The organism is Chitinophagales bacterium, from assembly GCA_020635995.1.
GTDB lineage: Bacteria > Bacteroidota > Bacteroidia > Chitinophagales > UBA8649 > JAFMKE01.
Map to the genome: position 1 here is coordinate 57,672 of JACJYS010000003.1, position 92,329 is coordinate 150,000.

Annotated in this window: 77 protein-coding genes, 2 rRNA genes and 1 pseudogene (2 of these 80 only partly in view); 38 read left to right on the plus strand and 42 right to left on the minus strand. The window is 33.6% G+C overall.

Annotated elements, in window-relative coordinates:
* Window positions 1–938, plus strand: partial view of an OmpA family protein gene (locus H6578_06055; protein ID MCB9226711.1) — the 3' portion only. It extends 907 nt beyond the left edge of the window; 938 of the gene's 1,845 nt are visible here — the last part of the coding sequence; the start codon falls outside the window, past its left edge; the stop codon is at window positions 936–938.
* 69 nt (window positions 939–1,007) lie between these two features.
* Window positions 1,008–1,805, plus strand: a complete 798-nt coding sequence (locus H6578_06060; GenBank protein MCB9226712.1) for a hypothetical protein — start codon at window positions 1,008–1,010, stop codon at window positions 1,803–1,805.
* 1 nt (window position 1,806) lies between these two features.
* On the opposite strand, the gene H6578_06065 is transcribed toward H6578_06060, so the two are convergent.
* From H6578_06065 to H6578_06090, 6 genes are all read right to left on the minus strand, one after another.
* The gene (locus H6578_06065) at window positions 1,807–2,160 is read right to left on the minus strand and encodes a hypothetical protein (protein MCB9226713.1); all 354 of its coding nucleotides are present in this window, start codon (window positions 2,158–2,160) and stop codon (window positions 1,807–1,809) included.
* 426 nt (window positions 2,161–2,586) lie between these two features.
* The gene (locus H6578_06070) at window positions 2,587–3,324 is read right to left on the minus strand and encodes an NYN domain-containing protein (protein MCB9226714.1); all 738 of its coding nucleotides are present in this window, start codon (window positions 3,322–3,324) and stop codon (window positions 2,587–2,589) included.
* 221 nt (window positions 3,325–3,545) lie between these two features.
* Window positions 3,546–4,517 carry a DUF3365 domain-containing protein gene (locus H6578_06075; GenBank protein MCB9226715.1) on the minus strand — a complete coding sequence of 324 codons (972 nt, stop codon included), beginning with the start codon at window positions 4,515–4,517 and terminating at the stop codon, window positions 3,546–3,548.
* 79 nt (window positions 4,518–4,596) lie between these two features.
* Entirely contained in the window at window positions 4,597–5,616 is a 1,020-nt protein-coding gene (locus H6578_06080) for an SPASM domain-containing protein (GenBank protein ID MCB9226716.1), read from the minus strand.
* A gap of 88 nt (window positions 5,617–5,704) precedes the next feature.
* Window positions 5,705–7,900, minus strand: a complete 2,196-nt coding sequence (locus H6578_06085; protein ID MCB9226717.1) for a glutamine synthetase III — start codon at window positions 7,898–7,900, stop codon at window positions 5,705–5,707.
* 121 nt (window positions 7,901–8,021) lie between these two features.
* Window positions 8,022–9,287 (minus strand): glycosyltransferase family 39 protein, encoded by a 1,266-nt coding sequence (locus tag H6578_06090; GenBank protein MCB9226718.1) that lies wholly within the window; start codon window positions 9,285–9,287, stop codon window positions 8,022–8,024.
* A 55-nt stretch (window positions 9,288–9,342) separates the two neighbouring features.
* Here H6578_06090 and H6578_06095 point away from each other — a divergent pair, with 55 nt between their 5' ends.
* Window positions 9,343–9,909: a DUF899 family protein gene (locus H6578_06095; GenBank protein MCB9226719.1), complete on the plus strand. Its 567-nt coding sequence runs from the start codon at window positions 9,343–9,345 to the stop codon at window positions 9,907–9,909.
* A 52-nt stretch (window positions 9,910–9,961) separates the two neighbouring features.
* The gene (locus tag H6578_06100) at window positions 9,962–11,818 is read left to right on the plus strand and encodes a T9SS type A sorting domain-containing protein (GenBank protein ID MCB9226720.1); all 1,857 of its coding nucleotides are present in this window, start codon (window positions 9,962–9,964) and stop codon (window positions 11,816–11,818) included.
* Here H6578_06100 and H6578_06105 read toward each other — a convergent pair.
* The 5 genes from H6578_06105 to H6578_06125 all read right to left on the minus strand — a co-directional run bounded on the left by H6578_06105 (window position 11,815) and on the right by H6578_06125 (window position 17,057).
* Window positions 11,815–13,032: an imidazolonepropionase gene (locus tag H6578_06105; protein MCB9226721.1), complete on the minus strand. Its 1,218-nt coding sequence runs from the start codon at window positions 13,030–13,032 to the stop codon at window positions 11,815–11,817. The two genes, H6578_06100 and H6578_06105, sit on opposite strands and share 4 nt — an antisense overlap.
* 21 nt (window positions 13,033–13,053) lie before the next feature.
* The gene (locus H6578_06110; protein MCB9226722.1) at window positions 13,054–13,917 is read right to left on the minus strand and encodes a rhomboid family intramembrane serine protease; all 864 of its coding nucleotides are present in this window, start codon (window positions 13,915–13,917) and stop codon (window positions 13,054–13,056) included.
* 72 nt (window positions 13,918–13,989) lie between these two features.
* Window positions 13,990–15,225, minus strand: a complete 1,236-nt coding sequence (locus H6578_06115; protein ID MCB9226723.1) for a DUF1343 domain-containing protein — start codon at window positions 15,223–15,225, stop codon at window positions 13,990–13,992.
* Window positions 15,226–15,339: 114 nt separating this feature from the next.
* Window positions 15,340–16,263: an alpha/beta hydrolase gene (locus H6578_06120; protein ID MCB9226724.1), complete on the minus strand. Its 924-nt coding sequence runs from the start codon at window positions 16,261–16,263 to the stop codon at window positions 15,340–15,342.
* A gap of 8 nt (window positions 16,264–16,271) precedes the next feature.
* Window positions 16,272–17,057, minus strand: a complete 786-nt coding sequence (locus H6578_06125; GenBank protein MCB9226725.1) for an SDR family oxidoreductase — start codon at window positions 17,055–17,057, stop codon at window positions 16,272–16,274.
* A gap of 49 nt (window positions 17,058–17,106) precedes the next feature.
* Between H6578_06125 and H6578_06130 the strand changes: the two genes are divergently transcribed.
* The 3 genes from H6578_06130 to H6578_06140 all read left to right on the plus strand — a co-directional run bounded on the left by H6578_06130 (window position 17,107) and on the right by H6578_06140 (window position 19,542).
* Window positions 17,107–17,721, plus strand: a complete 615-nt coding sequence (locus tag H6578_06130; GenBank protein MCB9226726.1) for an inorganic pyrophosphatase — start codon at window positions 17,107–17,109, stop codon at window positions 17,719–17,721.
* A gap of 266 nt (window positions 17,722–17,987) precedes the next feature.
* Window positions 17,988–18,572: an SET domain-containing protein-lysine N-methyltransferase gene (locus H6578_06135; protein ID MCB9226727.1), complete on the plus strand. Its 585-nt coding sequence runs from the start codon at window positions 17,988–17,990 to the stop codon at window positions 18,570–18,572.
* Window positions 18,573–18,576: 4 nt separating this feature from the next.
* Window positions 18,577–19,542, plus strand: coding sequence for a calcium/sodium antiporter (locus tag H6578_06140; protein MCB9226728.1), 966 nt, complete (start codon window positions 18,577–18,579; stop codon window positions 19,540–19,542).
* Here the strand turns inward: H6578_06140 and H6578_06145 are convergent.
* Genes H6578_06145 through H6578_06155 form a run of 3 tightly spaced genes read right to left on the minus strand, consistent with a single transcriptional unit; the run spans window position 19,529 to window position 23,768 of the window.
* On the minus strand, window positions 19,529–20,749 hold the full coding sequence (locus H6578_06145) for a hypothetical protein (protein MCB9226729.1): 1,221 nt from the start codon (window positions 20,747–20,749) through the stop codon (window positions 19,529–19,531). The two genes, H6578_06140 and H6578_06145, sit on opposite strands and share 14 nt — an antisense overlap.
* 33 nt (window positions 20,750–20,782) lie before the next feature.
* Window positions 20,783–21,325: a Uma2 family endonuclease gene (locus H6578_06150; GenBank protein ID MCB9226730.1), complete on the minus strand. Its 543-nt coding sequence runs from the start codon at window positions 21,323–21,325 to the stop codon at window positions 20,783–20,785.
* A gap of 34 nt (window positions 21,326–21,359) precedes the next feature.
* Window positions 21,360–23,768 carry a transketolase gene (locus H6578_06155; GenBank protein MCB9226731.1) on the minus strand — a complete coding sequence of 803 codons (2,409 nt, stop codon included), beginning with the start codon at window positions 23,766–23,768 and terminating at the stop codon, window positions 21,360–21,362.
* Between the two features lie 137 nt (window positions 23,769–23,905).
* Between H6578_06155 and H6578_06160 the strand changes: the two genes are divergently transcribed.
* Together H6578_06160 and H6578_06165 are read left to right on the plus strand one after the other, a co-directional pair.
* Window positions 23,906–24,346 (plus strand): DUF1573 domain-containing protein, encoded by a 441-nt coding sequence (locus tag H6578_06160; GenBank protein MCB9226732.1) that lies wholly within the window; start codon window positions 23,906–23,908, stop codon window positions 24,344–24,346.
* A 106-nt stretch (window positions 24,347–24,452) separates the two neighbouring features.
* Window positions 24,453–25,430 (plus strand): SDR family NAD(P)-dependent oxidoreductase, encoded by a 978-nt coding sequence (locus H6578_06165; GenBank protein MCB9226733.1) that lies wholly within the window; start codon window positions 24,453–24,455, stop codon window positions 25,428–25,430.
* A gap of 193 nt (window positions 25,431–25,623) precedes the next feature.
* On the opposite strand, the gene H6578_06170 is transcribed toward H6578_06165, so the two are convergent.
* Entirely contained in the window at window positions 25,624–27,165 is a 1,542-nt protein-coding gene (locus H6578_06170; protein ID MCB9226734.1) for a Helicase associated domain protein, read from the minus strand.
* 257 nt (window positions 27,166–27,422) lie between these two features.
* Between H6578_06170 and H6578_06175 the strand changes: the two are divergent.
* Window positions 27,423–27,787: pseudogene (locus H6578_06175) on the plus strand (type 1 glutamine amidotransferase domain-containing protein).
* A 24-nt stretch (window positions 27,788–27,811) separates the two neighbouring features.
* Here H6578_06175 and H6578_06180 read toward each other — a convergent pair.
* The 3 genes from H6578_06180 to H6578_06190 form a co-directional block, all read right to left on the minus strand.
* Window positions 27,812–28,216, minus strand: coding sequence for a lactoylglutathione lyase (locus H6578_06180; protein MCB9226735.1), 405 nt, complete (start codon window positions 28,214–28,216; stop codon window positions 27,812–27,814).
* Between the two features lie 252 nt (window positions 28,217–28,468).
* Window positions 28,469–29,077, minus strand: coding sequence for a hypothetical protein (locus H6578_06185; GenBank protein MCB9226736.1), 609 nt, complete (start codon window positions 29,075–29,077; stop codon window positions 28,469–28,471).
* A 2-nt stretch (window positions 29,078–29,079) separates the two neighbouring features.
* Window positions 29,080–29,295 carry a DUF2188 domain-containing protein gene (locus H6578_06190; protein MCB9226737.1) on the minus strand — a complete coding sequence of 72 codons (216 nt, stop codon included), beginning with the start codon at window positions 29,293–29,295 and terminating at the stop codon, window positions 29,080–29,082.
* A 267-nt stretch (window positions 29,296–29,562) separates the two neighbouring features.
* On the opposite strand from H6578_06190, the gene maf reads away from it, so the two are divergent.
* Entirely contained in the window at window positions 29,563–30,135 is a 573-nt protein-coding gene (gene maf / locus H6578_06195; protein MCB9226738.1) for a septum formation protein Maf, read from the plus strand.
* Here maf and H6578_06200 read toward each other — a convergent pair.
* From H6578_06200 to dnaK, 3 genes are all read right to left on the minus strand, one after another.
* On the minus strand, window positions 30,132–31,145 hold the full coding sequence (locus H6578_06200; GenBank protein MCB9226739.1) for an AI-2E family transporter: 1,014 nt from the start codon (window positions 31,143–31,145) through the stop codon (window positions 30,132–30,134). The genes maf and H6578_06200 overlap by 4 nt on opposite strands.
* 36 nt (window positions 31,146–31,181) lie before the next feature.
* A complete protein-coding gene (locus tag H6578_06205) occupies window positions 31,182–31,799 on the minus strand; it encodes a YceI family protein (GenBank protein ID MCB9226740.1) in 618 nt (205 codons plus the stop codon).
* A 696-nt stretch (window positions 31,800–32,495) separates the two neighbouring features.
* Window positions 32,496–34,409: a molecular chaperone DnaK gene (gene dnaK / locus H6578_06210; GenBank protein ID MCB9226741.1), complete on the minus strand. Its 1,914-nt coding sequence runs from the start codon at window positions 34,407–34,409 to the stop codon at window positions 32,496–32,498.
* A 325-nt stretch (window positions 34,410–34,734) separates the two neighbouring features.
* On the opposite strand from dnaK, the gene rpoN reads away from it, so the two are divergent.
* From rpoN to H6578_06255, 9 genes are all read left to right on the plus strand, one after another.
* Window positions 34,735–36,216 (plus strand): RNA polymerase factor sigma-54, encoded by a 1,482-nt coding sequence (gene rpoN / locus H6578_06215; GenBank protein MCB9226742.1) that lies wholly within the window; start codon window positions 34,735–34,737, stop codon window positions 36,214–36,216.
* Window position 36,217: 1 nt separating this feature from the next.
* Window positions 36,218–36,856 carry a hypothetical protein gene (locus H6578_06220; protein ID MCB9226743.1) on the plus strand — a complete coding sequence of 213 codons (639 nt, stop codon included), beginning with the start codon at window positions 36,218–36,220 and terminating at the stop codon, window positions 36,854–36,856.
* The gene (gene truB / locus H6578_06225; GenBank protein MCB9226744.1) at window positions 36,857–37,573 is read left to right on the plus strand and encodes a tRNA pseudouridine(55) synthase TruB; all 717 of its coding nucleotides are present in this window, start codon (window positions 36,857–36,859) and stop codon (window positions 37,571–37,573) included. It begins immediately after the preceding gene.
* 75 nt (window positions 37,574–37,648) lie between these two features.
* Window positions 37,649–40,654 (plus strand): hypothetical protein, encoded by a 3,006-nt coding sequence (locus H6578_06230; protein MCB9226745.1) that lies wholly within the window; start codon window positions 37,649–37,651, stop codon window positions 40,652–40,654.
* The gene (locus H6578_06235; protein ID MCB9226746.1) at window positions 40,645–41,103 is read left to right on the plus strand and encodes a hypothetical protein; all 459 of its coding nucleotides are present in this window, start codon (window positions 40,645–40,647) and stop codon (window positions 41,101–41,103) included. Before H6578_06230 ends, H6578_06235 begins: the two co-directional genes overlap by 10 nt.
* Window positions 41,043–47,012 (plus strand): gliding motility-associated C-terminal domain-containing protein, encoded by a 5,970-nt coding sequence (locus H6578_06240; protein ID MCB9226747.1) that lies wholly within the window; start codon window positions 41,043–41,045, stop codon window positions 47,010–47,012. Before H6578_06235 ends, H6578_06240 begins: the two co-directional genes overlap by 61 nt.
* Before the next feature lie 3 nt (window positions 47,013–47,015).
* Window positions 47,016–48,047 (plus strand): PorP/SprF family type IX secretion system membrane protein, encoded by a 1,032-nt coding sequence (locus H6578_06245; GenBank protein MCB9226748.1) that lies wholly within the window; start codon window positions 47,016–47,018, stop codon window positions 48,045–48,047.
* 100 nt (window positions 48,048–48,147) lie between these two features.
* Window positions 48,148–54,732, plus strand: a complete 6,585-nt coding sequence (locus tag H6578_06250; GenBank protein ID MCB9226749.1) for a T9SS type B sorting domain-containing protein — start codon at window positions 48,148–48,150, stop codon at window positions 54,730–54,732.
* Between the two features lie 71 nt (window positions 54,733–54,803).
* Window positions 54,804–55,727, plus strand: coding sequence for a bifunctional riboflavin kinase/FAD synthetase (locus H6578_06255; protein ID MCB9226750.1), 924 nt, complete (start codon window positions 54,804–54,806; stop codon window positions 55,725–55,727).
* Window positions 55,728–55,752: 25 nt separating this feature from the next.
* Here the strand turns inward: H6578_06255 and H6578_06260 are convergent, their stop codons facing one another.
* The 4 genes from H6578_06260 to H6578_06275 form a co-directional block, all read right to left on the minus strand.
* On the minus strand, window positions 55,753–56,979 hold the full coding sequence (locus H6578_06260) for an ATP-binding protein (GenBank protein ID MCB9226751.1): 1,227 nt from the start codon (window positions 56,977–56,979) through the stop codon (window positions 55,753–55,755).
* A 94-nt stretch (window positions 56,980–57,073) separates the two neighbouring features.
* Window positions 57,074–57,502 (minus strand): hypothetical protein, encoded by a 429-nt coding sequence (locus H6578_06265; protein ID MCB9226752.1) that lies wholly within the window; start codon window positions 57,500–57,502, stop codon window positions 57,074–57,076.
* Window positions 57,499–58,512, minus strand: coding sequence for a DNA polymerase III subunit delta (gene holA / locus H6578_06270; protein ID MCB9226753.1), 1,014 nt, complete (start codon window positions 58,510–58,512; stop codon window positions 57,499–57,501). Before holA ends, H6578_06265 begins: the two co-directional genes overlap by 4 nt.
* Window positions 58,509–59,279: an AMP nucleosidase gene (locus H6578_06275; protein ID MCB9226754.1), complete on the minus strand. Its 771-nt coding sequence runs from the start codon at window positions 59,277–59,279 to the stop codon at window positions 58,509–58,511. Before H6578_06275 ends, holA begins: the two co-directional genes overlap by 4 nt.
* Before the next feature lie 21 nt (window positions 59,280–59,300).
* Between H6578_06275 and H6578_06280 the strand changes: the two genes are divergently transcribed.
* From H6578_06280 to H6578_06300, 5 genes are all read left to right on the plus strand, one after another.
* A complete protein-coding gene (locus H6578_06280; GenBank protein ID MCB9226755.1) occupies window positions 59,301–59,738 on the plus strand; it encodes a type I restriction enzyme HsdR N-terminal domain-containing protein in 438 nt (145 codons plus the stop codon).
* A 58-nt stretch (window positions 59,739–59,796) separates the two neighbouring features.
* Window positions 59,797–60,078 carry a hypothetical protein gene (locus H6578_06285; GenBank protein MCB9226756.1) on the plus strand — a complete coding sequence of 94 codons (282 nt, stop codon included), beginning with the start codon at window positions 59,797–59,799 and terminating at the stop codon, window positions 60,076–60,078.
* A gap of 131 nt (window positions 60,079–60,209) precedes the next feature.
* Window positions 60,210–61,052, plus strand: a complete 843-nt coding sequence (locus H6578_06290) for an RnfABCDGE type electron transport complex subunit D (GenBank protein ID MCB9226757.1) — start codon at window positions 60,210–60,212, stop codon at window positions 61,050–61,052.
* A 7-nt stretch (window positions 61,053–61,059) separates the two neighbouring features.
* Window positions 61,060–62,538, plus strand: a complete 1,479-nt coding sequence (locus tag H6578_06295; GenBank protein ID MCB9226758.1) for a DUF2330 domain-containing protein — start codon at window positions 61,060–61,062, stop codon at window positions 62,536–62,538.
* 64 nt (window positions 62,539–62,602) lie between these two features.
* Window positions 62,603–62,785, plus strand: coding sequence for a hypothetical protein (locus H6578_06300; protein MCB9226759.1), 183 nt, complete (start codon window positions 62,603–62,605; stop codon window positions 62,783–62,785).
* A 110-nt stretch (window positions 62,786–62,895) separates the two neighbouring features.
* Here H6578_06300 and H6578_06305 read toward each other — a convergent pair whose 3' ends face one another.
* Entirely contained in the window at window positions 62,896–63,747 is an 852-nt protein-coding gene (locus H6578_06305) for a lysophospholipid acyltransferase family protein (protein MCB9226760.1), read from the minus strand.
* An 82-nt stretch (window positions 63,748–63,829) separates the two neighbouring features.
* On the opposite strand from H6578_06305, the gene H6578_06310 reads away from it, so the two are divergent.
* From H6578_06310 to H6578_06320, 3 genes are all read left to right on the plus strand, one after another.
* On the plus strand, window positions 63,830–64,210 hold the full coding sequence (locus tag H6578_06310; GenBank protein MCB9226761.1) for a hypothetical protein: 381 nt from the start codon (window positions 63,830–63,832) through the stop codon (window positions 64,208–64,210).
* Window positions 64,211–64,373: 163 nt separating this feature from the next.
* Window positions 64,374–65,138, plus strand: a complete 765-nt coding sequence (locus H6578_06315) for a hypothetical protein (protein MCB9226762.1) — start codon at window positions 64,374–64,376, stop codon at window positions 65,136–65,138.
* Between the two features lies 1 nt (window position 65,139).
* The gene (locus H6578_06320; protein MCB9226763.1) at window positions 65,140–66,144 is read left to right on the plus strand and encodes a cytochrome-c peroxidase; all 1,005 of its coding nucleotides are present in this window, start codon (window positions 65,140–65,142) and stop codon (window positions 66,142–66,144) included.
* A 4-nt stretch (window positions 66,145–66,148) separates the two neighbouring features.
* On the opposite strand, the gene H6578_06325 is transcribed toward H6578_06320, so the two are convergent.
* The gene (locus tag H6578_06325) at window positions 66,149–67,528 is read right to left on the minus strand and encodes a GWxTD domain-containing protein (GenBank protein MCB9226764.1); all 1,380 of its coding nucleotides are present in this window, start codon (window positions 67,526–67,528) and stop codon (window positions 66,149–66,151) included.
* A 67-nt stretch (window positions 67,529–67,595) separates the two neighbouring features.
* Between H6578_06325 and H6578_06330 the strand changes: the two genes are divergently transcribed.
* Window positions 67,596–68,210 (plus strand): WbqC family protein, encoded by a 615-nt coding sequence (locus H6578_06330; GenBank protein ID MCB9226765.1) that lies wholly within the window; start codon window positions 67,596–67,598, stop codon window positions 68,208–68,210.
* Window positions 68,211–68,213: 3 nt separating this feature from the next.
* The gene (locus H6578_06335; protein MCB9226766.1) at window positions 68,214–68,969 is read left to right on the plus strand and encodes an rRNA pseudouridine synthase; all 756 of its coding nucleotides are present in this window, start codon (window positions 68,214–68,216) and stop codon (window positions 68,967–68,969) included.
* Window positions 68,970–69,048: 79 nt separating this feature from the next.
* Here H6578_06335 and H6578_06340 read toward each other — a convergent pair whose 3' ends face one another.
* The 5 genes from H6578_06340 to H6578_06360 form a co-directional block, all read right to left on the minus strand.
* Window positions 69,049–70,266 carry a saccharopine dehydrogenase family protein gene (locus H6578_06340; protein ID MCB9226767.1) on the minus strand — a complete coding sequence of 406 codons (1,218 nt, stop codon included), beginning with the start codon at window positions 70,264–70,266 and terminating at the stop codon, window positions 69,049–69,051.
* A 36-nt stretch (window positions 70,267–70,302) separates the two neighbouring features.
* Window positions 70,303–71,133: an energy transducer TonB gene (locus H6578_06345; protein MCB9226768.1), complete on the minus strand. Its 831-nt coding sequence runs from the start codon at window positions 71,131–71,133 to the stop codon at window positions 70,303–70,305.
* Window positions 71,111–71,767: a hypothetical protein gene (locus tag H6578_06350; protein MCB9226769.1), complete on the minus strand. Its 657-nt coding sequence runs from the start codon at window positions 71,765–71,767 to the stop codon at window positions 71,111–71,113. The genes H6578_06345 and H6578_06350 overlap by 23 nt, the downstream gene beginning before the upstream one ends.
* 46 nt (window positions 71,768–71,813) lie before the next feature.
* Window positions 71,814–72,446 carry a carboxypeptidase-like regulatory domain-containing protein gene (locus H6578_06355; GenBank protein MCB9226770.1) on the minus strand — a complete coding sequence of 211 codons (633 nt, stop codon included), beginning with the start codon at window positions 72,444–72,446 and terminating at the stop codon, window positions 71,814–71,816.
* A gap of 64 nt (window positions 72,447–72,510) precedes the next feature.
* Complete coding sequence (locus tag H6578_06360) at window positions 72,511–73,467, minus strand: T9SS type A sorting domain-containing protein (protein ID MCB9226771.1); 957 nt, start codon at window positions 73,465–73,467, stop codon at window positions 72,511–72,513.
* A gap of 161 nt (window positions 73,468–73,628) precedes the next feature.
* On the opposite strand from H6578_06360, the gene H6578_06365 reads away from it, so the two are divergent.
* Entirely contained in the window at window positions 73,629–75,164 is a 1,536-nt protein-coding gene (locus H6578_06365) for a glycine--tRNA ligase (GenBank protein MCB9226772.1), read from the plus strand.
* A 122-nt stretch (window positions 75,165–75,286) separates the two neighbouring features.
* Entirely contained in the window at window positions 75,287–75,739 is a 453-nt protein-coding gene (locus tag H6578_06370; protein ID MCB9226773.1) for a hypothetical protein, read from the plus strand.
* 14 nt (window positions 75,740–75,753) lie between these two features.
* On the opposite strand, the gene H6578_06375 is transcribed toward H6578_06370, so the two are convergent.
* Window positions 75,754–76,221: a hypothetical protein gene (locus tag H6578_06375; GenBank protein ID MCB9226774.1), complete on the minus strand. Its 468-nt coding sequence runs from the start codon at window positions 76,219–76,221 to the stop codon at window positions 75,754–75,756.
* A 147-nt stretch (window positions 76,222–76,368) separates the two neighbouring features.
* On the opposite strand from H6578_06375, the gene H6578_06380 reads away from it, so the two are divergent.
* Entirely contained in the window at window positions 76,369–77,676 is a 1,308-nt protein-coding gene (locus H6578_06380; protein ID MCB9226775.1) for an adenosylhomocysteinase, read from the plus strand.
* A gap of 77 nt (window positions 77,677–77,753) precedes the next feature.
* Window positions 77,754–78,176 (plus strand): RidA family protein, encoded by a 423-nt coding sequence (locus tag H6578_06385; GenBank protein MCB9226776.1) that lies wholly within the window; start codon window positions 77,754–77,756, stop codon window positions 78,174–78,176.
* A 57-nt stretch (window positions 78,177–78,233) separates the two neighbouring features.
* On the opposite strand, the gene H6578_06390 is transcribed toward H6578_06385, so the two are convergent.
* Together H6578_06390 and H6578_06395 are read right to left on the minus strand one after the other, a co-directional pair.
* A complete protein-coding gene (locus H6578_06390) occupies window positions 78,234–79,871 on the minus strand; it encodes a VWA domain-containing protein (GenBank protein MCB9226777.1) in 1,638 nt (545 codons plus the stop codon).
* Window positions 79,859–81,016, minus strand: a complete 1,158-nt coding sequence (locus H6578_06395) for a homogentisate 1,2-dioxygenase (GenBank protein MCB9226778.1) — start codon at window positions 81,014–81,016, stop codon at window positions 79,859–79,861. Before H6578_06395 ends, H6578_06390 begins: the two co-directional genes overlap by 13 nt.
* Before the next feature lie 113 nt (window positions 81,017–81,129).
* Here H6578_06395 and H6578_06400 point away from each other — a divergent pair, with 113 nt between their 5' ends.
* Together H6578_06400 and H6578_06405 are read left to right on the plus strand one after the other, a co-directional pair.
* The gene (locus H6578_06400; protein MCB9226779.1) at window positions 81,130–81,702 is read left to right on the plus strand and encodes a MarC family protein; all 573 of its coding nucleotides are present in this window, start codon (window positions 81,130–81,132) and stop codon (window positions 81,700–81,702) included.
* Entirely contained in the window at window positions 81,702–82,013 is a 312-nt protein-coding gene (locus H6578_06405) for a hypothetical protein (GenBank protein MCB9226780.1), read from the plus strand. Before H6578_06400 ends, H6578_06405 begins: the two co-directional genes overlap by 1 nt.
* Before the next feature lie 42 nt (window positions 82,014–82,055).
* Here the strand turns inward: H6578_06405 and H6578_06410 are convergent, their stop codons facing one another.
* Genes H6578_06410 through H6578_06420 form a run of 3 tightly spaced genes read right to left on the minus strand, consistent with a single transcriptional unit; the run spans window position 82,056 to window position 84,736 of the window.
* On the minus strand, window positions 82,056–82,595 hold the full coding sequence (locus H6578_06410; GenBank protein MCB9226781.1) for an SRPBCC family protein: 540 nt from the start codon (window positions 82,593–82,595) through the stop codon (window positions 82,056–82,058).
* 26 nt (window positions 82,596–82,621) lie between these two features.
* Window positions 82,622–83,227, minus strand: a complete 606-nt coding sequence (locus H6578_06415; GenBank protein ID MCB9226782.1) for a MarC family protein — start codon at window positions 83,225–83,227, stop codon at window positions 82,622–82,624.
* Between the two features lie 39 nt (window positions 83,228–83,266).
* Window positions 83,267–84,736: an aldehyde dehydrogenase family protein gene (locus tag H6578_06420; protein MCB9226783.1), complete on the minus strand. Its 1,470-nt coding sequence runs from the start codon at window positions 84,734–84,736 to the stop codon at window positions 83,267–83,269.
* Window positions 84,737–85,075: 339 nt separating this feature from the next.
* On the opposite strand from H6578_06420, the gene H6578_06425 reads away from it, so the two are divergent.
* Together H6578_06425 and H6578_06430 are read left to right on the plus strand one after the other, a co-directional pair.
* Window positions 85,076–86,116: a Fic family protein gene (locus H6578_06425; GenBank protein MCB9226784.1), complete on the plus strand. Its 1,041-nt coding sequence runs from the start codon at window positions 85,076–85,078 to the stop codon at window positions 86,114–86,116.
* A 203-nt stretch (window positions 86,117–86,319) separates the two neighbouring features.
* Window positions 86,320–88,299 (plus strand): dehydrogenase, encoded by a 1,980-nt coding sequence (locus H6578_06430; protein MCB9226785.1) that lies wholly within the window; start codon window positions 86,320–86,322, stop codon window positions 88,297–88,299.
* A gap of 28 nt (window positions 88,300–88,327) precedes the next feature.
* Here H6578_06430 and H6578_06435 read toward each other — a convergent pair whose 3' ends face one another.
* The 4 genes from H6578_06435 to H6578_06450 form a co-directional block, all read right to left on the minus strand.
* Window positions 88,328–89,242, minus strand: a complete 915-nt coding sequence (locus H6578_06435; GenBank protein MCB9226786.1) for a M23 family metallopeptidase — start codon at window positions 89,240–89,242, stop codon at window positions 88,328–88,330.
* A gap of 42 nt (window positions 89,243–89,284) precedes the next feature.
* Window positions 89,285–89,734: a heme-binding domain-containing protein gene (locus H6578_06440; protein ID MCB9226787.1), complete on the minus strand. Its 450-nt coding sequence runs from the start codon at window positions 89,732–89,734 to the stop codon at window positions 89,285–89,287.
* Window positions 89,735–90,003: 269 nt separating this feature from the next.
* Window positions 90,004–90,111, minus strand: a 5S ribosomal RNA gene (rrf, locus tag H6578_06445).
* A 117-nt stretch (window positions 90,112–90,228) separates the two neighbouring features.
* Window positions 90,229–92,329: ribosomal RNA gene (locus H6578_06450) — 23S ribosomal RNA — on the minus strand (it continues 706 nt past the right edge of the window).

The window sequence follows — 92,329 nt, forward strand, 5'->3', positions numbered from 1 at the left end:
CTAAAACCATAATGGAAATGTATATGCCATTTGCTTTAGGTGCCAAATTTAAACTGGCTAAAGCTGTAGATTTAAGTGTAGAATATGTTATGAACTATGTATTTACCGATAAATTAGACGGGTATATTTATGACCACCCGGGAAGAATTAAAAACGATATGTACTCTAATATAAATGTAGGGCTTGACTTTAAATTAGGTACAAAGAAAAAATCTAAAGAGCATGTAGAGTGGGTTAATCCAATGGATAAAGTTTATACCGATTTAGATAAAATAGATGCCATAGACAAAAAAGTAAAACGCTTAACTACAGATGCTGATGAAGACGGAGTATCTGACTATTTTGACAAAGACACTGAAACAGAAGAAGGTGTAACTGTAGATGGTAGCGGCAGAGCCATAGATAGCGATGGAGACGGAGTGCCAGACAGAGCCGATTTAGAACCATTTAGCGATAAAGGTGCTACAGTAGATGAATTTGGTGTAGCGGTAGATAGCGATGGAGACGGAGTTCCTGACAGTAGAGATTTAGAAATAGACTCTCCAGACGGTGCTTTTGTTAATTTCCAAGGTGTAGCTATAGACGGAAAAGTAAAACCTGCCACTGCAAGAGGCGAATTTTTCCCTTCTATATTCTTTGACACAGATAAAGCTAACATTAAACGCGAGTATGAAGACGAACTATTTATGGTAGCTAAAAATATAATAGCTATGGAAGGTGTTCAATTCCTACTTACAGGGCACTGCGATGAAAGAGGAAGTGATGAGTACAACATAGAATTAGGACAAAGAAGAGCCGATGCGGTAAAACAATATTTAGTTGAAAACTATAGTATAGATGCCTCAAGAATACAAACACTTTCTAAAGGAAAATCAGAAATTGAATCGCCAAGATTTAATGTAAATAGAAGAGTAGATGTAATGATTATTGAAAAATAAGAACATAATAAACTTAAAGAAAGCTCCGTTAAATAGCGGAGCTTTTTTTTATCTATCTTTTAACAAACAATGAAGTTATTTTATATTCTAATTTTATTTTTCTTTTCGTTTTGTAGCATACAAGCTCAAAATAAAGCTAAGCTTATAGCTCCACTCCATTCTCATAATGACTATTTAAAAGACAAACCGCTGTGGGATGCCTTAGGAAATGGAGCTCACAGTATTGAAATAGATGTTTTTGCTTATGGCAATGAACTTAAAATTGCACACATAAAATTTGCTTTAAAATATAGAGATAACCTTACCGATTTTTATTTAAAACCATTGCTAAACTTAGTTATGCAAGACGGATATTTTTATGATAACATACCATTAATTTTAATGATAGACTTTAAAAACAATAGAGACACTTCGCTAAATTTATTGTTACAAAAAATAGAACCTTACAAAGACTACTTTACCTTTTACCATAATGATTCTGTTTACAACAGACCACTGCAATTATTAATATCCGGTGGCGGTTTTTCTTATGATGCCGTTAAAAATATGGACAGTATTTACGTATTTTTAGATGGTAGTGTACATAATTGCGAAAGTGATTTTCCCGATAAACTTGTACCCAGAGGAAGTGCTAATTACAACTCTAATTTTAAGTGGAAAGGCAAAGGAGAAATGCCCGAAGATGAGCTAAATAAACTAAGAGAAATGATAAGCAAAGCCAAATCTTGTGGCAAAGAACTTCGTTTTTATGCTATGCCACACAATGAGAATATTTGGACAAAATTTTTAGATGAAGGCGTCTATTGGATGAACATAGACAACAATTATCATTTTAAAAGGTTTTACGAAAAATATTTAAACAAATAAGCTATCGGTTTACTAATAAATCATTAGCACCTACCCTTTTATCATTTTGGTAATGCAAAACATATTTTAAAGAAGCATTATCATAAATAAGCCACACACCATTTTTCTTCCCTTCTGCAAAAGAAGCCTCAGCAGTAATTCTTCCTTCATCATCAAAAGACTGCCACACACCTTCTCTTTTGCCATTAACCAAAATTCCTTTTTCTATTAATTTATCATTTTGATACACAAAAACTTGTTCTGTTTTTTTATCAATTTTTGTCTTTTTATACTCTTTTTCAATATTAATACTGTTTTGAGAAAACACCAAAACACCACATAATAAAACCGAAATCAATCCAATTATCTTTTTCATTTTACCTTATTTTAATATAAAGTTAACATTTTAATAACATTAAAACAATTTTTTGATGTTTTTATTATTTCTGCTACTCGTGCCACCACTTGGAGTGGTGGCACGAGTACCTCTATGTTTAGTACTCTTTGCACTACAACCAGCAAAAGCTTGCCTGATTGCCTCAGGCAAGCTTCACTCCTTTCGCAAAGACGAACAGACACGAGCACGTCTTTGCGAGTGAGGTACGAACGAAGCAAACTAAAGTACAACCTAATAGCTTATTAACAAGAGTTGCTATTAATCTGTCAGGTTTGTTATGATACTTAACGAAATCCCCAATAGAACATTTTTTTGATCAACTATCCTAAAACAACCGGTTCCGTTCAACCTGCGTTCTCATTGTTCGTCCTTCGGACGCAACGAAAACTTAGTTGTTGCCAATAGTTATTTTTTCTTTAGTAGAGGATGGTTCAGACCTCCAATTTCATTATTAATTACTTCGTAATTATCTATGAATTCAAATAGTTTAGTTAAGTTTTTAAATCCATAACTACGAGGGTCAAAACTCGGGTCAATTTTTCTGATATTTAAACCGACTTTTGAAATATGCACATTTTCATCTTCATTAGTAGATATTTCAAAAGCTTTATCGATTGTTTCCAAGTCTCTTTTTGATAATTTAGTTTTTTGACCAACCTCTTTCGATGAAACTTTATTTTTTACAGTTTCTTTATTAGTAGTACTATCTAATTTTAAGTTTTCAGTGAAAGTGAAAATTTCACAAGACTTTACAAAGGCTTCTGGTGTCTTTTTTTCTCCAATTCCCATAACAAACAACCCTTCTTCTCTTATTCTTTTTGCAAGTCCTGTGTAATCGCTATCACTTGAAACTATGCAAAATCCGTCAATTTGTTTAGCGTGTAAAATATCCATAGCGTCAATAATTAGTGATCCGTCAGTTGAATTTTTACCTGTTGTGTACGAAAATTTTTGAATCGGACTTATGGATTGTTGATTTATTACTGATTTCCATCCATTCATTTGTTGTGATGTCCAATCTCCATAAATTCTTCTTATTGTTGCTTTGCCATATTTAGAAACTTCTTCAATAATTTCTTTAATTAAACTCGGTTGCGCATTATCGCCATCAATTAATACAGCAATATTGAATTTATTTTCCATATTATTTTCTTCATAATTATTGCCAACTATTAGCTAAAAAGCATTAAAACGACTTTTTAGCGTTTGTTTCTACCTTTTATCGGTAGATAAGCAACTAAGTTAGCGAATTTTATTAGAATGTCAATTATTTTTATCATATATTATTAACAAGATGTAAACCTGCAAAAAAACAATTATAAAACACAAAATAGTTTAGGCTATTTTGCATTAACAAATTCGCATTACTTTCCCATCTCTACCACCCAAATGCCTCTCAGTTCATCAGAAGCGTAGCCTGTTGCTTTATCGTTTGGGTAATGTTGGTTTATAGCTGCCAGTGTTTTTTCATTTATATCTGTTCCTATATTTCCGTGGCATTGCAAACACATGGCATTAGTGGTAATAGGATAATATCCTACCATTTTGCCATTCTCTTCAAAAACTTTAGGCGTAGCTTTTCCATTTTGAGCTATTGCTGCTTTAGCCAAGGTAATATATGCCTGCTCTTGCTCATTAGCCACATTATTAGGATTTCTGTTTTTATCTGAAACTCTTTTTATTTTAGCTCCTAATTCATTTGCCATACTGTCGGTAAGTACTATGGCTTTTTCGTTGCAAAAATCTAATGCTTTATCGGTTCCTTTTGTCTGTATAGCATTCAATAAGTTTTTACCTAACTCGGCTTTTGTAGCTAAAGCTATATTCATACCTTTTTTTAAATAATCTTCTGTGCCTTCTTCTGCATTTTGCATCATAGTAGCCATTTCTTTTTTGTGATGCTCTTCAAACCAACCCGGTTTTTCTAATTCGGCTCTATAAATATATAAAGCCACTGCTTCATACTGCTCTTTATTCATACCTAAATTGGGCATTAATCCAAACTTTTCAATAGCATTAGGCATTTTAGAATGTTCAATTTTAGGCGACAGCAAAAAATCAGTCATATTTTTAATAAATTCTGTTTCTTGCATTCCTTTTGTATAATAATGTTGTTTTACGGCAAAAAGAGGTGGTGCTATTCTATTATCCATACCCGCTTTAGGGAGATGGCAAGTAATACAATTTTGATCAACTATTTTTAGGCCTTCGTAATACGTCTCAGATTTTTCAGACACATTTACTGCAACTTCATTATTGTTAGCTTGAGTACAACTTTTTAAAACAAAAGCTAACATCATTACTAAAATGGGGGAAATGACAATGATTTTTTTCATTTAGAGTTTATTTTAACATCAAACTTAAAATTTATTTTGAATTTATTTTGTGAGATAGCTCACAAAGCAATTACTGACGTTAATCTTCCCAAACTTTTAAACCCTCTGTACAATTAGTGCATATATCTATACTCTTTCGGTTTTTGATTAACTGAGTTTTAAAATTCTGATATTTTTTGTTTTGCCAAATAGTTTTAAATGTTTCTTGGTTTAAATTGCCCATTTCATACTTTGCATCTTTATCAAAACAGCAGGGCACTACTTTTCCGTCCCAAGTTATAACATTGCTGTGCCATAGTTTCCAACATTTATTTTCCATTTTATTTTTTATAGAATATGTGCCATCGGTATTTTTTTTATACCGAGAGTATTTATCCATAGTTGGAATTAAATTACTGCCGTTTTTATAATCATATATTTGAGCCGTTTTTAACTTCACTTCATCTACGCCTATCTCCTGCCCTATTTTTTTAACTTCTGCTATTTGATGCTCATTAGGTTTTACTACTAACATTTGAAAAATAATATGCGGTGTTGTAGATTTCAGCTCTTTTTTGGCAGCTATTAAATTTTTTGTTCCCTCTATCACTTTATCTAATTTGCCATTTACTCTATAATTTTCGTAAATATTTTGAGTGCTTCCATCTATAGAAATTATTATCCTATCCAATCCGCTTTCTATAGTTTCTTTTGCTTTTCGGGGTGTTAAAAAATGAGCATTTGTTGATGTAACGGTATAAATACCTTTTTCTGTAGCCTGTTTTACCAGACTCAAAAACTTAGGATGCATATAGGGCTCGCCCTGAAAATAAAAATATAGATAAATGAGCTGTTTATGCGTTTCATTTAAAAATTTAGTATAAAATTCTAAATCTATATTTCCTGTAGGGCGGGTAAAAGATTTTAAGCCACTGGGACATTCCGGGCAGCCTAAATTGCAAGTGGTAGTGGGTTCTACAGAAATGGTAAAAGGCAAACCCCACTGTATAGGTTTTTTAAGTATTTGCGATAACTGAAATGAAGTATAAACTTTAATGGCATTCCAAATTTTAAATAAACTTAGTTTGCTAATAAAATTTTTAATATCATTGCCCTTCATGTAAAAGCAAAGCTAAGCTAAAATTTATAAAACTGCTATAAACAAAAGTTCCGAACCTTTAATAAGGTTCGGAACTTGTATTAAATTCCTATTTTAAAAACAACATTTCTCTGTATTTAGGCACCGGCCAAAGTTTATCATCTACTATAAGTTCAAGTTTATCTATGTGGTATCTTATAGTTTCAAAATAAGGCTTTACTTTATCGCAATAATATTTTGCTCTTTTTGAAGCATCTTCTATTTTGTTGGCTACTTTTCTTTCTGCCAGCATAGCCGCACAGCCTTGCTCTACTTCATTAATATGCCCCGACATTCTCTCTAATAAATCCATCTGAGATTTATAGGCTTCTTTTTTTAAGCCCAGCTCTTTTAAACCTTTTACGTTTTTAATTAATCTATTTTGATACTCAATAGCCGAAGGTAAAATTTCATTACTTGCCATTTCATACAATACTCTTGATTCTATTTGTATATCTAAAGTATATTTTTCATAATAAATTTCATTTCTGGCTTCTAATTCTAACTCCGTAAATATATTATTTTTTACAAAAATATCTTTAGCTGCTTTTGTACCGAAAAAGTCAATAGCGTAAGCTGTTTGTTTTACATTGCTTAAACCTCTTTTTTCAGCTTCTTTAGCCCATTCTTCGCTATAATTATCTCCTTCAAAAAGTATATTTTTAGAAGCATCAATATATCTACGCAATATGCGTAAAATAGCTCCTTCTTTTTTCTCGCCACTTTTACGCAATTCATTATAATCTTGCATAAAATCAACCAGTTGATTAGCTACTATGGTGTTTAAAACTGTCATAGGCAACGCACAGTTTGCTGTACTTCCCACGGCTCGCACTTCAAATTTATTTCCTGTAAAAGCAAAAGGAGAAGTACGGTTTCTATCTGTATTATCTAAAAATACATCTGGTATTTGCTTGTGTATATCTAATTTTAAATCGGCATTTTTTTCTTCGTCATACTTGCCATGTTTTACTCTTTTGGCTATTTCATCTAAAACACCTGTTAAATGCGAACCTATAAATACCGAAATAATAGCAGGAGGTGCTTCATTGGCTCCTAATCGGTGGTCGTTGCTTGCCGATGCTATGGCTGCACGCAATAAATCGCTATTGTCATTTACGGCTTTTATAACATTAACAAAGAAGGTTAAAAATCGTAAGTTGTTTTTTGGCGTTTTGCCCGGAGATAACAAGTTTTTGCCTGTATCAGTACTCATACTCCAGTTATTGTGCTTGCCCGAGCCATTTATACCTTTAAACGGTTTTTCGTGAAACAACACTCTTAATCTATGGCGTTTTCCTACTCTTTTAAGTACGTCCATTATTAATTGGTTATGGTCGTTGGCAATATTTACTTCTTCAAACATTGGTGCCAACTCAAACTGCCCCGGAGCTACTTCATTATGTCTTGTTCTTACAGGAATACCTAATTTGTGGGCTTCTTTTTCAAAATCTAACATAAAATCATAAACACGCTCAGGAATAGAGCCAAAATAATGGTCATCTAACTGCTGTCCTTTAGCCGAAGAATGCCCTATTAATGTTCTTCCTCCAAGTACTAAATCCGGGCGAGCAGAGTATAAACTTTCATCTATAACAAAATATTCTTGCTCCCACCCTAATGTAGAAATTACGTGCTTAGCATGTCTATCAAACAAGCCTATAACTGGCAAAGCCGCTTTTTCAAGAAAATCTGAAGCTTTAAGTAAAGGTGCTTTGTGGTCTAAGGACTCTCCTGTATAAGAAATAAAAATAGTAGGAATACAAAGTGTTAATCCATCGCCTATTTCCATTATAAAAGCAGGAGATGTAGGGTCCCAAGCCGTGTAACCTCTGGCTTCAAAAGTTTGGCGTAGTCCTCCATTAGGAAAAGAAGAAGCATCCGGTTCTTGCTGTACCAATTCATTGCCTGTAAACATTTCCATGCCTTTTCCTGTGCTTGTAGGCACAAAAAATGTATCGTGTTTTTCTGCCGTACCGCCTGTTAAAGGCTGAAACCAATGTGTATATGATTTTACACCTTTTTCTATTGCCCACGATTTCATAGCGGCAGCCACTTGGTCGGCAGTGTTTCTATCTATTTTTGTTTTGTTATTAATGGAATCTTTAATACTGATATACGCTTCTTCAGATATGTATTTTTTCATGGTTTCGTCTGTAAAAACGTTTTCTGCGTAATATTCAGAAATTCTTTTGCTTGGTAGCTTTACTTGTACTTTTTCTCTACCTATAGTATTATCTACTCCTTTTCTTCTTAAATTTTCCATTTATGATTTTTAAATTTTTCACAAATTTATACCAAAAATGAACTTAAACTACTTTTTAAGCAGAAATTTTGTAAAAATTTATCAACATTTGGGTTTAAATATTGTTTTTAAGCCAAAATTTTTAATTTTTCCTATAAATAAAATCAGAAAGTATGTAAATAGATGTTGGAACAAGTAAAAACAATGCAACACTTCTATATCTTAAAATAGCTCCCAAATTTGGAACTATTAAGCCTGTGAGTATTAAATATGAAAACCCAAATGCATAAAAAAGATAAACAAATGCTTTTTGCTTTGTATTTAGCTTTTTTATATAAAATATAGATGCCACTAAAAATATGCTTAACACAGCACTTTCTATACTTGAAATAGCAAGCAATAGTGTTTTAGCTTCAAAAAACCACGGACGTACAGTTGTATTTAGTAGTGCCTGCGGAATTTTAGTCATATATCCTAAGTAACTCAAATGGTAATCTCCTAAATCTATGGCAGTATTGCCCGCCTTTAACGATAAATACAGTTCTTTTCTTTGGTTTATTAAATCTACTAAATTAGGCGTGTGAAATAAAACAGGTATGATATAAGTAGATAATAGTGCCATTGTGTAAATACCTATATAACTGTAAAGTGGCTTTTTTGCATTAGTCCATTTATAAATTATAAAAGCTATAAAAGGCGGAATTAAAATAAGAGCAATAAAATACCTTAATACAAATAATAGTGCTAAAGACAATATGAATAGAATAATAAATTTGATTTTGCTTTCAATAATAATTTTAAAAAAGGAATAAAGCGTTGTGCTAATAAATAGCACACTTAAAGTTTCTTTGTGCATACCCGATGTCCAATATAACAAACTGGGTGTAAGAAAAATAGACAAAACAAGTATGTTGTTTTTAGCTGTCATTAAAAACTGCTCAAAAGTTTTATAAATAAAAAATGACGCTAAAAACGAAAATAAAGCGAAGAAAACGGCATTTATATAAATAGACTTGCCAAAAGTAAAAAGGTTAATAAACGCATTTGCTCTAACTATAAAATAAGCGGAATTATCGCTCCAAAAACCCATTTCATCTACGGCTTGAGCTATATTAGGTGTTATAGTAGTATTATTTGTACCAAATGTTAACTGCAAGTATGTTAGAATTTCTCCCTGTTTTAGTTTATCAAAAACAATTAATCCGTCATTATAATAATTAAATATATCTCCACCACTAACAAGGCTGGTATTACTATAAATATAAAATAGAGCTACTATAGCCTTAAATCCAAAAAAAATAAGTAATGCTCGCTTAGATAAAAATATAGCGCTGAAACAACTGCACTTATAAATTGAAAAAGCAAACAATAAAGTGTAAACTATAATCAGAAATATTATTATACTCATTTATATTGCGAAAATAGGTAAATTTACAAGCATCACCCTCAAAAAAATATAAATTATGAATGAGAGAATGAAAGAACTTCAAAAAGAAATTTTTGAGAAACAAAAAGAACTTAATAAACTTAAACTTGAACAAGCACCTGAAAATATAAAAAATTATGATTTTCAAGATAAAAATGGGAACAACAAAAGTTTAAAAGAATTATTTGGTGGCAAAGATGAACTTTTAGTTATTCATAATATGGGGAAATCTTGCGTGTATTGCACTATGTGGGCAGATGTACTTAGTGGTATGTATCACATAATAAAAGACAGGGTAAACATAGTTTTAACCAGTCCGGACGATGTAGCAACGATGAAAACTTTTGCTGAAAACAGAAAATGGAATATGCCGTATTATTCTTACCATGGAACAGATTTTTCTAAAGATTTAGGGTTTGCTTACGATAAAGAAAACAGAAGATGGTTTATGCCCGGTGTATCGGCATTAATAATAAAAGATGATAAAATTTTAAGAACAGCCTACGACTTTTTTGGTCCTGGCGATATGTACTGCCCACCTTGGCAACTTTTTGAACTACTACCAAAAGGAGCTAACGGCTGGCAACCAAAGTATGAGTATTAAAAAAAAAGACATTTTGCTTAATTTGGATTTATTTTGTATATTGTACTGTCATATGTCAAATCATACTAAAATATTATTCTTTTTCCAGTTTGTTATCAATAATATATTATTAGCTAGCACAATAGAAGTTATAAACTTAAATGATTCTGGATTAGGGTCTTTAAGATATTCTATTAATATAGCTATCAATGGAGATTCTATCGTTTTTAATCCAAATTTAATTACTAATGGAAGCGATACCTTGGTTTTAAATTCTTCAATTTATTTTTCAAAAAGTATAACAATAAAAGGTCTATTTAACTCTAAAGACACCTTGTTCATTAGTGGAAATAATTCCAATAGTATTTTTAAAATAGATTTTCCAGATTATAGCAATCATTTGACTTTTGAAAACCTCTACTTAATTAATGCATACAGCGAACGCGAAGGAGGTGCTATAAGTATAAAAAAGTGTAAGAAAGTAAATATTGCAAACTGTTTTTTCCAAAACAATACTGCTTTAAGTGGCGGTGGGGGAATTAGTGTAATGAATACCTCATTAATTAGCAGTAATCCCATTTGTTCCCTAACTATTAATCAATCTAAATTTATTAGCAATATTGGCAATGGTCGTGGAGGAGGAGCCATTCAGACTTTCACAAACAGTTTATACATAGATATTAATGAATCCAAATTTATCTACAATTCAACTAATAGCGGTGGTGGTGCAATAAATATTTTTAGTTACAACAATTATATTAACATTACTGGTTCAAATTTTCTAAATAATATTGCAGAAAGTGGTGGTGGTGCAGTATTGGCGTCAAGTAAACCAGGCAGCAATGTTACGTATAACATATCAGAAGTTTTTATTAAAAATTCAACTTTTGCGTATAACTACACAGACGGAGCAGGGGGAGGTATTTATATAACGGCTAGCTCATACTCCGTAGGATACAATAATTTAGTTATATCTAACTTGAAATTTATTAATTCTACTATAGCAAAAAACCATTCACGCTACAAAGGTGGAGGAATGTATTTATCTACAAATTCTTTTGGAGAGACTCAATCAAATCATCAAATAATCAATTCTACAATTGTAAATAATAGCTCTACCGAAGGCACAGGTGGAATATTCGCTTTTAATTCCAATGAATCTCAATCAATATTAGAAATAACTTCAAGTATAGTAGCATTAAATAAAAACTTAGACATTAATAAAGTTGATAATTCTATTAATACTTCAATTATTTCTAAAGGATATAATATTTTTAGCGATAGTATAATTCTTGGAACTATAAATATAGGTAAAGGGAAAGATTACCTTGGGGTAGATTCAAATAATTTAAAATTAAGTCAATTAGGTTGTTATGGTGGAAATACTTTAACAATTATACCATTAAACAATAGTATTGCTATTAACAAAGGTAACCCATACGATATTAGTATTCCTCAAAACTTACAAGCGATAAACGACATTAGAGATGTTGGTTCTACAGAATCTATTTGCTATCAATACAACAATATTCAAACTAATACGAAAATTTGCTTTGGAGATAGTATTTTTTTAAACAATGATTTCCAAAAAACAAGTGGTATATACATAGATACTTTTAAAACTAAATTTGGATGTGACAGTATTATTAAAACTAACCTATTGGTATTAGAAAGTAATAATGATACTTGCTCAACAAATATAGATAAAATAAAAATTTATCCAAATCCTGCAAATAATTATCTATCTGTAGAATCACCCTTACCTATTTATGTAAGCTTATATTCTTTAGGAGGTAAAGAGATAATAAGTTTTTACTCCGCTAACAAAACTACAACTATACCAACATCCGAATTATCAAGTGGGTTGTATATATTAAAAGTTAATAATTCTCGTAACCTAATTTCTGAAAAAGTTATTATAAGACACTAATAAAAAATTTCCTCTATACAGTTTTCGCCAAAGCTATATGGCAAGTATATATATGAAGAAATTGGCTTAGTAACAATAAAATTGGCTCTTTTACCTTTTGTTATACTTCCCACTTCTTTTTGTACGCCCATGGCAAAAGCAGCATTTATAGTGGCTGCATTTATGGCTTCTTCGGGTAGCATTTTCATTTTTATGCAAGCTAAACTTACCAAAAAGTTCATGTTTCCACTTGGTGTACTACCGGGGTTGTAATCACTTGCGACAGCTACGGGCAGGTTGGCTTGTATCATTTTTTTAACCGGAGCATAAGGAATACCTAAATAAAATGAACAACTGGGCAAAGCCACAGGAATAGTATTACTATTTTGTAGGCAAGCTATTTCCTCTACACCTATTTGCTCTAAATGGTCAACAGAAATGGCATTATTTTTAATACCTACTTGCACGCCTCCACTCACAGCCAACTGGTTAGCGTGTATTTTAGCTCGCAATCCGTACTTAGCACCTGCTTGCAATATTTTATCTGTTTCTTCTACTGTAAAAAAACCTTTTTCGCAAAAAACATCTATAAAATCTGCTAAACCTTCTTCACTTGCCTGCGGTATTATTTCATTTATTATTAAATCAATATACTGCTCTCTATTGTTTTTATACTCGGTAGGAATAGCGTGTGCCGCTAATAAATTAGATTTAATGGGAATATTGAAATTGTTTTTTAACTTTTTAATTACCCTAAGCATTTTTAATTCACTTTCTACGCTTAAACCGTAACCACTTTTTATTTCTATAGCTCCTGTTCCCAATTTTATCAAGTTTTTTAATCTTTCAGCAGCACTTTCATAAAGCTCATCTTCGGTAGCCTTTCTTAATTTTCTTGCAGAATTTAATATTCCTCCACCTGCTGCCGCAATTTCTTCATAACTTTTGCCTTGTATTTTCATTACAAACTCCTCCTCTCTGCTGGCTGCAAAAACTATATGTGTGTGGCAATCTACCCACGTAGGCAAAACCACTCTGCCTGTTAGGTCTTTAATTTCATCAGCATGGGAAGGGCAATTTTGCATGGTTCCATAATCTGCTATCAATCCGTTTTCAGTTAACAACCACGCATTTTCTATTACAGGAAGATTTTTCATATCTAATCCCATTATAGGTTTTTCCGTTTCTTCTCTAACTTGTACTAACTGCTTTATGTTTTTGTATAAAATTTTCATTTAGTCTGCTGTTGGTTGCCTCTAATCCTTCGTTTTATTCAATTCGTTAGATAATTCATCTAATCTTTTTCTTTCTGAATAAGACAAACTGCCTAAACCGTCTTTACCTACTTTATCTAAAAGTGCATCTAACTCTTTTTCTTTTTCAAATTCCTTATTGTAATACAAATCATCTACGCTTCTTTTAGTTTGTTTTACATCTTCATTATACATTTTAAAACTACTGGAAGATTTACGTTTATTAGGATTAATAAAAAATATGATAGCTGGTATAGCAAGTAGTAAAAGTGTTAACCACCAATTAGCCATGGCTGCATTAAAATCAAATAAAATAGCTAAAACAACACCGGCTACTGCTCCGCCTAAATGTGCTTCGTGCCCTATGTTGTCATTTTGTTTATTCATACCATATACGGTATAAAGCAAATATAAAATTCCAAAAATCCAACTTGGAATAGGGAAAAACGGCAAAAATATAAATATAATATCGCCAAAAGGATAAAATAAAATACTGGCAAAAACTACTCCACTTACTGCTCCACTTGCCCCAACGGCACTATAAGCATTATTGTCTTTATTATAAAAATAGGCTAAAGCATTGCCCACTAATAAACTAACAAAATAAAGGACAGTAAATTCTATTGGACCTATAAAATATTTCATTACTAAGCCAAAAGAGTATAAAGCTATCATGTTAAACAAAAGGTGAGTTATATCGCCATGCAAAAAAGCACTACTTATAAAACGATAGTATTCCTTATTTTGCTTAATACTCCCTACATGAAATTTTAATTTTTGGAATAAACTCATGTTATTAAACGCCATAAATGACAACACTACATTGATACCAATTAAGGTATATACTATTAAATCTACTGGGTTCATATATTTTTTACTTGGTTGTTCACTTTTAATTTTGAGATTACTGCCTTCGTAAGAATGACAATAATCAATGAGTTAATTCTGTTCTTCAAAATCTGGGTAAAGCAAATACTGTTTTCTCATTTCTTTAAATTCGTTTAAATCTTCTTGCCATGTTGCTTTTATTTCTTCTTCTGTTAATCCGTTAATTATTGCTTTTCTTAAAGCAGTACCTCCGGCAAGTTTATCAAAAAATCCATTTTTTAAAAAGAAATTTTCTTTATCGGGATACAAATTATACATACTTATTAAGTAAGTCAAATTTATACCTTTTTGTTCCTCAAAATTATCAATAGGTTTACTTATATTATATCCATAACACGTTTTATTTTCAAATTTTGGATATTTTGCTCCCTCCATACTTTTAGGTGTAAAAGCATAGTGCACTATATTTTTATCTATTTCCGGAGCTCCAAATACTTGAAAAGGGAAAGGCGTGCCTCTGCCCTCACTGATTACCGTTCCTTCAAAAAAACAAGTAGATGGATACAAAAAAATGGCTCTATCATTGGGTAAATTTGGCGAAGGTTTTACGGGTAAACTATAAGGCATATCATGTGTATATCCATAACATTTTAAAACAGTTAATTGACACTTTATTCCATTTTCTAACCAGCGTTCTCCATTTATCATTAAGGCATATTCTCCTATAGTCATACCATGCAAAACCGGCACCGGGTGCATACCTACAAAAGAGCTATAATCCATATACAATACATTTCCGTCTATTCTATTTCCGTTAGGGTTTGGTCTATCCAAAACCAAAAGCTCCACATTATTTTCGGCACAAGCTTCCATTACATAATGCAAAGTAGAAATATAAGTGTAAAACCTAACACCCACATCCTGAATGTCAAAAATTACAATATCTATACCTTCTAAATCTGTTTTTGTAGGTTTTTTATGGCTACCGTACAAAGAAATAACAGGCAAGCCACTTTTGCTATCAATACCGTCAATAATTTTTTCTCCTGCATCGGCAGTACCTCTAAAACCGTGCTCCGGAGCAAATATTTTCTTAACAGCAACGCCTTTATCTACCAAAACATCTAACAAGTGCTGGTTTTTAACCATAGATGTAGGGTTTACTACCAAAGCCACATTTTTGTTATTAAGAATACTTAAATCTTGCATAAGCATTTCTGCCCCTGTTTGTAGTATTGGTGCTTCTACAACTTTATTTACACTTACTTTATTTTGAGCCGGCTCTTGTGCTTGACAAGAAAACAAACTAAAAAGGAGCGTTGCTATTAATATGGCATTTAATTTCATTAACCAATAATAATTTGATGTAAAGATACAATATCAAATAATAAGCCGAAATGGGAAATTGTCTATAATTGTTTTGTATTTGTGCCACCACTTGAAGTCATGTTACGAATACAGTTACTCTTCAAAAAAATTGATAACATCCGTTACGCTTTTTTCGGGTATTTCTTCCATAGGTATGTGTCCGCAGTTTTCGTAAATTATTAATTTATTATTAGGAATATTTGCTACAAAAATATCTGATAGAGATAAAGGTATCCAAGCATCTTCTCTGCCCCACTGTATTAATGTTGGGCATTTAATTTTATGTAAATCGCTTTCTTTACCCGCTTCCATTTGTTGTACTTTATAAAAAAATGCCTGCCTGTTTCCCGGTCTTCTACCTAAATCGGTATATCGTTTTACTATTTGTGGTGTTATCAAATCATCATTATAAAACACTTCTTTTAAACTCCTCTTTACAAAAGAATTTGTATTGATATACTCTGCATTGTTTAACAAAAAATTGTACTTAGCCAGCTTAAAAACTAATGGTTTTTCTCTGTTTTTATCAAAAAAGCCACTAGGATCTACCAATACTAATTTTTTAACTCTATCGGCATATTTTGCATTAGCGGCATACGCCCATGCCGTATGCCCTCCTAATGAATTTCCTACCAAATAAAAACTATCTATGTTTAATTCTTCTACAAAAGCATCTAATAAATCTAAATAGGCTTGTATTGAGTATTCATTATTAAGTGCCGGTGAAGTAAGCCCTCCGCCCTGCATATCTATACTGTATGTGGTGTAGTTTTTACTTAGATACTGCTCCCACTGCTCCCATGTGTGCAAGCTAGATGAAGTGCCGTGTATTAATAGTATAGAAAACCCGTTTCCTTTCTTTTTATAGTGCACATCTAAGCCGTTTAATTTTATAAAATGAGAATACTCATCTGTGTATTCTTTTTTTAACTCTTCTAAAGGTATTGGTGGCTGGTATAAATACCATAATCCACCAAAAATCAATACTATTAGACCTATAAAAATATATTTTTTCATCATTAGATTTATTTATTATCTATTTTTGTTTTCTTTATCATTATTTTTTCATACAACTTCGGAAAAAATCTATTAAGCCAATACGCTTGCTTAGCTGTTTTCCCTATTAAAGCAAGTTCTTTTTTATCTATTATAGCTTTCAAAATCTCTTTAGCAACACTTTCTGAATTTAAAGCTACATTGGTATTATTAGTAAAGTATTGCTGTTGGTTCTCTTGTAGTTGCGTTGCCACAAAACTGGGGCATACCGTAAGCACTTTCACGTTTTTATCTCTCATTTCTGCACGTAAACTATTCATATATCCCCACACGGCATGCTTGCTGGCGGCATAAGCTGTTCTGTATAAAAGTGGACTATAACCCGCCACACTACTCAACGATACTAAAGTTCCTTTTTGCTTAATAATATGTGGCAAAGCATAATGACTTAAATACATCAGCCCCAGCACATTTACCTGCATTAGCTTTTCTACATCATTAGGTTTGGTTTCTTTTTCAGGAGCTATATGTGTTATTCCTGCATTGTTAATTAGTATGTCTATTTTGCCATATTTAGCTACTACAGCTTCAATAAATTGCTTGCACATTTGTTCATTTGTAATATTTACACACTCCAATAAACAATCATTTTTATTTTCATTTAAAACAAATTGAAGTTCATCTAACTCTTGTTTTCTTACATCAAAACCTGCCACCAGCATTCCATGTTTTGCTACTTCTAATACTAAAGCTTTGCCTATACCTCTGGCTACACCCGATATTACTATTACTTTACCATTTAAACTCATTTGCATAACACCAATTTATGAAAAAAAATTAAACTTATAATACCTTTGCAGTATAATGAAAAACTATTCAAAATACACGGCACACCCTTGGCATGGTATTAAACCACAAGATAAAAATAATACTTTTAACGCTTTTATAGAAATAGTGCCTACCGATACGGTAAAATACGAGATAGATAAAGAGAGTGGCTTTTTGAGATTAGACCGACCTCAAAAATTTTCAAATATTATACCTGCTCTTTATGGTTTTATACCTCAAACCTATTGTGCTGAAGAAGTGGCAAAATACTGTATGAAAAAAACAGGCAAAACCAATATTGTAGGCGATGGCGACCCTTTAGATATTTGTGTATTGACCGATAAAATAATACGCAACAGCAATGTAATAGTGCCGGCTATAGCTATTGGTGGTTTTAGAATGATAGACCATGGCGAAGCCGATGATAAAATTATAGCCGTTTTATATAATGATGATGTTTACCAATGGAAAGATTTACGCCAAGCACCACAAGGTTTAATTGATAGACTGATGCATTATTTTATAACGTACAAAAAACATCCGGAAGATGATGCAAATAACAGCCCTGTAGAAATAACGCATACTTATGGAGCTGAAGAAGCACAAGAAATTATAAAAGCAAGCATTAAAGATTATAAAAATCATTATTAGTGCTATAACTCGTCTTTGCGAGTGAGGCACGAACGAAGCAATCTAAAGAGTATAAAATCATAAAGATTGCTTCACTCCGTTCGCAAAGACGAAAGAGGCTGATTTTTCTCGTCTTTCTGAGCTAAACACAGTGGAGCGAAGAATCTTAGTAATGTTGTGTTATACCGATTAGGATTGGTATTAGCTGGGACAGTTTTTTTATTTTAATACAGTTGATAAATTGATGAAAATTTGATATTAATTTTGCATCTTAAATCAACAAAAAAATGATACATCCAAATACGGAATTAAAACACATAAGCGAACACGTAGGTTACGGTGTTTTTGCTACACAAGACATTAAAGAAGGTAGCATAGTATATGTAAAAGATAGTTTAGAGCATGTTATAAGTCCTACTAACTACCTCATGTACGATGAAGACATGAAAAAAGTGATAGACAAATACTCTTATATAGATGAAAAAGGAAACAGAATAGTAAGTTGGGATTTTGCTAAATATGTGAACCATAGTTGCCTTTGCAACTCTATAAGTACAGGCTATGGTTTTGAAATAGCTATAAGAGATATTAAAAAAGGAGAGCAAATAACAGATGAATATGGTATTTTTAATTTAGATATAGAAATGGAGTGTGCTTGTGGCAATCCCAACTGTAGAAAAACTATAAAACCTAACGATTTTGATAATTATTATGCTGAATGGGATAAAAAAATACGAAATTCTATAATGAAATTATTTGAAGTAGAGCAACCTTTAATGCCTTTTATAGATAGAGATACCCGAAAAGAATTGGATAACTTGTTTGTAAATCCGGAAAACTACAAATCCGTTTATCACTTACGCTTAAAATAAGTATATGTTTTTAGCCATATTTTTATTAATTATTGGCTTAGTTCTTTTAGTAAAGGGAGCCGATTGGCTGGTAGAAAATGCTTCTGCTTTAGCCAAAAAATATAATGTTTCTGATTTAGTAATAGGACTTACCATTGTTGCTTTTGGTACTTCTGCTCCAGAGCTGGTGGTTAATATTATAGCTTCGCTACAAAAAAATCAAGATATAATTTTAGGAAATGTAATAGGTAGCAACAATTTTAATTTGTTTATAATATTGGGTATCACAGGCTTAATTTCGCCAATAATAGTACAAAAAAGTACCGTTTGGAAAGAAATTCCTTTTTCATTTTTTGCTGCTCTTTTGCTATTTATATTAGCTAATCATCTATTTGATTTTAATGGCGGGAATTTGGGAAGAGTAGATGGAATAATTTTGTTCATCATGTTTTTGAGTTTCCTTTATTTTATTTTTAAACAAATGAAAAATGAAGCTCCAATAGAAAGTACTATAACTGAAAATAGCATTGATAAAAAGATTTCACTAATTGTTGTGTTTTTAATTTTAGGATTAAGCAGCCTTATTTTAGGCGGAAAATTAGTAGTGGACAATGCTGTTATTATTGCCACAAATTTAGGTATTAATGAAAAATTAATAGGATTAACTATAGTGGCAGCAGGTACTTCTTTGCCGGAGTTGGCAACATCTGTAGTAGCAGCGTTAAAGAAAAACAATGATATAGCCATGGGCAATATTATTGGCTCTAATATTTTTAATATTTTCTTAATTCTATCTATTTCTTCTATTATTAACCCCATAGGCTACAACACCGCTTTTAATACGGATTTAGTTATACTAATGATAGGAACTATCTTTGTTTTTATAGCAATGTTTACCAGCGGAAAAAGAATTTTAGACAGATGGGAAGCCATGGTGCTTCTTGTTAGTTATGTGGCTTATATGGTGTATTTAGTAGCTAAGGAAATGTAATAAGCATTTTTCTGTTTATTTGTTCTTTAACTACTTGATTTTGTAGGTTTAAATAAACAATTTCAATTTCTGTAAAAGAAGATTTATACTTTTGAGTTATTTGTTTTTCTATCCACTTTTTTAGTACTGTATCATTGGGTTTATAATATTTAATATTAGCATTTATTACTTCTCTTTGAGGCGGAAATTGATAAGCACAATTAAGACACTTATCTCTCTTCATTATTTTTATAAAACTAAATTCATTTTTGGTATAAGGGTCAGAATACATATAATAGTTTTGAAATGGAAATACTGAAAATACTGCACTATTATATTTGCCTAAACCAATAAGCATAAGTGCATAAATAAACACCAATAAATGCAATGAATACAATGAAAGTGCTACCTTGTTTTCTTTAAATATTTTGATTGTTAAATCTGTATTCTTATAAAAAAAGAACGGCAATAAAGCAGGAGCAAAATCAAAGAAGTAAGTATCGGCAAAAAACCAAGTTAATGATTGAAACACCAAAATAAAAATGGCGAAATATTTATCATATCTTTGAGTGAAAAAAGCAATAATAAACAATAGTTCCGCAATAACAAGCAATATAAAAAAGCTATTGCTCAATGCTACATTATCTGCTACAAACCATCTAATTTTATTAGCTAAAGTATCGGGAGATAAATACATTTGTAAGCCATAATGTTCTTTAATAAGTGTAGAAAAATATCCTCCGTGAAGAAACGCACCTCTGATAACTTTCCACAATCCAGCCGAAAAATAAACCCAAACTACAGATAAACGCACCCAAGCTAAAGCTGTTTCAAACTTTTTTTTGTTATCAAAAACAAAAGGAATACTCATAAAAAATAGTCCTACCAAACTATGGTGCACTCCATGAGAACTATAGTAAATAACAATATAGAAAAAGAGCGTTATGCTAAAAAGTATGGGAAATTTGTTTGCTTTAGGTACAAACAATGCCCCTAAAGCACTAATAAATAATGTAATATCAATAAACCAAGCTGTAAAACTGCTTTGCAAAACAGTTTTAATAAACGGAATAGATGAAAAAACAATAAAACTTAAATCTTTGCTGGTATAAAAAACAGGATTGCCACTTAATTGATGTAACAATAAGCCATTATACAATCTTATTAGCAGTAAAATAATGGCAATAACATAAAATACACTTCTTATTTTCTTATAATTAGAAAGCATAAATTAAAGGTAACAGGAATTTTTAATAGCAAGCTATTTCAGTTCAGCAAAAATGCTATCAAAATCTATAGAAATATTACAACTTTTAGTGAGTTGGAAGTCATTACCTTCTACCCTACTTTTATATTTATTGTCTATCAATTCAAAAATTTCAATTTGTTTTTTCTCGGGGTCTGCCATTAAATAGTATTTAACGCCACAAGATTCATAAAGCGAAAATTTTGTGTTGCGGTCTTTTAGCTGAGTTGACGAAGATAAAATTTCTATAATTAAAATCGGTGATGTTTCAATAAAATCAGTATATGATGAATCACAGATAATAGCTATATCTGGACAAACTATTGTTTCTGAATCTATCTTCCAATCTAACTCATAAACCAAAGAACAAGGACATTCCTTTTTATTTTTTCTTAGTTCAGACTTTATAAACTCAATAAATAAAACGCCTAACTCTTGATGCAAGCGTTTTGGCGAAGGACTCATAGCTACCGGACTGCCATAAATTAATTCCCATTTGCCATCCCATTGCATATAATCGGCATAAGTATATTTTGGTATGTAATGTTTATCTGCCATTGTTTTAGTAAATATACAAAAAAGTTTTCAAATATCAATAAATAACCGGAAACTTCTTTGGGTTACTTTCATTCATAATTTTATAAACCGCATCAAATACATCATCGGCATTTGGCTTGCTAAAATAATCGCCATCAGTACCATACGACCCTCTATGAGCATGAGCACTCAGCGTTGTTGGCTTAGCATCTAAATATTTATAGCCTTCTTGCTTTTCTATTACTTGTTGCATCATATAGGCACTGGCTCCACCCGGCACATCTTCATCTAAAAACAAAATGCGGTTAGTTTTCTTTAATGATTCAACTATACTATTATTAATATCAAAAGGTAATAAACTTTGTACATCTATTAACTCAACACTAATATTAAATTCTTGTAACTGTTTTATAGCTTCTTCTGCTATACGCACACAAGAACCATAAGTAACTAATGTAATATCTGTTCCTTTTTGCAATACTTCCGGAATGCCCAAAGGCAAGGTAAACTCAGCTAAATTATCGGGTTCGGTTTCTTTTAATCTATAGCCGTTTAAACATTCTATAATTAATGCCGGCTCATCACTTTTTAGCATAGTATTATAAAATCCTGCTGCCTGTGTCATATTTCTGGGTACTAATACGTTCATTCCTCTTAAAGAATTGATAATCATTCCCATAGGCGAGCCCGTATGCCATATTCCTTCTAAACGGTGTCCTCTTGTTCTAATAATTAAAGGGCAACGTTGTATGCCGTTGGTTCTGTATGTTAGCGAAGCCACATCGTCTGTAAGTGGCTGTAAACCATAAATTAAATAATCTAAATATTGTATTTCTGCTATAGGACGCAAACCTCTCATAGCCATACCTATAGCCTGCCCCATTATGGTCAATTCTCTAATTCCTGTATCAAAAACTCGGTGCTTGCCATGCTTTTCTTGCATTCCTGCAAAACCTTGATTTACATCTCCTATTTTTCCTACATCTTCTCCAAAAGCTATTACTTTAGGATTATTTTCTAATATTAAATCAAAAGCTTTATTTAGTACCTCAAAACCACTTTTTTCTTCGCTGTTTGCAGAAAATTTAGCCTTAACTTCTTCAACTTTTAAAGCCGCATAAGGTGTTTCGCTATACAAATGCGTATTATACTTTTTGGCTACATCTTTATTATACGCTTTTACCCAATTTAATATCTGATTTCTTTCTGCATTATTTTCTCCTCTACTTAAACGCAATACTTTTTTGGCACTTTCCAACAAATCTTTTCTTACCGGATTATAAGCCGTTTTTAAATCTTCTATAGCTTTTGCTATTTCGGTAGATTTTGTACTTATATTTTGAAGACTGCTATACATAGCTAAAAGCTTGCTCATTTCCTCCTTAATAGGCTTGTTAAATGCTGCCCAAGCGGCACGTTTTTCTTCCGAAGCTTGCTTTTTAGCTTCTTTTTCTAATTCGTCTAAAGTATTGGCATCAGCTATAGCATTTTCTTCTATCCATGCTCTAAATTTTGCAAGGCAATCAAAATCTTTTTCCCACTGCAAACGCTCTTTACTTTTGTATCTTTCGTGCGAACCTGAGGTGCTATGTCCTTGAGGCTGAGTAACATCCGTAATATGAAACAAAGCCGGAATCTGCTTTTCTCTAACTAATTTTATTCCTTCTTCATAAACACTGCAAAGCTCTACATAATCATAAGCTTTTGCTTTAAAAATGTACATTCCATTGCCGTTGTCATCTAAACGAAAACCTTCTAATACTTCAGAAATATTTTCTTTAGTAGTTTGATATTTTTTAGGCACCGAAATACCATAGCCGTCATCGTAAACAGTAAAAGCCAATGGAATTTTTAACACACAAGCGGCATTAATGCTTTCCCAAAAATGTCCTTCCGATGTGCTGGCATCTCCAATAGTGGCAAAACACACTTCATTTCCTTTATTAGAAAAAGGATTTTCGCCCTGCAATTCTTTATTTTGTCTATAAAATTTAGAAGCTAAAGCTAAACCAATAGCTCGTGGCATTTGCCCCGCAGTAGAAGAAATATCAGCAGCGGTATTGTATAAATTTTTAGCTTCCAGCCACTCCCCTTTTTCATCAATTAATGGCGAAGCAAAATGTCCGTTCATTTGTCTTCCTCCGCTACACGGGTCTGCTCCTTCTTGTGGGTCGGCATAAAGCTGAGCATAAAACTGCTGCACATTAACCAAGCCTTTAGCCATCATTAAAGTTTGATCTCGGTAATAACCAGAACGAAAATCGCCTTTTTTAAAACTTTTAGACATAGCTATTTGAGCCAACTCTTTTCCATCGCCAAATATGCCAAATTTAGCCTTTCCGGTAAGCACTTCTTTTCGTCCCATAAGGCTGGCTTCTCTGCTTAAAATTGCTAATCTGTAATCGTCTAAAACTATTTGTATATAATCTTTTTCTTTGTCTATTTGTGCTGTTTTTTTACTCATGATTTTCAAAATATTGGGTTTGGTATGGGTTTTGCAAATATACAAAGTAGAATCATCTTATTTGGTTAAAATGGTGTTAATACTTCTATCTTTAAAAGATAATTCTTTATTTTTACAGACAAATAATTACTAATTCCATGAAAAAAATATTACCTTTTTTAATTCTTTTTGTAGGTTTAAATACTTATTTATTTGCACAAGATGGTGGTGCAAGAATTTCATTTGAAGAAGAAAAATTTGATTTTGGAGAAGTGGACGAAGGACCTCAAGTTACTCATGAATTTGTATTTACAAACAACGGAACTGAGCCTCTAATTTTAAGCAGAGTTAAAGCTTCTTGTGGGTGCACTACGCCTTCTTGGCCTAAAGACCCAATTTTACCGGGCGATGAAGGAAAAATATTGGTTACTTATAATACTGCCAAAAGACCGGGAAATTTTAATAAGTCAATAACCATTACCTCTAACGCTATAGAAGAAACTACAAAAGTTATTTATATAAAAGGGACAGTAACTGTTGCTCCGCAAGAAGAAACGATGCCTGTAAGACAGCCTGTTTTAATGAGCCCTATGAAATAATTTTAATTGGGAAATTAGGCAATTTGAAAATGAGTTAATATAATAATTTGTAAATTAAAGTTTTAAACACTCAATTCTTAATACTAAAATCTCACTACTAAAAAGAATGAAAAAAATACTTGTTACGGGCGGAAGTGGGTTTTTAGGAGCAGAGATAGTAAAACAATTAATACAAAAAGGCTACAAGGTAAAAGCATTAAAACGCAGTAATAGCGATACTTCTTTTCTTAAAGATTATGAAGGTAAATTTGAATGGGTAACAGGAGATGTACTGGATATTTCTTCTTTAGAAAATGCCATGCAAGATGTGAGCCAAGTGTATCATACTGCGGCTATGATTTCTTTTTCTCCGAGTGAGAAATACAAAATGTTTAAAATTAATATAGAAGGGACGGCTAATGTAGTTAACACGGCATTGCTCAAAAAGGTAGATAAACTTTTATATGTTAGCTCTATTACTTCTTTTGGTACATACCAATTTAAAGAGCCTATAAGCGAAGAAATAAAGTGGAAAGAACACCCCGACAACACCAATTATGCTGTTTCTAAACATCATGCAGAGTTAGAAATATGGAGAGGAAAAGAGGAAGGATTAGAGGTAATAATTGTAAATCCTTCTACTATTTTGGGAAAAGGAAATTGGAATAATGGTTCACTTCAAATATTTAAGCAAGTGCATGACGGTATTCCGTTTTATCCCAAAGGAAGTATGGGTTTTGTAGGCGTAGCAGATGTGGCAAAAGCTTCTATACTTTTAATGGATAGCACTAATAAAAACGAAAAGTTTATATTAAATGCTGAAAATATAAAGTTCAAAAAGCTATTTGAAATGATAGCTGGAGAATTTGGTGTAAAAGCACCACAAAAAGAGCTATCTAAATTTATACAAGAAATAGGCTGGCGATATTATTGGCTAAAATCTAAACTAACGGGAGAGCAACCTATGATTACCAAAAAAACTACTCAGTTTACACAGTGGGATTTTAATTTTAGCAATCAAAAAATTAAAGAAGCTATTGGTTTTGAATTTGAACCGGTAGAAAAGGTGGTAGAGAAGGCTTGTGGAGAGTTTAAGCAATACTAAAGGTTTTTTTGTTTTTTATTTAAAGTTACTTATTTATTAAGGGATGTTTGTTGTTGCTGAACGTTTAGTATATGAAAAGTAGGCGATTTCGAAGCACGAAACTTTCGGCTAAGTAGAAAGTATGATACGAGCCATAAGCCTTGATTTTACAACTATTCCGCCTATTTTTTATATACATTGTTGTACAGCGTTTTTATATTATTTTTTCTTCCTTCAGACGTTTTTGTTTCCATTCAGGAAGTTTGTCAAACTTGTGTCTCCATTGAGCCAAATTGTCCCTTTCTTTTTTAAAAGTTCCTGTTGGTGGATTTAATGCTGGATATTGATATCTGAAACTTAAAAATTCTTGTATTTGCTTTTCAAAAGAGTCAATATGTTTATTTGTTTCATGGTCAAAGTCAACTCCGAGTTCTAGCAATAAATCAACTCTTTCGTCTTCTAAGTATCTAATAGTTCCGTTTGCCTTTTTCCTTCCTTTTCTCTTTAAATGTCTTTGGTCATTTAACCATCTACCTAGTTTATTTTGTTTACCATCAGGATTAGTTTGAGGTACATGGGCATCTCCGTGTTTTTTTGTCCATTCCTTCAATTCCTTATACTTCTCCATCCATTGGTTATTTTTAGGATTAAACTCTGGTGAACCTTTTGACCATATAAAATCCAAATCATTCAACTTTTCAATTTTATAATCACTTAAAACTTCTTGGTTATTATAGGTTTTTTGCATTGCAACCCAATTACCTAAAGAATAAAAAGCATCTTCTCGATTTCGGGTGTGAGGAACATCAGAATCTCCATATTCTTCATAATATGCTTTTAAAAGTTCATAGTTATCTTCCCAAATTCTTGCCCATCTTATTTCATGGCCGTCACCAAAATAAAAGCCAACTGTTTCTAACTTCTTCTTATGGTCAGGTGGAATTGTTCCATTAGCGTAAAATACTTTTTGTTTTCTATACCATGTATAGAGACCTGGGTTGTCATAATCACGAGGAACTGTTACTTCGTTGTTTTTTTTCTTAAAATCAACGAATTCTTTAAAGTAACTTTCCCAAGTTTCTAGGTATTGTTCCGTTATTTTATACTCGTATGTCCTTATTGAACCACCACCGCCATTAGATTTGCCTTTCGTCTTTTCTGTTTCTTCTGTCTCTAAGTGCTCTGTTAAATCAAGGTCAATTTCATCATCTTCAGGTTCACCGTTTGCATTTATAAATGAGTTTAAATGATTCAGTAATCGAAGGATACTTTTGTGAGAAAGAAATTCAAATTTTGGTTCAATGGTCTTTTTTATTGAGTTTTCAAGTTCAACCAAACTCTTTTCTTCAGTTATTGTAATTCCCCATTCATGATTTATGTAAAGTCCACTGTCCGTAAAATTTGCAGAACTAATTAAGCCCCCAACATAATTGCTTAAATTCTTGAAAATGTAAATTTTGCCATGAAGTTTATTGTTGAGTGAAATCTTGCATTCAATTTCACCCGATTTGATTTTAGGTATTTCAATTAACGATTTAAGGGAATAGACCTTTTTAATTTGGTCTATAGAATTTGGTTGTAAAGTGGTGATAAGATAGATTTTTTTTATTCCATTCAAAACTTCATCCTTGAATAGAAGATTAAAGTCTCTCATTAAGTATGGACTTGTAATAAATAACTCGTCCGACTTACTAATCATGTCAAGAATATATTTCTTGTGATTATTGTCTTCAGATAAATTGTCTATTATTTCCATGTTCTTTTAAATGCTGTACAACGTCAGTATAAAAAATCGTTTTAATGTTTTTTATACACTGTTCAGCAAAGTTAGTGGTTTTTTAATAAAATGTCAAATATTTATATATTTAATTGATGCTACTTAACGGCATATTCGTGCCACGACTCCAAGTCGTGGCACGAGTATGATAATATTCAGTTATGTATGCAGTATTTTTAGTTGTATCTCACTACCGTCAAGCGTTCTGTTCCATAAAGATTAACCGAACTTAGGCTAATAATGAAACATTACAATCTATTCTTAAAAATCATTACGAAAACAACAAAATAGTTTCGGTAGTTTGCCACGGTGTAGGTGGCTTGTTAAATGTAAAATTATCCAACGGAAATTATTTAATTAAAGATAAAACTATTACAGGTTTTAATTGGTTTGAAGAAAGTTTGGCAAGAAGGAAAAAGACGTTCCTTTTAACTTAGAAGCTTCTTTAAAAGAAAGAGGAAGTAACTACAAAAAAGTATTGATACCCATGACTTCTCATGTAGAAATAGATGGAAATTTAATTACGGGGCAAAATCCATTTAGCTCAAAAGAAATAGCTGAAACAGTTATGAAAAAATTGAGAACGAAAACCTCCATTTAATACCGATTGGGAATAAATTTTGAGTTATTTAGTTTTCTTTATTTTCTCTGCAAATGCAATAATATGTCCGTCTGGGTCGGAAAAGTAGCAAACCTTGTCTCCCCAGTCTCTTTCAAGAATTGGGCTTATTAATTTTGCTCCACTTTTAGTTGCATTATCAAATTCAAGCTGAATATTGTCAACATACAAATACAGTTCACACCGTGGAATACCATTTCCTCTGTCGGGATGCGGTGTTTTGTCTGCTAATATTTTTGCAATTCCCTTGTTTGGCATTAGTCCAATTTTGCAATTGTCAGATAAGTTAAATTCTGTCATACCCGGAACATTTAGGTCAGGTATTTGCCGAAATATCTTTGTATAAAAGTCCACACTTGTTTGCTGGTCGTTTACATAAAGTATTGTCTCTAAATTTTTTATATGTTTCACCATTTGTCTATGGGTTAGTTGGTCATCAGTAATTATGTTGTTCTTAATTTTATCCTGTCCAAAGCTTATAATTTTTAAAAACACCAATACGAAAAAAGTCGTTTTGAAAGCAAATTTGACATGTACATTGTCCAGTCCTACTATTGGTGGCAACGGTAAATTTATGCATTAATCACAACAACAGATTCCGTTCAACCTGCGTTTTCATTGTTCGTCCTTCGGACGCAACGAAAACTTAGTTGTTAACAACTGTTATTTTATTTTTTCGTCAATATAATCCATAAATTCAGAAATTGGCAATCTATTGATGTCCTTTTGTTTAAATCCTAATTTTGATTTTTCTTCAAATAGGTCGGCATAAAATACGTTATAACCATCCCAAATAGAACTTGCACTTGGTACATTTTTGTGTCCGTTTTCCGCAAACCAATTTCTAACCTCATATACAACTTCCTCAGCTTCCCCTTTGTGGCATTTACAATCAGCAAAAGATAAGTCAGATAAAGCTTTTTGGGTACTATACTTTTCTTCCTCTAAAATCAGTATTTTTTTGTCCTTATATTCTTTACTTGGATTATAGTCTCTACAACCTAAATCTAAACCCAATTCAAAAGGCATATTTTGTCTGAAGTATTCTCCTTCTTTTTTCGCTTTTGCTCTACTTAAATCGTGAATAGAATATTTAGAAGACTCAATCAATTCTTTTATTTTGTGCAATCTTATTTCTCCAGAGTCATTTCTTTCTAGCGAAATCCTTGGGTTAAAGCCAATTTTCTTTACTGTATATAATAATGGTTTTAACAGAGGAAAATAGTCATCATCAAATGGGCAGTTAATAAATATATTTTTCTCAAAATCCATAATTATTTTTTCGATTTTTTCCACTGTTGAATGGAACCATCTTCTTTATGGATTACAACATCACTTCCAGATTTTCTATTTTTTTCTGCTCCTTTTACAGCCTGTTCTTTAGTCTTATAAACTTTTGTAGCTCGTTGAGCACCTTCTTTTTTAACAGCCCAACCAGAATCTCGTTTTACAACGTGAGTTCTTTTCGGTGATGATGTTTTTTTTGCCATTTGTTTGTTTTAATTCTGTCCAACGTGAGTTTGTGCATTAACCCACAAAACTCGGGCTTTTCAAATGTAAAAATAAGCTATATTTTTGAAAATTGAGAAGTTTTTTAGAGAAAATGGGAGGAGTGGATTTTATAGCATGAGATTTTGTAGTAAATGTGGTGTTTAAAAATGAAAAAAATAGCCGTTTTTATGGCTTTTAGTTGTTTTATTAGCTCTATTGGGTTAAAAATGGACATAGTTTGGTATAATTTGCTTTAAATTTGCTTTATGTTGCAACTACCCTACCATGTTATTTTAGCTTCAAAATCGCCCCGAAGGAAAGAATTACTTTCAGCCATAGTTAAAGATTTTGATATAAAAACTAAAGAGGTAGCAGAAGATTATCCCGAAAGTTTAAAAGCTACCGAAGTACCTGAATATTTAGCTTTACTGAAAGCTGAAACCATGAAAAAGGACTTGAAAGATAATGAACTACTTATTACGGCAGATACAATTGTAACACTTAACAACAAGATATACGGCAAGCCAAAAGATAAAAAAGATGCTGTTAAAATTTTGAAGGAATTATCAGGAAAAACGCATGAAGTAATTACAGGCGTTGCATTAATAAGTACTACTAAAAAAGTAACTTTTAAAAGTATAACACAAGTATCTTTTAACACCTTAAGTTTAAACGAAATAAACTATTATATTGACAATTTTGCTCCCTACGATAAAGCAGGTGCTTATGCCATTCAAGAGTGGATAGGGATGGTAGGAATTGAAAAAATTGTAGGCGATTATTTTAATGTAGTAGGCTTGCCTCTAAATAAACTGTATAAAGAGCTAAAAAAATTTTAATCTTTTTCTTTTTCAAGCAGTACTTTAAAATTTTCCATTCCTTCAATATGAGAAACCACAACTTTTATAACACCTAAAATAGGCAAGGCAATAATAGTTCCTATCATACCCCAAAGAAGAGAGAAAGCCACTACACCAAATATGGTTATAAAAGGGTTTAAGTCTATTTGGTCGCCTATAATAAAAGGGGTAAGCACATAACTTTCTGCCACTTGAGCTACACTTATAACAGCCACCACTAAAATACCTGCTCCCACACCCGAATATAGCGTAGCCAAACCGGCAGCTACACCACCACCTATTACATTTCCTATGTATGGAATAATAGAAAAAATGGAAGCAAACAAAGCTAAAAATAAAGCATGAGGCACACCCACTAATAAAAAACCAATGTAGTAAACTACAAACAGTATTAAAATTATTATTCCTTTGCCTAAAATATAGTTTGTTATAGATTTTTTAGACTGCTTTATTATAGACGCAATGGTTTCTTTTTTATCTTCTGAAAATGATTTATAAATAAACTTCTTAAAGGTTTTTCTTTGCATTAGTATGAAAACTAAATAAACTAAAACCATTACCATTTGTGTAACAAAACTTGCAAATGAAGATGCCCAAACAGCCACATAAGATTTTAGTGTTTTAAACAATTCTCCCGACTCAGAAAGCGATTCAAAAATATTATACCCAAACTGCCGAACAGACCAATTGGCTATCATATTATACATGTCTTCTCCTTTGGTTTTTATTTCGGGCAAATCTTGTGAAATAACATTAAACTGCCAAAATATAACTACAAAAACACCCGTAGAAACTACTAAAAAAATAAGAATAGATATACTAATAGAAAGCCACTCGGGTAGTCCTTTTTGTATAAGCTTATCAATAGGTTTAATAAAAACTACTGCACAAAAAAGTGCCACAATGAGTGGCACTATTAAGGTAGAACCGTAGTATAAAACGGCTACAGTTCCTATTACAGCAAATATTAAATAGAATACTTGCTGCAATGAAAATTTTAGTTTACTTGAAGATAGCACAAAACCTTATTGGTAGGCAAATACCACTCTGCCGTTTATAGCCACTTCTTCCCAAGTTTTGCTTACGCCATCTGCTCCCATGTGCAAATCTTTACAAGCTTTATGTAATGATTTTAAGGCATCAAGAGCTTTATAATCAGCTAATTGAATTACTGATTCTAATGTAAAAACATCATCAGAAATAGAATATTGTACAGGGAATTTTTGTTCTACACCATTAAGGGTTAGCGTTAAAAAAGCATCACCTTCTTCAAAGGTTAATGTTCCTTTAATATCTCCTGCTAATTTATCAAAGAAAAATGTTCTTAAAGTAGCATCTCTTGCCGTATCTTTTGTAAAAACACTACTCATAGGAACGGTAATAGATGCTCCGTTTAAAATATCAATAGGTGTTTCTGCATCATTTACATTTTCTAAAGTAAATTGTTTGAAAGTACCTTTTACCGGTGCTTTGTCGGTGGTCTTGTAGGCTGTCCATCCCACTGTGGTTGAATCGTTAACAATGCCAAGTTTTTGTACTACTACTTCTTCGGTAGTTTCAGTTACTACTTCTTCTGCGGGTGCATTTTGTTTGCAAGAAAATAAAGCTGCTACAAACAAAAATAATAAGGCTGTGTATTTCATAAGTTATTAATTTTTGCCACAAGGTACAAACAATTTCAACTTTGCTACAAATGCTTTATCATTTTTTAAGGTTTCGGTATAAATAATTGTTTCCGTAAAAGGAATTTGGGATTCCGTATAAATTTTTCCGTTTCACTACAAAATTTTACGGAATGACGCCTCTGAGAGGATGATTTTTTGAACTAAAAGTTCAAAAAATCATCTCCTTGTTCTTCAACCAGTTTAATTTTTTACAGAGTTTTCGGCTAATGGGTGCCCCACTTGCAAACTTAAGGTGCACTTTTATCCGACCTTAATCAAAAATACGTTAAGAAATGATGTAAAACAGACATCCAAAATGAATGAAATTATAAAAAAGTAAACAGACAAATTAGTATGCTCCCACAAGTAAAAATACTTTAGGGAAAATGAAATTGAGCATACATTAATTTGTCATCGTCTGTTTTGTAGCATTTTAGTGTTTTTGATTACAGTCTTGATTTTTTGTTACTTTTGTATCAAGACAAAAGTAAAAAGAAAACTGTAATTCAAGTTATTTAAACGTCCCAAGATGCTATATTAAACGTAAATTATTGGTATAAAACGAATATTCATAAAACAAAAAAAATAAACAAAAAAAAATCCCAAGCCAGTGTGGCTTGGGATTTTTTATCTAAACATCTATTAGTCTATCTAACACTCTATCTGTCTAACCGTCTATTTATCATCTACTTCTTCAAACTCTACATCTTCTGCATCGTTGCTTGCATTACTATTGCCTGCATCGGCAGTAGGTTCAGCTTGAGTAGCATCTGCGTTTCCGGCTTGTTGCTGAGCATTGTATATATCTTGACTTGCTGCTTGGAAAACGGTATTTAATTTTTCCATAGCACCGTCTATTGCCGACATATCTTTTGCTCCGTGAGCTTTTTTCAACTCGGCTAAAGCTGTTTCTATTTCGCCTTTTTTATCAGCAGGAATTTTATCGCCATTTTCTTTTAGTTGCTTTTCTGTTTGGAAAATTAAACTATCAGCTTGGTTCAATTTTTCTATTTCTTCCTTAGCTTTTTTATCGGCTTCTTCATTGGCTTTAGCTTCTGTTTTCATTTTTTCAATTTCATCTTGGCTTAAACCTGTTGAAGCTTCTATTCTAATACTTTGCTCTTTTCCTGTACCTTTATCTTTAGCACCTACGCTTAAAATACCGTTGCTATCTATATCAAAAGTTACTTCTATTTGTGGTACGCCACGCATTGCCGGTGGTATATCGCTTAAATGAAATCTTCCTATAGTACGGTTGTCTTTAGCCATAGAACGTTCTCCTTGAAGTACGTGTATTTCTACACTTGGCTGGTTATCTACAGCAGTTGTAAATACTTGCGATTTTTTAGTAGGTATAGTAGTATTTGATTCTATTAATTTAGTAAACACGCCACCCATAGTTTCTAATCCTAAAGAAAGAGGTGTTACGTCAACTAAAACAATATCATCATCTACATCTCCACTTAAAATTCCACCTTGTATAGCTGCACCTACTGCCACTACTTCATCCGGATTAACACCTTTTGATGGTTTTTTACCAAAAAAGTTTTCTACTGTTTCTTGAATTTTAGGGATACGAGTAGAACCACCTACTAATATTACTTCGTCAATATCATTTTTAGTATATCCGGCATCCTTAAGTGCTTCTTGCATTGGTTTAAGTGTGCGTTGTACTAAAGTATCGCTTAACTGCTCAAATTTAGAACGGCTTAATTTTTTAACCAAGTGTTTAGGCACTCCGTCAATAGCCGTAACATAAGGCAAGTTTATTTCTGTTTCTGAAGAGCTTGACAATTCTATTTTAGCTTTTTCAGCAGCTTCTTTTAAACGTTGCAATGCCATTGGATCTTTTTTCAAATCCACATTTTCATCTTTTTTAAACTCGTCAGCCAACCAGTCAATTATTACGTTATCAAAATCATCTCCACCTAAGTTTACATCTCCGTTTGTAGATTTTACTTCAAAAACGCCATCGCCTAATTCAAGTATGGAAACATCAAAAGTACCACCACCTAAATCATAAACAGCTATTTTCATATCTTGATGTTTTTTATCAAGACCATAAGCTAAAGCTGCTGCTGTTGGTTCGTTTATTATACGTCTTACTTTTAAGCCTGCTATTTCTCCTGCTTCTTTAGTAGCCTGACGTTCAGAGTCATTAAAATATGCAGGAACGGTAATAACAGCCTCTGTAATAGTTGTTCCCAAATAATCTTCTGCCGTTTTTTTCATTTTTTGAAGAATGATAGCAGATATTTCTTGAGGCGTATATTTTCTATCGTCTATTTGAACTCTAATAGTGTCATTATCTCCTTTTACTACATCGTAAGCTACTCTGTCGGTAGAAGGACTTTCACTAAATCTTTTTCCCATAAATCTTTTTACAGAAGATACGGTTCTTTTCGGATTGGTTACCGCTTGTCTTTTTGCAGGATCGCCTACTTTACGCTCGCCATTATCCATAAAAGCCACCACACTTGGAGTAGTTCTTCTTCCTTCATCGTTTTGAATAACTACCGGGTCGCTTCCTTCCATAACAGCCACGCAAGAGTTGGTTGTCCCTAAGTCTATTCCTATTATTTTACCCATTTTATATTTTTATTTTGTTGTTATTAATTTGTGTTACACTTTTTGTTAGTCAAAGTTCGTTCCAACGGTTTTTTATGTCATTTTTATGAAAAAATGGCAGAAATAATAAAAATTGGTGGCTAATTAAATGTCAAATAGTCTTTTGAAAATATGTTTTTGCTATAAAAAGGGTGTAGAAATAGTAGTTCTTAGCAGACTAAGCTCAAAATCAAATTATTTATTACTTATATAGGTAGTTTATTCAGTGTAATTTAATTAAAAGGAAACGGCAAAGTTTTTGATACAAAGCCATTTTTTTAGTAATTTTGGCGTATATATAACGTATATGCTTAGACAAAGATTAGCCCAAAAACTGCAACAAAAATTAAGTCCTCAACAAATACAGTTGATGAAGCTTTTGCAAATACCTACTGCAAATTTGGAGCAACGTATAGAAGAAGAGTTGGAAGCCAACCCTGCTTTAGAAGAAGGCGATGCTATAGATAATGTATTAGATGAGTTGGATGACGAAATGGAAGAAAGGGGAAAAGACGAAGATGTAGAAACGGAATCTTTAGAAGAATATGGTGTAGAAGATTATTTTGATGATGAAGGCGATTATCCCGATTATAAAACTTCTGATGGATACGCTAATAGTGGCGGAGATAGCGAGCATACAGATATTCCTTTTTCTGTGGGTGTAACTTTTCATGAATTTTTATTAAAACAGCTGGGTATAAAAGAATTAGATGACGAAAGTTATTTAATAGGCAGTCAAATAATAGGAAGTATTGGCGATGACGGTTATTTGCGTAGAGAATTAATAAATATAGTAGATGATTTAGCTTTTGCTCAAAATATAACTACCACGGAGGAAGAAGTAGAAGAAATGTTAGAACTGGTACAAACATTTGACCCACCGGGTGTTGGAGCAAGAGATTTGCAAGAGTGTTTACTACTTCAGTTAGATAGAAAAGATAGCAATCCGCTAATTAGAAAAGCACAGGTAATGATTAAAAATTATTTTGATCAATTTGCTAAAAAACATTACAGCAAACTTGAAAATGCTTTAGATTTAGGCTCGGATGAATTGAAAAGTGTTATAGATGAAGTGCTAAAATTAAATCCAAAACCGGGAAGCAGTTATTCAGAAAGTCAAGGTTCAGCAAAGGTTAATAGATATATTATTCCCGATTTTACTATAAAAAATAATGAAGGAGAGCTTGAATTGTTATTAAATATGCGTAATGCTCCGGATTTAAAAGTTAGCAAATCTTTTAAGGATATGTATGAGGGATACAAAGCGAGCAAAGAAAAAAGTACCGACCAAAAAAATGCTATTTTGTTTATAAAGCAAAAAATGGATGCTGCCAAGTGGTTTATAGATGCTATACGCCAACGCCAGCAAACCATGATGCTAACCATGCGTACTATTTTAGATTATCAAATAAATTTCTTTTTAACAGGCGATGAAACACAGCTACGCCCCATGATTTTGAAAGATATAGCTAATGAAACGGGCTTGGATATTTCTACAGTTTCAAGGGTGGCAAACTCAAAATATGTACAAACAGAATTTGGTATTTATTTATTGAAATACTTTTTTAGCGAAAGTATGCAAAATGAAGATGGAGATGAAGTTTCTACAAGAGAGATAAAAGCTATTTTGCAAGAAGTAATTGGTGCAGAAAACAAAAAGAAGCCTTTATCTGACCAAAAATTAATGGAAAAACTAAAAGATAAAGGCTATATAATAGCCAGAAGAACAGTGGCTAAATATAGAGAGCAATTGAATATTCCGGTGGCAAGATTGAGAAAAGAGTTATAGAATGAATAAAAGTTTTTCTAAATTTATTTCTTTAGTTTTTGCTCCTATTTTAATGCCGTTATACATGGCACTAATAATAGTGTATGCTCATCCTCAAGAATTTACAGACACCAGTTTAATACACAATGACGTACGTTTAATGTATTTTGGGGCAATAGTAGTTTTATTCCCCTTGGTTTCTTTATTTTTTATGAAGAAACTGGAGTTATTTCCAAGCTGGCAAATAGAAGATCCCAAACAAAGGTTTATACCCATGATAGCCATAGCTACATTTTGGCTTTGGTCTTATTTTATGTTTAAACAGGGAGCTTTATACAAAACTTCAAGCTATCATGTATTGCCAGATATGCTATTGGGCTGTATTATATCCTTATTCATATTATTTCCTTTAAATTTTACTTCAAAATTAAATTTTCATACTGTTGGTGTGGGAGCAGTGCTGGGTATGCTAATTAGTATTATTCCTACCAGCCAATATAATCTTATCACTATTTTAATAGTAAGTATAGTTTTAGGAGGATTATTAATTAGTGCTCAAATGACACTAAAAAATGAAGATAAAAACACGCTGTTATTCAGTTTTTTAATAGGATTTGTAGGACAGTTTTTATCGTATCAAATTTTAAGCAAATTCTTATAAATGGTTTTTACTCCCCAAACCCCAATTTCCCAGCTGGGCGAAGAAGCTATTATATTGATAGACAAACCTTTAGAGTGGACATCTTTTGATGTGGTTAAAAAATTAAAATATGCTATAAGTAAAAAATTAGGCCTAAAAGGAAGGAAATTTAAAATAGGACATGCAGGCACTTTAGACCCACTGGCAACGGGTTTATTAATTTTGTGTACAGGAAAAGGAACTAAAAAAATTCAAAGTATTCAAGATGCCGAAAAAACCTATACCGGCACAATAAGTTTAGGAGCCACAACCCCTTCTTATGATTTAGAAACGGATATAAATGAAACTTTTGATACCAATTTAATTTCGGCAGAGCAATGCCAAAAAGTAGCACAAAGTTTTGTAGGTAATTATGAACAAATTCCTCCTTTGTATTCGGCTATTTGGGTAAATGGAAAACGAGCTTACGAACTGGCAAGAAAAGGAAAAGATGTTGAGTTAAAAAGTAGAGAAGTACAAATATTTTCATTTGATATAGATGTTACTCATCTGCCTTATGTTGATTTTGAGGTGCAATGTAGTAAAGGAACATATATCCGCACTTTGGCAAATGATTTTGGCATTAGACTTAACAATGGTGCACATTTAAGCGAATTAAGAAGAACTAAAATAGGCAATTTTGACATTTCAAACGCTTGGACTATAGATGAGTTTATTTTTCATTTAGAAAACGCATAAAACAACAAGTTCACATCTTTTAACTAAATCAAAACAATTTTATAGTTTACTCCGTATAATCACGTAAATCTCAACGTGAAAACCCCTGTTAATTATATAATCTTATTGGGATTATTCCTGTTTTCTACCCATAATATATACGGGCAGTCGGGTTTATGCGATTCTAACACGCCCTTTTATAATGTAGATTTATCTTCTAATCCGGATTCTATATGGATTTCTCCTCCTGATGTAAGAGTCGGAGGATGTTGTGGCACTTCGCACCCTATTCGCTGTATAGAGTTTGAGGTACTTTTAGAACCCAATGCTGCGGGGATAATTTTTGACATTTATTCTGGAGCAATGCCTTCGGGAGCACTATTTTACCAAGTTAATTGTGGCCCAGAAATTCCTATTGGTGAAATGATATGTCTTGAAGGACCTGGTCCTCATACTATTACATTCTGCAAGCCTGGAGCTAATCAAAATGAATATACTATTCAGTCCATACCGGGTACATTTAATTTATATGGAACCGGCACTACAAAAGGTTGTGATGCGGATATTTATGTAGAAGGATTAATAGATAGCACTATTGTTTGGCATGAATTAACTTCAGGAACAGGGGAGTATGATAGTCTTTTTACTTGTTTAACAGGGTGCGATACAACTCAGTTTAACTCCACACCCGGAATGCCTGATAGCCTTCAAATTCAGGTTTGTGGTTATTTAGAGCCATCTGTTTGTAGTTTTACCTCTATTTATAGATGTGATACATTAAGTATTCCAATTAATGAACCCCTAAGTGTTGAACTTGATTCTTATTATAAGTTTACTTGTTATGATGAATTGCCATTTGAAATAGCACCAACTATTAATGGCTATACACCATCTATAATATATGAATGGTACGATTCTACAGACCTATTGGGTAATCTAATCGGAACAGATTCTACATTGCAAATCACAGAAACAGGTTATTATTCTGTTTTAGTTTATGATACATTATTTTCTGCTTGTTCAAGAGATACAGCTAATGTTTTTATTGAGGTTTTTCCTTTTCCAGAAATTTCTCCTATTTCTAATGATACATTATGCTTGGGTGAGAGTTTAACTGTTACACCTACTGTTACTATTGGAAGTTTAAACTGGTATATCAATGATACGCTTTATTGTGGCAACTGCTCATCTACAACTTTTAATCCGCTATCTGAGTTTACGGTTACATTATCCCTTACCGACTCTATAGGATGTATGGATTCTACTGAATTTTCAATTTATACAAATCCTACTTTTGCTCCTACACAAACTATAGAAATTTGCGATAATGATTCGTTCTTATTGCCAAGTGGTACTTATGTAAATACGGCAGGTGTGTATGTAGATTCTTTTGCTTCGGTGTTTGGTTGCGATTCGGTGTGGACGACTACAGTTATCGTGCATCCTACTTTTGCTCCTGCTCAAACGGTGGAAATTTGTGATAATGATTCCTTCTTGTTGCCTTCGGGGACTTTTGTTGCTACGGCTGGTGTATATGTAGATTCTTTTGCTTCGGTTTATGGTTGTGATTCGGTGTGGACTACTACGGTAATTGTGCATCCTACTTTTGCTCCAAGTCAAACGATTGAAATTTGTGATAATGATTCGTTCTTATTGCCTTCGGGTGTTTTTGTTACTGTTGCCGGGGTGTATGTAGATCCTTTTGCTTCGGTTTATGGCTGTGATTCGGTGTGGACTACGACTGTGATGGTGCACCCTACTTTTGCTCCTGCTCAAACGGTGGAAATTTGCGACAACGATTCCTTCTTGTTGCCAAGTGGCACTTATGTAAATACGGCAGGTATTTATGTAGATTCTTTTGCTTCGGTGTTTGGCTGTGATTCTATCTGGACTACTACGCTTATCGTGCATCCGACTTTTGCTCCTACACAAACGGTGGAAATTTGTGATAATGATTCGTTCTTATTGCCTTCGGGTGTTTTTGTTGCTACTGCCGGTGTGTATGTAGATTCTTTTGCTTCGGTTTATGGCTGTGATTCTGTTTGGACTACGACTGTGATTGTACACCCTACTTTTGCTCCTAATCAAACGATTGAAATTTGCGATAATGATTCTTTCTTATTGCCTTCGGGTGTTTTTGTTGCTACTGCCGGTGTGTATGTAGATTCTTTTGCTTCGGTATTTGGTTGTGATTCGGTGTGGACTACGACTGTGATTGTGCACCCGACTTTTGCTCCTTCGCAAACCGTGGAAATTTGTGATAATGATTCGTTATTATTGCCTTCGGGTGTTTTTGTTGCTACTGCCGGTGTGTATGTAGATTCTTTTGCTTCGGTTTATGGCTGTGATTCTGTTTGGACTACGACTGTGATTGTACACCCTACTTTTGCTCCTTCGCAAACTATAGAAATTTGCGATAATGATTCTTTCTTGTTGCCTTCGGGGACTTTTGTAAATACTGCCGGTGTGTATGTAGATTCTTTTGCTACCGTTTATGGTTGTGATTCTATTTGGACGACTACGGTGATTGTGCACCCTACTTTTGCTCCAAGTCAAACGGTGGAAATTTGCGATAATGATTCTTTCTTGTTGCCTTCGGGGACTTTTGTTGCTACTGCCGGGGTGTATGTGGATTCTTTTGCTTCCGTGTTTGGCTGTGATTCTATTTGGACTACGACTGTTATCGTGCACCCTACTTTTGCTCCTGCTCAAACGGTGGAAATTTGTGATAATGATTCTTTCTTGTTGCCTTCGGGGACTTTTGTTGCTACTGCCGGTGTGTATGTAGATTCTTTTGCTTCGGTATTTGGTTGTGATTCTGTTTGGACTACGACTGTGATTGTGCACCCGACTTTTGCTCCTAATCAAACGGTGGAAATTTGCGATAATGATTCCTTCTTGTTGCCTTCGGGTGTTTTTGTTGCTACGGCTGGTGTGTATGTAGATTCTTTTGCTTCGGTTTATGGTTGTGATTCGGTGTGGACTACGACTGTAATTGTGCATCCTACTTTTGCTCCTATGCAAACAGTGGAAATTTGCGATAATGATTCGTTCTTGTTGCCTTCGGGTGTTTTTTTGTTGCTACTGCCGGTGTGTATGTAGATTCTTTTGCTTCGGTTTATGGTTGTGATTCGGTGTGGACTACGACTGTGATTGTGCATCCTACTTTTGCTCCTACGCAAACCGTAGAAATTTGTGATAATGATTCTTTCTTGTTGCCTTCGGGTGTTTTTGTTGCTACTGCCGGTGTGTATGTAGATTCTTTTGCTTCGGTTTATGGTTGTGATTCGGTGTGGACTACGACTGTGATGGTGCATCCTACTTTTGCTCCTACTCAAACGGTGGAAATTTGCGATAATGATTCCTTCTTGTTGCCTTCGGGTGTTTTTGTTTCTACTGCCGGTGTATATGTAGATTCTTTTGCTTCGGTTTATGGTTGTGATTCGGTGTGGACTACGACTGTGATTGTGCATCCTACTTTTTTGCTCCTATGCAAACAGTGGAAATTTGCGATAATGATTCGTTCTTGTTGCCAAGTGGTACTTATGTAAATACGGCAGGTATTTATGTAGATTCTTTTGCTTCGGTGTTTGGTTGCGATTCGGTGTGGACGACTATGGTGATTGTGCATCCTACTTTTACTCCTACGCAAACCGTGGAAATTTGCGATAACGATTCTTTCTTATTGCCAAGTGGTATTTATGTAAATACGGCAGGTATTTATGTAGATTCTTTTGCTTCGGTTTATGGTTGTGATTCGGTGTGGACTACGACTGTGATTGTGCATCCTACTTTTGCTCCTATGCAAACAGTGGAAATTTGCGATAATGATTCGTTCTTGTTGCCAAGTGGTACTTATGTAAATACGGCAGGTATTTATGTAGATTCTTTTGCTTCGGTGTTTGGTTGCGATTCGGTGTGGACGACTACGCTTATCGTGCATCCGACTTTTGCTCCTGCTCAAACCGTGGAAATTTGTGATAATGATTCGTTCTTATTGCCTTCGGGTGTTTTTGTTTCTACTGCCGGTGTATATGTAGATTCTTTTGCTTCGGTTTATGGCTGTGATTCTGTTTGGACTACGACTGTGATTGTGCATCCTACTTTTGCTCCTATGCAAACCGTGGAGATTTGCGATAATGATTCGTTTTTGTTGCCAAGTGGTACTTATGTAAATACGGCAGGTATTTATGTAGATTCTTTTGCTTCGGTTTATGGTTGTGATTCTATCTGGACTACTACGCTTATCGTGCACCCTACTTTTACTCCTACACAAACTATAGAAATTTGTGATAATGATTCTTTCTTGTTGCCTTCAGGGACTTTTGTTGCTACTGCCGGGGTGTATGTGGATTCTTTTGCTTCCGTGTTTGGCTGTGATTCTATTTGGACTACGACTGTTATCGTGCACCCTACTTTTGCTCCTGCTCAAACGGTGGAAATTTGTGATAATGATTCTTTCTTGTTGCCTTCGGGGACTTTTGTTGCTACTGCCGGTGTGTATGTAGATTCTTTTGCTTCGGTATTTGGTTGTGATTCTGTTTGGACTACGACTGTGATTGTGCACCCGACTTTTGCTCCTAATCAAACGGTGGAAATTTGCGATAATGATTCCTTCTTGTTGCCTTCGGGTGTTTTTGTTGCTACGGCTGGTGTGTATGTAGATTCTTTTGCTTCGGTTTATGGTTGTGATTCGGTGTGGACTACGACTGTAATTGTGCATCCTACTTTTGCTCCTATGCAAACAGTGGAAATTTGCGATAATGATTCGTTCTTGTTGCCTTCGGGTGTTTTTGTTGCTACTGCCGGTGTGTATGTAGATTCTTTTGCTTCGGTTTATGGTTGTGATTCGGTGTGGACTACGACTGTGATGGTGCATCCTACTTTTGCTCCTACGCAAACCGTAGAAATTTGTGATAATGATTCTTTCTTGTTGCCTTCGGGTGTTTTTGTTGCTACTGCCGGTGTGTATGTAGATTCTTTTGCTTCGGTTTATGGTTGTGATTCGGTGTGGACTACGACTGTGATGGTGCATCCTACTTTTGCTCCTACTCAAACGGTGGAAATTTGCGATAATGATTCCTTCTTGTTGCCTTCGGGTGTTTTTGTTTCTACTGCCGGTGTATATGTAGATTCTTTTGCTTCGGTTTATGGTTGTGATTCGGTGTGGACTACGACTGTGATTGTGCATCCTACTTTTGCTCCTATGCAAACAGTGGAAATTTGCGATAATGATTCGTTCTTGTTGCCAAGTGGTACTTATGTAAATACGGCAGGTATTTATGTAGATTCTTTTGCTTCGGTGTTTGGTTGCGATTCGGTGTGGACGACTATGGTGATTGTGCATCCTACTTTTACTCCTACGCAAACCGTGGAAATTTGCGATAACGATTCTTTCTTATTGCCAAGTGGTATTTATGTAAATACGGCAGGTATTTATGTAGATTCTTTTGCTTCGGTTTATGGTTGTGATTCGGTGTGGACTACGACTGTGATTGTGCATCCTACTTTTGCTCCTATGCAAACAGTGGAAATTTGCGATAATGATTCGTTCTTGTTGCCAAGTGGTACTTATGTAAATACGGCAGGTATTTATGTAGATTCTTTTGCTTCGGTGTTTGGTTGCGATTCGGTGTGGACGACTACGCTTATCGTGCATCCGACTTTTGCTCCTGCTCAAACCGTGGAAATTTGTGATAATGATTCGTTCTTATTGCCTTCGGGTGTTTTTGTTTCTACTGCCGGTGTATATGTAGATTCTTTTGCTTCGGTTTATGGCTGTGATTCTGTTTGGACTACGACTGTGATTGTGCATCCTACTTTTGCTCCTATGCAAACCGTGGAGATTTGCGATAATGATTCGTTTTTGTTGCCAAGTGGTACTTATGTAAATACGGCAGGTATTTATGTAGATTCTTTTGCTTCGGTTTATGGTTGTGATTCGGTGTGGACTACGACTGTGATTGTGCATCCTACTTTTGCTCCTACGCAAACGGTGGAGATTTGCGATAATGATTCCTTCTTGTTGCCTTCGGGGACTTTTGTTGCTACTGCCGGTGTGTATGTAGATTCTTTTGCTTCGGTATTTGGTTGTGATTCTGTTTGGACTACGACTGTGATTGTACACCCTACTTTTGCTCCTATGCAAACAGTGGAAATTTGCGATAATGATTCGTTCTTATTGCCTTCGGGGACTTTTGTTGCTACTGCCGGTGTGTATGTAGATTCTTTTGCTTCGGTATTTGGTTGTGATTCTGTTTGGACTACGACTGTGATTGTGCACCCGACTTTTGCTCCTAATCAAACGGTGGAAATTTGCGATAATGATTCCTTCTTGTTGCCTTCGGGTGTTTTTGTTGCTACGGCTGGTGTGTATGTAGATTCTTTTGCTTCGGTTTATGGTTGTGATTCGGTGTGGACTACGACTGTAATTGTGCATCCTACTTTTGCTCCTATGCAAACAGTGGAAATTTGTGATAATGATTCTTTCTTGTTGCCTTCAGGGACTTTTGTTGCTACTGCCGGGGTGTATGTGGATTCTTTTGCTTCCGTGTTTGGCTGTGATTCTATTTGGACGACTACGGTGATTGTGCACCCTACTTTTGCTCCGAGTCAAACGGTGGAAATTTGCGACAACGATTCCTTCTTGTTGCCAAGTGGCACTTATGTAAATACGGCAGGTATTTATGTAGATTCTTTTGCTTCGGTTTATGGCTGTGATTCTATCTGGACTACTACGCTTATCGTGCATCCGACTTTTGCTCCTACACAAACGGTGGAAATTTGTGATAATGATTCTTTCTTATTGCCTTCGGGTGTTTTTGTTGCTACTGCCGGTGTGTATGTAGATTCTTTTGCTTCGGTTTATGGTTGTGATTCGGTGTGGACTACGACTGTGATTGTGCATCCTACTTTTGCTCCTACGCAAACCGTAGAAATTTGTGATAATGATTCTTTCTTGTTGCCTTCGGGTGTTTTTGTTGCTACTGCCGGTGTGTATGTAGATTCTTTTGCTTCGGTTTATGGCTGTGATTCTATCTGGACTACGACTGTGATGGTGCATCCTACTTTTGCTCCTACTCAAACGGTGGAAATTTGCGATAATGATTCCTTCTTGTTGCCTTCGGGTGTTTTTGTTTCTACTGCCGGTGTATATGTAGATTCTTTTGCTTCGGTTTATGGCTGTGATTCTGTTTGGACTACGACTGTGATTGTGCATCCTACTTTTGCTCCTATGCAAACAGTGGAAATTTGCGATAATGATTCGTTCTTGTTGCCTTCGGGTGTTTTTGTTGCTGCTGCCGGTGTGTATGTAGATTCTTTTGCTTCGGTTTATGGCTGTGATTCTATCTGGACTACTACGCTTATCGTGCATCCTACTTTTGCTCCTAATCAAACTATAGAAATTTGCGATAATGATTCGTTCTTATTGCCTTCGGGTGTTTTTGTTGCTACTGCCGGGGTGTATGTAGATTCTTTTGTTACCGTGTTTGGTTGTGATTCGGTGTGGACTACGACTGTGATTGTGCATCCTACTTTTGCTCCAAGTCAAACTATAGAAATTTGTGATAATGATTCTTTCTTGTTGCCTTCGGGGACTTTTGTTGCTGCTGCCGGTGTGTATGTAGATTCTTTTGCTTCGGTTTATGGCTGTGATTCTGTTTGGACTACGACTGTGATGGTGCACCCTACTTTTGCTCCTACGCAAACGGTGGAAATTTGTGATAATGATTCGTTCTTGTTGCCAAGTGGTACTTATGTAAATACGGCAGGTATTTATGTAGATTCTTTTGCTTCGGTTTATGGTTGTGATTCGGTGTGGACTACGACTGTGATTGTGCATCCTACTTTTGCTCCGAGTCAAACGGTGGAAATTTGTGATAATGATTCGTTCTTATTGCCTTCGGGTGTTTTTGTTACTGTTGCCGGGGTGTATGTAGATCCTTTTGCTTCGGTTTATGGCTGTGATTCGGTGTGGACTACGACTGTGATTGTGCACCCTACTTTTGCTCCTGCTCAAACGGTGGAAATTTGCGACAACGATTCCTTCTTGTTGCCAAGTGGCACTTATGTAAATACGGCAGGTATTTATGTAGATTCTTTTGCTTCGGTGTTTGGCTGTGATTCTATCTGGACGACTACGCTTATCGTGCATCCTACTTTTACTCCTGCTCAAACTATAGAAATTTGTGATAATGATTCCTTCTCGTTGCCAAGTGGCACTTATGTAAATACGGCAGGTATTTATGTAGATTCTTTTGCTTCGGTTTATGGTTGTGATTCGGTGTGGACTACGACTGTGATGGTGCATCCTACTTTTGCTCCTACTCAAACGGTGGAAATTTGCGATAATGATTCCTTCTTGTTGCCTTCGGGTGTTTTTGTTTCTACTGCCGGTGTATATGTAGATTCTTTTGCTACCGTGTTTGGTTGTGATTCTATTTGGACTACGACTGTGATTGTGCATCCTACTTTTGCTCCTGCTCAAACGGTGGAGATTTGTGATAATGATTCGTTCTTGTTGCCTTCGGGGACTTTTGTTGCTACTACCGGTGTATATGTAGATTCTTTTGCTACCGTGTTTGGTTGTGATTCGGTGTGGACTACGACTGTGATTGTGAGAGAACTTGTTACAACAAATATTTCTCAAATAATTTGTGAGGGTAGTGAAGTGGAAATAAATGGAATTATATATAATCAAGCTGGGACATATACGGATACATTAAATAGTCAAATTGGCTGTGATAGTATTTTGCTTATTGATATATCTGTGTTAAAAAATTCAGCAGGGAAAATAGATACAACTATTTGCCCTAACAGTTATATAAATATATATGAACAAACTTTTAGTGATGAAGGAGAATATAGAATAAACTTACACAATCATAATGGCTGTGATAGTATATTGACCTTAATAATACGCCACTATCCAGAGCCATTTATTGATGCGGGAGAAGATCTTACTGTAATCCCTAATGAAATATTTACACTTGAATCTTCTAATTTCCCTACCGATTATTTGTCTTTATCTTGGAGTCATTTAGATGATACACTTTGTACAGATTGCTTTTCAGTTGAACAAAGTACTACAGAAAACACAAGTTATATAGCAACAGTAGTAGATACTAATAATTGTTTTTATAAAGATGAAGTTTTTGTATTTTTAGATAAATCTTGCCCTGAAAATGGAATATTAGCACCTAATATTATAACACCTAATGGAGATATGCATAATGATGAATTTTACATTAAAAATCCTAATGAATTAGAAATAGATTATTATAGAATTTTTAATAGATGGGGCGAGTTGGTTTTTGAAACTTATGACCCAAATGGAAAATGGGATGGCACATTTAGAAACCAAATCTGCAATCCTGGCGTATATGTATATTACGTACAAGCAAAATGCTTTGATAAAACCCCTTTTATGAAGAAAGGAAATATAACCATACTAAAGTAAATAGTGAAAGTAAAAATTACCATATTATCCTTTTTCTTTTTGTGCTTTATTAAAGCTCAGGATATCCATTTTTCACAAATACATGCATCTCCTATTTTTTTAAATCCTGCTATGACAGGCGTTTTTAATGAAGAATTAAGATTAATTGCCAATTACAGAAATCAATGGGCTACGGCAACGGCTAATTTTAATACCATTTCAGCTTCAGTAGATGGTAAATTGTTTTCAATGGGCAAACACGCCAGCATGAATTTTGGTGTACAAGCATTTACAGATGCTGCCGGAGATTTGAATTATAGACAAACAAATTTTCAAGTTCCCTTGGCTGCCAATCTTCAATTTGGATCTGTAAAAAGTAAGAACAAGCATCTACTTTCATTTGGTATTCAAAATGGATTTTTACATCAAACAGCCGATTTAAGTAAAATAGAAGCCTTTGATAATGAACCACTTATTGGAAGTCTGTTTAGTACCAATAGAATTGTTTATGATGTTTCTTTTGGAGCAGTATGGACTTCTTTGTTTAATAATAAACACAGTTTTTATATTGGATATAGCCAATACCATTTGAATACCCCAAAAGTTAATACTTCTTCAAACAATGATAACGATTTCTTACACATGAAGTTTATTACTATTGGGGGAGCTGAAATTATGCTTAAAAGTGAAAAATATGCATTTTTGCCCAGCTATATTAATATGATACAAGGACCGCACAGAGAAGTAACCGTGGGAACATTTTTTAAGCAATATGTGGGAGAAAGAAGAAGATATGAGGATAGAAATGCCTTGTACTACGGTGTTTGGGCAAGATGGTATGCCAATAAAAATTACAATTCAGGTTTTGATGCCTTAATAGCCACTTTCCGATATGACCACAAGAAATTAAGCTTTGCATTTAGTTACGATTTCACACTCTCAAAATTAACCGTGGCTAACAAAGCTCAAGGAGGAGCAGAACTCTCTTTAATTTATTTAGTGGATATAAAAACTAAAAAACGTCCCAATAAACAAGTTTACTGCCCTAAGTTTTAGTTAAAAAATTGTTTTGACCAAATACACATTAAAAGATTGTTAATAATTTTTTAAATTATTAGTATCTTAACACGCTCAAAAAAGAACTAAAACCAAACCAATGAAAAAACTAATTACGTTTTTATTTATTATTCCTTTTTATTTATTTGCTCAAAACAGTGCTTGGTCGCATTTAGGCGGTGCACAAAAAGTAATAACTAAAAATGAAGGACAATTTATTTGTAATGAAACTGAAAGCAATATTGAATTTGCTTATAACAGCTCAAAAGAAAATTTTTATTTTACTAAAGAAGGCGTTGTATTTGAATTTCAAAATAAATACAAACCCACTAAGAGTGCCGAAGAAAAAGCATGGCGTGCCGAAAGAAAAAAAGAAGGCTTTACCAAAGAAGGCTTTGATGCTTTTGAACATTTAGGGCATAGGATTGTAATAGAAAATGACTATTTACACACCACTTGGCTTAATGCAAACCCCAATGTACAAATAATTCCAAGCGATAAAAATGAATATTATCAAAGTTTCTCTTGGGAAGAAAATGAGAAAACCATTCACAAAAATTTTATACCTACTTACAATAAAATAACCTACAAAAACATATACAACCATATAGATATTGAATATGAAATGCACCCTGAAACAGGAGTTAAGTACACCATTATAGTACATCCGGGCGGAAATATTAACGATATTCAATTAAAATATTCTAAAGACATAAATGCTAATATAGACGGAACGCTTACCACAAAATCTATGATGGGCGATATTATTGACCATCGTCCCGTTAGTTTTTACAAAAATGATGAAAAGCAATCTATTTATTCTGCTTACAAATTAAAAGATAATGTTATTAGCTTTAACATAGGCAACTATGACAAAACAAAAACACTGGTAATAGACCCATGGACACAAACTCCTAACTACAATTTAGGCTGGGATTGCGTGTGGGAATGTGAAACCGATGCTTTAGGAAATACCTACACCATAGGAGGAACAATGCCTATGGTTTTAAATAAATATAGTGCAACAGGAACATTAGTGTGGACATACAATACCCCTTATGATACCACATCTTGGTTAGGAACTTTTGCTACAGATGATGTAGGTAATTCTTATGTTACTTTAGGCTCTACAGCTAAAATTCAAAAAGTTAGTACTTTAGGTACAGTACTTTGGAACAACTCAAGCCCGGGTGGTTTCTTTTCCAGTATGGAGTTTTGGAATATTGAGTTTAACTGCGACCAAACCAAATTAGTAGTAGGCGGTACAGGAGGAACATTACCTCCGCTTCCCTATATTTATGATATAAATATGAATACCGGAAATATAACTTCCAGTGTTGAAGTGCCAAATACAAGTTCTTTGTTTTCCGTAGAAGAAGTGAGAGCTGTAGCCTCTTGTGGTAATGGAAATTATTACTACATGACACACAAAGATTTGGGGTATATAAACGACAACCTAACCTTATGCGATCCAAATGGTAGTGCTTTATTTAGTACAAGCTCCGGTTTTACCTTGGGTTATAAATGTGAAAATTGGCGTGTAAACAACTCCGGTATTGAAGCCATGGAGTATTATGATGATTTCATTTTCATTAATAGAGGAAATACCTTACAGAAAAGAAAATTTAGTGATGCGTCTATTGTAGCAACAGCAAGTATTCCTAGTGGTAGCTGGGGTACTACTTTTGGTGCATCGCAGGTAGGTACAAGTGGTATAGCTATTGATGATTGTGGTAATATTTATGTAGGTACTACAAATGCGGTATTAAAATACGACCAAAACTTAACTTTAGTTGCCACATACAATACTACAAACAACTTTAAGGTTTGGGATGTAGAAATAACATCTGCCGGAGAAGTAATAGCGGTAGGTGGTACAGGTACTTCAAGTTCTAATGGAAGAAATGGGTATGTAGAATCTTTAGGTGTCAGTGCTTGTGCTCAAGTGGCTATAACTTGTTGCGATGCCACCATGTGTCCGGAAGGACCTTTATGCCTAACAGACCCTTCGTTTACCATTACAGTAGCAACCCCCGGTGGTGTTTTTGCCGGAACGGGAATAACCAATACAGCAACAGGACTATTTGATCCGGCTACGGCAGGTTTAGGTACACACCAAATTTCTTATACTTTGCCTTGTGGAAGTGATACCATTGAAATAGTGGTACAAGATTGCTCTGCACTAAGTGTTTGTAAAGAAACGAATGGCGATTTAACGGTAAGCGGAGGTACACCAACTTATACTTGGAGTCAATGGATTCCGGCAAGTACTGTAACAATAACAAACTCAACTCAATGTACCGCTTGTGGTGGTACGTGGACATTTGGAAATTGTTTTAATCCATTCCCTATTCCATTAAGTAGCTGTACAGTGCCAGCTCATTGGAGTGATTTTGCCACAGGAGTAACGGTAACACCTCCTGCTGGTGTAGATTCAATTAGAGTAACAAGCGGTGCAGGAACTGAATACTTTATTTATGATGTAGATACAGTAACACCATGTAATACAACTTGCGATGCGTCTATTGACCCGGCAGGTCCTTTCTGTCAAAATGCTGCTCCCGTAACTTTAACGGCAACTACTCCGGGAGGAACTTGGTCTGGCTCCGGAATAACCAATACCACTACCGGAACATTTGATCCAAGTTTATCAAACCCTACTAATAATATTACTTATACGCTACCTTGTGGCTCATCTGAGTCTATTACTATATATACCAATGCCAATGCCACTTATACAGATGTGCAAACCGCTTGTAATACCTTTACTTGGACAAATGGAAATGGCAATACTTATACAGCATCTAATAATACAGCAACACATATTATAGCAGGCGGAGCAGCTAACGGCTGTGATTCTGTGATGACGCTTGATTTAACTATTAACTATTCAACCATTACAACTTCTACATCCACTTCTTGTAATCCTGCCGATGTAGGTACTAACATGACCGGACCGTTTACTATGGCTAACGGTTGTGATTCTACGCATTATGATACTGTTTCTTTAGCTCCTTATGCTACAGCAACCCTTGCTGTTTCGGGGTGCGATTCTGCTCAGGCAAATAGTAATTGGTATTTTACTTCCACTACTTTTAACGATACTGTTTTTGGTGGTGCTAGCAATGGCTGCGATTCTATTACAACCTTTAATGTTACTGTTAATCAATCGGTAGTTACAACTTCTACCTCCACTTCTTGCAATCCTGCCGATGTAGGCACTAACATGACAGGACCGTTCACTATGGCTAATGGTTGTGATTCTACGCATTACGATACTGTTTCTTTAGCTCCTTATACTACGGCTTCCCTTGCTGTTTCGGGATGCGATTCGGCTCAAGCAAACGGTAATTGGTATTTTACTTCTACTACTTTTAACGATACTGTTTTTGGTGGGGCTAGCAATGGCTGCGATTCTATTACAACCTTTAATGTTACTGTTAATCAATCGGTAGTTACAACTTCTACCTCCACTTCTTGCAATCCTGCCGATGTAGGCACTAACATGACAGGACCGTTCACTATGGCTAATGGTTGTGATTCTACGCATTACGATACTGTTTCTTTAGCTCCTTCTACTACAGCAACAGTTGCTGTTTCGGGGTGCGATTCTGCACAAGCAAACAGTAATTGGTATTTTACTTCTACTACTTTTAACGATACTGTTTTTGGTGGTGCTAGCAATGGCTGCGATTCTATTACAACCTTTAATGTTACTGTTAATCAATCGGTAGTTACAACTTCTACCTCCACTTCTTGCAATCCTGCCGATGTAGGCACTAACATGACAGGACCGTTCACTATGGCTAATGGTTGTGATTCTACGCATTACGATACTGTTTCTTTAGCTCCTTCTACTACAGCAACAGTTGCTGTTTCGGGGTGCGATTCTGCACAAGCAAACAGTAATTGGTATTTTACTTCTACTACTTTTAACGATACTGTTTTTGGTGGTGCTAGCAATGGCTGCGATTCTATTACAACCTTTAATGTTACTGTTAATCAATCGGTAGTTACAACTTCTACCTCCACTTCTTGCAATCCTGCCGATATAGGCACTAACATGACAGGACCATTTACTATGGCTAATGGTTGTGATTCTACACATTATGATACTGTGAGTCTTTCTTCAATAAATTCTTCAAGTAGGAATTTGAATATATGCAATGGAGATAGTATTTTATTAGAAGGTTCGTATCAAACAGTAGCCGGCACTTATTATGATACAATTTTTGCTTCTGGAGGAGGAACAGTCTTAGATACTTTCTATTTTGAAACTTTTGACGGAGCAAATACATGGATATTAAACACCCCTACGGGTACAAATGGAATAGATAACAATTATTGGGTTATTAATGATAATGAAGGGGGTGTAACGCCCAACGGATGTGGTGTAGCTAATAATGGTAATAATACCTTACACGTAACCAGCGAATTTAATCCTAATGGTGGAGCTGCTTATGACGCAGGAGGTTTGTGTGGTATTCTTTTCTGCCCAGAAACTAATATGGCGGCAACTTCCGCCAATATTTCAACTATTGGAAAAACAAATTTAACACTTGGCTTTAATTTTATAGGAAATGGTGATGCCCTTATAGATAATGCTTCCTTACTTTATAGCACTAATGGTGGCACATCTTTTAACTTACTATCGCCTAGTTTAAAATCAACTATATGTGTTGGAGGACAGGGTCAATGGACACACACTACATTTGCTTTACCATCTGTAGTAGAAAATATATCAGACTTACAAATACGTTTTAACTGGACAAATAATGATGACGGTATAGGTACTGACCCTTCTGTAGCCATTAATGATTTATATTTAACAAGTGTAATAAATAATAACACTTCATGCGATTCTGTAGTAATTTCAAACTTGGCCGTTTTACCAATTGCAAATGGGACTGACGTACAATCTGCTTGTAATAATTTTACATGGATAGACGGAAATACATATTCATCTTCAAATAGTACAGCTACGCATACCATTACTGGCGGAGCAGCTAATGGTTGTGATTCTATTGTCACGCTTAATCTTACTATCAATAACCCAACTAATGGAACTGATGTACAATCTGCTTGTAATTCATTTACTTGGATTGACGGCAACACATATACATCAAATAACAATACGGCTACACATACTATTACAGGTGGAGCAGCCAATGGTTGCGATTCAGTGGTAACGCTTAATTTAACCATAACGAATACAGTAAACAGTACAGATGTGCAAACTGCTTGTAATTCTTATACATGGATAGACGGTAATACATATACCGCTTCTAACAATACAGCCACCCATACCGTAGCAGGGCAAGGTGGAGATTGTGATACGTTAGTTACACTTAATCTTACTATTGGTTCAACTGTTGCCAGAACAGATACAGAAAACGAATGTGAATCGTTTACTTGGATTGACGGAAATACTTACACCGCTTCCAACAACACCGCTACACACACACTTGCAGGGCAAGGCGGTGCTTGCGATACGTTGGTTACGCTAGATCTTACTATCAATAACCCAACTAATGGAACTGACGTGCAAACTGCTTGTGATTCATTAACATGGATAGACGGCAACACATATACATCAAATAATAGTACTGCTACACACACTATTACGGGTGGAGCAGCCAATGGTTGTGATTCGGTGGTAACACTTAATTTAACCGTAAGCTATACAGTAAATAGTATAGATGTTCAAACTGCTTGTAATTCATTTACTTGGATTGATGGCAATACTTATAACTCAAGTAACAATACGGCTACACATACTATTACGGGCGGAGCAGCTAATGGTTGTGATTCTGTGGTAACGCTTAATTTAACCATTACAAATACGGTTAATATTACAGATAACCAAACTGCTTGTAATTCCTATACATGGATAGACGGTAATACATATACCGCTTCTAACAATACAGCCACCCATACCGTAGCAGGGCAAGGTAGTGATTGCGATACTTTAGTTACACTTAATCTTACTATAAATAATGATATAGATTCAACCTATACGGTACAAGCCTGTAATAGTTTTACATGGATTAACGGGAATGGAAACACCTACACAAGTAGTAATAACACAGACACTTTTGTAATGAGTGGAGTAGGTGGTGCATGTGATATTATTATTCATTTAGATTTAACTATAAATACACCTACAACTATTAATTTAGGCAATGATACTACTATTTATCAAGGTAATAGTGTAGAACTAAACACTTTGGGACAAGGTAATACTAATGGAATTTATGACTGGAATCCAAATACTTATATTAATTGTAATGATTGTGTAAATCCTATAGCTACACCACAAGAAGATATAATTTATACTTTAGTATATACCAATGAATACGGATGTATTTCTACAGATGATATAAGTATATTGTTAAGAAAAGAGGATCATTATTGTTATTTCCCAACAGCTTTTACACCAAACAGCGATAACATTAATGATATTTACAGATCTATATGCAAAAATGTTGAATCGGTAGAGTTAAGAGTTTATAACCGTTGGGGAGAACTTATTTATAGTGGTAATGTAGCAGACGGAATATCTGGCTGGGATGGAATATATAATGGTAAAGAACAAAATATAGATGTTTATACCTACTATGCCAAAATAAAATACCTAAATGGAGATACGGAAAATACAAGTGGAAACTTTACTTTAATTAGATAGAACCAAAAATTATTTTCAATGCTGTTTTGAGTGTTCGTTTAAAATTATATTTCTAATTTTGAACCCTTATAATGCAGGTATTTAAAAGTTTAGACAATCTCCCTCAGTTTAAAAATGCTGTTGTAACCATTGGTACTTTTGATGGCGTTCATTTAGGACATCAGAAATTACTGGAACGCATAAACGAATTAGCAAAAAAAAATGATGGCGAAAGTATTTTAATCACTTTTCATCCTCATCCACGCTTTGTTGTTCAACCCGATAGCGATTTAAAATTATTAAACACTATTGATGAAAAAATAGATTTGCTAAAAAAATACAAGGTTAATAATGTTGTAGTAGCACCTTTTAGCAAAGAGTTTAGTAATATGCCGGCTATTTCTTATGTGAAAGATTTTTTGGTTGAAAATTTTAAACCCCACACTTTAGTTATTGGTTACGACCACCATTTTGGTAAAAACAGAAGTGGAAATATAGATTTGCTTGAAGAATACAAAGATATTTTTGGATATAATGTAGAGCAGATTAGTAAAGAAACCATACAAGATATAGGCATTAGCAGCACTAAAATTAGAGAAGCTTTGGCACAAGGAAAAGTGCAAACTGCTAATAAACTTTTAGGTCATGAATATAGTATAAATGGTTTTGTAACAAAAGGAGAACAACTAGGCAGAAAAATAGGATTTCCTACGGCAAATGTGCAACTTTTAGTAGATTACAAACTCATTCCTAAAAATGGAGTATATATTGTAAATGTAAAAGTTAAAAATAGTCTGTACAAAGGCATGTTAAACATAGGTGTGCGACCAACCATAGAAGGACTTAACAAAACAATTGAAGTGAATATTTTTGATTTTGACCAAGATATTTATGGCGAAAAAATAGAAGTAATTTTGCTAAAATATATTAGAGAAGAACAAAAGTTTGAATCTTTAGAAGCTCTAAAGCAACAACTAAATAAAGATAAAGCAGAGGCTCTTGCTTATTTTCAATAAGAAGTGTTTTCGGTAGGAAAAGTTATTAAAAATCAAGTAACCAGTTAAACACATTTAAGTGCTGTACACCATTTCTATCTTGTGTAAATGAATCGGTTGTGAGCAAATATTTAGGATAATTATCAGAAATTTTTTCAAGTGAACCAAATTCTCTTTCTATAGTTTTTTGCGTAGATAATTCCCAAGCTACTTGATAATATTCTATACCACCGGTAGTTGTTTTACACACAAAATCTACTTCTGTATTTCGTGCTGTGCCTGTCCAAATTTTATTACCTCTACGCAAAAGTTCTAAATACACAATGTTTTCTAAAATATGTCCTCTGTCGGTATTGCGTTCTTTACCTACTAAAATATTGAGTAAACCTACATCTACCAAGTAGTATTTTTCTTGTGTGGCAAGCTGCTTTTTGCCTTTCAAATCAAAGCGATTAACTTTATAAAACACAAAACTTTCTACTAAATAATCCAAGTATTTTTCAACTGTGGCGTGGTGTATGCTTTGCCCGTCTTGTTTTAATGTTTTAGAAATATTGCTTGGAGAAAGCATACTGCCAATGTTTGAAGCCGTATATTTTACAATGTTTCCAAATGCTCTTTTATCATTTATTTGGTGGCGTTGTGTTATGTCTTTTTCTACAATAGTAGTATAAATGGCTTCTAAATATTCATATATTTTGTCAAAACCTTCCTTACGCAGCTCAACGCCTTTTGGCAATGATGTTTCGTTTACATAATCAAAAAACAAAGCCTCATAGTTAAGATATTTGTTTGATGTGTCAATGCTGCGAGTGGTTAAATACTCCTTAAAAGAAAAAGGTAAAATAGAAATTTCTATATAGCGACCACTTAACAATGTAGCCAATTCGCCCGACAATAAAAAGGCGTTTGACCCTGTTATATAAACATCTGTATATTCTGTTGCAAAAAGACCATCTACCAATTTCTCAAATTGTGGAATATTTTGCACTTCGTCTAAAAAAATATAATTCTGCTTGTCGGCTTGCAATTTTGCTTTAATTTCAAAATAAATATCACTCCACGATTTATCAAGAAAGTTTTCGGGCAACTCAAAATTATAAGACTGAATTTGTTTTTTGCCTACACCTAATTTTAACAGTTTGTCCCGAAACAAATTTAATAAAGTTGATTTGCCCGACCTACGCAAACCACTTACTACTTTTATAAGGTCTTTATCTTTGTAAGACAACAGCTTATCAATATATTCCTTCCTATTTGTATAGCTACTCACAAAACAAAAATACAAAATAAATTATCAAAACTTGCATTTTTTGCAAGTTTTGATAATTATTTATTAAATTTAGATAAAGATAAAATAGTGGTACTTACTTATTTTGAATAGTCCTATTATCATTAAAACTAAAAGATTTAGTTGTGGTTTTTCCATTTATAGAATATTTCAAAACACCATCTCTATCCGTTTTTATTTTTGATTTTGTTTTATCTATGCTTTCATCATTTTTATCTGCCACAATATTAACTACCACTAATTTTTCGCCCTCGTCAGTTACAAAAGTTTTAAATAAATAAGGCACGCCATAAATATATACGGCTTCTATCTTCGCATTTCCATTCTCCTCATATTTTATAGTATAAGAAGTAGAAGTGGAACTCCCATTGGGGTTTTGCATACCCATAGTTGATTGCGTTCTTATTGAACTTATAATTTTCAAATCTTCCGTATTTTGCTTAACTTTTTTACTGTTAGCACAGCTACTTAAAAAAACTAAAGCGATTATCATCATTCTTATCATGTGGCATATATTTTATAGGTTAATTCTGTTAATAATTCCGATGGCGTAGCACTTTTATTTCCTAATCCTTTTGATTTTAGGTCATATTCTCCTATTAAAATAAAAATTTTTTCAAGCTGCTCAACAGAATATTTCTTTGCGTATTTTTTATATTCTTTAGCAATAAAAGGATGTAGTTTTAGCAAAGCACCAAAAGACCTTTCGTCCATATTGCCCGAAAATTTAGTTAAATATACTTTTTGATAAAAACCATTAATTGTGCCAAGTGCCATTTGCAGCACTAAACTTTTAGGATTTTGCTCAAAATAATGCAAAATTTTATACGATTTTTCATAGTTTTTTTGTCCTAAAGCATCGGTAAATTCAAAAATATTATAGTCTTTTGAAGCTCCAATATTTTTTTCAATATCTTCTTCTGTTATATTTTTATCATTACCTTTTATCAGCAGTAATTTATCTAACTCATTTACAATTTTAGAAATATCGGTTCCTAAAAATTCGGCTAAAATTTCAATTCCTTTAGGATTTATTTTTAATCCTTTTTCTTTAGCATAAGCAGAAATCCAGCCTACAACTTCATAATCTCGTATAGCTTTTGATTCTAATGCTACACTTTCCTTGTGGTTTATAATAGTTTTAAAAATCTTTTTCCTTTTATCGGGCGAACTATGTTTGTATGCCAGCACTAAAATAGTAGAAGGCACAGGATGATTAAAATAACTTTCTAAATCATTAAAAGACTTTAATTGCTGTGCTTCTTTTACTATAATTACCTGATGTGTAGCCGCCATAGGCAATCTCATAGCTATATCTTTAATTTGCCCGGCATCTACATCTTTTCCATAAACCACCTGCTGATTAAATGCTTTTTCATGTTCTGCTAAAGCATTTTTTTCAATGTAATCTACCACTTTATCTATGTAGTACGATTCATCACCAAACAAAAAATATAAAGGTTTATATTTCTTGCCATTTAATTCTTTTAATATCTGTTTAAAATCCTGAATCAAAACCGTAAGTGTTTAATAGTCATACCGTTATTAATAAGTTGCTTTAATGATTCTATACCCAATTTTAAATGCAATTCCACAAAATTTGAAGTAATTTTTTCATCACTTGATGAAGTTTTTACGCCATCGGGAATCATAGGCTGGTCAGAAACTAACAATAAAGCACCCGCTGGTATTTTATTGGCAAAAGCGGTGGTAAATATGGTAGCAGTTTCCATATCTATACCCATGGCTCTTATTTTTTTCAAATACTTTTTAAACTTTTCATCAAACTCCCAAACTCTTCTATTAGTGGTATAAACCGTACCCGTCCAATAGTCGTTTCCGTTATCCCTTATGGTAGTAGAAATGGCTTTTTGCAAAGCAAATGCCGGTAGAGATGGCACTTCTGCCGGAAAATAATCATTACTTGTTCCTTCGCCTCTTATAGCCGCTATGGGAAGAATAAAATCGCCTAAATTATTTTTCTTTTTAAGTCCGCCACATTTACCTAAAAATAAAGCACCTTTGGGTTTTATAGCAGATAGGCAATCCATAATAGTAGCCGCATTAGGACTTCCCATTCCAAAATTTATAATGGTAATACCTTGTGCCGTTGCAGAAATCATAGCTTTATCCCTTCCATTTACTTCTACACCCATTTGGGTTGCAAACATTTCTACATAATTACCAAAATTAGTGAGCAGAATATATTGTCCAAATTTATCTAATGGCACGCCCGTGTAGCGTGGCAACCAATTTTCAACTATTTCTTGTTTTGTTTTCATAATAAACTATTTTTGTGTGCAATGATTAAAATTACTTTCAGAAAATATAATTTTAAGGTTTCCATTGAAAATGAAATTCATTACATTTTTGACGAAGTTAGAAAGAAAAAAATAAAACTTACGCCAGAAGAGTGGGTTAGGCAAAATTTTATACATTTTTTAATGTATGATTTGCAATATCCTAAAGCAAAAATTGCTGTAGAAAAGGAAATAATTATTAATGATTTAAAAAAAAGATTTGATATTTTGGTTTATGATACCGCTATGCAACCTTTTTTATTAATAGAATGTAAATCGCAGAATGAAAATATAAATGAAAATGTTTTAGAGCAAAGTTTAAGATATAATATGCAACTAAAAGTGCCATACATCTGCATTAGCAATGGAACTTACACCTATGCTTGGGATGTTAAAACAACGGATATTAAACCTTTAGAAACACTACCTCAATATGTTTAAAAAAGTAATTACTGCTCCCAAATTATTGAAATTTATAAGTAATAATTTTGCTTCGGCAATGGCATTATTTCCTTTTATTTTAATAAAAAATGAGGGTTTAAAAACCAATCAAATCCTTATAAATCATGAGCTTATTCATCTTCGCCAACAATTAGAAATGCTGGTTTTGCCTTTTTATATTTGGTATATTTCAGAATACTTTATTAGACGCTTGCAATACAAAAGCCATTATGAAGCGTATAAAAACATTTCTTTTGAAAGAGAAGCGTATGCCAACCAACAAAATTTAAAGTATTTAAAAGAAAGAAAGTTTTGGAGTTTTATTGAATACGTAATGTAATACCAATTGTTAAAATTTACATTCGTGCCACCACTTCAAATGGTGGCACGAATACAGCATCTCAAAAAAATATTTTCACTTCACTTTATGGAAAATTAAAATCTTGTGTATCTCAATACTAAAACTGAGATATGCAAAGCAAAAATTTCATAAACCATACCTTAACTTATTTTCAAGATGCACGCCATTTTCAAATTGCCTATTTAAGCAGTTTTCTTTTGTTAGGAATTTTACTTTTGGGCTGGCAGCAGCATTTAGCTCAGTATATTTTAGTTATTTCTACAGCATTGTTTACACAAGCATTGGGTGCTAAATTTATTGCTAAGCAAAATATTTCTTTAAAAAGTGCTTTTATTACTTCTTTAGGTCTTTGCCTTTTACTACACACCAACCATTATTACACAGCCATAATTGCTGCTTTTGTAGCCATAGCCGGCAAATTTTTAATACGATATAAAGGCAAACACATTTTTAATCCCGTAAATTTTGGAATTGTTATCATGCTCATTTTTTCTAATGATGCGTGGATTTCTCCGGGACAATGGGGCAACCATTTAATTGTACTTTTTGCCGTTGGAATATTAGGTTTTTTAGTACTTAAAAAAGTAAACCGATTAGATGCCAGTATAACTTTTATTTTGGTATTCTGTGGCTTAAACTTTATTCGTTCCGTAATATATTTAGGCTGGACTCCCGATGTTTTTTATCATCAAATAAGTAGCGGCACGCTTGTTTTATTTACTTTCTTTATGATAACTGACCCTATGACCACGCCAAACCATAGAAAAGCAAGAATAATTTGGGTAAGCTTAATTGCCATTGTGGCTTTTATAGTTAGCAATTATGTTTACATTTTTGCAGCACCTATTTGGGTACTCTTTTTTGCTTCGCCTCTTACACCTGTATTTGACAAAATATTTACCGCTCAAAAATTTGAGTGGAATCAATCAAAATCAATTTTAAACTTTAAATAATATAAACATGAAAAATTTAGTTAGCACATTAATTTTGGCAAGTATCGTTCTTTTACCAATAAAAGGATTTAGCTTTTGCGGGTTTTATGTGGCAAAGGCAGACATTAATATTAAAAACGAAACATCTGAAGTTATTTTAGCCCGAAAAGGCAACAAAACTGTAGTAACTATGAGCAATGACTTTAAAGGAGATGTTAAAGATTTTGCTATGGTAATTCCCGTACCTGTTTTATTGCAAGAAAACGATATTAAAGTAATAGACCGTTATATTTTTGATAAATTAAATACTTATACGGGACCTCGTTTAGTAGAATATTACGACCAAAATCCTTGCTATGACGGTAGAATATACTACGACATGATGCCATCTATGTCAATGCAAAAAAATGAAACAGCTATACAAGAAAGTGAGGCTAAAGAATTAGGCGTGGCTATAGAAGCACAATACACCGTAGGAGAATATGATATTTTAATTTTATCGGCAAAAGAATCGGAGGGATTGAAAATTTGGTTAGATAAAAATGGCTATAAAATTCCTGCAAATGCGGAAGAAGTGATAGAGCCATACATTAAAAACAAACTAAAGTTTTTTGTAGCTAAAGTAAATTTAGAAGAGCAAACTAAATCCGGTTTTAATCATTTGCGGCCAATACAAATAACCTATGAAAGCAATAGATTTATGCTACCAATACGATTAGGAATGGCAAATGCCGATAAAGCTCAAGATTTAATTATTTATGCTTTTAGCGAAGAAGGACAAATAGAAACCACCAACTACAGAACAGCTAAAATACCAACGGATAAAAATATACCTACTTTTATAAAAGATGATTTTAGCAATTTTTATGCTGATGTATTTGAAACGGCTTATAAAAGAAACAATAAAAATGCGGTATTTTTAGAGTATAGCTGGGATTTGAATAGTGAAAATTATACCAAATGCGACCCGTGTGCTACTACACCTCCAAGCTATGCGGAGCTAAAAGATGCAGGTGTTTTTTGGGTAAACAGCGGATACAACAATGGCTGGGGCGGAGCGGACTACAGTGGAAAACTACACATTACAAGACTGCATGTTAAATACGATAGGAAAAACTTTCCTCAAGATTTGTTTTTCCAATCTACACCTAACAAACAGTCTTTTCAAGGAAGATATATAATGACCCACCCCGTACAAGAAGCCATAACTTGCAAAGAAGCAGAAAACTATTATTTAAAAGTATTAGATAGAAGAGAAAATGAGCTTGAAAACTTAGCGTATCTTACAGAATGGAACACCGATAAATACGATTATTACTTAAAAACCTACGAGCGAAAATATGAAAGAGTAAAAGGAGATAGAGGAAACTTTTTGCCTGTATTTAAAAATCCTTTTAACAATAATAATACGCCTAATGGAACTATAATGATAGTGTTTTTAAGTGTGTTGCTTTTAATCTGTACTTGGTTTATTAAAAAATCTATAAAGCCTAAAGTACAGCATTAATAAAATTAAGTTATAAATAAATTTGTGCCACTACTCCAAGTTTATTTATATTTGTACAAGAGCAATGAAAATTCAATATACTACTAAGGAAGAAAGCAATTATATGCAAGAGCAAGAGTTTTTAGCGTTAAAACCTGTAGAACGAATTTATGCTTTTTTACGATTGAGCGAAAAGCTAAAAGATTTTCCAAGTAAAAAAGAAGTAGAAAAAAAAGATAATTTTTTGATTATTATTAATACTAATTAAGCCGAGTTTTAATGATTTAATTTTGAGTAAAATAAAATCTAACAGTGCACATAATCGTGCCACGACTTAAAGTCGTGGCACAAGTGTATCTAACTCCTCAAATATAAATACTAAAACCCATGCTTCCACCTATTATGACTCCAAAGATACTCGCTTGGGTTTTCTTTTATTTGTTGTTCTAATCTATGTGCATAATCTTGTGTCAACTTTTCAACTGTATAATCCTGCGGATTGCTACACAGATTTTCTACATACATAGTATAATATCCGGGTTTTGTTCTTTTGGTATAAACGTAAACCATAGGTTGATTGAGTTCTATAGCTTTAGCTGCCGCTCCTGCTAAAAAAAGGGTTTTTCTTCCAAAAAAATCTACCCAAACACCACTTTTTTTGTTAGAAGGACTTTGGTCTGCTATAAAAGCATTAGCTATAATTTGTGTGTTGTTTTTATAAAATTCGCTTACTTCTTTAGTTGAAACCAAAATAGCTCCATATCTGCTTCTGTTTGCTTTTATCCAATTATTTATTTGTTGGTTTTTTACAGGCTGATAAATAGCAACAAGCTGTGGCGTTATTTGAAGAGGAGCAGCTAAAGCCGGCCATTCCCAATTATTGTAATGCCCAAAAACCATAACTACACTTTTGCCACTTTGGGCATATTCTTTTATAATACCCTCGTCTATTTTAAACCTATTGAGTATATTTTTTTTACTTATAGTAAAAGATTTAATCCCTTCGCAAATTAAAAGATACAAATGCTTATAAAAACCTTTTAAAGTTTGTTTATAAAACAACTCACTTTCATTGGGATAGGCAATTTTTAAATTCTTTAAAATTACTTTTTGTCTATATTTTAAAACATGAGCTATAATTAAATAAAAAGGAAATAGTTTTATTCTAATAAGCCAAAACGGGAGTATGCTTATAGGGTAAATTACTATTTTTAAAAGTATGCCTAACATTTATAAATGTAAAAGTAACAAGATTAAAATAATTGATACATAAATTGAGTAAATAGCGTTAATTTTTCGTAATTTTGCAGTAGTGAAAAGGGTGTTAGCCATATTATTACTATTCATTTTTTCTGCACCGCTGTTAATAAGAGTTGGCGTAATGGGAAATTGGGTAATAAATCACGAATATATTGCAAAATATCTTTGTGTACAAAAGGATAAACCCAACAATAAATGTAATGGAAAGTGCCATTTAGCTAAAAGTCTTCAAAAAGTAGATGAAGTAGAAGAAAACGGAGATAAAAACGCTATAAATATTCCTCATTTTGAATTTCAGTTTTTTACGCAAGTAGAAGAAAATACTTTAGGAATTATAGTTTCAGACAATAAATTTCCATATAATAACACTATTAATGAAATAAAAACTCAGTTTGAGCCTTCAATTTTAATTCCTCCACCCAAGTTTATTTAATTTTTTCAGATTAAATTTTAGTGCAAATAATACCAATTGTTAATGCAAAATAGTCTAAATTATTATGTATTCCTAAACGGTATAATAATAGTTTGTGCAAGATTTTCTATGCCCTAAAAGCATATAGTAAACAATTATTCTACAAAAAAACAATTTTAAAAAAATGAAAAAATTAAATATATTATTGATAGCATTTTTAGCTATCTCATTCAGCTTAGTTTCTTGTGATAAAAATAACGATGATGACGACCATGACCATGAAGGTACAGGAACTGTTGAAATGAAATTTGACTACGTTTGGGGTATGAGCAATGCTGCTTTTACTATGAATACAGATTTATTTCACCCAATGACATCAGATACTTTAAATGTATCATTGTTTAAATTTTATATTTCTAATGTAAAATTAAAAGACATGGACGGCAACTGGTGGGCAGAAGAAGAAAGCTACCATTTAGTTAATGCTTCTACCGCATCTTCAAACACTATAACTTTAAGTGGTGTACCTGCCGCTCATTATACCGAATTATCTTATACTATAGGTGTTGACAGTGCCAGAAATGTATCGGGTTCTCAAACAGGAGCTTTAGATCCGGCAAACGATATGTTTTGGAGCTGGAACAGTGGCTATATCATGATGAAAATAGAAGGAACAAAAGTTGGCGGAGGATCATTTAGCTATCATTTAGGTGGTTTTAGCGGTGCTAATAATGTAGTAAGCGTAAAATCTACCGATTTTGGAGGTTCTCATTTAATGTTAGATGCCGATGCCACTAAAACTATAAATTTATCTGCTAATCCTGCTAAATTTTGGCACGGAACAGGCGGTGTAGATTCATTGCCTGCTATGATACACATGCCTAATGCTACGGCTACAGAAATGGCTTCTAATTTTACAGGCAGTTTCCAGTTTGTAAGTGTAGAGTAAAATGAAAAACTTAGCAAGTATATTAATATTGCTCAGTGTAATATTGGTATCGTGCCATAAAGAAACGGATACACCGGCTTATCCGGTGTATCCTTCTTATTTTCCTGCTCCTGTTTATCAGTTTACTATCAATAAACTAACAGAAAATGGCTTTTTATTAGGCAGAAAATTGTTTTTTGACCCTTTTTTATCAAAAGACGGTAGTATTTCTTGTGCCAGCTGTCATCATCCTAATAAATATTTTGCAGATGAAGGAATGGCTATAAGTGAAGGTGTAGGCGGTAAATTTGGAATAAGAAATGCCCCCTCTATAACCAATACTGTATTTACTCCCGCTTTTATGTGGGACGGAGGTGTGGCTCATTTAGATGTTTCTGCTTTGCCTGCACTAACAGACACTAATGAAATGGCTGAAACAATGGCTCATCTAATTGAAAAACTAAATAATCATGCAGAATATCCTGCTTTGTTTGAAAAAGCTTTTGGTAGCGATTCTATTTATACGCAGGTGCTATTTTATGCTTTTTCGCAGTATGTAGGTAGTGTGGTTTCTGCTTCGGCAAAATACGATAAAGTAAAGCAAGGCAAAGCTTCTTTTACACAAAAAGAACAAGCCGGTTATGCAATTTTTAAAACACAATGTAACTCTTGCCATACAGAACCTTTATTTACAAATTATAGCTACAAAAATAATGGATTAGATAATAATTTTTCTGAAGATTTAGGCAGAGGCAGAATAACGCTTTCTCCGGCAGACGAAGGAAAATTTAGAGTTCCGTCATTAAGAAATGTAATGCAAACCGCTCCGTATATGCACGGTGGGCGTTTTGCTACTATAAATGAAGTTTTAAACCATTATACCAATGGAATAGTACAAAGTGCTACTTTAGATGAAAGTTTACAAAATGGAATTTCTTTAAGTGAAGCGGATAAAACAAATTTGATTTTATTTTTGCACACACTTACCGATGAAGACATGAGAAATAATAGTAAATACTACGAGTAAGGGGCTAATAATTGTTATTTTTAATAATTCTATCCCATTCTTTATCAAACATTTGATTTTTTAAAGTAGAATGAACCAGCGGAAACTCATTTTGAGCCAAAGGATTTTCTACAAACATAAATTTCACATTGCCCTGCCCTTCAAGAAATTCGTAGGTCCAAACTTCTATTCTGCCAAAATCTCGGGTATTGCGTTCTAATCTTTCAGTAGGTTTACCGTATTTCAAGTATGTTATCCCTCTTGAAGTTTCATTGCCTTCTATCATGGTATTGCCAAATTCATCATCGGCAAATTTTACTAAATTGGCATATTCCATCCATCTATCTTCAGGATTTTTACTATCTCTTTTGCTCCAAAAACTGTAAAAATAATTTTGCATTAATGCTAAATCTTTACTGTCAATAGCTCCATTTATAGCGGCTTCTTCAAATTTATCGGCTATAGGTTTTAAGGCATTTAAGTGATGCGTTATATTTCTTAAATCATATTTTTTGGCAAAATTATTTTCTATTACGCCCAATCCCCTATTTTCTACCACATCAAGGTCTTCTTTTAGCTTATTATATCGTTGAAAAAACATACGTTTTCTATCTGCAACTTCATTTTTATCGTTTCGCAGTTCTGCATAAATATAATAGTTGCCACTGGGCAAAGTAGTAATATCAAAACCACTTAAAATAGCGTCATTTTCACTACTACTCAATTTTTTAAAATTTGCATATTTCTCTATAACCTTATTATTTTCATTGGTAATATAATACCGCACAAAATAAGATGTTGACGGAGAATGATAAGCCTCTGCATAAAATTGTATTGTACTTACTTCAGTTGGGTAATAGTTAATAAATTTAGGTGTTAATTCCTTTTCATTTTTTACAAAAACGCTGTTTTCAGTAGCATCTTTTACATCGCTAAGCAGAGAAATATCAGATAAAAAGGCTGTGTTTTCTATTAGTTTGTTTATTTCAATATTGTCGGTAAAATAATTTGTAGAATCATTCAAATCTAAAAACTGCATACTCAACTCTAAACTGTCTTGAACAAAAGGAATATTTACTACATCAGATAAATTGACCAATGTTTGGGTATTTTCTTTATACTGAGGAGAATTTACTACGTAAACATGCTTAAAAACCTCTTCGTTGGTTTGGTTTATTAGTTGAATAGCTACCAATACTTTTGCTTGATAATCTTTATTGTTAGCCACAGTTTTATAAGCCACCACATTGCCGGGTATTAAATAGGCTAATTCAATATATTGTTTTTCTTGTTTTACATCATAATACCTTTTTACGGTTGTAAAAACATCTAAATTATCGGCAAAAACAGATAAAAAAATGCTTTGCAAACCTAAAATTAATATTGTTCTAAAAATCAAATTCATTAATAACTATACATTAAACACTAAAAATTAATACCGCTTTGGTACAACTTACTACCTTTGCGAAGATATGGCAAAAAAACTCTTAATTGAACTTCCGTACTTAGGCAATTTAGCTTATTATAATATTTTGACAAAATTTGATACTATTTTATTGGAAAAACACGCTTTTTTACAAAAATCAAGCTACAGAAATAGGTGCGATATAGCCGGAGTAAATGGAAAGTTAACGCTTTCTGTACCTGTGGTGGGCGGAAAAGACAAAAAGCAATATTACAAAGAAACCAAAATTAGTTATGAGCATCCTTGGCTTAAAGACCATTGGAATAGTTTAAGTGCTGCCTACAGGCGGTCGCCCTATTTTGAGTTTTATGAAGATAAATTTGAAGAAGTTTACCATAAAAAGTATCCATATTTATATGAACTAAATTTTGCTTTTTTTGAATTGATAATGAAGCTACTTAAACTAAATAAAAAAGTGGAGTTTACGGAAAGTTATAAAAAGGAATACAATGAAGATGTAGCGGATTTCAGGTCGTATTTTTTACCTAAAAAAAATCAAGAAATAGGTATATATTACACCCAAGTTTTTGAAGACAGAAACGGATTCATTAATAATTTGAGTATTGTAGATTTATTGTTTAACGAAGGACCAAATGCCACAAATTTAATAGAAGGAATATAAGCCATGAAAAGAAGAAATGAGCAACAAAATGAAGAAATGAGGCTAAATAAATATTTAGCACATTCGGGGGTGGCATCCAGAAGAAAATCTGATGAATTTATAGCACAGGGCTTGGTAAAAGTTAATGGGAAAGTTATAACAGAAGTAGGATATAAAGTGCTGTTGACTGATAAAGTGGAATTTGACGGCAAGCCTGTAAATCCCGAAAAAAAAGTATATATTTTATTAAATAAGCCCAAAGGTTTTATTACCACCACAGACGATGAAAAAGACCGAAGAATAGTAATGGATTTAGTGAAAGGAGCTTACAAAAAAATGAAAATAAACGGCAGTTTGCGTTTGTATCCTGTAGGCAGGTTAGATAGAAACACAACAGGCGTGTTGCTTATAACTAATGATGGCGATTTATCTAAAAAACTAACACACCCGTCAAGTAGCGTAGCTAAAGTATATAAAGCCACTTTAGATAAACCTTTACTTAAAGAAGATTTTGACAGTATAGCTAAAGGAACTATGCTGGAAGATGGGGCTGTTCCAATAGACGAAATAGCTTATCCAGAGCCAAATAGTCCTAATATTATTGGTTTAGAAATACACTTAGGACGAAACCGAATAGTAAGGCGGCTGTTTGAACACTACGGCTACACGGTAGAAAAATTAGACAGAGTACTTTTTGCAGGCTTAACTAAAAAAGACCTTCCCCGTGGCAGGTGGCGTTTCCTTACCGATAATGAAGTAAGAGAATTGAAAAGAGGGTAACTGACTAAGAATATTTTATACTCGATCATTACCATATTCCCAAATATTCATCTGACTTCTGAAATATGAATATCTACTATTAATAATCGCTAAAAGGTATTTTAGGGTTTACGTACTCTTGCCAAGGTAAGCCGTAACCGCCTATTTCTGCCATAAAATCATCTGGATTCATTTCTTCTACATTATATACGCCTGCTTGCATCCACTTACCTGTCAGCATTAATTTTGCTCCCAGCATAGCCGGTACACCTGTGGTGTAGCTTACACCTTGGCTTTTGGTATCATCATAAGCATCTTGGTGTTTGCAGTTATTGCGTATAAAATAGGTTTTTTCTTTCCCGTCTTTTATACCTTTTATATAACAACCTATTGATGTTTCGCCTGTATAATTTTCTCCTAACGAGCCTGGCTCTGGTAATATAGCTTTTAAAAATTCAATTGGAACAATATCATGCCCTTGAAATTTAATGGGTTTAATACTGGTAATACCTATATTTTGCATTACCCTTAAATGTGTAATATATTCTTGCCCAAAAGTCATCCAAAAACGAGCACGTTTTATAGTAGGGAAATTTTTAACCAAACTTTCTAATTCTTCATGGTACAATAAATAACTTTCTCTTTCTCCTATATTATGATATTCTATAGGCTGATGTATGCTCATGGCAGGGATTATTTCCCATTTTCCATTTTTCCAATATTTACCGTCTTGAGTTATCTCTCTAATGTTAATTTCAGGGTTAAAATTAGTAGCAAAAGCTTTGCCGTGGTCGCCACCATTACAGTCCACTATATCTAAATAATGTATTTCATCAAAATGATGTTTTGCAGCATGTGATGTATAAATTTGTGTTTGTCCTGGGTCAAAACCGCAACCCAAAAGAGCCATTAATCCTGCTTTTTTAAATTTTTCTTGATATGCCCATTGCCATTTGTATTCAAATTTTGCTTCGTCTTTTGGTTCGTAGTTTGCCGTATCTAAATAATGTACGCCTGTTTCTAAACAAGCATCCATTATAGTTAAATCTTGATAAGGCAATGCTACGTTTATTACCATTTTTGGTTTAAAACTATTAATTAGTTCTACCAGTTCGGGTACATTATCAGCATCAACTTTTGCTGTTTTTATTTTACTTCTATTAGGATATTTTTCTGCTACTTCATTTGCTATGGCATCACATTTTGATTTTGTACGGCTTGCCAACATTATATCTGTAAAAATATCTGCTACTTCAGCACATTTATACGCTACAACTTTACCCACTCCACCAGCTCCAATTATTAAAACTTTAGACATTAATTTTTTATTTTTTTTGCAAAGATAGTTAAGAACTTAAAAAGTAAAATTAATTATTACATCTTTCCAATAATTAATAGGGCTTCCATATTCTTTTGCTGATTCAAAAGGCACCATATTAAGCACGTGGGCTTTTGCTAATTCATCTAAAAATTCATCGCCTGTACTTTCCATTATTTCTGCTTCATCTACTATTCCTTTCTCGTTTATTCTAAATGAAACTACACATTGTATAGTTTTACCCATGTAAAGAGAATTGTTTTTATACGTAGGTGGAATAGGCGGATTGGAAACATAATCTTGTATGGCTTGCTCGCTACAATCGTATTTTTGCTGGTCTATTTTTAGTTTTAAACATTCTGAAGTATAAATAGGCGGTTCTTCTTTTTTTGCCATATCAAACTGAAGTTTTTCATAAGGTGTCAATTCCTCTTGCTTAAAATCTTTTATAAGTCTGCTTTGCTCATCAAAAGTTCTGTGCAGTTTTATTCTTCCTTTTTGATCGTATTCGTACCACTCTCCTACTGGTAAACCATTTTTATAAGTAGCTTCTAATTTAGGCTCTCCATTTTCATAATACTCCTTGGCTTCGCCATTAAGTTTATCGTCTGTAAAATAAAATTGTTTTACTAAGGCTTCCGTTTTTATATCGTAGCAGTTAAATGCTCCTTGTAGTCTGTTTTGGCTATCAAAATAGCATTCGCATTTATATACGGCATCTCTGGTGCTGGCATTTTGCCAATCTTCGTTAAAAAGGAGTGTTTTTTCTTGCTGTGCAAAAGCAGTATTAAATGTAAGTAGGAATAGGAAAATTAAAATTCCTAATAGATGAAATTGCTTAAATTTATTTCTGGGTTTTTGTTCCATCTTCACTATTTCCACAATAACTATCTACCAATCCCTTAGCATCTTCATAGCCAAACTTATATGATATTTTGGCATCTTTACAGGCTTTATCATCTTCTCCTAATGCTCTGTTTACAGAAGCTCTAACATAATACAGCTCTGGGTCTGAAGAAACTAAAGCAATAGCTTTTTGAATAATTATTTTAGCGGCCATTGGTTCTCCCAGTTCTAATAAACATCTACTTTTTAGTGCTAAACCTTTGGTATCATCGGGGTGTTGTTCTAAAAAATATATTACATTTTCTAAAGCCATAGAATAGCTACTTAAATCATAATATATTTCAGCTATATAATAATAGGCTTCGGTAAGTGTTTTATTAAAGGCTACGCCTTGTTTTAAATCTACAATAGCATCGTCAAAAATTTCAAAATTAAACTTTGCTATTCCTCTGTATAAATAGACTTGTCCGGCATATTTTTCATAACCTTCTTTTACGCCTTCGCCTATAAGTTTATCTCCGTATTGCATGGCTTCTCTATAATTTTCGGCTTCAACTAATGATTTCATTTTTTCAGCTCCTGCTTTAAAATCGCCTTGTGAGTAGGAATAAAAAATAATAGATAGCAGTACTAAAGTTAATTTGAATTGTTTCATATAGCTTGGTTTTTGGTTAAAGTTATTAAAAAAAACCGAATTATCGCTATTTTTTTGCTTTTCTTTTAAAATCTCCTCTTTTCCAAGCCTCTATAAACTGTGCCCAAGCAAACACATTAAAGATGTTTTGAGGTGGAGCTTGACCGGCATAATAAAATTTTCGTGCTTCTGATCTTAAGTAATAATTGCTGTTTTCTCTACCATCATAAGCTAAATTTTCGCCCATTTCTTTTAAGTATTCTCTCTCTAAATTTCTTAATGCTCTATCGGTATCTGTTTCTTCCGCTTTGTCTAAACTTAAAAATGCTTGTTTAAACATATCTTTTGTGGGCCAAGGATAAATACGTACCGTATCTAAATAATAAGTATTGGTAGTCATTAATTTAACTATTGAATATTTATTGGTTTGCAAATCGGTGGGTATGGCAAATTTGCTGTCTTTAAAACCTATGCAAGAAAAAAGGATGGTATCGCCTTCTTTTGCGGCAAAAGAAAAGAAACCCTCTTCGTTAGACATTGTACCTCTATTAGTACCACTTATTTTTATACTGGCAAAAGGGATACCCATAAGGGTGTCGGGTGTAAGTATATATCCCGAAAATTGAATGATTTCATCACTAATGTCTTGTGCTTTAGCTACTCCAAATAAAGTTATAAAAAGTAAAACATAATATTTCATGTATCAAAAGTAATAAGAAAAAAGTATAAAATATGGAGATTAACAGATATTAGGGTTTTGTATTTCACTTCTTAACAAATTGAGTATATTGTTCATTTACTTTAATAAAATAGATGCCCTCGGGGTAATCTTGAACATCAACATATATACTGTTTGTATTAAAAAGTAATGTTTTTTCTTCTACAACTTGACCAAAGTTATTGTAAATACCATAACTTGTTATTTTCTTGTCAATACTTATATTTAAAATAGCATTTGCTGGATTTGGATAGACACTTATGTTTTGTTTTATTTCTTTAATGGGTGTAGCAGGGCAAATTCCTACTTGCTTGCTTACTAATGTGGTATTACAATTTGCATCTATAAAATAACGCCAATAAGAACTACTGGCAAATGGACTCCAATTATTTTGTATGCCAAAAGTTAAAGTATCTCCGGCAGTACTCTCTTTTAAAGTAAAATATCCATCGCACGACATACCCAGAATAATTGCATTATATATCAATTCAATATTTCCATAAGAAGAAAATAGCTGAAATTCGTCCATTAATTTATTGAAGTTTAAGATGTCTGAACTATAAAACTCATTTATAATAAAATTGTTTAAGTGCGAATAATTTTGAGAATGTAGATTATACAATTGCATAAAAGAATCTAAAGGAGCAAAGGAAGAATAATTGCCATATTGTACCAAAGTATCTTTCCACGGAATACTATCGTATATACTAAACCGTATCCCCATGGGATAAGAGTTATTTAAAGAAACTTCCCATGTATGCATATTAAAATCTTGAGCTTGTGCGTCAATTACAGTAAATAATCCCAGTATTTTTTCTACTTGGGCAATAGGCATTCTAATGCTATCATAATTTACATTAGTAGAATCATCTAAAGCGTTAAATAGTAATTGATAATTTATATCATCTCTATAATTTGAATCAATAGTGGCTGTATAAGTACAATTTTGACTTTGAGCCCATGAAAATAAACTAAAGCTAAGAAAAAATAGAATTGTACGCATATTAAATTAATTTGGAAAAATAAAGATAATAATTTTTACATATTTTTTATCAATTACTGCCAATAACTAATCTTGAAAGTTCTAACTTTTAAGAATTTCCCAATTACCTTATTTACAAATTAACTAATTCCCTACCTTTGCGTTTCAAAAATTGAATATAAATGGCTCAACAAGACGATTTGTTTAAAAATATAGTTTCGCACGCTAAAGAATACGGTTTTATTTTTCAATCATCTGAAATATATGATGGGCTTAGTGCCGTGTATGATTACGGACCTAATGGCGTAGAGCTAAAAAACAACATTAAACAATACTGGTGGAAAGCCATGGTGCAAATGCACGAAAACATAGTGGGTATTGATGCCGCTATTTTTATGCACCCACTTACTTGGAAAGCCAGCGGCCATGTTGATGCGTTTAACGACCCACTAATTGATAATAAACAAAGTAAAAAACGCTATAGAGCAGATGTTTTGGTAGAGGAACACATAGAAAAAATCAACCAAAAAATTCAGAAAGATGTAGATAAAGCCAAGGCACGTTTTGCCGATGCTTTTGATGAAGCACAGTTTAGAAGCACCAACCCAAATGTGGTACGCAGACAAGAAGAAATAGATGCTATTGAAGCCCGTATGAAAAAATGCTTAGAAAATGAAGATTGGGCAGATTTTAAGCAAATGATAGAAGATTTAGGTATTGCCGACCCTGTTTCCGGTTCAAAAGAATGGACAGATGTACGTCAGTTTAACTTAATGTTTAACACGCAACTGGGAAACATAGCCGGAGAAGAAGGAAAATTATACCTACGCCCCGAGACAGCTCAAGGTATTTTTGTTAATTTTTTGAATGTATTAAACACTTCTCGCCAAAAAGTGCCTTTTGGTATAGCACAAATAGGTAAAGCATTTAGAAACGAAATAGTGGCACGCCAGTTTATTTTCCGTATGCGGGAGTTTGAACAAATGGAAATGCAGTTTTTTGTACGCCCGGGCGAGCAAAAAAAATGGTACGAATACTGGAGAGATACCCGACTAAATTGGCATAAAACATTAGGCTTAGGAGCAGACAACTATCGTTTTCACGACCATATAAAAACAGCTCATTATGCCGATGCCGCTTTAGACATAGAATTTAATTTCCCCTTTGGTTTTAAAGAACTGGAAGGTATTCATTCCCGAACAGATTTTGATTTAAAACAACATCAAGAGCTAAGTGGTAAAAAACTACAATACTTTGATCCGGAAATTAACGAAAGCTATGTGCCTTATGTTATAGAAACGTCTATTGGTTTAGACCGTATGTTTTTAGCTACGCTAAGTGCCTGCTTAAAAGAAGAAGATTTAGGCGAAGGCAAAACAAGAACGGTGCTTTCTTTACCTCCTGTGTTGGCTCCTGTTAAAGTGGCTATTTTCCCTTTAACTAAAAAAGACGGCTTACCCGAAAAAGCAAGAGAAATTTTTAATAAACTTCGGGTTGATTTAGCCGTAGAATACGAAGAAAAAGACAGCATAGGCAAACGCTACAGACGCCATGATGCCATTGGTACGCCTTATTGCATTACTATTGACCACCAAACATTGGAAGACAATACCGTAACCATAAGAGAACGCGACACAATGGAACAAGAGCGTGTAGATATAGACAAAGTTCGTCAAGTGGCTTTGGAAAGATGTAGCTGGGGGAAAGTGCTGGGATAAAACAAACAGAAAACGGATTATCATGACGGAAATTTTGAAGCATGAAAAATTATCCGTCATCTTATATAAATTAGTTTAGCTTAATTTAATAAATGTTTTATATTTTTGCAAAAAAAAACAATATGAAAAGAATAAGCTTATTTTTATTTTTTGCAATTAGTATAATTTATTTTTCGTGTAACGATAACGATGATGACAATAATGATAACGGCATATATGGTGTATGGAATGTAACGGATGTAAATACATTAGACTGTAATAGTAATGGTCAAAGTTTTACTTATACATATACTTATCAAATTTCAATTGATAAATTGGGAGAAGACTCTATTATTATTACTAATTTGAATGAAAGAAATTTTACTTTTAAAGGTATCTTTACCGGAAGTTCTCTAAGTTTTTCTAACGGTTCTTCAGGTAGTGGGGCTTGTAGTGGTACAGGAATATTCTCTAATAATACCATTAACTTTACTATAGGTTGTCATAATGCTAATCTATATGGAGATTATGGAGCAGATTGCCCAAATTTTTATTATATAACTAGTGTTGACAAACAAACTTCAGCCAATAGATAGAGAAATATAAAATATTACTCCACATACACCATTTTAGAGTAAGTAACTTCATCTGAATTTTCGTAGTAGTCAATTTTAGATTTGCTGTTATTAGGGAAATAAATTTGCATATAAATATCCCCCTTTTCTATAGCTTCAAATGTTTGGCTATAATATATTTCGTCAACATAGGTAAAATGCCACCCACTCATAAAAGAAGCATCAAAAAACCAAAAATTAGCATAATCATTTGGATTATTTTGTTGAGAAATAACAATTTTCAAACTCGCATTTTCTTCTAAATTAGCCACCATACCATAGCTTTCATATCCTTGAATAGTATCTGTTTCTATTTCTGTAGAGTCTGTTTCTGTCTGTTGCAATATATTTAACCCAAAACTGGTAGAGGCAGGGTAAGTAATTTTGTTTTTAGGGTCGTCATCTTCTTTTTTACAGGCTAAAATAGTTACAATTAATACTAATAATAAAGTTAAATTTTTCATTCTTTTTAAGTTTTGACTTCTAATATAGATGTTTTTTTATAATTAATGTAGATTAGAAACATATAAAAATTAGAATTTTACATTAACAATACTTATATTTCTTAGTAGCAAAGAATTTGTATCTTTGCACCTCGTTAAAAAATAAAAATGAGTACAAATACAATGAATTACAAAGTAAAAGATATTTCCTTAGCAGAATGGGGAAGAAAAGAAATTAGACTTGCGGAAGCAGAAATGCCGGGTTTAATGTCGTTGAGAGAAGAGTTTGGAGCATCTAAACCATTGAAAGGAGCAAGAATAGCAGGCTGTTTACACATGACTATTCAAACGGCAGTTTTAATAGAAACTTTAGTAGAATTAGGTGCAGATGTAACTTGGTCTTCTTGCAATATATTTTCTACACAAGACCACGCAGCAGCAGCTATAGCCGCAGCAGGAGTGCCTGTTTTTGCTTGGAAAGGCATGAACGAAGAAGAATTTGACTGGTGTATAGAGCAAACATTGCACGCTTTTGAAGGTGGCAAGCCTTTAAATATGATTTTAGATGACGGAGGAGATTTAACCAATATGGTTTTAGACCGCTATCCTGAATTGGTAAAAGACATTAGAGGAATTTCTGAAGAAACTACCACAGGCGTACACCGTTTATACGAAAGAGAAAGAAAAGGAACTTTAGCATTGCCGGCTATTAATATTAATGATTCAGTTACAAAATCTAAATTTGATAATAAATACGGCTGTAAAGAATCTTTAGTAGATTCTATAAGAAGAGCTACAGATTTAATGTTGGCAGGTAAAACGGCAGTAGTAGCAGGCTACGGAGATGTAGGAAAAGGTTCTGCCGCTTCTTTAAGAAATGCAGGTGTGCGTGTTACGGTTACAGAAATAGACCCAATATGTGCTTTGCAAGCAGCTATGGACGGTTTTGCTGTTAAGAAAATGGAAAATGCTGTAAAAGAAGCAGATATTATTGTTACCGCCACAGGAAATAAAGACATTATAAAAGGTGAGCATTTTAAAGGTATGAAAGATAAAGCCATTGTTTGCAATATCGGACACTTTGATAATGAAATAGATATGGCTTGGTTAAATAAAAACTATGGTAATACTAAAGATGTAATTAAGCCACAGGTAGATATGTATGAAGTTGATGGTAAAAATATTATAGTATTGGCAGAAGGTCGTTTGGTTAATTTGGGCTGTGCTACAGGGCATCCAAGTTTTGTAATGAGTAATTCATTTACTAACCAAGTGTTAGCTCAGTTAGAATTATGGACAAATACTGACCAATATGAAAACAAAGTTTATGTTTTGCCTAAGCATTTAGATGAAAAAGTTGCAGCACTTCACTTAGAAAAAATAGGTGTAGAATTAGAAGAACTTTCTCAAGAGCAAGCTGATTATATAGGTGTACCTAAAGCAGGGCCTTTTAAACCGGATTATTATAGATATTAATATCTCATAAATTAGAATTAAAAATGGCGAGCTAACACAGTTCGCCATTTTTTTTGGAAAAACCTTACTTTTACATCATGAAGTATAATGCAAATAATGCCCCTAAACCTGTAGGCGCTTACCCTCATGCTCGTAGAGCGGGCAATTTATTATTCCTTTCAGGAATAGGACCAAGAACTACAGAAGGCGACCACAGCGGTGTGCCGGGTTTAGAATTAGATAAAAATGGCAATTTTAAAACTTTTGATTTTGAAGCTCAATGTCATTCTGTTTTTAAAAATGTAAAAGCCGTTTTAGAAGATTGTGGAGCTAAGTGGGATGATTTAGTAGATGTAACCGTTTTTTTGACAGATATGAAGCGAGATTTTCATACCTACAACAAAATTTATGCTGAATATTTTAAAGATAACCAACCTTGCAGAACTACCTGCGAAATTAAAAGCCTACCTACACCTATTGCTATAGAATTAAAATGTATAGCATATTTAGGGAAAGATTGATAGATGATGGACATTTACAATATAGTTATGCAAAAAAAATCTAAAAGCGGAGCAGTCTTATTTAATTTTCACTTCTTTCATCAGTTCAGACTTTGCCTCTTGCTCATTTGACATTAGTCTATAATTTCCTCCGCCTGTGTTGGCTAAGTTTTGTATGTATGTTTTCTTCTTTTCGTCTGCCGAGTTGTTTAACTGCATTACAGAAAGACTTATGCCTTTATTCAAATTTGAATTTACAATATTTAAAGCCGTTGGGCTTACACCAAATTCGCCATCGGTGGCTATAATAATTTTGTTGTTTTCTTTAGGTTTAAAAGATTTAGTAGCAATTTGATAGGCTATTTCTAAGCCTTTTACTAAGTCGGTTCCCCCACTGGACTCTAAAGTATCTAATAGAATTTTTATTTTTAATTTGTCTTTAACTCCGGCATTTGGATAAAGCAATTTGGCATCACCGGAATAAGCTACTAAACTAATATTATCTTCTGGTCTTAGTATATTCATTAAATGGAGTAAACTTGATTTAAGTAAAGGAAATTTCCCCGATTTTAACATAGAAGGCGATACATCCATTAAGAAAACAATATTATTAATTTTTGCTCCTTCCAAACTGTTTTCGTTAGTAGCATCAAATACAGCTTTAGTTACAGTCGGTTTTGCTATTTCAGGAGCTAAATCTTCTTTTTTTGTCAATAAATTTTCTGTAGCGATAGCTTCTTTTTTTACATCTATTTGGCTTACGGTTCTTTTAGCATAAAAAGGCAAAGGTTCTTCGGTGTATTGCAAAAAATTAATATTTGCTTGCTTTACTAAATTATTATATGCTCCGGCACTTCCTGTTTTTGTTGCCGATGAATTAAAAGCTTCCACAGCATTGTATAAAAACACCTCTAATTCTTCATCGGTTTTGTTAGACTGCAAAAACTGCTCCGCCCAGCTGGCAATTTCATTAGCGGTATTTTCTATTTCTTTTTTATGATTTTCCATTTCCAGCGTGCCTATCCTAAACTCGCCTTCTCTTCTTAGTACATTTAAGTTTACTATTTTATTGGCATCTTGCAAAGCTTTATTGAGCATAGCTAAATAAGATTTTAATTGTATGTCATTTTTGCTTCTCATAGCCATAATAACATTCTTACTTTGCCCCACTATATTTTTTAAAATATACAAATCTTCATTAAGATCTTTCTTTTTAAAATTAATGGCACAAGACAGTGAAAAATCATAGCTTAAATCTACAAATTCCTTAGCTATAGCATCTAACTGCTCTAAAATTAGCATACAATCTTTGTAATAATTGATAGTGTATTTAGTGTTTTGTAGTTGCAAGCATAAATTATTAAACATAGTTACTTTTGCATACAGCACTACAATATTTTTTTTATAATCAAACAATCTATTCCCTGTATTTTCAGAACCCGGATTTGAAGCTAAAGATTTTACAAAATCTTCACTTATAGTTTGAGTAAATTGAAATTTAGGTAGTGTTTTAGCTTGTTTACTTGTGTTCCAAATATTAAGTTGCTGCTGAAAAATTATCAGTTTGTTTTCATTAAGGTTAATATGCCAAATTAAGGAGTTGGCTTTTTGTGTAAATTCATTAATTTTCTTTTGCTCAACTTTTAAATCTTGTTGGGCATAAGAAAATTGCACTAATGCAATAGACAGCAGTAAAAACTTACTTAATGCACCCATGATTTATAATAATCGGCATCTTCTATTTTTAAGGCAAAATCGGTAATTTGAAGTGGCTTAAATGTATCTACCATTACTGCAAGTTCTTCTGTAGCTTTTTTGCCTATGCTTTTTTCTACCGCTTCGCCATGCGGACCGTGAGGCACACCTAATGGATGCAAGCTAAACATACCTTCTACCACATCGGTTCGGCTCATAAATTTTGGTGCTACATAATAAAGCACTTCATCGCTATCTACATTGCTGTGGTTATATGGTGCAGGTATAGCATCGGGATGATAGTCATATAGCCTTGGCACAAATGAACAAATAACCAAACCGGCAGATGCAAAAGTTTGATGTATAGGCGGAGGTAAGTGAACACGACCTGTTATAGGTTCAAAATTATGTATAGAAAAAGTATAAGGATATAAATATCCGTCCCAGCCTACGGCATCAAAAGGATGAAATTTATAGGTATAATCGTATAATAAATCATCTTTTTTAATTTTAATTAAAAACTTGCCTTCTTCATTGTGTGATTTTAATTTTTTAGGTGGATGCATATCTCTTTCGCAAAAAGGAGAATGTTCTAATAATTGTCCAAATTCATTTCTATATCTCTTTGGCGTTACTAATGGACTGTAAGATTCCACTACCAAAAGTCTGTTATTTTCATTATTAAACTCCAATTGATACACTGTTCCTCTTGGTATTATAATATAATCTCCTTCTACAAAAGGTAATTCGCCATATATAGAATGCATAGTGCCTGTTCCTTTGTGTACAAATATCATTTCATCGGCATTGGCATTTTTATAAAAATAATCAGTCATTGATTTTTTTGGAGCTGCCACGGCAATGCTGCAATCACTATTAAACATTAAGGTTTTTCTACTTTCTAAAAAGTCATTTTCAGGCTTAACATCAAAACCAAAAAACTTTCTACACTTCATATTATGCGTTAAAGTAGTTTTAGGAGCAATATTAACAGGCTCGCCCACACTTAAAACTGCCGTAGGCAAGTTGTGATGGTATATTAAAGAGTAAACACTATCAAAACCAATAGTAGAAACTAATTCTTCTGAATAGAGCTTTCCTTTTTCGTTTCTAAATTGTACGTGTCTTTTGTTGGGGATTTCGCCTAATTGAAAATATCTTGACATGGCTTATTGAAGTTTGGTTTAGTGTGTAAAATTACAAAAAATAAAGTAAGATTTTAACTATAAATAGGTTTACACGTATAATAGTTAGATATTTGCCGAAAATTAGAAATTGAATGAAGTTTGGCGATTTTTTAACGGTATTTTTAACCTTATTTGCGGTTATTGATATATTGGGTTCTATTCCTATTATTATAGATTTGCGTGCTAAAATGGGGGCAATTCGTTCGGGTATGGCTACAATTTTTGCCGGAGCACTTATGTTTGCCTTTTTGTTTTTTGGTACAGCCATGCTTAAAGCATTGGGTTTAGATATACAAAGTTTTGCCATAGCCGGTAGTATTGTTATTTTTATTATTGGTTTAGAAATGGTTCTGGGTATTAATATTTTTAAACACGATAATAGTAAAAATGCCAATCATAGTATTATGCCCATAGCTTTTCCGTTAATAGCGGGTGCAGGTACACTTACTACCATTTTATCGTTAAAAGCTGAGTATGATAATCTCACTATCGGCTTGGCTATTTTAGCCAATTTAATAGTGGTTTATGCCGTTTTAAAAATGTCTAAAGTATTAGAATTAAAAATGGGACCAAGCACATTAGAAATATTAAGACGTATATTTGGCGTAATACTTTTAGCAATAGCTATCAAAATTTTTAAATCAAATATTAGTTTTATAGTATAATGGCATTTGGCATACCACCTAAATATGAACTAAGAATAAAACACGGGCTTACCAAAAAAAGCTGTGAAAAAAAAGTACAAAAAGTATTAGATGCTTTAGCTTATTTGAAAGTAGGACACGAAAAAAACGCCTTTGACTACCGCACCAGAAATGGTATAATGACCATGGGCGAACGATTTTTAGTGTATGTAGGCGAAACCGAAATGCTGGTAATAAGTAAAAGCATTAATCCCGGGCAGTTTATAGATTTTGGTAGAAACAAGCAAAATGTAGAACGCTTTATGGAAATTTATGAGGCTGAGGTAGTTTGAAAGGAAATAAGAAGTTTACTACATTTATTTAATAAAAATAACTTATTCTTCCATTAGCACTTTAAGATTATCTAAGCCTTCTTGAAAATCTGCTCCTACCATTTTATCCATATTCCAAAATAGGAGCATAAAATTCATAGGGTATTTCATTTCTGAACTAAAACCCCATTTCACTTTTGTTTGATTGTCCGAAACAGCTTCGGTTATCATATAAGCTTTATCGGTGGTTTCAAAAGGCTCTATAAAACGCAGTTCAAAATCTATGCGTTCCCCTTGTTTTATGGCTGTAATTTCTTGTGCTCCTTTGCCTACGTTTTTGTTAGTGCTTTCCCATGTATATACCGAGCCTACTTCGCCATCATTGCCGGTAAAAGTTAATTTAGCATTCGGATCCATTTTAGCCCATTTGCTGTATTTTGGTTGGTTTCTTAAATTGCTTACAAAGTCAAAAACCACTTCTTTAGGTTGGTTTATTACTATTTCTCTTTCTACGTTTATTTTTTTATCTACAAACAAACCAATAATAAAAGGTAGGCTTAAAAAAATGGCAAAAGCTATAAGTAAATATTTTAAATATTTCATAATATAATGTATTTGTTAATACAAATCTATGAAAAAAAATCTTTTAAGCCACTTAAAATACTTTGCACGGCATAGCTGGCAAGTATTAAACCCATAACTTTACTAATAACAATTATACCATACTCGCCTATGCGTTTTTGTATGTTGCTTGCCATTAAAAGCATGCCCATTGTTATTAATATTACTAAAAAAACAAGAGTTACTGTAACTAATTGTTGCTTAAAAGTATAAATATGATTGTCGGTTAAAAGCACCACCGCCATAATAGCTCCTGGCGAAGCAATAGAGGGCATGGCTATAGGAAAAATGGTAACGTGCCTATAATCTTTAATCAGGTGTTTTTCAGATTCTGGTTTTCCCTCTCCAAATAGCATGGTCATTGCAAAAAGAAAAAGTATTACGCCTCCCGATATTTGAAATGCCGAAAGGGTAACATTCATTCCTTCTAAAATCATTTGCCCTAAAAAAATGAAAAACAGCAAAATACCAAAAGCAACTAACGATGCTCTTATAGCGATTTTTTTCTTTTCTTCTTTTTTAAAATGTTTGGTGGCTTCTAAATAAACAGGTATAGAGCCAATAGGATCTACAACTGCAAAAATGAAAAATATTGATGAAATTATTCCCGAAATTATCTCCACTAAGCTTTATTTCTTACTTTTTTAATTGTTCTAAAACCACTTCATTGTTATGTCAATCAGTTTTTTTGTCCACTTATTATACGGTGGGTACATTAGCTGCGACATGCCAAAAGGTAAGTGTTGACGCAATACCGATCTTTCGTTACAAAAATCTACAAAACCCCATTTTCCATGGCTTTTTCCTATGCCGGAGTTATTTATACCTCCAAAAGGAAGATTGGTTTGTGTTATATGCAATATAGTGTCATTAACACAAGTGCCACCTGCCGAGGTGTGCTCTAAAATGTAATTAATGTTTTTTTCTTTTTTGCTGAAAATATAAAGTGCCAAAGGTTTTTCTTTTTCATTTACTATTTCTAAGGCTTCGTCTAAACTTTTAAAACCTATTACAGGCATAATAGGTCCAAATATTTCTTCATTCATAATATCTGAATGTGGAGCAATATTGCTTAAAATAGTAGGATCTATAAAGTTGTCATCTTTTTCGTAAGTAGCTCCTGTTTCCACCACAGCACCTTCTTCTATAGCTTCTTGTGTTAGTTCCACTAATCTATTATAATGCTTGCTGTTTACTATCCTTGTCAAATTTCCACTTTGCATTCTTGCTTCTTTGTCTTTGCCATATTTTTTGGCTATCTGCTCTTTCATAGCTTTTATTAGTTCATCTTTTTTACTTTGATGTACTAATACATAATCCGGAGCTATGCAGGTTTGACCTTCGTTTAAATATTTACCCCAAACTATTTTTGTGGCGGCTTCCTTAATGTTTGCCGTTTCATCTATTATAGTTGGGCTTTTGCCACCAAGTTCTAAAGTACAAGTGGTTAAATGCTCGCTGGCAGCTTTCATTATTATTTTGCCCACGGCAGGGCTACCTGTAAAATGGATATGGTCAAATTTTAATTTCAGCAAAGCTGAAGAAACCGTATGGTCGCCTAATATTACTGCCACTTCGCTTTCATTAAATACCTGAGCCAATAATTCTTTTACAGCCAAAGAAGTGTGAGGTGTAAATTCTGATGGTTTCAGCATCGTAGCATTGCCCGAAGCTATAGCATATATTATGGGCGAAATAGCCAAATAAAAAGGATAATTCCAAGGGGTAATAATTAAACAGTTTCCTTTAGGTTCGTATTTTACATAAGCCGAAGAACCAATTAATGTAATAGGTGTATCTACATATTCATCTTCCATCCATTCTTCAAAATGAGCCAAAGTGTGTTTTAATTCAGAAATGGTAGGATATATTTCAGAAATATCAGTTTCTAATGCCGGTTTTTTAAAATCTTTGTAAATAGCCTCTTGTATTTTTTCTCTGTTAGAAAAAATAGCATCTTTCAGTTTTTTAAGTTTTTTCTTCCTGTCTTTTGCAGTAGAATTTTTTAATGTTTGCAAATTTTCTTTCTGCAATTCAAAAACTTCCTGTATTCTTTTTAAGCTATCGTTTTCGCTTTTTGGTACTGAAATTTGTACTTTTTCTTCAACACTTACCGAATCCATTTTATTTCTTTTTCATAAAGATATGCATTTTCAGATTATTAGTATAATTAAAAGCATTTGTAAACAACATTTGTAAACAAATATTAGCATAATGAAGGTAAATTGGAATGGGTGCTGAATAGCCAATTTTAATAGTTAGAGTTCCGAACTTTTTGAAAGTTCGGAACTCTATATTTTTAACACAGATAATGACTTTGTTTTTTATTATAATTAAACCGAAAAATTAGGGCGTAAAATCCTTTATGATTTACCATTGTAGCTCATTAAGATTTAAGATAAAGCTCAATATAGTGTTTTATTTGAGCTTGAATTAGTATCTTTATGAGCTAAAAATGGATAATGATAGATTTAAGAGAAAAACAAATAATAGATTTTATCCAAAAAGCTGAGGAATGTTCCTCAAAAGAGATTTTTGATGAACTTGATTTGTCTGTAAGTTATGCAACTTTAAAAAGATTGTTGGCAAAATTAATATCCTTAAATTATATATCAATAAAAGGTAAAGGTAAGGGAACAAAATATTTGATTTCTCCAACGTATAGCGTGATTCAGCCCATTGACGTTGATAAATATTATGAAAAAGAGATTGATGAAAGAAAAATAAATGAAGGATTTAACTTTCAAATTATAAATGGTGTACTTTCAAAACATAGTGTGTTTACCGAGAGTGAATTGCAAAAATTAAATAGCCTTCAAAAAAAATTTCATAAAAACATATCACAGTTATCGGATAAAGAATACAAAAAGGAGTTTGAAAGATTAGCCATTGATTTGAGTTGGAAATCGTCTCAAATTGAAGGAAATACTTATTCATTATTAGAAACAGAGCGACTTTTAAAAGAGAAAGAAACAGCTGCCGGCAAAACAAAAGAGGAAGCTGTAATGCTTTTGAATCATAAAGATGCACTTGATTTTATTATAGAAACGCCTAATTATATTTATCCTTTAAGTGTTTCAAAAATTGAAGATATTCATAGTATCTTAGTTAAAGAACTTAATGTTGAAAGAAATTTGAGACAAAGGCGTGTTGGCATCTCCGGGACAAATTACAGACCACTTGACAACCAATTTCAAATTTCCGAGGCATTACAAGATTCATGTAACTTAATCAATGGAAAGTCAAACATATTTGAAAAAGCATTGTTAGCGTTAGTTCTTATATCATACATTCAGCCATTTATGGACGGAAATAAGAGAACAGCAAGAATTGTTAGTAATGCAATATTGGTAAACGAAAAATATTGTCCACTCTCATTTCGGACAGTGGATTCTCTTGATTATAAAAAAGCGATGCTACTATTCTACGAGCAAAATAACATATCAAATTTCAAGGAGATTTTTATTAATCAATTTGAATTTGCTGTAAATACATATTTTTAAAAACATCAATGATTACATGAGTTTTTAGTTAGAATTCCGAACTTTTTGAAAGTTCGGAATTCTATATATTGCTTAGTGGTATGTAATAGCACGAACAATGGATAATTTCAATGCGATATTTCATTTAAAATGTTATTCTTGTAAATTTCCTATCTAATATTCATGTTATTCAAGTATTTTTGTAGTAAAACCAACAAAGTAATATGGATTTTTCATCTATAAAAGTTCCTAAACAAACGCAAATTGACTTGTATAAAAATATGCTTTATGCAAGAATGATAGAAGAAAAAATGTTGAATTTGCTCCGTCAAGGCAAAATTTCTAAATGGTTTAGTGGTATAGGGCAAGAAGCTATAGCTGTGGGCGTTACAAAAGCTTTGCACAAAGATGAATATATTCTTCCTATGCACAGAAATTTAGGCGTTTTTACTTCTAGAGAAATTCCATTAGCTAAGTTAGTGAAGCAGTGGCAAGGCAAACCGGACGGTTTTACAAAAGGCAGGGATAGAAGTTTTCATTTTGGTACAAATGAATACCATATTGTAGGTATGATTTCGCATCTTGGGCCACAATTAAATGTGGGAGACGGAATTGCTTTGGCTTCTAAATTAAAAAATGAAGGCAAAATTGCAGTGGCTTTTACAGGCGAAGGAGGCACCAGTGAAGGAGATTTTCACGAAGCGTTAAATTTAGCCGCAGTATGGCAGTTGCCCATCATTTTTGTGGTAGAAAATAATGGATATGGCTTATCTACACCTACAAATGAACAGTATAATTGCCAAAAAATATCTGACAGAGGCATAGGCTATGGTATGAAAGCCATAACTATTGACGGCAATAATGTGCTGGAAGTTTATGAAACCATTAAGCGAAATGCGGATTCTATAAGGGAAAACCCCGAACCTATTTTAATTGAGTGTCAAACCTTTAGAATGAGAGGGCATGAAGAAGCATCGGGAACAAAGTATGTACCAAAAAAACTAATGGAAGAATGGGCAAAAAAAGACCCGATAGACAATTTTGAGGTGTATATTTTAGCAGAGAAAATATTATCAAAAGATGAGATAGTAAATTTAAAAGAAACGTATAAAAAGCAGATAAATGAGCAAGTAGCAGAAGGTTTTGATGCTCCGGATATTGTTCCAAATATAGCAAATGAAATTAATGATGTTTTTAAACCATTTAAGCAAGAATTAATAACTCCAAAATCTGATAAAAAGACAGTAAAACGAATGATTGATGCTTATTCAGATGCTTTGTACCAAAGTATGGAGAAATATGATAGTTTAGTTTTAATGGGGCAAGATATTGCAGAATATGGTGGTGCGTTTAAAATTACAGAAGGTTTTGTAGATAAATTTGGCAAAGAACGAGTTAGAAATACACCTATAATGGAATCGGGCGTTTTAAGTGCCGCTTTGGGCATGAGTATTAAAGGCATGAAAACTATGGTAGAAATGCAGTTTGCCGATTTTGTGAGTTCGGGATTCAATCCAATAATTAATAATTTAGCAAAATCATATTACCGTTGGGGGCAAAATGCCGATGTAGTTATACGCATGCCCACAGGTGCAGGCGTGGGTGCCGGGCCATATCATTCGCAGAGCAATGAAGCGTGGTTTTATCATACACCGGGATTAAAAATAGTATATCCAAGTAATCCGTATGATGCTAAAGGTTTACTAAATGCTGCAATTGAAGATCCAAATCCTGTTATGGTTTTTGAACATAAGGCTTTGTATAGAAGCATAGAAGCGGAAATTCCTGATGATTATTATACTGTAGAGATAGGTAAAGCTATTTTTAAAACCAAAGGCAAAGATGTTTCAATTATTACGTACGGAGCAGGTGTGCATTGGGCTTTAGCATTAACCAATAAGCATGAAAATGTAAGCGTAGAAGTTTTAGATTTATGTAGCTTAATACCTTTAGATTATGATGCAATAAAGCAGACCGTGCAAAATACAGGAAAAATAATAGTACTTAATGAAGATTGTTTAACAGGTAGTATAGCTTCCGATATAGCCGCGTGGATAGGAGAGCACTGTTTTGAATATTTAGATGCTCCTGTTAAGAGAGTAGGAAGTTTAGATACGCCTATTCCTTTTTCTAAAGCTTTAGAAAATCAATTTTTACCTCAAGGCAGGTTAGAGGAAGTTTTTAGGGAGTTGATTGAGTATTAACCGAACTCAGGTTATTAGTAACGGTATTTTAAATTTCATCTAAAAACACTACATCATTAAAATCTTCGGCTAAAAAAGGCAAATCTAATAAAGATTTTCGGGGATATTCCTTATCATAAATATTTACAAATTTAGTGAAACGCGTAGGGTAGTAATTCATTTCAACTAAAAGTTCAATTGCTTTGTATGTTATATTTTGTATAGAGTTTATTCTATCTACACTACTTTTAGTTATGCAATAAGACAAGGCTAAGTTTATTTTATCTTCATTAAATATTGAAGGGGCAAAATCACTTTCATAGCTGTTAGTGGATTTAGGCATATTATCTTCACGCCAAAGAGATATATTGTTTTCAAAAGCGAAAGCTTCGGTTGGTTTGCCATTAAGCCATGTATTAAAATGAACGTGAGGAATACCAAAGGGGAAAGTACTCGCTCCGTCTAAACCACTATAGCCGGATAATGCTATTACTTGACCTCTTTTTACTTTCTCGCCCACTTTTACTAAACTTTTTGCTAAGTGGACATAGCCTGTTATTAAGCCATAACCATGGTCTATATGTATTTTTAATCCACCACGATTAAATTCTCTATGAATTTTTAAAACAACTCCGGGTGCTGCTGTACAAACTTTTGTTCCTACCGTAATGGCAAAATCAATAGCATTGTGAGAGTTGTAAGCTAAACTCTTTCCTCTAAAATCTCTTGTTTGTGTTTTGGCTACAGACCAGCCGTTTTCTATAGGAGTAGGAGTATGATTAAACAAGTTAGAAATAATAACCGTTTTTTCTAAATAAGGTTTCCCAAACCATAATTTTGGTGATATTTTAGGGTGTAATTGTTTTAAACTTGATAAATCAAATTTAGAAGAAGGAACATCTTCTGCTCCCATTAAAGCAATTTTAGTTTCTTTCAAGCTTTTGTTTAACGGAGAAATCCCCATTATTTCACTAAAAAGCCCTAATCCTTTTATTTTCACTTCATTCTATTGAGCTATTTTGCTCATTTCGGCTTTAAAAAAGCCAATAAGTAAATCTTGCTGCTCTTGGCTCAGTTTAGCATCTTTGTGTATTAAAGTATAAGAACTTAAAGGCATTTCGTTTTTTTCAATCATTTCTACACATTCGTCAAGCTTATGGTGCTTTTTCTTGGCATCATAACCATCCCATGCAGAAAAGTTAAGATGTTCTTTACCTTCATCTATATGTCTTTTTAAAAACCAGCTAACAGGAGCTATATTATTATACCACGGGTAAACCGTATTATTAGAATGACAATCAAAACAACTTACTTCAAGTATGTTACTAATTTCATTACTTGCAGAGGTAGCAACTAAAAATTGATTGCTTGTTTCTGAAGAAATATTCTTCTTAATTGGCACAAACTGAATAGCAACTAATAAAACTACTATTCCTATAATTATTTTCTTTTTCATAGTTATTAGGGTTTAATAATGAACTTATACCAACACAAAATAGTCTAATCTATTTTGTGTTTTACATTGGTAAATACCGTTAGAAAATATATTTAGTACAATGAGGCGTAGCCGATATTGGACTATTATATATTCCTAAACGGTATTAAATATAGCTAATATTTTTTGATAATTAGTTGTATAGTTAAAAATAAATTAAGGGGAAGGGAACAAAAGTATAAAAACGAAAAAAGCCCTTTGTAAAAATATACAAAGGGCTTTAGAAAAGGATATGGCGATGACTTACTTTCCCGGCTTGCCAGTATCATCAGCGCGATAGTGCTTAACTTCTCTGTTCGGAATGGGAAGAGGTGTTTCACTATGCTATAATCACCATAAAGAGTTTACCGAATATTTAGCTATTTAGCTGAATAGCTTGTTCGCTTATCAGCTTATCTACTTTTTAGCTATATTACTATCGGTATTAATAATTTATGACAAATTGAAAATTAAGATTAAAAAAGCTAACGAGTAATTAGTAATGTTCGGCTTTGATGTTACCACCTTTACACCTACATCCTATCAACGTCCTCATCTCGAACGACTCTTAAAAGAAATCTCATCTTGAAGTTGGCTTCGCACTTAGATGCTTTCAGCGCTTATCCATTCCAAACATAGCTACTCTGCAGTGCAGCTGGCGCCACAACAGATACACCAGAGGTTTGTCCAACCCGGTCCTCTCGTACTAGGGTCAGCTCTTCTCAAATTTCTAACGCCCGCAATAGATAGAGACCGAACTGTCTCGCGACGTTCTGAACCCAGCTCGCGTGCCACTTTAATGGGCGAACAGCCCAACCCTTGGGACCTTCTTCAGCCCCAGGATGTGACGAGCCGACATCGAGGTGCCAAACCTCCCCGTCGATATGAGCTCTTGGGGGAGATCAGCCTGTTATCCCCGGAGTACCTTTTATCCTTTGAGCGATGGCCCTTCCATGCGGAACCACCGGATCACTATGCTCTACTTTCGTACCTGCTCGACTTGTTGGTCTTGCAGTCAAGCACCCTTATACCATTATGCTCTTCGCACGATTACTAAACGTGCTGAGGGTACCTTTAGAAGCCTCCGTTACTCTTTTGGAGGCGACCACCCCAGTCAAACTACCCACCACGCAATGTCTCCTTTCTTAGATTAGACTTTAAGTAAATAAAGGGTGGTATTTCAAGGACGACTCCACCTTGCCTAGCGACAAAGCTTCGTAGTCTCCCACCTATCCTACACATCATTTACCCAAAGTCAATGCGAAGTTGTAGTGAAGGTTCACGGGGTCTTTTCGTCCCATTGCGGGTAATCGGCATCTTCACCGATACTACAATTTCACCGAGCTCGTGGCCGAGACAGTGCCCAGATCGTTACACCATTCGTGCAGGTCGGAACTTACCCGACAAGGAATTTCGCTACCTTAGGACCGTTATAGTTACGGCCGCCGTTTACTGGGGCTTCAGTTAAGAGCTTCGCCTTACGGCTAACCCCCTTCCTTAACCTTCCAGCACCGGGCAGGTGTCAGACCTTATACTTCATCTTGCGACTTTGCAAAGTCCTGTGTTTTTGATAAACAGTCGCCTGGGCCTATTCACTGCGTCCCGCCATTGGCGGGAGTCCTTTCTTCCGAAGTTACAGGACGAATTTGCCGAATTCCTTAGCCACGGATCACTCGAGCGCCTTAGTATACTCTACTTGACTACCTGTGTCGGTTTACGGTACGGGCCGTTATACTCGCTATTTCTTGGAAGAGGCTTCATATCTTCGCTTCGTCCGTAGACTAGGCTCAACGTGCACTTCCGTCCGCACGTAGATACTCCACTTCTCCGTCACTTTTATTGTATAACAGGTACAGAAATATTAATCTGTTTGCCATCGGCTTCCCCTTTCGGGTTATCCTTAGGACCCGACTAACCCTGATCTGATTAGCATTGATCAGGAACCCTTAGTCTATTGGCGTCCAGATTTTTCATCTGGATTATCGTTACTTATGCCTACATTTTCTTTTCTAATCACTCCACCATACCTTACGATACAACTTCTATACGATTAGAATGCTCCCCTACCTCCCGCAGTAATGCGGGACTAAAGCTTCGGTACTATGCTTGATGCCCGATTATTTTCCGCGCTCGATCACTCGACTAGTGAGCTGTTACGCACTCTTTAAATGAATGGCTGCTTCCAAGCCAACATCCTAGCTGTCATAGCAATCAAACAACGTTTTTTCAACTTAGCATAGATTTTGGGACCTTAGCTGTTAGTCTGGGTTGTTTCCCTCTCGGCAATGGGCCTTAGCACCCACTGCCTCACTGCTGGATATATTTTACGGTATTCGGAGTTCATCAGGGTTTGGTAGGCGGTGAAGCCCCCTAGCCCAATTGGTAGCTCTACCTCCGTAAAACTTAACTCCAACGCTGCTCCTAAAAGCATTTCGGGGAGTACGAGCTATTTCCCAGTTTGATTGGCCTTTCACCCCTACCCACAAGTCATCCGGAAGCTTTTCAACGCTTATCGGTTCGGTCCTCCATTCTGTGTTACCAGAACTTCAACCTGCTCATGGGTAGATCACAAGGTTT

Excerpts from the sequence above, each read along its gene's own strand:
- H6578_06385 (MCB9226776.1), top strand. The coding sequence starts at position 77,754 with ATGAAGTATAATGCAAATAATGCCCCTAAACCTGTAGGCGCTTACCCT.
- H6578_06425 (MCB9226784.1), top strand. The coding sequence starts at position 85,076 with ATGATAGATTTAAGAGAAAAACAAATAATAGATTTTATCCAAAAAGCT.
- H6578_06150 (MCB9226730.1), bottom strand. The coding sequence starts at position 21,325 with ATGGCAGATAAACATTACATACCAAAATATACTTATGCCGATTATATG.
- dnaK (MCB9226741.1), bottom strand. The coding sequence starts at position 34,409 with ATGGGTAAAATAATAGGAATAGACTTAGGGACAACCAACTCTTGCGTG.
- H6578_06125 (MCB9226725.1), bottom strand. The coding sequence starts at position 17,057 with ATGCAAATGAGTTTAAATGGTAAAGTAATAGTAATATCGGGTGTAGCC.
- H6578_06160 (MCB9226732.1), top strand. The coding sequence starts at position 23,906 with ATGAAAAAAATATTACCTTTTTTAATTCTTTTTGTAGGTTTAAATACT.
- H6578_06365 (MCB9226772.1), top strand. The coding sequence starts at position 73,629 with ATGGCTCAACAAGACGATTTGTTTAAAAATATAGTTTCGCACGCTAAA.
- H6578_06190 (MCB9226737.1), bottom strand. The coding sequence starts at position 29,295 with ATGGCAAAAAAAACATCATCACCGAAAAGAACTCACGTTGTAAAACGA.
- H6578_06375 (MCB9226774.1), bottom strand. The coding sequence starts at position 76,221 with ATGAAAAATTTAACTTTATTATTAGTATTAATTGTAACTATTTTAGCC.
- H6578_06345 (MCB9226768.1), bottom strand. The coding sequence starts at position 71,133 with ATGGAACAAAAACCCAGAAATAAATTTAAGCAATTTCATCTATTAGGA.
- H6578_06420 (MCB9226783.1), bottom strand. The coding sequence starts at position 84,736 with ATGGATTCGGTAAGTGTTGAAGAAAAAGTACAAATTTCAGTACCAAAA.
- H6578_06100 (MCB9226720.1), top strand. The coding sequence starts at position 9,962 with ATGTCAAATCATACTAAAATATTATTCTTTTTCCAGTTTGTTATCAAT.
- H6578_06280 (MCB9226755.1), top strand. The coding sequence starts at position 59,301 with ATGATTAAAATTACTTTCAGAAAATATAATTTTAAGGTTTCCATTGAA.
- H6578_06090 (MCB9226718.1), bottom strand. The coding sequence starts at position 9,287 with ATGAGTATAATAATATTTCTGATTATAGTTTACACTTTATTGTTTGCT.
- H6578_06240 (MCB9226747.1), top strand. The coding sequence starts at position 41,043 with ATGCAAACAGTGGAAATTTGCGATAATGATTCGTTCTTGTTGCCAAGT.
- H6578_06295 (MCB9226758.1), top strand. The coding sequence starts at position 61,060 with ATGAAAAATTTAGTTAGCACATTAATTTTGGCAAGTATCGTTCTTTTA.
- H6578_06120 (MCB9226724.1), bottom strand. The coding sequence starts at position 16,263 with ATGAAAAAATATATTTTTATAGGTCTAATAGTATTGATTTTTGGTGGA.
- H6578_06275 (MCB9226754.1), bottom strand. The coding sequence starts at position 59,279 with ATGAAAACAAAACAAGAAATAGTTGAAAATTGGTTGCCACGCTACACG.
- H6578_06440 (MCB9226787.1), bottom strand. The coding sequence starts at position 89,734 with ATGAAAAAGAAAATAATTATAGGAATAGTAGTTTTATTAGTTGCTATT.
- H6578_06305 (MCB9226760.1), bottom strand. The coding sequence starts at position 63,747 with ATGTTAGGCATACTTTTAAAAATAGTAATTTACCCTATAAGCATACTC.
- H6578_06265 (MCB9226752.1), bottom strand. The coding sequence starts at position 57,502 with ATGATAAGAATGATGATAATCGCTTTAGTTTTTTTAAGTAGCTGTGCT.
- H6578_06105 (MCB9226721.1), bottom strand. The coding sequence starts at position 13,032 with ATGAAAATTTTATACAAAAACATAAAGCAGTTAGTACAAGTTAGAGAA.
- H6578_06395 (MCB9226778.1), bottom strand. The coding sequence starts at position 81,016 with ATGTCAAGATATTTTCAATTAGGCGAAATCCCCAACAAAAGACACGTA.
- H6578_06110 (MCB9226722.1), bottom strand. The coding sequence starts at position 13,917 with ATGAACCCAGTAGATTTAATAGTATATACCTTAATTGGTATCAATGTA.
- H6578_06360 (MCB9226771.1), bottom strand. The coding sequence starts at position 73,467 with ATGCGTACAATTCTATTTTTTCTTAGCTTTAGTTTATTTTCATGGGCT.
- H6578_06300 (MCB9226759.1), top strand. The coding sequence starts at position 62,603 with ATGAAAATTCAATATACTACTAAGGAAGAAAGCAATTATATGCAAGAG.
- H6578_06135 (MCB9226727.1), top strand. The coding sequence starts at position 17,988 with ATGATACATCCAAATACGGAATTAAAACACATAAGCGAACACGTAGGT.
- H6578_06335 (MCB9226766.1), top strand. The coding sequence starts at position 68,214 with ATGAAAAGAAGAAATGAGCAACAAAATGAAGAAATGAGGCTAAATAAA.
- H6578_06220 (MCB9226743.1), top strand. The coding sequence starts at position 36,218 with ATGAATAAAAGTTTTTCTAAATTTATTTCTTTAGTTTTTGCTCCTATT.
- H6578_06085 (MCB9226717.1), bottom strand. The coding sequence starts at position 7,900 with ATGGAAAATTTAAGAAGAAAAGGAGTAGATAATACTATAGGTAGAGAA.
- H6578_06370 (MCB9226773.1), top strand. The coding sequence starts at position 75,287 with ATGAAAAGAATAAGCTTATTTTTATTTTTTGCAATTAGTATAATTTAT.
- H6578_06155 (MCB9226731.1), bottom strand. The coding sequence starts at position 23,768 with ATGAGTAAAAAAACAGCACAAATAGACAAAGAAAAAGATTATATACAA.
- H6578_06405 (MCB9226780.1), top strand. The coding sequence starts at position 81,702 with ATGGCATTTGGCATACCACCTAAATATGAACTAAGAATAAAACACGGG.
- H6578_06070 (MCB9226714.1), bottom strand. The coding sequence starts at position 3,324 with ATGGAAAATAAATTCAATATTGCTGTATTAATTGATGGCGATAATGCG.
- H6578_06075 (MCB9226715.1), bottom strand. The coding sequence starts at position 4,517 with ATGAAAAAAATCATTGTCATTTCCCCCATTTTAGTAATGATGTTAGCT.
- H6578_06350 (MCB9226769.1), bottom strand. The coding sequence starts at position 71,767 with ATGAAACAATTCAAATTAACTTTAGTACTGCTATCTATTATTTTTTAT.
- H6578_06080 (MCB9226716.1), bottom strand. The coding sequence starts at position 5,616 with ATGAAGGGCAATGATATTAAAAATTTTATTAGCAAACTAAGTTTATTT.
- H6578_06410 (MCB9226781.1), bottom strand. The coding sequence starts at position 82,595 with ATGAAATATTTAAAATATTTACTTATAGCTTTTGCCATTTTTTTAAGC.
- H6578_06130 (MCB9226726.1), top strand. The coding sequence starts at position 17,107 with ATGAAAAACTATTCAAAATACACGGCACACCCTTGGCATGGTATTAAA.
- H6578_06340 (MCB9226767.1), bottom strand. The coding sequence starts at position 70,266 with ATGTCTAAAGTTTTAATAATTGGAGCTGGTGGAGTGGGTAAAGTTGTA.
- H6578_06380 (MCB9226775.1), top strand. The coding sequence starts at position 76,369 with ATGAGTACAAATACAATGAATTACAAAGTAAAAGATATTTCCTTAGCA.
- H6578_06095 (MCB9226719.1), top strand. The coding sequence starts at position 9,343 with ATGAATGAGAGAATGAAAGAACTTCAAAAAGAAATTTTTGAGAAACAA.
- H6578_06435 (MCB9226786.1), bottom strand. The coding sequence starts at position 89,242 with ATGGGGATTTCTCCGTTAAACAAAAGCTTGAAAGAAACTAAAATTGCT.
- H6578_06325 (MCB9226764.1), bottom strand. The coding sequence starts at position 67,528 with ATGAATTTGATTTTTAGAACAATATTAATTTTAGGTTTGCAAAGCATT.
- H6578_06255 (MCB9226750.1), top strand. The coding sequence starts at position 54,804 with ATGCAGGTATTTAAAAGTTTAGACAATCTCCCTCAGTTTAAAAATGCT.
- H6578_06185 (MCB9226736.1), bottom strand. The coding sequence starts at position 29,077 with ATGGATTTTGAGAAAAATATATTTATTAACTGCCCATTTGATGATGAC.
- H6578_06390 (MCB9226777.1), bottom strand. The coding sequence starts at position 79,871 with ATGGGTGCATTAAGTAAGTTTTTACTGCTGTCTATTGCATTAGTGCAA.
- H6578_06250 (MCB9226749.1), top strand. The coding sequence starts at position 48,148 with ATGAAAAAACTAATTACGTTTTTATTTATTATTCCTTTTTATTTATTT.
- truB (MCB9226744.1), top strand. The coding sequence starts at position 36,857 with ATGGTTTTTACTCCCCAAACCCCAATTTCCCAGCTGGGCGAAGAAGCT.
- H6578_06065 (MCB9226713.1), bottom strand. The coding sequence starts at position 2,160 with ATGAAAAAGATAATTGGATTGATTTCGGTTTTATTATGTGGTGTTTTG.
- H6578_06400 (MCB9226779.1), top strand. The coding sequence starts at position 81,130 with ATGAAGTTTGGCGATTTTTTAACGGTATTTTTAACCTTATTTGCGGTT.
- H6578_06170 (MCB9226734.1), bottom strand. The coding sequence starts at position 27,165 with ATGGAAATAATAGACAATTTATCTGAAGACAATAATCACAAGAAATAT.
- H6578_06140 (MCB9226728.1), top strand. The coding sequence starts at position 18,577 with ATGTTTTTAGCCATATTTTTATTAATTATTGGCTTAGTTCTTTTAGTA.
- H6578_06060 (MCB9226712.1), top strand. The coding sequence starts at position 1,008 with ATGAAGTTATTTTATATTCTAATTTTATTTTTCTTTTCGTTTTGTAGC.
- H6578_06430 (MCB9226785.1), top strand. The coding sequence starts at position 86,320 with ATGGATTTTTCATCTATAAAAGTTCCTAAACAAACGCAAATTGACTTG.
- H6578_06315 (MCB9226762.1), top strand. The coding sequence starts at position 64,374 with ATGAAAAAATTAAATATATTATTGATAGCATTTTTAGCTATCTCATTC.
- H6578_06145 (MCB9226729.1), bottom strand. The coding sequence starts at position 20,749 with ATGCTTTCTAATTATAAGAAAATAAGAAGTGTATTTTATGTTATTGCC.
- H6578_06330 (MCB9226765.1), top strand. The coding sequence starts at position 67,596 with ATGGCAAAAAAACTCTTAATTGAACTTCCGTACTTAGGCAATTTAGCT.
- H6578_06165 (MCB9226733.1), top strand. The coding sequence starts at position 24,453 with ATGAAAAAAATACTTGTTACGGGCGGAAGTGGGTTTTTAGGAGCAGAG.
- H6578_06355 (MCB9226770.1), bottom strand. The coding sequence starts at position 72,446 with ATGAAATATTATGTTTTACTTTTTATAACTTTATTTGGAGTAGCTAAA.
- rpoN (MCB9226742.1), top strand. The coding sequence starts at position 34,735 with ATGCTTAGACAAAGATTAGCCCAAAAACTGCAACAAAAATTAAGTCCT.
- H6578_06205 (MCB9226740.1), bottom strand. The coding sequence starts at position 31,799 with ATGAAATACACAGCCTTATTATTTTTGTTTGTAGCAGCTTTATTTTCT.
- H6578_06115 (MCB9226723.1), bottom strand. The coding sequence starts at position 15,225 with ATGAAATTAAATGCCATATTAATAGCAACGCTCCTTTTTAGTTTGTTT.
- H6578_06290 (MCB9226757.1), top strand. The coding sequence starts at position 60,210 with ATGCAAAGCAAAAATTTCATAAACCATACCTTAACTTATTTTCAAGAT.
- H6578_06320 (MCB9226763.1), top strand. The coding sequence starts at position 65,140 with ATGAAAAACTTAGCAAGTATATTAATATTGCTCAGTGTAATATTGGTA.
- maf (MCB9226738.1), top strand. The coding sequence starts at position 29,563 with ATGTTGCAACTACCCTACCATGTTATTTTAGCTTCAAAATCGCCCCGA.
- H6578_06285 (MCB9226756.1), top strand. The coding sequence starts at position 59,797 with ATGGCATTATTTCCTTTTATTTTAATAAAAAATGAGGGTTTAAAAACC.